General features: G+C 71.0%; 108 protein-coding genes, 1 tRNA gene and 1 pseudogene. 53 read left to right on the top strand and 57 right to left on the bottom strand.

The window, feature by feature from the left end; translation table 11 throughout:
• Positions 1 to 403 precede the first annotated feature (403 nt).
• On the top strand, positions 404 to 1,186 hold the full coding sequence (locus WA640_RS27525; protein WP_335992059.1) for a hypothetical protein: 783 nt from the start codon (positions 404 to 406) through the stop codon (positions 1,184 to 1,186).
• Positions 1,187 to 1,963: 777 nt separating this feature from the next.
• A complete protein-coding gene (mshD, locus tag WA640_RS27520; protein ID WP_335992058.1) occupies positions 1,964 to 2,848 on the top strand; it encodes a mycothiol synthase in 885 nt (294 codons plus the stop codon).
• Here the strand turns inward: mshD and WA640_RS27515 are convergent.
• The 5 genes from WA640_RS27515 to WA640_RS27495 all read right to left on the bottom strand — a co-directional run bounded on the left by WA640_RS27515 (position 2,785) and on the right by WA640_RS27495 (position 8,865).
• Positions 2,785 to 3,615 (bottom strand): hypothetical protein, encoded by an 831-nt coding sequence (locus WA640_RS27515; protein WP_335992057.1) that lies wholly within the window; start codon positions 3,613 to 3,615, stop codon positions 2,785 to 2,787. The two genes, mshD and WA640_RS27515, sit on opposite strands and share 64 nt — an antisense overlap.
• 95 nt (positions 3,616 to 3,710) lie before the next feature.
• Positions 3,711 to 4,736 carry an inorganic phosphate transporter gene (locus tag WA640_RS27510; protein ID WP_106363077.1) on the bottom strand — a complete coding sequence of 342 codons (1,026 nt, stop codon included), beginning with the start codon at positions 4,734 to 4,736 and terminating at the stop codon, positions 3,711 to 3,713.
• A gap of 2 nt (positions 4,737 to 4,738) precedes the next feature.
• The gene (locus WA640_RS27505) at positions 4,739 to 5,368 is read right to left on the bottom strand and encodes a DUF47 domain-containing protein (RefSeq protein ID WP_106363076.1); all 630 of its coding nucleotides are present in this window, start codon (positions 5,366 to 5,368) and stop codon (positions 4,739 to 4,741) included.
• Between the two features lie 192 nt (positions 5,369 to 5,560).
• Positions 5,561 to 7,510, bottom strand: coding sequence for an ATP-dependent DNA helicase (locus tag WA640_RS27500; RefSeq protein WP_335992056.1), 1,950 nt, complete (start codon positions 7,508 to 7,510; stop codon positions 5,561 to 5,563).
• Positions 7,507 to 8,865 carry an AI-2E family transporter gene (locus WA640_RS27495; RefSeq protein WP_335992054.1) on the bottom strand — a complete coding sequence of 453 codons (1,359 nt, stop codon included), beginning with the start codon at positions 8,863 to 8,865 and terminating at the stop codon, positions 7,507 to 7,509. Before WA640_RS27495 ends, WA640_RS27500 begins: the two co-directional genes overlap by 4 nt.
• Positions 8,866 to 9,016: 151 nt before the next feature.
• Here WA640_RS27495 and WA640_RS27490 point away from each other — a divergent pair, with 151 nt between their 5' ends.
• Genes WA640_RS27490 through WA640_RS27480 form a run of 3 tightly spaced genes read left to right on the top strand, consistent with a single transcriptional unit; the run spans position 9,017 to position 11,984 of the window.
• A complete protein-coding gene (locus WA640_RS27490; protein WP_335992053.1) occupies positions 9,017 to 9,355 on the top strand; it encodes a GroES family chaperonin in 339 nt (112 codons plus the stop codon).
• A complete protein-coding gene (locus WA640_RS27485) occupies positions 9,355 to 10,290 on the top strand; it encodes a prephenate dehydrogenase (RefSeq protein WP_335992052.1) in 936 nt (311 codons plus the stop codon). Before WA640_RS27490 ends, WA640_RS27485 begins: the two co-directional genes overlap by 1 nt.
• Positions 10,287 to 11,984 carry a DUF885 domain-containing protein gene (locus tag WA640_RS27480; protein ID WP_335992050.1) on the top strand — a complete coding sequence of 566 codons (1,698 nt, stop codon included), beginning with the start codon at positions 10,287 to 10,289 and terminating at the stop codon, positions 11,982 to 11,984. The genes WA640_RS27485 and WA640_RS27480 overlap by 4 nt, the downstream gene beginning before the upstream one ends.
• A 27-nt stretch (positions 11,985 to 12,011) precedes the next feature.
• On the opposite strand, the gene WA640_RS27475 is transcribed toward WA640_RS27480, so the two are convergent.
• On the bottom strand, positions 12,012 to 13,154 hold the full coding sequence (locus WA640_RS27475; protein ID WP_335992049.1) for a winged helix DNA-binding domain-containing protein: 1,143 nt from the start codon (positions 13,152 to 13,154) through the stop codon (positions 12,012 to 12,014).
• Between the two features lie 138 nt (positions 13,155 to 13,292).
• Here WA640_RS27475 and WA640_RS27470 point away from each other — a divergent pair, with 138 nt between their 5' ends.
• Both WA640_RS27470 and WA640_RS27465 read left to right on the top strand, forming a co-directional pair.
• Positions 13,293 to 13,964 (top strand): hypothetical protein, encoded by a 672-nt coding sequence (locus WA640_RS27470; protein WP_335992048.1) that lies wholly within the window; start codon positions 13,293 to 13,295, stop codon positions 13,962 to 13,964.
• A 153-nt stretch (positions 13,965 to 14,117) separates the two neighbouring features.
• Positions 14,118 to 14,193 (top strand) — tRNA-Arg (locus WA640_RS27465).
• Positions 14,194 to 14,263: 70 nt separating this feature from the next.
• Here WA640_RS27465 and WA640_RS27460 read toward each other — a convergent pair.
• Together WA640_RS27460 and WA640_RS27455 are read right to left on the bottom strand one after the other, a co-directional pair.
• A complete protein-coding gene (locus WA640_RS27460) occupies positions 14,264 to 15,235 on the bottom strand; it encodes an aldo/keto reductase (RefSeq protein ID WP_442904850.1) in 972 nt (323 codons plus the stop codon).
• 142 nt (positions 15,236 to 15,377) lie between these two features.
• Entirely contained in the window at positions 15,378 to 16,988 is a 1,611-nt protein-coding gene (locus WA640_RS27455; RefSeq protein WP_335992045.1) for a cellulase family glycosylhydrolase, read from the bottom strand.
• A 101-nt stretch (positions 16,989 to 17,089) separates the two neighbouring features.
• On the opposite strand from WA640_RS27455, the gene WA640_RS27450 reads away from it, so the two are divergent.
• A complete protein-coding gene (locus WA640_RS27450; RefSeq protein ID WP_335992044.1) occupies positions 17,090 to 18,430 on the top strand; it encodes a cellulose binding domain-containing protein in 1,341 nt (446 codons plus the stop codon).
• Here WA640_RS27450 and WA640_RS27445 read toward each other — a convergent pair.
• Positions 18,409 to 18,984 (bottom strand): DUF4291 domain-containing protein, encoded by a 576-nt coding sequence (locus tag WA640_RS27445; protein ID WP_335992043.1) that lies wholly within the window; start codon positions 18,982 to 18,984, stop codon positions 18,409 to 18,411. The two genes, WA640_RS27450 and WA640_RS27445, sit on opposite strands and share 22 nt — an antisense overlap.
• A 52-nt stretch (positions 18,985 to 19,036) precedes the next feature.
• A complete protein-coding gene (locus WA640_RS27440; RefSeq protein WP_335992042.1) occupies positions 19,037 to 21,226 on the bottom strand; it encodes a DEAD/DEAH box helicase in 2,190 nt (729 codons plus the stop codon).
• 93 nt (positions 21,227 to 21,319) lie between these two features.
• Between WA640_RS27440 and WA640_RS27435 the strand changes: the two genes are divergently transcribed.
• On the top strand, positions 21,320 to 22,510 hold the full coding sequence (locus WA640_RS27435; protein WP_335992041.1) for an LppU/SCO3897 family protein: 1,191 nt from the start codon (positions 21,320 to 21,322) through the stop codon (positions 22,508 to 22,510).
• Between the two features lie 17 nt (positions 22,511 to 22,527).
• Here WA640_RS27435 and WA640_RS27430 read toward each other — a convergent pair whose 3' ends face one another.
• Positions 22,528 to 23,088, bottom strand: a complete 561-nt coding sequence (locus tag WA640_RS27430) for a hypothetical protein (RefSeq protein WP_335992040.1) — start codon at positions 23,086 to 23,088, stop codon at positions 22,528 to 22,530.
• A gap of 135 nt (positions 23,089 to 23,223) precedes the next feature.
• On the opposite strand from WA640_RS27430, the gene WA640_RS27425 reads away from it, so the two are divergent.
• From WA640_RS27425 to WA640_RS27405, 5 genes are all read left to right on the top strand, one after another.
• Complete coding sequence (locus WA640_RS27425; protein ID WP_335992039.1) at positions 23,224 to 23,610, top strand: YbaB/EbfC family nucleoid-associated protein; 387 nt, start codon at positions 23,224 to 23,226, stop codon at positions 23,608 to 23,610.
• A gap of 5 nt (positions 23,611 to 23,615) precedes the next feature.
• Positions 23,616 to 23,936 (top strand): type VII secretion target, encoded by a 321-nt coding sequence (locus tag WA640_RS27420; protein WP_335992038.1) that lies wholly within the window; start codon positions 23,616 to 23,618, stop codon positions 23,934 to 23,936.
• Positions 23,937 to 23,938: 2 nt separating this feature from the next.
• Positions 23,939 to 24,640 carry a WXG100 family type VII secretion target gene (locus tag WA640_RS27415; RefSeq protein WP_335992036.1) on the top strand — a complete coding sequence of 234 codons (702 nt, stop codon included), beginning with the start codon at positions 23,939 to 23,941 and terminating at the stop codon, positions 24,638 to 24,640.
• A gap of 4 nt (positions 24,641 to 24,644) precedes the next feature.
• Positions 24,645 to 25,421 carry a hypothetical protein gene (locus WA640_RS27410; protein WP_335992035.1) on the top strand — a complete coding sequence of 259 codons (777 nt, stop codon included), beginning with the start codon at positions 24,645 to 24,647 and terminating at the stop codon, positions 25,419 to 25,421.
• A 419-nt stretch (positions 25,422 to 25,840) separates the two neighbouring features.
• Complete coding sequence (locus tag WA640_RS27405; RefSeq protein WP_106363062.1) at positions 25,841 to 26,779, top strand: DUF6528 family protein; 939 nt, start codon at positions 25,841 to 25,843, stop codon at positions 26,777 to 26,779.
• Here WA640_RS27405 and WA640_RS27400 read toward each other — a convergent pair.
• Positions 26,776 to 27,525 carry a TetR/AcrR family transcriptional regulator gene (locus WA640_RS27400; RefSeq protein ID WP_335992034.1) on the bottom strand — a complete coding sequence of 250 codons (750 nt, stop codon included), beginning with the start codon at positions 27,523 to 27,525 and terminating at the stop codon, positions 26,776 to 26,778. The genes WA640_RS27405 and WA640_RS27400 overlap by 4 nt on opposite strands.
• A 121-nt stretch (positions 27,526 to 27,646) precedes the next feature.
• On the opposite strand from WA640_RS27400, the gene WA640_RS27395 reads away from it, so the two are divergent.
• Complete coding sequence (locus WA640_RS27395; protein WP_335992032.1) at positions 27,647 to 28,315, top strand: DUF998 domain-containing protein; 669 nt, start codon at positions 27,647 to 27,649, stop codon at positions 28,313 to 28,315.
• A 51-nt stretch (positions 28,316 to 28,366) separates the two neighbouring features.
• On the opposite strand, the gene WA640_RS27390 is transcribed toward WA640_RS27395, so the two are convergent.
• The 11 genes from WA640_RS27390 to WA640_RS27340 all read right to left on the bottom strand — a co-directional run bounded on the left by WA640_RS27390 (position 28,367) and on the right by WA640_RS27340 (position 45,518).
• Positions 28,367 to 29,182: an MOSC domain-containing protein gene (locus WA640_RS27390; protein WP_335992030.1), complete on the bottom strand. Its 816-nt coding sequence runs from the start codon at positions 29,180 to 29,182 to the stop codon at positions 28,367 to 28,369.
• A gap of 19 nt (positions 29,183 to 29,201) precedes the next feature.
• Positions 29,202 to 30,311, bottom strand: a complete 1,110-nt coding sequence (locus WA640_RS27385) for a hypothetical protein (RefSeq protein WP_335992029.1) — start codon at positions 30,309 to 30,311, stop codon at positions 29,202 to 29,204.
• A gap of 14 nt (positions 30,312 to 30,325) precedes the next feature.
• Positions 30,326 to 31,105, bottom strand: coding sequence for a hypothetical protein (locus tag WA640_RS27380; RefSeq protein ID WP_335992028.1), 780 nt, complete (start codon positions 31,103 to 31,105; stop codon positions 30,326 to 30,328).
• A 15-nt stretch (positions 31,106 to 31,120) separates the two neighbouring features.
• Entirely contained in the window at positions 31,121 to 32,113 is a 993-nt protein-coding gene (locus WA640_RS27375) for a hypothetical protein (RefSeq protein ID WP_335992026.1), read from the bottom strand.
• 90 nt (positions 32,114 to 32,203) lie between these two features.
• Positions 32,204 to 33,433: an SLC13 family permease gene (locus WA640_RS27370; RefSeq protein WP_335992024.1), complete on the bottom strand. Its 1,230-nt coding sequence runs from the start codon at positions 33,431 to 33,433 to the stop codon at positions 32,204 to 32,206.
• 188 nt (positions 33,434 to 33,621) lie between these two features.
• Positions 33,622 to 34,011: a VOC family protein gene (locus WA640_RS27365; RefSeq protein WP_335992022.1), complete on the bottom strand. Its 390-nt coding sequence runs from the start codon at positions 34,009 to 34,011 to the stop codon at positions 33,622 to 33,624.
• Positions 34,012 to 34,044: 33 nt separating this feature from the next.
• The gene (clpB, locus tag WA640_RS27360; protein WP_106363054.1) at positions 34,045 to 36,648 is read right to left on the bottom strand and encodes an ATP-dependent chaperone ClpB; all 2,604 of its coding nucleotides are present in this window, start codon (positions 36,646 to 36,648) and stop codon (positions 34,045 to 34,047) included.
• A gap of 140 nt (positions 36,649 to 36,788) precedes the next feature.
• Positions 36,789 to 37,505: a hypothetical protein gene (locus WA640_RS27355; protein ID WP_335992020.1), complete on the bottom strand. Its 717-nt coding sequence runs from the start codon at positions 37,503 to 37,505 to the stop codon at positions 36,789 to 36,791.
• A gap of 116 nt (positions 37,506 to 37,621) precedes the next feature.
• A complete protein-coding gene (locus tag WA640_RS27350) occupies positions 37,622 to 42,586 on the bottom strand; it encodes a DNA repair ATPase (protein WP_335992019.1) in 4,965 nt (1,654 codons plus the stop codon).
• Positions 42,587 to 42,655: 69 nt separating this feature from the next.
• Entirely contained in the window at positions 42,656 to 44,722 is a 2,067-nt protein-coding gene (locus WA640_RS27345; RefSeq protein ID WP_335992017.1) for an SPFH domain-containing protein, read from the bottom strand.
• A 139-nt stretch (positions 44,723 to 44,861) separates the two neighbouring features.
• On the bottom strand, positions 44,862 to 45,518 hold the full coding sequence (locus WA640_RS27340; RefSeq protein WP_106363049.1) for an OB-fold-containig protein: 657 nt from the start codon (positions 45,516 to 45,518) through the stop codon (positions 44,862 to 44,864).
• Between the two features lie 418 nt (positions 45,519 to 45,936).
• Between WA640_RS27340 and WA640_RS27335 the strand changes: the two genes are divergently transcribed.
• Genes WA640_RS27335 through WA640_RS27320 form a run of 4 tightly spaced genes read left to right on the top strand, consistent with a single transcriptional unit; the run spans position 45,937 to position 49,746 of the window.
• Positions 45,937 to 48,360: an FtsK/SpoIIIE domain-containing protein gene (locus WA640_RS27335; protein WP_335992016.1), complete on the top strand. Its 2,424-nt coding sequence runs from the start codon at positions 45,937 to 45,939 to the stop codon at positions 48,358 to 48,360.
• Positions 48,357 to 48,983 carry a hypothetical protein gene (locus tag WA640_RS27330; protein WP_335992014.1) on the top strand — a complete coding sequence of 209 codons (627 nt, stop codon included), beginning with the start codon at positions 48,357 to 48,359 and terminating at the stop codon, positions 48,981 to 48,983. The genes WA640_RS27335 and WA640_RS27330 overlap by 4 nt, the downstream gene beginning before the upstream one ends.
• Before the next feature lie 40 nt (positions 48,984 to 49,023).
• The gene (locus tag WA640_RS27325) at positions 49,024 to 49,149 is read left to right on the top strand and encodes a hypothetical protein (protein ID WP_335992013.1); all 126 of its coding nucleotides are present in this window, start codon (positions 49,024 to 49,026) and stop codon (positions 49,147 to 49,149) included.
• 15 nt (positions 49,150 to 49,164) lie between these two features.
• Positions 49,165 to 49,746, top strand: a complete 582-nt coding sequence (locus WA640_RS27320; RefSeq protein ID WP_335992012.1) for a hypothetical protein — start codon at positions 49,165 to 49,167, stop codon at positions 49,744 to 49,746.
• On the opposite strand, the gene WA640_RS27315 is transcribed toward WA640_RS27320, so the two are convergent.
• Together WA640_RS27315 and WA640_RS27310 are read right to left on the bottom strand one after the other, a co-directional pair.
• The gene (locus WA640_RS27315) at positions 49,743 to 50,147 is read right to left on the bottom strand and encodes a hypothetical protein (RefSeq protein WP_335992010.1); all 405 of its coding nucleotides are present in this window, start codon (positions 50,145 to 50,147) and stop codon (positions 49,743 to 49,745) included. The genes WA640_RS27320 and WA640_RS27315 overlap by 4 nt on opposite strands.
• Complete coding sequence (locus tag WA640_RS27310; RefSeq protein ID WP_335992009.1) at positions 50,137 to 50,505, bottom strand: hypothetical protein; 369 nt, start codon at positions 50,503 to 50,505, stop codon at positions 50,137 to 50,139. Before WA640_RS27310 ends, WA640_RS27315 begins: the two co-directional genes overlap by 11 nt.
• Positions 50,506 to 50,618: 113 nt before the next feature.
• Here WA640_RS27310 and WA640_RS27305 point away from each other — a divergent pair, with 113 nt between their 5' ends.
• The 6 genes from WA640_RS27305 (at position 50,619) to WA640_RS27280 (ending at position 54,960) form a co-directional block, all read left to right on the top strand.
• Positions 50,619 to 51,014 carry a hypothetical protein gene (locus WA640_RS27305; protein ID WP_335992008.1) on the top strand — a complete coding sequence of 132 codons (396 nt, stop codon included), beginning with the start codon at positions 50,619 to 50,621 and terminating at the stop codon, positions 51,012 to 51,014.
• Positions 51,015 to 51,072: 58 nt separating this feature from the next.
• Complete coding sequence (moaC, locus tag WA640_RS27300) at positions 51,073 to 51,540, top strand: cyclic pyranopterin monophosphate synthase MoaC (protein WP_335992007.1); 468 nt, start codon at positions 51,073 to 51,075, stop codon at positions 51,538 to 51,540.
• Positions 51,528 to 52,019: a MogA/MoaB family molybdenum cofactor biosynthesis protein gene (locus tag WA640_RS27295; protein ID WP_335992006.1), complete on the top strand. Its 492-nt coding sequence runs from the start codon at positions 51,528 to 51,530 to the stop codon at positions 52,017 to 52,019. The genes moaC and WA640_RS27295 overlap by 13 nt, the downstream gene beginning before the upstream one ends.
• Entirely contained in the window at positions 52,016 to 53,173 is a 1,158-nt protein-coding gene (locus WA640_RS27290) for a molybdopterin molybdotransferase MoeA (RefSeq protein WP_335992005.1), read from the top strand. The genes WA640_RS27295 and WA640_RS27290 overlap by 4 nt, the downstream gene beginning before the upstream one ends.
• Positions 53,170 to 53,583, top strand: a complete 414-nt coding sequence (locus tag WA640_RS27285) for a molybdenum cofactor biosynthesis protein MoaE (RefSeq protein ID WP_106363039.1) — start codon at positions 53,170 to 53,172, stop codon at positions 53,581 to 53,583. Before WA640_RS27290 ends, WA640_RS27285 begins: the two co-directional genes overlap by 4 nt.
• A 375-nt stretch (positions 53,584 to 53,958) precedes the next feature.
• Entirely contained in the window at positions 53,959 to 54,960 is a 1,002-nt protein-coding gene (locus WA640_RS27280; protein WP_106363038.1) for a Gfo/Idh/MocA family protein, read from the top strand.
• A 13-nt stretch (positions 54,961 to 54,973) separates the two neighbouring features.
• On the opposite strand, the gene WA640_RS27275 is transcribed toward WA640_RS27280, so the two are convergent.
• The 3 genes from WA640_RS27275 to WA640_RS27265 all read right to left on the bottom strand — a co-directional run bounded on the left by WA640_RS27275 (position 54,974) and on the right by WA640_RS27265 (position 56,660).
• Positions 54,974 to 55,855 (bottom strand): hypothetical protein, encoded by an 882-nt coding sequence (locus WA640_RS27275; RefSeq protein ID WP_335992003.1) that lies wholly within the window; start codon positions 55,853 to 55,855, stop codon positions 54,974 to 54,976.
• 74 nt (positions 55,856 to 55,929) lie between these two features.
• A complete protein-coding gene (locus tag WA640_RS27270) occupies positions 55,930 to 56,328 on the bottom strand; it encodes a YbaB/EbfC family nucleoid-associated protein (RefSeq protein ID WP_106363036.1) in 399 nt (132 codons plus the stop codon).
• Positions 56,325 to 56,660 carry a YbaB/EbfC family nucleoid-associated protein gene (locus WA640_RS27265; protein WP_335992001.1) on the bottom strand — a complete coding sequence of 112 codons (336 nt, stop codon included), beginning with the start codon at positions 56,658 to 56,660 and terminating at the stop codon, positions 56,325 to 56,327. Before WA640_RS27265 ends, WA640_RS27270 begins: the two co-directional genes overlap by 4 nt.
• 175 nt (positions 56,661 to 56,835) lie before the next feature.
• Between WA640_RS27265 and WA640_RS27260 the strand changes: the two genes are divergently transcribed.
• The gene (locus WA640_RS27260; RefSeq protein WP_335992000.1) at positions 56,836 to 58,068 is read left to right on the top strand and encodes a hypothetical protein; all 1,233 of its coding nucleotides are present in this window, start codon (positions 56,836 to 56,838) and stop codon (positions 58,066 to 58,068) included.
• Positions 58,068 to 59,273, top strand: a complete 1,206-nt coding sequence (locus WA640_RS27255; RefSeq protein WP_335991999.1) for a hypothetical protein — start codon at positions 58,068 to 58,070, stop codon at positions 59,271 to 59,273. The genes WA640_RS27260 and WA640_RS27255 overlap by 1 nt, the downstream gene beginning before the upstream one ends.
• On the opposite strand, the gene WA640_RS27250 is transcribed toward WA640_RS27255, so the two are convergent.
• On the bottom strand, positions 59,274 to 59,927 hold the full coding sequence (locus tag WA640_RS27250) for a hypothetical protein (protein WP_335991997.1): 654 nt from the start codon (positions 59,925 to 59,927) through the stop codon (positions 59,274 to 59,276).
• 34 nt (positions 59,928 to 59,961) lie between these two features.
• Positions 59,962 to 60,735 carry a Bax inhibitor-1/YccA family membrane protein gene (locus WA640_RS27245; RefSeq protein WP_335991995.1) on the bottom strand — a complete coding sequence of 258 codons (774 nt, stop codon included), beginning with the start codon at positions 60,733 to 60,735 and terminating at the stop codon, positions 59,962 to 59,964.
• 122 nt (positions 60,736 to 60,857) lie between these two features.
• Here WA640_RS27245 and WA640_RS27240 point away from each other — a divergent pair, with 122 nt between their 5' ends.
• The gene (locus tag WA640_RS27240; RefSeq protein WP_335991993.1) at positions 60,858 to 61,181 is read left to right on the top strand and encodes a type VII secretion target; all 324 of its coding nucleotides are present in this window, start codon (positions 60,858 to 60,860) and stop codon (positions 61,179 to 61,181) included.
• Complete coding sequence (locus tag WA640_RS27235; protein WP_335991992.1) at positions 61,181 to 62,233, top strand: hypothetical protein; 1,053 nt, start codon at positions 61,181 to 61,183, stop codon at positions 62,231 to 62,233. Before WA640_RS27240 ends, WA640_RS27235 begins: the two co-directional genes overlap by 1 nt.
• A 69-nt stretch (positions 62,234 to 62,302) precedes the next feature.
• Here the strand turns inward: WA640_RS27235 and WA640_RS27230 are convergent, their stop codons facing one another.
• From WA640_RS27230 to WA640_RS27185, 10 genes are all read right to left on the bottom strand, one after another.
• Positions 62,303 to 63,967: a hypothetical protein gene (locus tag WA640_RS27230; RefSeq protein ID WP_335991990.1), complete on the bottom strand. Its 1,665-nt coding sequence runs from the start codon at positions 63,965 to 63,967 to the stop codon at positions 62,303 to 62,305.
• Between the two features lie 2 nt (positions 63,968 to 63,969).
• On the bottom strand, positions 63,970 to 64,728 hold the full coding sequence (locus tag WA640_RS27225) for a hypothetical protein (protein WP_335991988.1): 759 nt from the start codon (positions 64,726 to 64,728) through the stop codon (positions 63,970 to 63,972).
• A gap of 47 nt (positions 64,729 to 64,775) precedes the next feature.
• The gene (locus WA640_RS27220) at positions 64,776 to 65,087 is read right to left on the bottom strand and encodes a hypothetical protein (protein ID WP_106363027.1); all 312 of its coding nucleotides are present in this window, start codon (positions 65,085 to 65,087) and stop codon (positions 64,776 to 64,778) included.
• 249 nt (positions 65,088 to 65,336) lie between these two features.
• Entirely contained in the window at positions 65,337 to 65,675 is a 339-nt protein-coding gene (locus tag WA640_RS27215) for a hypothetical protein (protein WP_106363026.1), read from the bottom strand.
• A 15-nt stretch (positions 65,676 to 65,690) separates the two neighbouring features.
• Entirely contained in the window at positions 65,691 to 67,208 is a 1,518-nt protein-coding gene (locus tag WA640_RS27210) for a hypothetical protein (RefSeq protein ID WP_335991986.1), read from the bottom strand.
• Positions 67,209 to 67,282: 74 nt separating this feature from the next.
• Positions 67,283 to 67,714 (bottom strand): hypothetical protein, encoded by a 432-nt coding sequence (locus WA640_RS27205; protein ID WP_335991985.1) that lies wholly within the window; start codon positions 67,712 to 67,714, stop codon positions 67,283 to 67,285.
• On the bottom strand, positions 67,705 to 68,652 hold the full coding sequence (locus WA640_RS27200) for a WXG100 family type VII secretion target (RefSeq protein WP_335991984.1): 948 nt from the start codon (positions 68,650 to 68,652) through the stop codon (positions 67,705 to 67,707). Before WA640_RS27200 ends, WA640_RS27205 begins: the two co-directional genes overlap by 10 nt.
• Positions 68,653 to 68,664: 12 nt before the next feature.
• Positions 68,665 to 68,967 carry a hypothetical protein gene (locus WA640_RS27195; RefSeq protein WP_106363023.1) on the bottom strand — a complete coding sequence of 101 codons (303 nt, stop codon included), beginning with the start codon at positions 68,965 to 68,967 and terminating at the stop codon, positions 68,665 to 68,667.
• Positions 68,964 to 69,701, bottom strand: coding sequence for a hypothetical protein (locus tag WA640_RS27190; RefSeq protein WP_335991982.1), 738 nt, complete (start codon positions 69,699 to 69,701; stop codon positions 68,964 to 68,966). Before WA640_RS27190 ends, WA640_RS27195 begins: the two co-directional genes overlap by 4 nt.
• 85 nt (positions 69,702 to 69,786) lie before the next feature.
• A complete protein-coding gene (locus WA640_RS27185) occupies positions 69,787 to 70,602 on the bottom strand; it encodes a hypothetical protein (RefSeq protein WP_181245668.1) in 816 nt (271 codons plus the stop codon).
• Between the two features lie 358 nt (positions 70,603 to 70,960).
• On the opposite strand from WA640_RS27185, the gene WA640_RS27180 reads away from it, so the two are divergent.
• The 6 genes and pseudogenes from WA640_RS27180 to WA640_RS27155 all read left to right on the top strand — a co-directional run bounded on the left by WA640_RS27180 (position 70,961) and on the right by WA640_RS27155 (position 78,408).
• Positions 70,961 to 71,242 carry a hypothetical protein gene (locus tag WA640_RS27180; protein WP_106363021.1) on the top strand — a complete coding sequence of 94 codons (282 nt, stop codon included), beginning with the start codon at positions 70,961 to 70,963 and terminating at the stop codon, positions 71,240 to 71,242.
• 44 nt (positions 71,243 to 71,286) lie between these two features.
• On the top strand, positions 71,287 to 71,676 hold the full coding sequence (locus WA640_RS27175) for a hypothetical protein (protein ID WP_335991981.1): 390 nt from the start codon (positions 71,287 to 71,289) through the stop codon (positions 71,674 to 71,676).
• Positions 71,677 to 71,837: 161 nt separating this feature from the next.
• Positions 71,838 to 74,813, top strand: a pseudogene (locus tag WA640_RS27170) (ATP-binding protein); the annotation flags it as partial.
• Positions 74,810 to 76,729, top strand: coding sequence for a hypothetical protein (locus tag WA640_RS27165; protein ID WP_335991979.1), 1,920 nt, complete (start codon positions 74,810 to 74,812; stop codon positions 76,727 to 76,729). The pseudogene WA640_RS27170 and the gene WA640_RS27165, both read left to right, overlap by 4 nt.
• Positions 76,730 to 76,732: 3 nt before the next feature.
• Entirely contained in the window at positions 76,733 to 77,251 is a 519-nt protein-coding gene (locus WA640_RS27160) for a hypothetical protein (protein ID WP_335991978.1), read from the top strand.
• 83 nt (positions 77,252 to 77,334) lie between these two features.
• Positions 77,335 to 78,408, top strand: a complete 1,074-nt coding sequence (locus WA640_RS27155) for a M23 family metallopeptidase (protein ID WP_442904852.1) — start codon at positions 77,335 to 77,337, stop codon at positions 78,406 to 78,408.
• Positions 78,409 to 78,410: 2 nt separating this feature from the next.
• On the opposite strand, the gene WA640_RS27150 is transcribed toward WA640_RS27155, so the two are convergent.
• Entirely contained in the window at positions 78,411 to 79,379 is a 969-nt protein-coding gene (locus tag WA640_RS27150; RefSeq protein ID WP_335991976.1) for a hypothetical protein, read from the bottom strand.
• A 126-nt stretch (positions 79,380 to 79,505) separates the two neighbouring features.
• Here WA640_RS27150 and WA640_RS27145 point away from each other — a divergent pair, with 126 nt between their 5' ends.
• Together WA640_RS27145 and WA640_RS27140 are read left to right on the top strand one after the other, a co-directional pair.
• A complete protein-coding gene (locus tag WA640_RS27145; RefSeq protein ID WP_335991975.1) occupies positions 79,506 to 81,860 on the top strand; it encodes a hypothetical protein in 2,355 nt (784 codons plus the stop codon).
• Positions 81,861 to 81,886: 26 nt separating this feature from the next.
• Positions 81,887 to 82,573: a hypothetical protein gene (locus tag WA640_RS27140; protein ID WP_335991974.1), complete on the top strand. Its 687-nt coding sequence runs from the start codon at positions 81,887 to 81,889 to the stop codon at positions 82,571 to 82,573.
• 35 nt (positions 82,574 to 82,608) lie between these two features.
• On the opposite strand, the gene WA640_RS27135 is transcribed toward WA640_RS27140, so the two are convergent.
• Complete coding sequence (locus WA640_RS27135; RefSeq protein WP_335991973.1) at positions 82,609 to 83,346, bottom strand: hypothetical protein; 738 nt, start codon at positions 83,344 to 83,346, stop codon at positions 82,609 to 82,611.
• A 222-nt stretch (positions 83,347 to 83,568) separates the two neighbouring features.
• Between WA640_RS27135 and WA640_RS27130 the strand changes: the two genes are divergently transcribed.
• Complete coding sequence (locus WA640_RS27130) at positions 83,569 to 84,303, top strand: DUF7873 family protein (protein WP_335991972.1); 735 nt, start codon at positions 83,569 to 83,571, stop codon at positions 84,301 to 84,303.
• 487 nt (positions 84,304 to 84,790) lie between these two features.
• On the opposite strand, the gene WA640_RS27125 is transcribed toward WA640_RS27130, so the two are convergent.
• Positions 84,791 to 85,297 (bottom strand): hypothetical protein, encoded by a 507-nt coding sequence (locus WA640_RS27125; protein WP_335991971.1) that lies wholly within the window; start codon positions 85,295 to 85,297, stop codon positions 84,791 to 84,793.
• A 162-nt stretch (positions 85,298 to 85,459) separates the two neighbouring features.
• Here WA640_RS27125 and WA640_RS27120 point away from each other — a divergent pair, with 162 nt between their 5' ends.
• A complete protein-coding gene (locus WA640_RS27120; RefSeq protein WP_335991970.1) occupies positions 85,460 to 86,167 on the top strand; it encodes a sensor domain-containing protein in 708 nt (235 codons plus the stop codon).
• Between the two features lie 71 nt (positions 86,168 to 86,238).
• On the top strand, positions 86,239 to 87,108 hold the full coding sequence (locus WA640_RS27115) for a class I SAM-dependent methyltransferase (RefSeq protein WP_335991969.1): 870 nt from the start codon (positions 86,239 to 86,241) through the stop codon (positions 87,106 to 87,108).
• A gap of 22 nt (positions 87,109 to 87,130) precedes the next feature.
• Here the strand turns inward: WA640_RS27115 and WA640_RS27110 are convergent, their stop codons facing one another.
• The gene (locus WA640_RS27110; protein ID WP_335991968.1) at positions 87,131 to 88,231 is read right to left on the bottom strand and encodes a HEAT repeat domain-containing protein; all 1,101 of its coding nucleotides are present in this window, start codon (positions 88,229 to 88,231) and stop codon (positions 87,131 to 87,133) included.
• A 337-nt stretch (positions 88,232 to 88,568) separates the two neighbouring features.
• On the opposite strand from WA640_RS27110, the gene WA640_RS27105 reads away from it, so the two are divergent.
• The 5 genes from WA640_RS27105 (at position 88,569) to WA640_RS27085 (ending at position 95,134) form a co-directional block, all read left to right on the top strand.
• Complete coding sequence (locus tag WA640_RS27105; RefSeq protein WP_335991967.1) at positions 88,569 to 89,453, top strand: hypothetical protein; 885 nt, start codon at positions 88,569 to 88,571, stop codon at positions 89,451 to 89,453.
• A 190-nt stretch (positions 89,454 to 89,643) separates the two neighbouring features.
• Positions 89,644 to 90,486, top strand: a complete 843-nt coding sequence (locus WA640_RS27100; RefSeq protein ID WP_335991966.1) for a hypothetical protein — start codon at positions 89,644 to 89,646, stop codon at positions 90,484 to 90,486.
• 285 nt (positions 90,487 to 90,771) lie between these two features.
• Positions 90,772 to 91,209, top strand: coding sequence for a hypothetical protein (locus WA640_RS27095; RefSeq protein ID WP_106363007.1), 438 nt, complete (start codon positions 90,772 to 90,774; stop codon positions 91,207 to 91,209).
• A 35-nt stretch (positions 91,210 to 91,244) separates the two neighbouring features.
• Positions 91,245 to 91,838: a DUF1707 SHOCT-like domain-containing protein gene (locus WA640_RS27090; RefSeq protein ID WP_106363006.1), complete on the top strand. Its 594-nt coding sequence runs from the start codon at positions 91,245 to 91,247 to the stop codon at positions 91,836 to 91,838.
• Positions 91,839 to 92,068: 230 nt separating this feature from the next.
• Positions 92,069 to 95,134 carry a S8 family serine peptidase gene (locus WA640_RS27085; RefSeq protein WP_335991965.1) on the top strand — a complete coding sequence of 1,022 codons (3,066 nt, stop codon included), beginning with the start codon at positions 92,069 to 92,071 and terminating at the stop codon, positions 95,132 to 95,134.
• A gap of 143 nt (positions 95,135 to 95,277) precedes the next feature.
• Here the strand turns inward: WA640_RS27085 and WA640_RS27080 are convergent, their stop codons facing one another.
• The 3 genes from WA640_RS27080 to WA640_RS27070 form a co-directional block, all read right to left on the bottom strand.
• On the bottom strand, positions 95,278 to 96,891 hold the full coding sequence (locus WA640_RS27080; protein ID WP_335991964.1) for a hypothetical protein: 1,614 nt from the start codon (positions 96,889 to 96,891) through the stop codon (positions 95,278 to 95,280).
• Positions 96,892 to 96,896: 5 nt separating this feature from the next.
• The gene (locus tag WA640_RS27075; protein ID WP_106363004.1) at positions 96,897 to 97,214 is read right to left on the bottom strand and encodes a hypothetical protein; all 318 of its coding nucleotides are present in this window, start codon (positions 97,212 to 97,214) and stop codon (positions 96,897 to 96,899) included.
• A 345-nt stretch (positions 97,215 to 97,559) separates the two neighbouring features.
• Positions 97,560 to 98,282 carry a winged helix-turn-helix transcriptional regulator gene (locus WA640_RS27070; RefSeq protein ID WP_106363003.1) on the bottom strand — a complete coding sequence of 241 codons (723 nt, stop codon included), beginning with the start codon at positions 98,280 to 98,282 and terminating at the stop codon, positions 97,560 to 97,562.
• 318 nt (positions 98,283 to 98,600) lie between these two features.
• Between WA640_RS27070 and WA640_RS27065 the strand changes: the two genes are divergently transcribed.
• The 4 genes from WA640_RS27065 (at position 98,601) to WA640_RS27050 (ending at position 102,065) form a co-directional block, all read left to right on the top strand.
• Positions 98,601 to 99,659 carry a hypothetical protein gene (locus tag WA640_RS27065; RefSeq protein ID WP_335991963.1) on the top strand — a complete coding sequence of 353 codons (1,059 nt, stop codon included), beginning with the start codon at positions 98,601 to 98,603 and terminating at the stop codon, positions 99,657 to 99,659.
• A gap of 49 nt (positions 99,660 to 99,708) precedes the next feature.
• Positions 99,709 to 100,431, top strand: coding sequence for an LmeA family phospholipid-binding protein (locus tag WA640_RS27060; RefSeq protein ID WP_335991962.1), 723 nt, complete (start codon positions 99,709 to 99,711; stop codon positions 100,429 to 100,431).
• Between the two features lie 441 nt (positions 100,432 to 100,872).
• Positions 100,873 to 101,724, top strand: a complete 852-nt coding sequence (locus WA640_RS27055) for a sulfurtransferase (RefSeq protein ID WP_106363000.1) — start codon at positions 100,873 to 100,875, stop codon at positions 101,722 to 101,724.
• Between the two features lie 29 nt (positions 101,725 to 101,753).
• Positions 101,754 to 102,065 (top strand): DUF1416 domain-containing protein, encoded by a 312-nt coding sequence (locus tag WA640_RS27050; RefSeq protein WP_106362999.1) that lies wholly within the window; start codon positions 101,754 to 101,756, stop codon positions 102,063 to 102,065.
• Between the two features lie 88 nt (positions 102,066 to 102,153).
• On the opposite strand, the gene WA640_RS27045 is transcribed toward WA640_RS27050, so the two are convergent.
• Both WA640_RS27045 and WA640_RS27040 read right to left on the bottom strand, forming a co-directional pair.
• Positions 102,154 to 102,654: a carboxymuconolactone decarboxylase family protein gene (locus WA640_RS27045; protein ID WP_335991961.1), complete on the bottom strand. Its 501-nt coding sequence runs from the start codon at positions 102,652 to 102,654 to the stop codon at positions 102,154 to 102,156.
• A gap of 20 nt (positions 102,655 to 102,674) precedes the next feature.
• Positions 102,675 to 103,556 (bottom strand): sigma-70 family RNA polymerase sigma factor, encoded by an 882-nt coding sequence (locus tag WA640_RS27040; protein ID WP_335991960.1) that lies wholly within the window; start codon positions 103,554 to 103,556, stop codon positions 102,675 to 102,677.
• A gap of 91 nt (positions 103,557 to 103,647) precedes the next feature.
• On the opposite strand from WA640_RS27040, the gene WA640_RS27035 reads away from it, so the two are divergent.
• Positions 103,648 to 104,292: a hypothetical protein gene (locus WA640_RS27035; protein WP_335991959.1), complete on the top strand. Its 645-nt coding sequence runs from the start codon at positions 103,648 to 103,650 to the stop codon at positions 104,290 to 104,292.
• A 4-nt stretch (positions 104,293 to 104,296) separates the two neighbouring features.
• On the opposite strand, the gene WA640_RS27030 is transcribed toward WA640_RS27035, so the two are convergent.
• Complete coding sequence (locus WA640_RS27030) at positions 104,297 to 105,382, bottom strand: NADH-quinone oxidoreductase subunit D (protein WP_442904851.1); 1,086 nt, start codon at positions 105,380 to 105,382, stop codon at positions 104,297 to 104,299.
• 205 nt (positions 105,383 to 105,587) lie between these two features.
• Between WA640_RS27030 and WA640_RS27025 the strand changes: the two genes are divergently transcribed.
• The 3 genes from WA640_RS27025 (at position 105,588) to WA640_RS27015 (ending at position 107,381) form a co-directional block, all read left to right on the top strand.
• On the top strand, positions 105,588 to 106,031 hold the full coding sequence (locus WA640_RS27025; RefSeq protein ID WP_181245664.1) for a DUF1707 SHOCT-like domain-containing protein: 444 nt from the start codon (positions 105,588 to 105,590) through the stop codon (positions 106,029 to 106,031).
• Positions 106,032 to 106,181: 150 nt separating this feature from the next.
• Positions 106,182 to 106,922, top strand: a complete 741-nt coding sequence (locus WA640_RS27020; RefSeq protein WP_335991957.1) for a DddA-like double-stranded DNA deaminase toxin — start codon at positions 106,182 to 106,184, stop codon at positions 106,920 to 106,922.
• A gap of 21 nt (positions 106,923 to 106,943) precedes the next feature.
• Positions 106,944 to 107,381 (top strand): Imm1 family immunity protein, encoded by a 438-nt coding sequence (locus tag WA640_RS27015; RefSeq protein ID WP_335991956.1) that lies wholly within the window; start codon positions 106,944 to 106,946, stop codon positions 107,379 to 107,381.
• A gap of 78 nt (positions 107,382 to 107,459) precedes the next feature.
• Here WA640_RS27015 and WA640_RS27010 read toward each other — a convergent pair whose 3' ends face one another.
• The 7 genes from WA640_RS27010 to WA640_RS26980 all read right to left on the bottom strand — a co-directional run bounded on the left by WA640_RS27010 (position 107,460) and on the right by WA640_RS26980 (position 111,672).
• Positions 107,460 to 108,062: a DUF805 domain-containing protein gene (locus tag WA640_RS27010; protein WP_335991955.1), complete on the bottom strand. Its 603-nt coding sequence runs from the start codon at positions 108,060 to 108,062 to the stop codon at positions 107,460 to 107,462.
• Between the two features lie 154 nt (positions 108,063 to 108,216).
• Entirely contained in the window at positions 108,217 to 108,639 is a 423-nt protein-coding gene (locus tag WA640_RS27005) for a hypothetical protein (protein WP_335991954.1), read from the bottom strand.
• Between the two features lie 14 nt (positions 108,640 to 108,653).
• Complete coding sequence (locus WA640_RS27000; RefSeq protein ID WP_335991953.1) at positions 108,654 to 109,151, bottom strand: hypothetical protein; 498 nt, start codon at positions 109,149 to 109,151, stop codon at positions 108,654 to 108,656.
• A gap of 1 nt (position 109,152) precedes the next feature.
• Entirely contained in the window at positions 109,153 to 109,647 is a 495-nt protein-coding gene (locus WA640_RS26995) for a WXG100-like domain-containing protein (protein ID WP_106362994.1), read from the bottom strand.
• Between the two features lie 163 nt (positions 109,648 to 109,810).
• Positions 109,811 to 110,137 (bottom strand): WXG100 family type VII secretion target, encoded by a 327-nt coding sequence (locus WA640_RS26990; RefSeq protein ID WP_335991952.1) that lies wholly within the window; start codon positions 110,135 to 110,137, stop codon positions 109,811 to 109,813.
• A 1-nt stretch (position 110,138) separates the two neighbouring features.
• Positions 110,139 to 110,600, bottom strand: coding sequence for a hypothetical protein (locus WA640_RS26985; protein ID WP_146147988.1), 462 nt, complete (start codon positions 110,598 to 110,600; stop codon positions 110,139 to 110,141).
• Between the two features lie 115 nt (positions 110,601 to 110,715).
• Positions 110,716 to 111,672 carry a family 43 glycosylhydrolase gene (locus tag WA640_RS26980; protein WP_335991951.1) on the bottom strand — a complete coding sequence of 319 codons (957 nt, stop codon included), beginning with the start codon at positions 111,670 to 111,672 and terminating at the stop codon, positions 110,716 to 110,718.
• Positions 111,673 to 111,859 lie beyond the last annotated feature (187 nt).

The following is a 111,859-nucleotide window of genomic DNA, read 5'->3' as shown; positions in this document are numbered from 1 at the left end:
GCCCGCTGAGAGCCACTGTCGCGAAACCGCCCCTATCCCAGGTAGGGACACGCGCTGCAAGGCCCTCAGAATCGCTCTCAGCGGGTTGCGTTTCCGCAGGTCAGGGGCACTTTCGCTATCAGAGGGGCGAGCTGTCCATCAGGCCAACCGATCGGGTCTATTCTCGTACACGTGTTCCCCTGGGCTTACTTCTTGCTGTTCTCGACGTAGTCGACGAGACTTCTGCGCCCGACCGCTGGAAAGTATTGATCTGTTCTCTTGGGGTGTCCTCGACGTAGCGGGTGGGGCAGCCGAGCGTCCGCGCCCGGACCTGGGGCGTCTCGTATGGATCTGGTGTCGGTCCCCCGTTGCTCCTCCGATGCATGGAACCATTTGGTACCGAGCATCACGATAGGAGCATAATATGATGAAATCAATTCTCGCGTCCGCTTCAATAGTCGCTGCGGCCGCAGTACTCGCCGCCGCGCCGGCCCAGGCCGCCCCGTCGACCGAGGCGTCGCAGTCGTACCTCGTTCACCGCATCGAGATGCACATCGACGACTTCGGCGACGATAGCGACCGCTGCCTGGAGATCTACGGAAAACTGACCTACCGCGACGCCTCGGGGACCTGGCACACCTTCTGGGAAGCCTCCGACAGCGACTACGTCAAGGCATGCGCCGGTAACACCGATTACGCCACCTTCGTGCCCGACGAGTCGTTCACGGTCGAGCTCGGGTCAGGTCAGGCGATGGGCTTCGGTGCCCACCTGTACGACTACGACCCCACCGTGCTCGACAGGGACGAGCAACTCGCCAACGGCCACACCGACATTCGCCCGGGCGACGTCGACACCCGCCGCGACCGCCTCGGCTCCTTCGACCTCAAACTCGAAATGACCAAGTCCCGCGGCACCAACGCCGATGACGACGATGACGACGGCTACAACTACAACCGGGACGACTGGGACGTCGACTACGACGGCGACTACGACGGCGACGGCGACGGCGACGGCGGTTACGACTACGACTACGGCGATGACTACGGCGACTACGGCAACGGCGACGACGACTACACGGACGACCAATACGACTACAACAACTACACAGACGACTACACCGACGTTTACGACGACTACGACGACTACGACGACTACAGCGATGACTATCGCGACGATTACGACTACGACGGCGACTACGACTACTAGAGACCCGCGGACTGTGCGACGCCGTCGCCCCGCAGGCGACCTCCAGGTCCTCCTCGGCGAGGGCGACGGCGCGAACGGATCTCTGCGACACGGACACCGTCCACCACGCAAAAGCCCTGATCCGCGACTTGATACAGAGGCGAACTCAGGGGAACATATGATCGAATATCCACCGCATTCGCGGCGCTTCCGCGTCTCCGCCGTGGGCGGCACCCTGGAGCCTTTGGCTTATGGGCTCGTGCTCGGGTGGGCATGGGAGGACGGCCGCGTGTTCGTCCGAGTCTGGGGCCGCCAGGGACGCCCCGACCCAGGAGCACGCTTCGAGGATCTATGGTTCGGCACGCTCGGCGAGTGCCTCGCCGCACTCGGCGGCGAGTCCAAACTCTGGTGGACGGACACACCATGGCCGATCCACGCATGGACCCTAGAGCCAATGTCTGAGACTCCATAGGAGTCTTGCGCGAAGGTACCCGAGGCGTTCTGCACGCCAAGCCCCCCTGATCCCGACTCCTAAGTAAGAGTGATGTAAGAATTTACCTTGGGAAATGCTTGCGCCCCAGGTCAACCGTGGTTCGTTGACCGGTCTTGAAAACCGCCGTGGGTGTCACAACCCACCGTGGGTTCGAATCCCACCTTCTCCGCCACACCGCCCCGCCCCCGCGCCGAGGGCATGAAAAAGGACTCAGCACCCCGGCACGGTGCTGAGTCCAGGAATAGAGTAACCCCATGGCGCAACATGCTTCACTTCCGGGTCGGGATATTCACAGAATCGTTACCATGGCGCGCCGCTGCGAGGAGGCCGACGGCATCGCCCCCTTCAACGAGCAGACCACCCTCGCCATGTCGATGAACCCCGACAAGCACCGCAGGCATTTCGTTGTGCCCCTGAATGATTCGGTGGTCGCGTACGCGGGCGCGCAGGTCGTCGGAGACGTCGCCGAAGCGGAGCTGGCGGTCGATCCGGCCCATCGGCGCAAGGGCGTCGGGGGCCGGCTGCTGGACTCGGTCCTGGACTGGATCGGCCCGTCCGCGACCGAGCTCCGCATCTGGGGCCACGGCGACCTGGCGTCCTCGCGGGGGTTCGCGGCGTCCCGGGGCTTCGATCGCTCGCGGGTGCTGTTCCAGTTCTCGCGGAGCCTCGAAGGGTTCCCGTGGCCCGCAGGCTGGCCCGCGGGCGCGGGGAGGAACTGGCCGGTCGGCGACGCCCCGGCGGCGTCGCTCGCGGACGGCGTCCGCCTGCGGCCGTTCAGGACCGGTCAGGACGAGGCCGAGTGGCTGCGGGTGAACGCGGCGGCGTTCGCCGACCACCCCGAGCAGGGCCGCTGGACTGCGGCGGATCTGCGTGCGCGCGAGAAGGAGTCCTGGTTCGACCCGGACGGCCTGCTGGTCGCCGAGGACGACGAGGGGATGCTCGGGTTCCACTGGACCAAAGTGGAGGGCGGCGTCGGCGAGGTGTACGTGCTGGGCGTCGACCCGCGCGCGCAGGGGACGGGCCTGGGCCGGACGCTCACGCTCGCGGGGCTCGCCCACCTTGCGGCGCACGGCATCCGGCAGGTGGACCTGTACGCGGACGAGTCGAACACGCGGGCCGTGGGCCTCTACCGCAAGCAGGGCTTCGAGGTCGTGCGCACGGACGTGCAGTGGTCGAAGGCGCTCCGCTGACGCGTTAACGCGCGGGTGAGCGCCCCGGCGGGGTAGTCCTCTTCGCCGGGCAGGACCAGGCGGGCCTCGCCCTCGCGGAGGCTGACGCGCGGCAGGATCGGCGCCATCTCGCGCTGCTCGGCGGCGGCGAAGACCTCGCCGACGGTGGAGTAGCGGGAGAGCTCGGCGAGGACCGTGGCCTCGGGCATGGACATCTGGCCGCCGTACTGGCAGACGGCCTGCTCGGGGCCGATCCAGGTGGCGTACTCGGGTTCGCGCACGCGGATGCGCGGTTGGAAGCCCTCGGCGAGGGTCGCGACGTAGATCCACGTGTCGAAGCGGACGGGCTCGTACTCGGGGGTGACCCACCGGGCCCAGGCCCGCTGGAGGGCGACCATCGCGCCGGTCTCCTCCTCGACGGCCCGCACGCCGGTCATGGCGACGTCGGGGTCGTCGGGCTTGTGGCGCCCGCCGGGGAACCCGTAGAGGGACCCGCGCGGGCCCGTGCCGGAGCGCTCGAAGGAGGCGTCCACATCCAGGTGCGCCCAGCGCTCGCGGGCGGTGGCCCCGGGCAGGTCGGCGCGGCCGATCGCGGGGAGCCCGAACGGCTCCTTCGCGGCGTGCCGCAGCAGGAACACGCGCAGCGGGGCCTCGCGCAGGAGGACGACGACGGCGGCGCGCTCGGGTTCGGCGGGGGCGCCCTGCTCCTTGAGTCGGGCGAGCGCCCGGGCGGCCGACGCGGAGTCGACCGCCCTGAAGTCCCACTTCCCGAAGCGCTGTACGGACATGCACTTCACGCTAGTGCAATCGCGGGCGGCGCCGGTGCGCAACGGGAGAAACGGACGCGGCCCGGTCCGAGGGACCGGGCCGCGTCGCGCGAGCGCTAGCCGAGGAACTGGATGGGCAGGTAGAAGAGCGCGCCCACCAGCGCGGCGATCGGGAACGTGATGATCCAGGCGATGACGATGGAGCGGGCGACGCCCCACCGGACCGCGCGCCTGCCGCCGGTCGAGCCGACGCCCATGATCGCGGAGGTGATCGTGTGGGTGGTGGAGATCGGGGCGCCGAGCAGCCACGTGTTCGCGTACAGGACCGCGGAGGCCACGGTCTCGGCCGCGAAGCCCTGGGGCGGGCCGAGGTCGATGATGCGGCGCCCGAGGGTCTTGATGATCCGCCAGCCGCCCGCGTAGGTGCCCGCGGCCATGACGGCGGCGGCGACCCAGTAGACCCACTGGGGGATGTGCTCGGCGTTGTCCTGCATGCCGCCGACGTAGAGGGCGAGGACGATGACGCCGATGATCTTCGCGGCGTCCTGCATGCCGTGGCCGAGGGCCATCGCGGCCGCGGAGACGGTCTGCGCGTGGCGGAAGCCGCGGTTGAGCTTGTCGGGGCGCCCGCGCCGGAACAGCCAGTAGACGGCGATCATGACCAGGAAGCCGAGGACGAAGCCGACGACGGGCGAGATGATCGTGGGCAGCACGATCTTGTCGACGATGCCGTGCCACAGCACCCAGTCGTTCGCGTTGCCGGTGATGATGAGGCCGCCGGCCATGGTCGCGCCGACGATGCCGCCGAACAGCGAGTGCGACGAGGACGTCGGCAGCCCGAAGTACCAGGTGGTGAAGTTCCACGCGATGGCGCCGAGGAGGCCGGCCATCACGATGAGGAGCCCTTCGATGCCGGTGGGCAGGACCACGAGGCCCTCGGCGACGGTCTTGGCGACCTTCGCGCCGAGGTGCGCGCCGATGAAGTTGCCGATCGCGGCCATGCCGAGTGCGACCCGGGGCCGCAGCGCCCGGGTCGAGATCGAGGTGGCGATGGCGTTCGCCGAGTCGTGGAAGCCGTTCGTGTAGCCGAAGAGGAGCGCCGCGGCGATGCAGAGGAATACCGCGATGGTCACTGTGTCCACGGTCAGGATTCCTTGACGTAGACGGACTCGACCACGTTGGAGACCGACTCGAACGAGTCGCACGCGGCTTCGAGCTCGTCGCCGACCTCTTTGAGCTTCATGACCGTCAGGGCCTCGTACTCGCCGGAGTAGAGGCGGACCAGGAGCATCCGGTAGGCGCGGTCGCCGTCGTTCTCCAGGCGGTTGCACTCGACCCAGAAGTCCTGCATGGAGGAGTTGAGGCCCTTGAGCTTCGGCATGTACTCCACGAGCAGGTCGGCCTGCTGGGCGAGGACGGTGATCTGCTCGATCATCTCGCGCGGCAGGGCCGGGAGGTCGGAGAGGCCGTACAGGTAGACCAGGTTCGCGGCGGCCTCGATGTGGTCGAGGATGTCGTCGAGCTTCCCGGCCAGGTGGTACATGTCGGTGCGGTCCATCGGGGTGACGAACGTGGAGTTCACCTTGTTGAACAGGCGGTGCGTCAGCTGGTCGTTGTCGTGCTCGACGTCGACGAGGCGCTCGGAGATCTTCTGGAAGTCGGGCGCGTCGTCGCCCAGCTCCGAAAGGATCCCCACGCCGCGGCGGATGTTGTCCGCGGCGTCGTTGAAGAAGGCGTAGAACGCGTCGTCCTGAGGCTTCAGCGAGAACCGCACCGGGCACCCCTGCTTTCGGTCGCTTTGACTGTCCTCACTGTACCGAGAAGGCAAGGGGACGGCTGGAAATCGTCACGCCGAAGTTAACATCCAGGTGAACGTGACACAAGCTTGCGAAGTTCCCTGTGTGAGACTCCACGAAACCGCTCTAAGCTGGGGTTATGCAAATGTTCGAGTGAAGTTCATGGATTGTTAACCTTCGGTCGCGGCGGCGTCCGCGAGGCGGTTCAGCGCCCCCGCCACCGAATCCGACTTCGTCGTGTACCAGAACGGCGGCAGCGAGTCCCGCATGAACTTCCCGTACGAGCGGTTCGTCTGGAGCCGCGAGTCGAGGATCGCCACCACCCCGCGGTCCGTGGTCCGCCGGATCAGCCGCCCGGCCCCCTGCGCGAGCCGGATCGCCGCCGCGGGCACCGACACCTCCGCGAAGCCCGAGCGGCCCGCCGCGTCCGCGGCCTCCGACCTCGCCGCCGTCAGCGGCTCCGTCGGCCGCGGGAACGGGATGCGGTCCACCACGACCAGGCGGCACGTCATGCCCGGCACGTCCACGCCCTGCCACAGCGACATGACCCCGAGCAGGCACGTCGAGTCCTCCTCCTTGAACCGCTTCACGAGCGACCCGAGGGTCTCCTCCCCCTGGAGCAGGATCGAGTAGTCGGTCTTGGCGCGCAGCAGCTCCGCCGCGGCCTCCGCGGCCCGCTTGGACGAGAACAGGCCCAGGGTCGCGCCGCGGCTGGCCTCCACCAGGCGCAGCAGCTCCTTGCCCGCGTCGTCCGACAGGCCCGACGCGGTCGGGCGCGGCAGCGCCGCCGCCACGTACAGGATGCCCTGCTTCGCGTAGTCGAACGGCGAGCCGACGTCGAGCGACGTCCAGCCGTGCCCGTCCGCGGGCAGGCCGATGTTCCGCGCGACCGTGTCGAATTTCCCGCCGAGCGTCAGCGTCGCCGACGCCGCGATCACCGTCCGGTCCTCGTACAGCATCGCCGACAAGAGGCCCCCGACCGACAGCGGCGCGGCGACCAGCGTGGGGCCGTTCGGCTCCGCCCAGATCACGTCGTCCCCGGCCGGGCCGATGCACCGGCCCGCAGTCTCCACCGCCTCCACCAGGCCGGCCTTGAGCTGCTGGGCGCTCAGCTGCTTCTTCGTCTCCGCGTCCAGCGCGGACAGGTGGGTCGTGGCCTTGACGCACGAGGCGTTGACGAGGTTGAGCGCCTCCGTGAGCGGCGCGGGCAGCTCCCCGGAGAACCGCTGCTCCCCCGCCATGTTCAGCGCGTTCTCCAGCGAGTCGGCGGCCTCCCGGATCTGGTCGGCCACATCGGTGTCGATGAGGCGCCGGCCCCGCTGCGCGAGCCACCGCAGCCGCGCCGGATGCAGCTCCGCGCGCGCCGCGTTCGTGACCCGGTCGACGAGTTCGTGCGCCTCGTCGACGATGAGCACCTGGTGCTCGGGCAGCACCGACCGCTCGTTCATCATGTCGATCGACAGCAGCGCGTGGTTCGTGACGACGATGTCCGCCTCGTGCGCGCGGGCCCGCGCGAGCTCCGCGAAGCAGTCGGGGCCCTGCGCGCAGTCCTTCGCGCCCGGGCACTCGCTCGACGTGGTCGACCCCTGCTTCCACGCCCGGTCGCTCACGCCCGGGTCGAGGTCGTCGCGGTCCCCGGTGTCGGTGTCGTTCGCCCAGTCGTACAGGCGCTGCACCTGCTTCGCGAACGACGCCTGCTGCCCGGCCCACTTGAGCTGCTCGGTCCCTTCGAGCATCCCCTCGTCCTCTTCCTCGTCGCCCGCGATCTTGCGCTTGCAGAGGTAGTTGTGGCGCCCCTTGAGGAGCGCGAACGAGGGCTTGCGGCCCAGGACCGGCGCCACGGCCTCCACCAGGCGCGGCAGGTCCACGGCCACCAGCTGGTGCTGGAGCGCGAGCGTCGCGGTCGACACGACCACGGTCTTGCCCGTGGCGAGCGCCGCGCACAGGTACGCGAGGGACTTCCCCGTCCCGGTGCCCGCCTGCACGAGCAGGTGCTTCCCGGAGTCGACCGCGGTGGCGACGGCCGCGCACATCTCGCGCTGGCCGTCGCGGGACGCGCCGCCGGGGGTGGCCGCGACGGCGGCGTCGAGGATCTTCAGGGCTTCGGCGTCGGCGCTCATCCTTCCCGGGCCGCCCGCTCGCCGGCGTCGATCGGGTCGCCGTCGGCGTGGGCGGCCTCGACGGTCGCCTCGCCTTCGTCCAGGCCGCGGGCCTGGGCTTCGCGGCGCGCGTCGCGGAAGCGGTTGAGCGCCCTGACGGTGCCGTTGACGATCGCGAGGAGCGGCACGGCGACGAGCGCGCCGACGATGCCCCACACGAAGCCGCCCGCGGTGACCGCGAGGACGATCGCGAGCGGGTGGAGCTTCACGGCGCGGCTCATCAGGAACGGCTGGAGCAGGTTCGATTCGAGCTGCTGCACGGCCAGGACGATACCGAGGACGATGAGCGCGTTGACGAGTCCGTTCTCGGTGCCCACGAGCGCGACGACGACGGCGACCGCGCCCGAGACGGTGGCGCCGATGATCGGGATGAACGCGCCGAGGAACACGAGCGTCGTCAGCGGCAGCCACAGCGGGATGTCGAGGAGCCGCAGGCCCAGGCCGATGAAGATCGCGTCGACCGCGGCGACGACCACGACGGTGCGCATGTACTGCACGAGCGTCGACCAGCCCGCGCCGCCCGCGTAGCGGAGCGACTCGGTGGCGGGGCGCGGGAGCCAGCCGGTGAGGAAGGTCCAGATGCGGCGGCCGTCGCGGATGAAGAAGTAGGTGGTGAACAGGACCAGGAACAGGCCGGTGACGAAGTTCCCGAGGCCCGAGGCCGTCGAGCCCGCGACGTCGAGTCCGGTCTGGACGATCGTCTGCTGGTTCTCGCTGTACCAGTTGGTGATGTTGTCCTGGACGTCGGCGAGGACTTCGGCGACTTGCGCGCCGTCGAGGCCCCACGGGCCGGATTCGAGCCAGGCCTGGGCGTCGCGCAGGCCCTTGACGATCGAGTCGTAGAAGTCGGGCACGCCCGCGATGAACTGCTGGATCACGAACGCGATCACCGAGGAGACGACCGCGAGCCCGGCGACGAGCATGAGGATCGAGGCGAGGGACTTGTTCCAGCCGTGGCGGATCAGCCACGCCGCGGGCGGCTGGAGCATCGCGGCCAGCAGGAACGAGATGACGACGGGGATGACGACCGTGGTGACCTGGCTGAGCAGGTACAGGACCACGGCGAGCAGCGCCCCGATGACGAGCAGCCGCCACGACCACGCGGCGCCGACGACCAGTCCCGTGGGGACGTACCGGCGCTCCGGGTCCTCCCCGACCGCGGCCGCGGGCTCCACTGGCGGCAGGTCCGCCCCGCCCCCGCCGACGTCCGGCTCCTCGTCGGCGCGCCCTGCGACGGCGCGCTCGGCGACCGGGTTGAGGCGCATGCCGATCCACAGCTGTCTGGCCCGGGCGGTGGTGCGGCGGAATCGGCTCACGGTGTCTCCAAGGACGGTTCCTCCGAAAGGAGGCGGGTGCAACGTCACCACGTACCGTACCGGTTCGGTGCGACCATCCCCATCCAGCCAGCACCACCGAGACCGGTCTTGCAGGCGCCACCACCCGGGGCCCGCGGTAGGCTCGGGCGCTGTGACCGAAACACCGTTGGACTCGACGACCGGCCTGCCCGTGCGGCTCCTCCACGACCGCCTGCTCGTGCGCGAGGACGCCGATTCGGAGCGCCGCTCGGCCGCCGGGATCGTCATCCCCGCGACCGCCCAGATGGGCCGCCGCCTGCACTGGGCCGCGGCCGTCGGCGTCGGGCCGCTCGTGCGCTCCGTCGAGAACGGCGACCGCGTCCTGTTCGACCCCGAGGACAAGGCCGAGGTCGAGATCCAGGGCCGCACCTACATCCTCCTGCGCGAGCGCGACATCCACGCCGTCGCCGCCAAACGCGTCGACAACGACGGCACCGGGCTCTACCTCTGATGCGCGTCGCGGTCACCGGCCTCGGCCTCATCGGCGGGTCGGCCGCCCTCGCGCTCGCCGACGCCGGGCACGACGTCGTCGGCCACGACCCCGACCCCGCGGTCCGCGAAGCCGCCGCCGCGCACTTCCCCGTCACCGCCGACCCGGCCGGCCTCCTCGACGCCGACGTCGCGGTCGTCGCCGCCCCCGTCAAGCACCTCGCCGCCGTCGCCGAGACCCTCGCGGGCTTCCGCGGCCTCGTCACCGACACCGCCTCCGTCAAGGCCGATGCCGCCCGCGCCTTCGCCGCCCAGCCGCGCTTCGTCGGCGGACACCCCATGGCGGGCAAGGAGACCGCGGGCTTCGCCAGCGCCGAGCCGGGCCTGTTCCGCGGCCGCGTGTGGGTCCTGTGCCTCGAAGCCGAGACGAACCTGGACGACTGGCTGCTGCTCGCGCGCCTGTGGACCTCGATCGGCGCCCGCGTCGTCCCGGCCCGCGCCGACGACCACGACGCCGCGGCCGCCCGCATCTCGCACCTGGAGCACCTCGTCGCGGCCGCGCTGGTCCTCGTCGCCGACGACCCGCTGTCGCGCACGCTCGCGGCCGGGTCGTTCCGCGACGGGACGCGCGTCGCGGCCAGCCCGACCGCGCTGTTCGCAGGGATGGTCGAGGGCAACCGCGGGATGCTGGAGCTCGCGCTCGACGACCTCGGCGAGGAGCTCGGGACCGCGCACCAGCACCTCGCCGAGTACCGACAGGACCCCGAGCGGATCGCCGCGTGGTTCGACCGGGCGCGGGCGAAGCGCGCGGCGTGGCCGCCCGAGCCCGGGGAGGCCGAGCGCGTGCCCCTGACGCGCGAGGCGCTGCTGGAGCTGGGGGCCGCGGGCGGCTGGGTCGAGGCCGTGGAAAGTGAGGTCGCGATCGGGCGGCGACCTCGCGTACAGTCCACTTCATGAGAAAAATCGATCAGATTGCCGATCAGTACGTCGAGGACGCCATCGCCCTCAGCCCGATGAACGCCACCGCGATGGGCGTCCCGGGCCACGATCACGAGCTCGATGACCTCTCACCCGCCGGGTTCGCCGCCTTCGCCGACCTGGAGCGGCGCACGATCGCGGCGCTGGAGGCCGCGGAGCCGGTCGACGAGCGCGAGCGCGTCGCCAAGGAGGCCATCCTGGAGCGGCTGCGGCTGAGCCTGGAGCGGTACGAGGCCGGGGACGCCTACCTGGAGCTGAACGTCCTGTCGTCGAGCGTCCACAACGTGCGCCAGATCTTCGACCTGATGCCGAAGGACGGGAAGGTCGCGGCCGAGAACATCGCGGCCCGCCTGGCCGCCGTCACCGAGGCGTTCAAGCAGTACACCGAGACGCTGCGCGCCGAGGCCGCCGCGGGCCGGGTCGCGGCCAAGCGGCAGGTCCTGGAGGTCGCCACCCACTGCGACAACTGGAACGGCTCCAAGGGGCCCGGCACCGACTTCTGGGCGAACCTGATCAGCTCGGTGACGATCGACGGCGAGCCGATCACCTCCGGGCCGCTGAAGATCGCCCTGGGCAACAGCGCGGCCTGGGCCCGCGCGGCGACCCACAACTTCGCGCGCTTCCTGCGCGAGGAGCTGGCCCCGCAGGCGCCGGAGAAGGACGCGGTCGGGCGCGACCGCTACTCGCGGGCGTCGCGCTACTTCATCGGCGCGGCGATCGACCTGGAGGAGACGTACGCGTGGGGCTGGCAGGAGCTGGCCCGCATCGAGGCGGACATGCGCGCCACGTGCGAGCGGATCAAGCCGGGCGCGTCGATCGAGGAGGTCGTGGCGTTCCTCGACCAGGACGCCGACGAGAACTTCACCGACAAGAACCTGTTCCGCGACTGGATGCAGGAACTCGCCGACTCCACGATCGCCGACCTCGCCGACAAGCACTTCGACATCCCCGAGCAGATCCGCACGATCGACTGCAAGATCGCGCCGACCGAGGACGGGGCGATCTACTACACCGGCCCGAGCGAGGACTTCACGCGTCCGGGCGCGATGTGGTGGTCGGTGCCGGAGGGCCAGAAGCTGTTCGGCAAGTGGCGCGAGAAGTCCACGGTGTACCACGAGGGCGTGCCCGGCCACCACCTCCAGGTGGGGCAGACGATGGCCCGCACGGAGCTGCTCAACCGGTTCCAGCGCCAGATGATGTGGTGCTCGGGCCACGGCGAGGGCTGGGCCCTGTACTCCGAGCGGCTCATGGACGAGCTCGGGTACTACGACGACGACCCGGCCGGGCGCCTGGGCATGCTCGACGCGCAGTCGTTCCGCGCCGCCCGCGTCATCGTCGACATCGGCCTCCACTGCGAGTTCACCATCCCCGAGGACAACCCGTTCGGCTGGCGTCCGGGCGAGGAGTGGGACGGCGAGAAGATGTTCGAGTTCATGAAGGCGCACACCCGCACCATCGAGGACGACATGCTGTCCTTCGAGCGCAACCGCTACCTCGGCTGGGCCGGCCAGGCCCCGTCCTACAAGGTCGGCGAGCGCCTCTGGATGCAGGCCCGCGAGGACTACAAGGCCCGCAAGGGCGCCGACTTCTCGCTCAAGCAGTTCCACACCGACGCCCTCAACCTCGGCTCGATGGGCCTCGACCCGTTCCGCGAGTCCCTGGCGCGCCTCTAGGCACCCGTTCTCGGCCTCGACCGCTGCTCACGCGTGGTCGAGGCCGAGTTCCATCTCCGGGCTGCCGAACCAGGCGCGGAGCCGGTCGGCGCCGCGGCGCATCGCGGCGATCTCGGCGGCGGTGAAGCCGCGCACCCGCCACGTCTCGATGACCACGCGGTCCTTCTTCACTGCGGCCTTCCAGTTCCCGACCACCTGGCCGTCCAGGAGGATCGCGGAGGTGAACCGCGGCCGGTCGGGGAACAGCGCGCGCGACACCGAGTGGTGCAGGACCAGGTCCTTGGAGTCGGTGTAGGAGCACAGCATCTCGTCGTAGCCCTGCACGAAGTCCACGACGGGCCCGCCGTCCTCCGGCTCGGGCCGCTCGCCCTCGTAGTAGAAGACGCGGTCGTCGTAGCGCAGCTCGCGCAGGCCCGACCCGCCGAGCAACAGCTCGTCTACGGCGGCTTTCGCGTCGGCCACCTTCAGGGTCGCCCAGCGGGTGAAGTCCTTCACGGTGGCGGGGCCCCGGGAGGCGAAGAACCGGCGCGCGAGCTCCCGGATCGCCTCGTCCTTGCCGATCGCGCCGGCGGGGACGCGCTCGTCGAAGCTCGCATAGGTCTGCTTGCCGTCCTTCGGGTCCCCCGAGCAGATCACCGCCGACACCTCGGCGTGCATGAGCAGGTGCCCCAGCCGCTGCCCGGACGCTCCGGCGATCCCGGCCGCTTCGAGGGCCTCCCCGGCCTCCTCCCGCGTCAGGTGCCTCCCGCCCGCGGTCGCGGCCGCGAGCGCCTCGGTGGCGCGCTCGTGCGTGCGCAGGTCGATGCCGATCCCGCGGCTGCCGTTCACGATGACCTGCATGACCCGGTCGCCGCTGGCGGCGATGAGCATCCGCAGGTCCGCCGCGGGGACGGTGTGCCAGGTGGTCCGCAGGACGTGCGTGCGCAGGACGCGGCCCTGCTCGATGAGCGAGTCGACGCCGCCGGCGCCCGCGTACGCGAGGCCGTCCCCGTCCGGTTTCGCGCGCATCGCGGGCGTGAGCTTCGAGGGCTGGTACTCCTGCGACTGGACGGCGGCGAGGTGCTCGAACGCGTCCCACGGCGTCGCGAGGCGCTCGCCCCACAGCCGCTGCGAACGGGCGCGCCAAGCGGCGACGGCCGCCGGGGTGAGGTCTCGGGTGGGTGTCGGCATTCGCTCATGCTAGCGGGAGAAGGCGACATGAGCCCTCCGCCGAACCACCCGCCCCAGGGGCTCCGATGGCCGGAATCACGGGTGGTTCCTCTGCTCAGACGGGTGGACGCGGTTGCGAGGAGCAAGCACAATTGCGGCATGTCCCTTCCGAACGCGGTCCTCAGGCTCTCCACCGACGTCCTCGCCGACCTCAACGACGACGAACGCCTCGCCTTCGCGTACGCGCACGGCCCGGCCCTGTCCGGCTTCGGTGAAGACGCCGAGCTCGTGTGCGTGTGGGAGACCGCCGAGGTCCCGGAGGACGCGACCGGCGAGGCGGTGCACCTCACGGTCGCCCGCTTCCAGGAGCTCCTCGACGCGCTCGGCCGCGGCGAGGGCTGGGAGCACCCCTCCTCCGAAGCCCTCAAGGTCATCGGCGCGTTCGCGGAGGGCACGCTCCTCGCCGACGACTCCGAACTCGGCTCCAAGGCCCGCGCCGAGGTGACCGAGTTCCCGCAGTCCCTCGCCGACGCGTCCCGCGAGACCGTCGCCGCCGAGGCCGAGACCCTCGCCACCCGCCTCGCCGAATCCACCGACCCCTGGGACACCGCCGAGACCCTCACCTCCGGCCTCCACCGCGCCTATGTCGCCCTCTTCGCCGCAGCCGGCTACTTCTTCCCCGGCCACCCCAACCGCGCCGATTTCGTGGCCCGCTACCTCCTCGGCGACGAGGTCCCCGAAGCCGAAACCGCAGTCTGGGCAGCCGTAGGCACCGACACCCTCCCCGAGGCTTGGCGCACCTTCGCAAAGACGGTCCTGGACAACTGCTGACCGATCATCTGACTACAGATCAGAAGGTTGGGGGTTCGAATCCAGGCGGGGACCAATCCGCCCATGATGACCCACAGCACACCACCGAACCCGGTTGCAGGCGCGATCCCGAGCCAGGTAAGGTTATGCCCGGCCTGCTCAACCGGGCCAAGAGCGCCGCTAGCTCAACGGATAGAGCATCTGACTACGGATCAGAAGGTTGGGGGTTCGAATCCCTCGCGGCGCACCACACAAGAAAGCCGGGTCATCGACCCGGCTTTCCTGCTGTCCGGGGTCGGGCAAGAGCCGACCCCACGCGACTAGCTGAAGGCGGTGGGCAGGCGCGGCGTGTACGGCTCCTCCAGGGCCGCGACCTCGTCGTCGGTGAGTTCGAGGTCGACGGCCGCCGCTGCGTCGGCGAGGTGGTGGAGCTTCGTGGGGCCCACGATCGGAGCGGTCACCGCGGACTTCCCGAGCACCCAGGAGAGGGCGATCTGCGCCATGGGCACGCCGCGCTCTGCCGCGATCCGGGCCACGGCCTCGACGATCGGACGGTCGCGCTCGCCGTCATAGCGGGCGGCCATCGGGTCGCGCTCGGACCGGGCCGTTCGCTCGCCCCAAGGACGGGCCAAGCGGCCCTTGGCGAGCGGGCTCCACGGGAGGCTGCCGACCCCCTGATCGGCGAGTAGGCCGAACATCTCGCGCTCCTCCTCGCGCTGCATCAGGTTGTACTGGTCCTGCATGGAGATGAACCGGGTCCAGCCGTTCACCTCGGCCACGTGCTGCATCTTGGCGAACTGCCAGGCCCACATCGAGGACGCGCCGATGTAGCGGACCTTCCCCGCTCGCACCACGTCGTGCAGTGCCTCCATGGTCTCTTCGACCGGCGTCTCGGGGTCGAAGCGGTGGATCTGGTACAGGTCGACGTAGTCGGTTCCCAACCGCCTCAAGGAGGCGTCGATCTGTTCGAGGATCGCCCTGCGCGACAGCCCCGAGCCGCCTGGACCGTCGTGCATCTTGAAGAACACCTTCGTGGCGAGGACCACGTCCTCGCGGCGGGTGTACTCCTTGATCGCCTTGCCGACCAGCTCCTCCGAGCTGCCGGCCCAGTACATGTTCGCGGTGTCCCAGAAGGTGATCCCCAATTCGACCGCCTGGCGGAACAGCGGCGCCGACTCCTCGGGGCCGAGCGCCCATGCGTCCGAGTCCCCGGGCATCTGGCCGAAGCTCATGCACCCCAGCGCGATCCGGCTGACCTTGAGGCCTGACCCTCCCACACGCGTGTACTCCATGAACCGTCCCCTCTCCCAGACCGCACCGACCCGATCGGGCCGCACCAGCACGATACCGACCCGCGCCTCGACGTACTGGGGGCGGCTGCAGGCGGGCGGCGGCAAGGCCGGCCGCGGGCCCGGTGCCCGCGGCCGGTTGTCCTCAGGACGTGCAGGTGAGCTGCGGAGTTCCGGCCGTTCCTGTGTAGGTGCCTTGGAGGCCGAAGGTTGTCTGTTGGCCTGCCGCGAGGGTGGCGTTTGAGGTAGGGGCCTTGGCGGTGACGGTCTTGCCGGATTGGGTGAGTTGGGTGCTCCAGGAGTTGTAGATCGTCTCGTCGCCTGCGTAGGTCCACTTGACGGTCCAGCCGTTCAGGGACGTGGAGCCGGTGTTCTTGACGGTGACGTTCGCTTGGAAGTTTCCGGGCCAGCCGCCGGTGATGGCGTAGGTGGCGGTGCAGGCGCCGGTGGGCTGGGGCGGCGGGGAGGTGGTTTCGCCGGAGCCGTTGCCGTCGGGGACGGGCGGGTTGAGGTGGGGTTCGAGGATGTTGTACTTGGTCTGGTTGACGGTCCACCAGTCGTTGTCGACGAGGCCGCCGGTGTCGCCGGAGTTGGGGTTCCAGGCCCAGAAGGTGAAGGACATGCCGTTGTCTGTCATGTAGTCCATGAGCGCGTTGAGCCACTGCGTGTCGAGCGGGTTCGCGAGGGTGCTGCCGAACTCGCCCACCAGGACCGGCGCCACGTCCTGCTTGTGGAGGTCGCCCCAGAAGTGGTCCCAGACCTCGGGAAGGTTGTTCGGGAAGTCGGGGTCCTCGAACCAGGGCTGGCGGTCGTAGACCGAGATCGCGTAGTCGTGGGCGGAGTAGACGAGCTTGTGGGGGACGTCGAGGCGGACCGGCTTCGCGAAGGCGGCGCTGAGATTGCCGCCCCACCAAGTGCTCTCGTCGTCGGTGGCGGGGTCGTTGTCCCACTGGTTCGTGAGGCCGCCGGAGACCGTGCTGACGCCCTCGACGAGGATCAGCCAGTCGGAGTTGACGTCGAGGATGGCGTTGCCGATGCGCTCGGCCGCCAGGCGCCAGTCGCGCGACTGGACACCGCAGCCCCAGCAGGAGCCGGTCGCGTTGGGAAGGGTCCCTTCGGCGTGCGGCTCGTTGAACAGGTCCGCGCCGATGACCGTGGGGTTGCCCGCGTAGCGCTCGGCGAGCATCGTCCAGTCGTCGATGATGCTCTGCTCGGAGACCTGCGGGGTGTACCAGAGGGCGGTCTGCCCGGCGGCGCTGGGGCGGTGGCGGTCGAGGATGACGCGCATGCCGAGGTCGCCGGCGTGGTCGATGACCTTGTCGAGGATCTCCAAGGGGTGCAGGCCGACCAGGTCCGGATTGGTGTAGTCGTTGACGCTCGTGGCCTCGGCGTCGGGGCGCAGCGAGTCGCCGGTGTAAGGGATGCGCAGGGTGTTGAAGCCGAGCTCGGCCATGCGGTCGAGCTGGCCGCTCCAGGTCGCGGGGGCGTTGGCCCACAGGCCGTGGAACGTGTGGTTGTCGGTCTCCATGCCGAACCAGTTGATCCCGGTGAGGCGCACCTCGGCGCCGGTCTCGTCGACGATGCGGCTGCCGTCGGTGCTGAGGAAGCCGGTGCCGGTGCCCTGCGTCTGGGCGCTGGCGGGCGCGGAGGGGAGCCCCAGCACGAAGAGGCCGGCCGCGACGAACACGGCGAGTGCGCTGAGCACCGCTGCTGTTGCGGCTCTGTGGAACTGGCGAATACTTCGCACGGGTGCCATGCCGGGGCTCCTGACGTGAGACTGGACTGGGAGCGATCCCAAGGGTATCGTCCCTACATATTGATGTATCTGGATACATCTGTCAAGGAGGAGGACGGGCCATGGAAGTCCAAGGAGCGCGGCAGCGCAGGCGGCGGCTCAGTGCCGTCGCCGTCGCGGCAGGAGCGCTGATCGCCGCGACGGCGGCGATCGTGGCGGCGAACCCGGCACACGCCGCCGCGTGCGAATCCGTGCAGTACAACGTGGTCAGCAGCTGGAGCGGCGGGCACCAGGCGAACGTCTCGCTCACCGCGGGCTCGGAGCGCGTCGACGGCTGGACGATCGGGTTCGACCTGTCCGGCACGGTCCAGAGCGCGTGGAACGTCGACTGGACCCAGTCCGGCGCGAGGTTCACCGGCTCGGACGCCGGATGGAACGCGACCATCTCGGCCGGGCAGACCCGGGAGCTGTTCGGGCTCATCGTCAGCGGGCCTGCCGCAGTGCCGACCTCGTTCACGGTCAACGGCGTCGCCTGCGGCGGCGTCCAGGAGACCGACTCCCCCACCGGCTCGACCACGCCGCCGGAGGAGACCACGCCTCCCGAGGAGACCACGCCGCCGCCGGGCGGCGAAGGCGACACCGGCAACGCGACCCACTTCAGCGGCCTCGGATCGCCCTACGGCGGTTGCGGACTGCCGCAGCCCGAACTGGAGACGCAGGACTTCGTGGCGCTCAACGTCTACGACACCCCGGGCGACTACGCGTTCTACCCGCGGCCGATCCCGCCCGACATGGCCGACAAGATCGGGCTGTGGGACAACGGCGCCAACTGCGGCCGGTGGGTGCGCGTCGACATCGGCGACTACTGCACCGGCGTCAACGACGGCGCGCAGAGCCAGCCGTTCTGCCGCAACGGCTCCTGGACCGCCGACGAGTACAACGGCGCCACTCTCGACATGATCGTCGCCGACAGCTGCGGCGACGCGAACGCCTGGTGCCGCGACGACCCGTTCCACCTCGACCTGGTCACGTCCTCGATCAACCGGTTCGAGCAGGGCGGCGCACCGGTCGGCGACCTCCTCGACCACTGGAACAACCGCCAGGTGTCCTGGTCGTTCATCCCCGCGCCGGACTACAGCGGCGACATCAAGATCGGCTTCCTCCAAGGCGCCCAGAAGTACTGGGGCGCGATCGCGGTCTCGCAGCTCGCGAACGGCATCCACGGCGTGGAGTACTTCGCCGACGGCGCATGGCATGACGCCGAGATGAACGGCGACATGGGACAGTCCTACATCCTCGAACCGACCGCCGAGGCCGGCACGGACTTCCAGATCCGCGTCACCGACGTGAACGACCAGCTCATCAACGACGGCCGGGTCTACGCGTTCTCCCTGCCCTCGACCTGCAACCCCCAGTGCAGCACGGCCTACACGGAGGTCGCCTACACGGCCTCGAACGAGTAAGGGCACTCCGCCGGGAGCAGGTCGCGGGCGCGGTCCTGCTCCCCGGCGTCGAGGTGCGCGGCGATGCGCCGCGCCAGCGGCGTGACGTCCTCAATCGCCGTGATCCACTCCCCCACATAGCGGTCGACGGCCGCCGGGCCGAGTCCGATCTGGATCGAGCGGTGGTCGAGGCGGTTGAGGCGGAGGTCCCGCTCGGGGTCCCACTGGACGCGGACCGGGGAGGCCTTCAGGCGGCGCTTCCAGTCGTCGTGCGTCTCGTCGGGGGCAGGGGTGCTGCCGCACGAGTTCGCCAGGGCCCAGGCGAAGCCGCCGCGGGTGATCGAGACGGCGAGGACGCGGGCCTGGCCGGGCTTGGTCGCCCAGCCGCAGCGGTACATCATCCACAGGAACGAGGGCTTGATCCACGTCATGCGCTCGCGCTTGAACGGCGGGACGAACGTCTGCGCGGCGAGCGCCGGTTCGGCGATGTGCGGGTCGTACGCCTGGTAGACGGTGATCGTGTCGGCGTCGTAGACCGCGCGGATCTGGCGGTCGGGGATTCGGGGTGTTTCCATACGCTGCATGGTCGCCGCCCGCGGGGCGGCGGCGCAACTGCAATAGCCTGGGTCAGCCGAGGCCGACCCGGGCGCGCTCGGCAGTGATGATGCGCTGCTCCAGCGGGATCGAGTCGTCTTCGAGCGTGGCGACGGCGGTCGCGGTCGCCATCGGGCCGGTGCCCTTGGCGTCGCTGTGCCGGGCGTAGTGCTCGAACAGGAGCTCCTTGTGCTCCTGGACCTCCCGGATGCGGTCGTCGACGCCGTCCTTGGCGAGCAGGCGGTGGACCTGGACGCGGCGGGTCTGGCCCATGCGGTGCGCCCGCGCGACGGCCTGCTGCTCGATGCTCGGCTTCCATTGCGGCTCAGCGAGGACCACCACCGACGCAGACTGGATGTTCAGGCCGACGCCGCCCGCCTCGATCTGCGCGAGGATCACCGCGGGGCCTTCGCGGCGCGTGAACGCGTCGACCATCGCCTGGCGCTTCGGGGCGGCGACCTTCCCGGTGATCGGCCCGATCGCGCGGTCCCCCAACCGCTCTCCCACGGCCTTGAGCACGTCGAGGAAGTACGAGAACACGATGACCTTCTGGCCCTCGTCCCCGGCGTCGTCGACGAGTTCGGCGAGGCGCTCCAGCTTCGCGGAGCCCGGCATCGCGGAGGAGGCGCGGCGCATGCCCATAAGGTTGCGGCGGCGCACCTGCTCGCGGTACTCGTCCTCGTCCTGCGCGTTGAACCGGACCCACTCCTCGACCTCGATCTTCTCGGGGAGCTCGGTGAGCACGTCCTCCTGGTTGCGCCGCAGGTAGACCGGGGCGACGGCCTGCCGGAACTCGGTCGCGCCGACCACGTCGTCGCCCTCGCCGACGCGGTCGGCGATGTCGGGCCGCAGGTGCCCGACGAGGGACTTGAACTCCTGGACGCGGTTCTCCATCGGCGTGCCGGACAGGAGCACGGCCCGCTTCGAGCGCCTGATGACGTCGCCGACGGCCTTGCTGCGCTTGGCGTCCGGGTTCTTGATGTAGTGGGCCTCGTCGACGATGACGAGGGCGAACCTCGACCGCTGCGGGAGCGCGTCCAGCCGGTCGATCGTGTTGAAGGTGGTGACGGCGACGCCGCCGCGGCGCAGCCACCTGCGGGCCTCGTCCTCCCGGTCGGGGCCGTGGAGGCTGAACGCGTCGAGGTGCGTGTGCTTGCGGATCTCGTTGAGCCAGTTGGGGACGACGCTGGCGGGGCAGACGACGAGGGTGCGTCGCTGGCCGTTCGCGGCCAGGTGCGCGGCGACGGCGAGGGCCTGGATGGTCTTGCCGAGGCCCATCTCGTCGCCGATGATCGCCTTGCGCTGGTGGGCCACGTACTTCGCGCCGAACAGCTGGTAGTAGCGGAGGTCGGTGCGCAGGAGCGACCGGTCGAACGGGAGGGTCTCGATCTCGTGCCGCAGGTCGGCGCCGACGAAGTCCTCGGCGCGCCCGGCGTCCTCGACGTCGCTGCCGGTGAGCTTGGCGAGCTGGGTGTTGACGCTGGCGGCGCGGCGCTCGTAGTCGCGCCACAGCTCGTCGGAGGTCCAGCGCTCGGGGCGGGCACGGTCGAGCGCGGCGGCGAGGTCGCGTTCCAGTGCAAGGGTTTCGGGGGCGGCGTTGACCGCTTCGAGGACTTCGAGGCGGGCGAGCGTCTCGGCCTTGCGCTTGCGACTTGAGAAGAGCATCGCGAGCCTGCTGCCGGCGCGGTCGGCCGCGGCGAAGTACGGCATGGCGCGCTCGCGGAAGCGGTGGACGGTCTCGCGCAGGTCGCCGACGGCCGCGGAGGCAGTCTGCTCGGCCCGCAGGTGCGCGAGGATGCGCGTGTGGCGGGGATCGCGGCGCTGCGGGTCGAAGCGGGGCCTGGTGTCGGCGCGGGAGCGCTCGGCGAAGTGCTCGGCGGCGGCCTTGACCTCGTCGACGGTCTGCGCGCCGACGCCCGGGATCGCGAGGAGCTGCTCGCGGGAGTTCGCGAGGACGTCGGCGACCGTGGTGATCCCCGCCGCTTCGAGCTTCGCCAGGCGCAGGCCCTTGGCGACCTGCTTCAGCTCCGTGATCCGCATCGTCACGAGCTGCCCGGCGACCTCCTCGTGCGCGATGGCCGCGACATGGCCGCGCACGGACTTCCGCAGCTGCGCGGGCGCGGAGGCGAGGGCCTCCCACTGCCGCGACGTCTCTCGGGCGCGCGAGACCTGCGAGCGCGCGTGCTCGCGGAGCTTCCGCTTGTCGAGCGGGGTGTCGGCCATGGGGACTCCTGGGGTGGGGAGGGGGTCAATTGTAAGGGCCCGGGCGGGCCGCGGCACTGCCGAGCGGTTGCATCGACCTGCCAGAATCGCCGCATGGACCCCTACCACTTCGACCCCGTGCCCGACCCCTCCGCGAACCCCGGCCCGAACGGTTCGCCCTCGAATCCCGGCCCGGGGTACACGCCCGGCTCCGCGCCCGGTCCCGGCTACATGCCGGGCCCGGAGACGAGCCGCAACATCGGGTATCCGCCGCCGGGCGCCCAGGTCCCGCCCGTGCAAGGTCCCTACCCGCCCGGGCCGGGGGCCTATCCGCCCGGGCCGAGCCCGTACCCGGCCGGTGATCCGTACCAGGGCGGCTATGCCGGGATGCCGCCGCAGTACGCGCCGGTGCCGCCGCCGAGTTCCGGGATGCCGGTCGCGGGGTGGATCGGCATCGCGCTCGGCGTGGTGCTGCTGCTCGGCTTGGGCATCACCGGGATCGTGCTCACCTCTGACGATGAGGACGACCCCGGGACCACGACCGCGGACCCGGGCGGGGATGGGGGAGGTGGCGGCTCGGATGCCACGTCGAACGCCGATCCGACCGAGGACGTGGTGGCGGATCCGGTGGCGGACGCGGTGATCGGCGACTGCTTCTACAACTACGGCGACGAGACCACCCCCGAGCTGGAGACGGCCGTGTGCGGGGCCGGGGCCTTCGAGGCGGTCGACATCATCGAGGGCACCAGCGACCTGACGTCCTGCGACTCCAATCCGGTCGTCAACCTCTCGGTCACCTCCACCGGGACCGACCGGGTGCTGTGCTTGAGCTACACCGTGATCGACGGCGACGACGCCTACCATGCGCAGGTCGGCGAGTGCGTCTACGGCACTTCCGCGGCGGGCAGCGCGTGGTACGTCCTCGACTGCCAGGACGGGGCGTTCAAGGTCATCGAGCGGATCGACGGCGAGTCGAGCACGAGCTCGTGCACCGACTCGACGTACTACATCTACGGCGTCGGCTACTCGACGGGTGAGACCTATCTGGACACCACGCTGTGCCTTCAGATGCTGTACGCCAGCGGGGACACCGGGTACGCCGAGGTCGACGACTGCCTGTCGATGAACTCCGACTACACGTACGCCGAGTTCGTGTCCGATTGCGACGACGGCAACGCCTACGTCACGGGTCGCACCAACGAGATCGTCGACGGCGAGAGCTGGTGCAACGGCTGGGGCTGGGCGTACGAGGAGGTCCCGGACTTCCCCGAGCTGTCGTTCACGGTCTGCTGGGGGTGGCTGTAGGACGGCTTGGGCGGCCGTCAGCCGAGGGTCGCCGCCACGGTCGCGTCGTCGCCGTCGAGTGCCGTCAGCTGCAGCACGATGCCGCCGGAGTCGGGCGCGGCGGGCTCCTCATCGCAGGCGAGGCCGCCGCTGCCGTCGGCGCGGAACGTCAGGGCGCACGACGGATGGTCGAGGAAGCCGCCGCCTCCGCCGAGGCCGTTCGGCTTGGTCAGGCTCACTTGGACGCCGCCGTCCTCGACGACCGCGTCCACGGTCCACTGGCCGTCGCCTCCGGTGAGCGGGAACTGGACCGAGCCCGAGAACGGCACTTCGCACGCGCCGTCGCCGCAGTCCTCGTAGCCCGCGTCGTCCGCGGCCGCCTCTTCCGTTGCGGGCTCGGTGGATTCGGCCTCAGACGGCGACGGGGACGGCCGCCCGGAGGGGTCGGCGACCCCTGAAGTCGCCGGAGCGGCAGCGGCATCCGACGCGGAGACGTCCGACTCCGGCTCCTCTCCGCCGCCGCAACCGGCCGCGGCCAGCGCCGCGAGCACCACACCGGCTGCCGCGCAATGTTTCAGGAAAGTTTGCGAAGAGATCATCCGCCGATTCTATGGCCCGCACCTGGAATCGCTCCCAACCGGACCGCGATTCTTGCGCCGATCGGATAGTCTCTCTGAATGTCACCGGCGCATGACCCCTTGTGCCACAACCCTAAGTGAAGAGCAGGAGCGCACATGGGAATCCCCGACCCGGAGGCGTCGAGGCAGCATCTTGCAGCATGGAAGGGCCGGATCGACCAGCTCGCGGCCGATACGCAGGCGATGAGCGCCCAGTTCGAGGGCTTGAAGGTGACCGCGGCCGACCCTGACGGCCTGGCGCAGGTCACGGTCGATTCGAGCGGGAACCTGGTCGACCTCGTGCTGAGCGAGCGGACGCGGCGGATCAGCACCGAGGACACCGCGCAGGCGGTCCTGGCGGCCGTCCAGGCGGCGAAGGCGCAGATCGCCGAGCGGTCCGCGGAGATCATCTCCGAGACGCTCGGGTCGGATTCGGCTGCGGGGCAGGCGATCGCCGACCGGGTGCGCTCGCAGCTCATGCCGCGCGCGGGCGAGGAGGACTGAGCGCCATGGGGAACGGGTACACCGTCGAGCCCGAGGAACTGCGCGAGCACGCGAGGTTCCTCGACTCGCTCAAGGAGCGCTTCGACGCGATCATGGACGCCAGCGCGTACATCGAGCAGGACGACGAGGCGTACGGGCTGCTGTGCGGCTGGATCTCCGGGTGCCTGGAGGAGCGGCACCAGCGGCAGGACGAGATCACGTCGTACCTCGGCGAGAACTTCACCATCGCCGCCGCCGCGCTGCGCGCCGCGGCAGAGGAGTACGAGGCCAGCGACACCGATTCGCAGACGGCGTTCGCTGAGCTGCGCGACCGGATGGGGGCGTAGGCATGTCGGACAATCCGCTCATCGCGCCCGTGCAGTCGACGAACAAGTGGTACACCGGGGCGGGTCCGCTGGACTCGTACTTCGGCATGATCGACGCGTTCAAATCCGAAGGCTGGGTGGACGACCTGCTCGCCGGTGGCGGGTTCGCGCTCGAAGTGGTCGGGTCGGCGCTCGACCCGTTCAGCGCGCTGCTCTCGGCGGGCCTGGGCTGGGCCATGGAGTACTTCGAGCCGCTGCGGGAGATGCTCCAAGAGCTCACCGGGAAAGCCGACGTCGTTGCGGCGCATGCGCAGACGTGGAGCAACATGTCGGGCGAGCTGCTCGCGATCGTCGAAGAGCTGACCGCGCACCTGGACGGCGACATGCCGACCTGGACCGGCGACGCGGCCGACTCGTACAAGGCGCTCATGGCCCACAACGTCACCTCCGCTTCCGCCCTCGCGGCCACCGCCGAGGCGATGGCCGCCGCGACCGAGGGCGCCGGGAGCCTGGTCCAGATCACGCACGAGCTGGTGCGCGACCTGATCGCCGAGCTCGTCTCGCACGTGATCGTGTGGGCGGTGGAGGCGATCTTCGTCGTGACGATCCCGGTCATCGCCGCGCAGATCGTTGCGGCCGTGGTGAAGTGGGCGGGCATCATCATGGGTTACGGCATGGCCCTGGTGCAGTCGTTCATGAACCTCAAGACCCTCCTGGGGGTGTGAGGCCATGCGACGCTCATTGAAGCTCCTCCTGCTCCTCGGCGTCGGCCTCCTCATGGCCAAACCCAAGGGCGGCGGTGACGGCCCGGACGGCCCCGACGGCAACGACATCGACCCCCTCACCGGCCGCCCGAAGGACTCCGCCGAACGCGAGGAGCGCCTCAACTTCCAGGGCAAGAACGCCTCCACCGAAATGGCCGAAGTCCACGACACGGCCAAGACCGAAGCCGAAAGCGGCCGTGCAGCAGACTCCACCAGCCAGGCGTCCACCACCGACCAGACAGATCTCGCATACACCGGCGGAGCAATACGTCCCAGGGACAGGCTCGACCCTGATCAGCAGGAACAATGGGCCAGCGAGGCGTACGACTACTTCACGCAGAACAACCGTGATATCGACGCCATCGCCGAAAACCTTGCAGACTTCCCACGCCAGAATGGTCAAACAGGATTCACTCCGGAAGAGATCGAGATCGCCAAGAACAACTTCATGAGCGACAGCCATATCATCGACAACTCTTGGGGCGATCCCCCTCGATACGGCCGGTTCGATCCCGATCCAGAACAGGCTTCCGCCTGGATCAGGCTGGTCAACGGGAATCCAAGCGAGAGCGATATAGTTCTGCTTGAGCACGAGCTGGCAGAAGGAACCTATTTCCAGAACAACCCGGATGCACCGTATTCCGAGGCCCATAACTATGCGAACTCGATTGCCAACTGGCAGAACGAGTTCGATGCCGGGAATGTGCCACAGAATCGCGAACGATATGATGTATTCGATTAAAGAGGGAAAATGGCCGTACTACTCAATGTGAAGAAGATATCTGAAGACCGTGACCGCATCACATACGAATACGGGCCGGATCCCGCCCAGCCTCAGGGGCATCTCACTCTTCTGAAATCGACAGGTCGCCCTGAAAACGAGGACGAAGTTCAGGGTTCAGCGATCCTTGCGTACCGCGCGATTCATGCAGGCAGACGAAGGATCGGCGACTGGCCCGATCATTACACTCACGCTTCATAGTCGTCTGGGGCCGAGGAGGAGGCGGTGAAGGGGATTCATGGGCGAGGTGTAGTGAATCCGTGCCGGGGAGTTGGGAGGCTTTGGGGGCTTTCGCGGTTGGTTGGCATGGGGCACACTGGGGGCGGTTCGCGGCCCGGATCGGGTCGGGGCCTTCTCCCTACCCCCTAGAGGAGTTCTTCGTGAAGAGACGCAACTTGCTGCGGGCGCTCGCGATCGGTGCGCCGCTGGCGACGGCCGGGGCCGTCGGCGCCGGGATCGCGGCGGCGGACACGGCCAACTTCAAGATCATGGTGACCGAGCAGGTCCAGAACAAGGTCATGGTGTTCGACAAGAACGCCGCGTTCAGCGATGCCAACCGGTACAAGTCGTGGAGCCCGGGCACGGGCGGGTGGTCGAACCTCTCCGACTGCCGCATCCGCGACACGGCGCAGTTCGGCGCCATCGGGCTCGCGGCCGCCTCGGGCGGCAAGGTCGGGATCTGGAACATCACCGACGAGAAGGACCAGGAGCTGAACGACGTCCTCTGGAGCGCCACGCCGGGCGGTAATCCCCATGCGCTGGAGCGGATTCCCAACATCGGGGCGTTCGTCTCCGCCTCGTCCGACGGGTTCCTCACGGTGTACGGGCCCACCAAGATCTCGGACCCCTCGACGCTCGCCAAGGTCCAGACCGTGTCCCTCGCCGGCGCGCACGGCGTCATCTGGGACCCCAACAACAGCCTCCTCTGGGCCGCCGGGGACAAGATCGTCCAGGCGTACACCGTCTCCGGGACGTACCGGAACGTGCGGCTCGCCAAGTCCAGCAAGAAGGTCGCCCTCTCCGGGCTCGGGCACGACCTCCAGGCGGACTTCTCCAACTCGTCCCTGCTTCAGGTCTCGGACTCGTACGGCGTCTACTCGATCAACAAGTCGACCCTCGCCAAGACCACCCTGCACACCACGACGCGCATCAAGGCGTACGTGAAGATGAAGACCGGCGAGTACTTCTACATGCGCGCCGACAACACCGGCTCCCGCACCTGGGGCAGCCCCACCATCGTGTTCTCGCAGTCCGCCGACCGGACGCGCTCCGGCGCCGAGTTCTACAAGGCCCGGTACTACACGACCGCCTACAACTAGCGGTCCCGGCGGCCGGTCCGCTCGCGGTCCGGCCGCGCCTCCATCCGGGCGGCCATGCCGGCGACCAGCATCTCCAGGGCCGACCGCAAGGGCGCGAACGGATCGGCGTCCGGTCCGAACCTGGGCAGGACCGCCCGCAGGTGCGGCAGGGCCGACTCGGGAAGGACCGCGAGGTACTCGCCGATCCGCGCGGACTGCACCCGGAGCCGCTCCGACTCCGCCCCGGGCGGGCCGGTCGGGCTCAGCTCGTAGGCGGCCGCGGTCACTTGCAGGGCGTAGACGTCGGCCCATGCCACGGCGAGGCCGGGCGGCACCTCGCCGGCGGCGAGCACTGCGAACACCCGGTCGATGATCTGGAGCGCGCGGGGGGTGGCCGGGATCGGCGTGTCGAGGGCGACGCGGGCGGTCCCCGGACGGGCCGCCATCGCCCTGGCCATGTCGACGCCCAGATCCACCAGCTGCTGCCGCCAGCGCCGGGGGTCCGGCTCGGGCAGCGGGACCGCTTCGAGCGCCCGGTCGTAGAGCAGCTGGTCGAGGTCGGCCTTGCTGTCGACGTGCGCGTAGAGCGAGGCCGGGCCGGTGCCGATCTCCTGGGCGATGCGCCGCATCGTCACCGAGTCCCAGCCCTCGCGCTCGCTGAGCCGTTCGGCGGCTTCGAGGATGAGCTCCAGGCTGAGCTGGCGGCGCGGGGCGCGTCCCGCGTTCTTGATCCACGGAGGGTTCGGCATCCGAGTGCTCTCGTCCATGGGAACAGTGTACTTGACACGAACGGTGTTCGTTGATAGAACTGAACTCATGAAACGAACAGCGTTCGTTTCCGTGGATCCGCTTTCGGTTCACCCCTCCCGCAACGAAAGGAACGCCTCGATGTCCACCCCCGCATCGCCCGCCCGCACCGCACGTACCGGACTGCTCGCGCTCGGCGCGGTCGCCGCGCCCGTCCTGTTCACCCTCGCCTGGGCCGTCCTGAGCCTGGTCAGCGACGGCTACACGATCGGCGGCGACCACATCTCCCCGTACTCGAACCTCACGCAGCCGATCAGCGGCCTCGGGCTGGGAACGACCGCGCCCTACATGAACACCGCGTTCGTCCTCAGCGGAGTCCTGCTCGCGGCCGGCCTGGTCGGCTTCTTCCGCATCGTCCGGGGCGGCCGCGCCGTGTGGCGCAGGATCTCCCTGGTCGGGCTCGGCCTCGCCCCGGTCGGCCTCGTCCTCATCGGCCTGTTCGACCTGGAGTCCCCCGGTCTGCACTTCCTCGGGGTCGTCCTCGCGTTCCAGCTGCCGTTCCTGGTGTTCATCGCCACGGGCCTGCACCTGCGCGGAGTCGACGGGTTCCGGCGTCTGGGCACGGTCCTGCTGACGGTGGCGGTGCCGCTGACGCTCGTCGGCGTCGTCCTGTTCCAGCTGACGTTCGACGAGGCCGCGACCGCCGACGGCGAGGGCGTCGCGGGCCTCACGCAGCGGCTGTGGCTGACCGAGGTGTGGTGCTGGTTCGCGGTCCTCGGCTGGGCGGCCTGGCGCGCACCGAAGCGGTAGGCTCCGCGGCGACGACGAACGGCCGGGCTTCCACTCGCCCGGCCGTTTCGCTTATCCCGGAACGACTTCGTCGCCCACCTGCACCACGCCTTCAGCGAGGATCTCCGCGTAGAAGCCGAAGCACGTGGCGCGGCCGAAGTTCGGGACGTCGCGGCGGTGGTGCTTGGCGAGGGTCTTCAGGAGCGACGGGTCGTTCGGGTTGCCGCGGTGGGCGATCGAGGGGATGACGCAGCGGGGCGTGGGGACGAGGACCTCGACGGGGACCTCGCCGATGGTGAGGCGCGTGCCGGGCTCAGGGTCGTCGGGAAGGTCGAGGACCAGGTTGGGGCGGAAGCGGACCGAGCCGACGGCGGCGCCGTGCTCGGCGCTGAGGCGGTCGAGGGCGCCGGCAGTGACGAGGTGGAGGGAGCCGAAGTCGAAGAAGCGGCCGTCGGAGGCGTCGTGGCGGACGTCGACGATCGCGTCGCCGCCGGGCTCGGCGTCGGCGGCCCACTCGGGGATCATGCCGGGCTCGTCGGGCCACCAGTGGTGGCGTTTGAGCTGCTGGGGCGCGGTGCGGGTGAGCCGGACGGGGCGGCCGAGCCACTCGGAGACCGCCGCGTCGGCCTCGGGGGTCCCGGCGGTGCCGCTCAGGCCGTTCGGGGTCGTGATGAGGACGTCGTCGCGGTCGGGGTCGTAGGCGGCGTCGACGTCGAGGAGCGCGCCCCACAGGCGCGGCTGCTTGGCGCTGCCGATGGTGCCGTCGGCGTCGACGCAGACCCAGGTGCGGTCGCCGTCGAGGCCGTGCTTGCCGACGCGGGTGCGGTCGAGGTGCTCGGCGGCGGCGGATTTGAGTGGGTGGCGGCGGATGCCCAGGACGCGGTTCACCGTCGCATTCTATGCGGTCCTAGTCCTGGCCGTTCGGGTAGAAGAACAGGACCGGCGACTCCTTGATCGCCTCGGGCAGGTCCACCGACCACTTCGCGGTCCCGTCGTAGCCGATGAACGCCGCGGTCGCGCCGTCGCGGGAGACGTAGCCGTCGTCGTGGAGCGAGGTGCACGACGACGCGTCCTCGTCGCCGACCGCCTCGCCCGTGTCGAGGTCGATGACGCGGGTCCCCGACTCGGCGCGGATCGTGAAGCCGCCCTTGAAGGCCCCGTAAGGGCCGTAGCCGTCGACGACGCACGCGTACCGGCCCGAGGGGTCGGTGCCGACGAAGCCGATCGTGAGCGGCTCGGTGCCGGTGAGCTCCGGGATCTCGATGGTGTCGAGGACCGTGCCGTCGGTGTCGATCCGGTAGAACTGGGTGACCTGGAGGTCGTGGTAGAGCGCCTGCGCCGAGCCGTCTTCGGCGGTGTACCAGCGCAGGCGGCAGCCCTGCTGAGCGAGGTCCACTGTGGTCGACAGTTGGCCGGCGTCGGGCGAGTACCACTCGGTGTCGCCCCAGGATTCGACCGGGAGCGGGGTCGCGTCGCCTGCGGCCGCCCCGTCGCCCCAGACGGCGGCGCGGTGGGCGAGGAGCGCGGAGCCGTCGGGGAGCCAGGTCGGGTCGATGCAGGCGTGGTCGAGCGGATAGCTTGCGGCCGTGGTGATCTCGCCGGAGTCGAGGTCGCCGAACCTGAGCACGGCGTCGGGGCTGCCGCCCTCGATCCAGGCGGCGGTGCGCTGGCGGGGGTCGATGCTCAAGGACGAGCGGAGGACGGTGCCGACGTCGCCTTCGCCGTCCCAGACGCCGCTGAGGTCGAGGACGGGTTCGGCCTCGTCGGTGCTCGCGTCCCAGCGGTAGAGCCGGTGGTCGTCGCCGAGGCCGTAGAAGACGCCGTCGTGGGCGGCGGCGTCGCGGCCGGTGACCGAGTCGGCGTCGCAGGCGGTGAGGGCCAGGAGGGCGAGGGCCCCGAGGGCGCTCGCGGCGGCCGCGAGGGCCCTGACCCGGCGAGGGGCCGTGCGGTGGCGGAGCATGCGGCGGGGCGTGGCCTGTCGGGGCGCGGTGCGGCGGAACCTGCTGCGGCGGGTCATGTCGTCCTCCTTCGTCATCCGGACTTGTACGTCCCGGCGTCCTTGTCGGCCATGCCGTGTCGGCTGATGAGGTCGAGCCAGGCGAGGAAGTTCGCGGAGGACGCGGTCGGGTCGACCTTCTCGGCGCCGAAGCGCTTGCGGAGGGTCGCCAGGCCCCGGCTGGTCTGCGGGCCGAAGTCGCCGTCGATCGCCATGTCGGTGATGCCCGCGAGATCCCTTGCGGCCCATTGGATGATCGTGGTGTCGGTCTGGTAGTCCCAGTCGGCGGCGACGGCCTTGCGGCCGCGGTCGGCGTGGATGTGGTTCCAGTGGGAGCCGTCGGGGTCGTTGTAGCAGTGGAGGACCGTGCCGAAGTGCTTGCGGCAGACCGCGATCACCGCGAGGTAGCGGCGGCGCAGGTAGCGGCGCTTCTCCTTGCCGTGGACGGCGGTGTCGACGTAATGGCCTGAGCCCCAGTCGAACCTGGTGAAGTCGATGGCGGCCCCGTAGCGGTGGTACCCGGGTTTGCAGACCTTCGTCCCGGCGACGCCGGTCCACTGGTAGTCCCAGGGGCCCTCGCTGCGGGCGTAGGTCTGGCCGAGGGCGTTGAGGTCGCGCATGACCTTCCCGGCCTGCGTGTGGGTCTCCTGGTGCATCGTGAAGGAGGTGACGTTGGGGTGGACGCCGAATCCGCTCTCGCTGAAGGCGGTCCGGTAGCGCATCTTCCAGGCGGTGCTGTAGAGCCAGTCGCGCGTGATGTCGGGGAGCTCGCAGGTCGAGCGGGCGAACGCCTTGCTGCTGCTGGGGAAGGTCATCGGTCCTCCTTATCGCTACCTGATTCCTCTGATGTGGATGGTGCTGCCGTCGGTCTCCAGCCACATGCCGCGGCGGCCGGGGACGGCGAGGATCTCGCCGCGGCAGGCGCAGTCGGCGGCGGCGCCGTATGCGGCCTCGGTGCGCCCGTCATCGGTGAAACGCGTCTCGGTGACCTCGCCGTCCCGGTCGGAGAAGAGGCTGACGTGCGTGTCGGCGGCAACCGCGGCCATGGGGCGGCCCGCGCCCGGATAGGTCCCCGCGGGGGTGAGAACGAGCTGCGGCGTGCCCGCTTCGGCGAGGCGGGCGCTGACGGCGGTCTGGGTGCCCGCGCCGTCGGCGACGGCGGCGAAGACGCCGCGGTCGGTCTCGGCGAGGACGGTGCCGTAGCCTTCGCCGAGGCCGTCGGCGAGTTCGCCTGCGGCCCAGGTGCTCCCGCCGTCGGTGGTGACGGCGAGGCGGCTGCGGGAGAGCGCGGTCAGGTGCTCGTCGGCGCCGCCTTCGATGGCGACGGCGATGCCGTCGGCGCCGAGGGGCGCGATGGCGGTGGCGAGCCCGGCGCCGATGTCCTTCGGCACGGGCAGGTCGGCGTAGCCGCTGTCGGCGTCCTCGATGCGCACGAGCGCGGGCCGGACCCGGCCGGGCGCGGATTCCCTTGCGCCGGTGAGCCACAGGACCGCGCCGGTGGCGGCCATGGAGTGGGGCGTAAAGTCGCCGGGCAGAGGAAGCGGGAGGGGCGGGCCGAGGACGCCCGTGACGTCGGCGCCGGGCTCGACGGCCTCGCCGGGTTCGAGGATGCGCAGCGCGTACTCGGCGTCCGAGGCGGTGAGGACGAGCAGTTCGCCGTTGCGGCCGGTCCAGCCGGTGGCGGCGGCGCGGATCTGCGGCGCGTCGGCGGCGCGGGCGGGCCGGGCGGGCGCGAGGCCCGCGGCCCCGGCGAGCAGGGCGCTGGTGAGGAGGGCGCGGCGGGACAGGCGTGGTGTGGCGCCCGAGGGACCGGTGAATGCCATGGATGCACTATGACCAATGATGCTGCGGTATTCGGTGGAATCGCGAACTTTCATTCCATAGTGGTATTGCTTTCGGGGTCGCGACCTGGTTCAGAGCCAGATGAGCGCGGCGAGTCCCGCGGTGGTGGCGGTGACGGCGAGGACGGCGCCGGTGGCCGCGAACCGCGCGAGGGGGACTCGGATCCGCTGGCCTTCGGGGACGCCGGGGCGGCGGCCGGTGACGAGGTCGAACCACAGGAGCGTCGCCATGGAGGCCCACGGGAGGACCAGCGGGCCGGTGTTGGTGCCGATGAGGACCCCGAGCAGGGCGTCCTGGTTCCCGTGCGGGATCACCGATTCGACGGCGGCGTAGGCGGGCAGGTTGTTGGCGAGGTTCGACAGGGCCGCGGCGGCGAGGCCCGCGCGGAGGACGCCCGCGTCGCCGTCGCCGGTGCCCGCGAGGGCCGAGACGAGGGCGTCGCCGCCGTGGGCCATGAGGGTGGGGACGACGAGGAACAGCCCGGCGGTGAGGGCGAGGAGGCGCCACGGGATGAGCTCCCAGGAGAGCAGGTCGCGGCGGCGGCGCAGGCAGTAGGCGAGGAGGACGGCCGCGGCCGCGGTGGAGGCGAGCGCGATCGGGAGCTCCGCGACGACGGCGAGGACGAACGCGGCGCAGACCGCGGCGGCGGTCCAGAACAGGCGGCGGTCGGCGATGGGGAGGGGCTCGGCGGGGATGACGTAGCGGTCGAGTTCGCGGTGGCGGCGGCGCCAGTAGCCGAGCCAGAGGCACAGGGCCGTGACACTGATGACCGCGAGCTGCGGGGCCCACATGCGGGCGGCGAAGGCGAGGGGGTCGAGGCCGATGCGGTCGGCCGCGAGGAGGTTCGTCAGGTTCGAGACAGGGAGGAGCAGGCTCGCGGTGTTCGCGAGCCAGACGGTGGTCATGGCGAGCGCGAGCGCCGGGGCGCGGGTGGCGGCGGCGAGCGCGAGCATGACGGGGGTGAGCAGGACGATCGTGGTGTCGAGGTTGAGGAAGATCGTGGTCGCGGAGGCGAGGAGGACGCACGCGGCGAACAGCGCGGCGTGGCTGCCGCGCGCGAAGCGGGCGAGGCCGCGCGCGGCGGCGTCGAAGAGCTGCGAGGCCTGCACGATCGCGACCATGACCATGACGGTGCCGAGGAACAGCACGAGCGGCGCCACGCGCGCGAGGCTCGCGAGCGCGTCGCCGTTCGGCAGCGCCCCGCTCGCCCAGCACGCCAGCCCGACGCCGAGCACGCCGAGAACGCCGAGGTCGAGCCAGTCGAGGCGGACGCGCCGCACGCGCGTCGGGGTTTCGGTCACCGAGCCAATGGTAGGAAGCGTTCGGCGGGGCGGCCACGTTCAGTGACCGGGTCGTGGTGCAACACGCGCGGGTGGGGAGTCGGGAGTGTTGCGGCGCGCCCAGGACGAATCGGGCGGCGCGAGCCGCCCCCGGCTTCGATGGTGCCCCGGAGGTGTGACAGCGGACCGGGCGGCGGCGCAGCCGGGGGTCAGGGGCGTTCGTCGACGAACTTGACGCGGTGGCCCTCCGGGTCGAGCACCCACGCGAAGCGGAGGCGGCCGTCCGGGGAGTCGGCCGGGGCGACCAGGGCGGTGCCGCCCGCGGCGACGGCATCGCTGTGGAGGCCGTCGACGTCGTCGCACCAGAGCACGACCTCGGACTGGGCGCCCGGGATCGTGGCGATGCCGAACAGCTCCTCGCCGACCCGGGCCGAGCTGAGGCCGATCCGGGCCCCGGCGGCCTCGACCTCGACCTGGTGCGGGCTCCCCTCGGCGGGGAACCGGAAGCGCTCGGGGAGGCCGAGCGCCCGGAAGAACGCGGCGCACCGCTCCACGTCCTCGCACCAGAGGTTCACCTGCACCGCACGGAACTCGGCCATCGGCCCACGATACCGCCGCCGGGCCGGGCAGCCTCAGCCCTTGGTGACCGTGAGCTTGTCGCCGAGGTCGGTGGTGGCGACCTTGACGGTGTCGCCGTCGGTGATCTTGCCTTCGAGGAGCTCGCGGGAGAGGGGGTCGCCGATGGAGGTCTGGATGAGGCGGCGCAGGGGCCGGGCACCGTAGACCGGGTCGAAGCCGCGGTCGGCGAGCCAGGACTTGGCGGCGTCGTTGACGTCGAGGCGCAGGCGGCGGGCCTCCATGCGGCGCTCCAAGTGGCCGAGCTGGACCGTGACGATCGCCTTCAGGTGCTCGTGTTCGAGCGCGTGGAAGATGACGATGTCGTCGAGGCGGTTGAGGAACTCGGGCTTGAAGTGCGAGCGGATCGCCGCGAGGACCTGGTCGCGCTTGGCCGTGTCCTCCAGGAGCGGGTCGACCAGGGCCGACGAGCCGAGGTTGGAGGTCATGATGAGGATGACGTTGCGGAAGTCGACGGTGCGGCCCTGGCCGTCGGTGAGGCGGCCGTCGTCGAGCACTTGCAGCAGCGTGTCGAAGACGCGCGGGTGGGCCTTCTCGACCTCGTCGAGGAGCACGACCGAGTACGGGCGGCGGCGGACGGGCTCGGTGAGCTGGCCGCCCTCCTCGTAGCCGACGTAGCCGGGCGGGGCCCCGATGAGGCGGGCCACGGAGTGCTGCTCGGTGTACTCGCCCATGTCGATGCGGATCATGGCGCGGTCGTCGTCGAACATGAACTCGGCCAGGGCCTTCGCGAGCTCGGTCTTGCCGACGCCCGTGGGGCCCGCGAAGATGAACGACCCGGTGGGCCGGTTGGGGTCCGAAAGGCCGGCGCGGGCGCGACGGAGCGCGTCGGCGACGACGGTGACCGCTTCGAGCTGGCCCACGACGCGCTCGCCGAGCACCTCCTCGGCGTGGAGGAGCTTGTGGGTCTCGGACTCCTGGAGGCGCCCGGCGGGGATGCCGGTCCAGGACGAGACGACGTCGGCGATCTCGTCGGCGTCGATCTCCTCTTTCAGCATCGGCTGGTGGGCGGGGTCGGTGTCGGCGGTGGCGAGCTCGGACTCGGCGTCCTGGAGCTGCTGCTCCAGTTCGGGGATGCGCCCGTAGCGCAGCTGCGCGGCCTTCTCCAGGTCGTACTCGCGCTCGGCGCGCTCGGCCTGGGTCTTGAGGTCGTCGAGCTCCTCCTTCAGCTCGGAGACCTTGCCGATGCGGCCCTTCTCGGACTCCCACTGCCGCGAGAGCGCGGCGAGCTTCTCGCGGTCGTCGGCGAGTTCGCGCTGGAGGGACGCGAGGCGCTCGGCCGAGGCCGGGTCGTCGGTCTCGTTCTGGAGGGCGGTCTCCTCGATCTCCAGGCGGCGCACGGCCCGCTCGACCTGGTCGATCTCCTCGGGGCGCGAGTCGATCTCGATGCGCAGGCGGGAGGCGGCCTCGTCGACGAGGTCGATGGCCTTGTCGGGGAGCTGGCGGTCCTGGATGTACCGGGCCGAGAGCTGCGCGGCGGCGACCAGCGCGGAGTCGGTGATGCGCACGCCGTGGTGGACCTCGTAGCGCTCCTTGAGGCCGCGGAGGATCGCGACGGTGTCCTCGATGGACGGCTCGCCGACGTAGACCTGCTGGAAGCGGCGCTCCAGGGCGGCGTCCTTCTCGATGTGCTCGCGGTACTCGTTGAGCGTGGTGGCGCCGATCATGTGGAGCTCGCCGCGCGCGAGGGCGGGCTTGAGCATGTTGCCGGCGTCGAGGGAGCCCTCGGACTTCCCGGCGCCGACCATGGTGTGGAGCTCGTCGATGAACGGGATGATCTCGCCGTCGGAGGACTTGATCTCCTCCATGACGGACTTGAACCGCTCCTCGAACTGGCCGCGGTACTGGGCCCCGGCGATCATGCTGGCGAGGTCGAGGAGGATGACGCGGCGGTCGCGCAGCGACTCGGGGACGTCCCCGGCGACGATGCGCTGGGCGAGGCCCTCGACGATCGCGGTCTTGCCGACGCCGGGCTCGCCGATGAGGACCGGGTTGTTCTTGGTGCGGCGGGACAGGACCTGGACGACGCGGCGGATCTCGGTGTCGCGGCCGATGACGGGGTCCACTTTGCCGGAGCGGGCAGTCTCGGTGAGGTCGACGCCGTACTTCTCCAGGGCCTTGTAGCCCTGCTCGGGGTCGGAGGAGGAGATCTTGCGGTCGCCGCCGCGGAGCGTGGGGAACGCGCTGATGAGCTTCTTGTCGGTGGCGCCGAGCTCGGTGAGGTGGCGGCCGGTGTCGCCGCCCGCTTGGGCGAGCCCCGCGAGGAGGTGCTCGGTGGAGACGTACTCGTCGCCGTAGTCGGTGGCGATCTTGTCGGCGGCGTTGATGGCGCGCAGGGCGTCGCGGGCCATGGACGGCTCGGAGACCGAGGGCCCGGAGGCGGACGGGAGCTCGTCGATGCGGCGCTCGGTCTCGGCCGAGACGGTGCCGGGGGTGACCCCGACGAGCTGGAGGAGGCCGGGCGCGGTGGATCCGTCGACGGTGAGCAGCGCGTCGAGCACGTGCCAGGGCTCGACGGCGGGATTGCCGTTGGCGGCGGCGGTGCGCGCGGCCTGGGAGATGACTTCGCGGCTCTTGGTGGTCAGGCGGTTGACGTCCACTGCGGATGCCTTCCTCTCGTCGGGTGCCGAGTTGAGTCTATCCGGCTCAAGTTTTCGCGACGGAATCCAACGCGTTCGCCCTTAGCGAACCACAGAAAAGCCCCGAGCCCGGCGGGCTCGGGGCTTTCGGGTCGCGGGCGCTACTTGCGGGCGCCGGTGAGCCCGAAGATCGACTTGATCTTGGCGAGCAGGCCGGGCTTGGCCTTCTCGGGCTCGTCGGATTCGATGGCGGGCGCCTCGGCCTGGGACGGGACGGCCTTCTCGGGGTCGGCCGCGGCCTCCTCCGGCTCCTCGATCGCCTCGGCGACCGGCTCGTCGGACTTGGTCTCGGCCTCGACGTCGGTGTCGACGGTGTCGGTCGGCGCCGCCTCCGAAGGCTTCTCGGACTCGGCGACCGGCTCCAGCTCCTCGACCGGCTCTTCGGCGGGCGCGGTCACGGGCTCGGGTTCGACTGCGGCGACGGGCTCGGGCTCGACGTCCGCGGTCGCGGCGGCGGTCTCGGCCTCGGGCTCGTCGACGACCTCCGGGCCCGCGTCCGGGGCCTCGTCCTCGACGGTCTCCTCGACCTCGGCGACGGGGGCCTCGGTCTCGGCTTCGGTCTCGTCCTCGGCGCCGGCGGTGAGCAGCGCGCGGAACTCGGCGACGGTGAGGACCGGGACGCCGGCCTCCTCGGCCTTCTTCACACGGGCTTCGGTCGCCTTGACGGTGTCGTCGACGACCAGGTGGGTCACGGTCTTGGTGAACTGTTTGGCGAGCGCGACATCGGCGTCGGACTCGGCGATGGCACGGGCGGTGTCGGCGTCGGGGCCGGTGCCCAGCACGATGATCCGGACCTTATCTCCCGTCTTCGTCGGCACGGGGACCTCCCTTATTTCGTTCGTCTGCGGCTTGCAGGGGCACTGCGGGCTACGCGCCAAGCTTTTGTTGAAAAGCGTACCGGGTGTCCGGGTCGGCGCGGCCCAGCGGCGAGCCTTTATTCCCCGCGGACGCTGCTTCTTTGCTGGAGGGCGCTCTCGATTCCGGCGACGCGGTCCGACAGCAGCGTGATGGCGCCGACGGCCCTCGACATTGGATCGTCGCTCGCGCCGCCGAGGGTCTGCTCGCGGCGGAACGCGTCCTTGACGGCCTCCCAGCGGGCCTCGCGGTCGGGGTCGAGGCGCCCCCGCAGTTCCGCGAGTTTGAGCAGATTCGCCTCCGCGCCGGAGGCGAGGGTCTGCGCCTCGCCCGCGTAGTGGTCGTCGATGACGGCTTCGAGCTCGTCGTCGTTCATGACCGGGACGACCCGCTCGGCGAGCCGGTTCATGTTCCGGTACGAGCCCTGGAGCAGGAACGGCGGCTCGGTGCGCGCCGCGTTGTCGGTCGCAGCGGAGGCGATGTACGCGAGGTTGTTGCGCAGCACGGTCTCCTGGATGCGCAGGAGCTTGCGCAGCACGGACAGGACCTGGTCGAGCTCGCCCGCCGAGTACGGGTGGGCGAGCGCGTCGGGCGCGGCGGTCGGGTCGCCCTTGGCGAGGCGGATGAGGACCTGCACGTCGGCGCGGCCGCGCCCGGCGAGCGGCGCGGTGACCTTGTTGGAGGTGAGCGCGTTCTCGATGTACGACTGGGCGAAGACCTGGTCGCGTCCGGAGAGGACGTCGCCGAGGTTCCACACGTCGGCGCGGTTGGCGAGCATGTCGGGGATGCGGAACCGCTGCCCGGCCTCGGTGTACGGGTTGCCCGCCATGCACACGGCGAACCGCTTGCCGCGCAGGTCGTACGTGCGGGTGCGGCCGTTCCAGACGCCCTCCATCTTCCGCTGCGCGTCGCACAGGGAGATGAACTTCTGGAGCAGCTCGGGGTTGGTGTGCTGGATGTCGTCGAGGTACAGCAGCACGTTCGAGCCGCATTCGAGCGCGAAGTTGATCTTCTGGACCTCGGCGCGGGCGGTCGCGTTCGGCGCGTCGGCCGGGTCGACGGAGGTCGTCTCGTGCCCGAGCGCGGGGCCGTTCACCTTGACCAGGAGCATCCCGAGCCGGTCGGCCACATATTCCATGAGGGTCGTCTTGCCGTACCCGGGCGGGGAGATGAGCATGAGCATCCCCGACTGATCGGTGCGCCGGCCCTCGCCCGAGCCCGCGCCGATCTGCTTGGCGAGGTTCGCGCCGATGAGCGGCAGGTACACGTCGTCGATGAGCTGGTTGCGCACGAACCCGGCCATCGTCTTGGGCTTGAACTCCTCGATGCGCAGGCCGGAGCGGTGCGACTCGATGAGGTCGGCGCGGCGGCGCTGGTAGGCGCGGTAGCCGGGGAGGACGGTGCGGCGGAAGCGGCCGGTGCGGGCGAGGAACTCGTCGAGGCGGATCGGCAGGACGCGGTTCTCGATGCGCGCGTGGGTGCCCAGGAGGCCGGCGACCGTCGAGGTCAGCTCGGCGTCGACGTCGTACGAGTCGGCTGATCCGATGAGGATCGCGATGGCCTCGGGGAGGTCGGTGCGGTCGAACTTGTCGGCCTCGGACCTGGAGAGGAAGGCGTCGAGCCAGTTCCAGGCCAGGCCCCATTTGAGGAACACGGAGCGGGGCAGGTCGGTGTGCGTGTCGCGCTCGACGGCCTTGAGGTCGTCGTCGAGCCCGGCCATGGCGGCCGGTCCGATGTGGTTGGCGAAGGCGGCGAGGAGGGCGCGGGCGCGCCCGCTCGCGGCGAACGCGCCGCCGGCCGCGAGCTCCTCCACGAGGTACTCGGCGGCGAGCTGCTCGTCCGCCGCGAGCGGGTACTGCCAGTGGCTGTGGAGGCGGGTGCCGCCGTTGTAGTGGGTGAGGCTCGCGCCGATGTCCTTGACGAGGCCTGCCATGGCGTCCGGGCGGCCGAAGGCCGCCCGGACCTTCGCGAGCGACCGGGCCTGGGCGGTCCAGATCGCGGTCTTCTCGGGGTTCGCGGCGGCGTACTCGCCCCAGAACAGGCGGGCGAGGGCGCGTTCGGCGGCGGGGTAGCGCAGGAGTCCCGCGGCGCCGTGGAGGCGGAGCACTTCGGCGAGGATCGCGGCGGCGTCGGCGTCGTGGACGCCGCGCTCGTAGCCCTCGTCGTAGCGTTCGGCCGCGGCGGCGGCGACGAACTTCGGCAGGTCGGGCTCGTTCAGGAGCGCGGCGGCGCCGTGCTCGGCGAGGAGCGCCGCGGCGAGGTGCTCGGAGCGGTACACGTCGGCGTTCTCGGAGGGCAGGAACTGCGACCAGTACGGCTTCGTGTCGGCGAAGCCGGGGTCGTCGACGACGTGCCGGTAGTCGGTGCCGGTGAGGGAGAACGCGAGCGCGTCGCCCTGGGGCACCAGGGTGAGGTCGAGGGGCTGGGTGTTGACGGGGATGCGGTGCTCGCCGAACTTGACGGCGTCGCCGTCGAACAGGTCGATCCGGTCGGTGAGGGCCCGCCCGGCCTCGGCGCGGGCGGCGCTGATGCGGCCCTCGATCTCCTCGGCGCGCACGGTGTCGTCGAGGCCGCGCAGCTCCGCGATGACCTTGCGCAGGCGCTCGACCATCGGGTCGGTCGCGAAGTACGTGTTCACTTCGTCCAGTGAGGACAGTGCGACGGTGCGGCGGGCGACGGCTTCGAGGATGCGGTCGGCGGAGGCGGCGAGCTGCTCGGCGCGGCGGGCGGCCTCGTCGAGGAGGTGCTGCTTGCGGGAGGAGAACGCCTCGTAGACGTCGGTCCGCTTGTCCGCCAGGCGCGTCAGGAACTCGTCGAAGTCCGCGAAGCGCGTCTCCAGGTTCTCGATCGTGAGCAGGAGGCGGCCGAGCTGCTCGTCGCATGCGGCGGGCGTGTCGGCGGCGCTGATCGCGGCGGTCACGGACTGCCCGAGGAGCGCGAACTCGGCCGCGAACTCCGCTTTCCCTTCGCCCACGGCGAGTTCGCGGCGGCGCGCGGCGAGCGCGGCGCGGGCGCGGTTGACGGCGGCGAGCACTTCGGAGACGCGCCCGAGGATCGCGGTGCGCACGACGGCGTCGCCGATGTCGAGGTTCGCGACGACCTCGGTGAGGGTCTCCAGGCCCTTCTGGCGGGCGTCGAGGTCGTCGAGGACCGGGTTCGCCTCGGCCACGGTCTCGATGGCCTCGGCTTTGCGCTCCAGTTCGGCGATCTGCTCGTGGTAGGCGGTGAACGCGTCGTCGCGTTCGAGGAACGCGACGGCCCGGCGGCCGGTGGCGGCGAGGGATTCGGCGGTGTCGGCGCTGAGCGCGTCGATCCCGGCGAGGTCGATGTAGCGGACCTCGCGGAGGGTCACGAGGTGCCCGGAGGCGGCGCGCAGCTCGGTGAGGAGCCCGACCCATTCCTCCGCGGACTTGGGGGTCTCGCCGCGGGCGCGGCGCAGGAGCTTGACGGTGTCGGTGCGGGCGGCGTCGAGCGCCTTCTCGGCTTCGGCGGTCAGCTCGGCGACCGTGGCGTACTCGTCGAGGACCGATTCGGCGGTGTCCCTGACCTGCTTGAGGGTCTCGTCGAGGCCGTGGAGGCCCTCGTCGCCGAGCCAAGGGTAGTCGTCGAGGCAGCGCACGGCCGCGGCGATGAGCGCCTCGAACACCGCCTGCGCGGGCTCCATCTCGCGGACCATGCGCGCCACCGAGAGCGCGTCGGAGACGGCGCGCACGGCCTCGGCGTTGCCGATCCGGTGGATCGGGGTGTCGCCCGACTCCGTCTCGGCCGCATGGGCTTCGGAGCAGAACGGGGTGGCCCACACCTGCATCGGGTGGACGCGGGTGGCCTCGTCGCCGCCCGCGCGGAACGCGACCAGGGTGCCGTCGTCGAACACCGCGTAGCCGTGGACGCTCATCGGCGCCGCGACCTCCTTGCGGATCACGTTGTACGGCAGCAGGAGCGAGCGGCCCTCGGTCTGGCTGTAAAAGACGTAGAGGACGTCCTCGCCGTTGGGCGAGCGGATGACCTTCTTGAACCGCAGCCCGGTCGCGTCGTGGTCGAAGGTCTTCAGGCGGCCCTCGTTGAGGTAGTAGCCGCCGGGGAAGATCAGGCCGTGGTCCTCGGGCAGGCGGCGGCACGCCGCGCCGATCGCGTCGGCGCGCACCACCGTGGCGGTGCGGGTGTTGTAGATCAGGTGCCTCGCGGCGGTCTCCTTGTACGGGAGGATCCGCAGCAGGATGAGGGGTCCGATGCGCGCGTAGGCGATCTCGGCGTCGGCGAGGGACTGGAGGGGCTCGGCGACGGGCTCGGAGTAGACGCCCTCGCCGGAGTCGGTGTTGTCCTCGATCTTGACGGTGAGGTCGCCGTTGATGCACTCCACGAAGATCTCGTCCTCGATGGACACGTGCGGGAAGCGGCCCGCGACGTGGTGCTCGCGGGTGGTCTCGGTCCACTCGAAGTCGTACGGGTCGGGCCAGACCGCGTCGGCCTCACCGCGCGCGTCGATGTAGTCGGCGCCGCCGTCGGGCCGCAGCTGCCAGCGCAGGACGCGCTGGTCGGCGAGCTGCTCGCCGATCTTGAAGACGGCGAGGAGGCGGGTGTCGACCTCGCGGACCTGGAGCAGCTCGGCCGAGCGGTAGTAGCGGTAGATCTCGGTGAAGTCGGCGGTGAACTTCGGGTCGTCGAGGAGGTGGCCGGGCTCGGCGACGTCGGTGAACGCGAAGTTCCCGTCCTCGCGCACGAAGTCGTGGAGCGCGAAGACGTCGGCCACGCCGGTCTGCGACTTGAGTCCCATGTGGACGTTGTAGCCGAAGAGGAGGCGGTCCCCGACGCGGGCGATGTCGCGGGGCACGCAGTTGTTCGCGGTGCGGATCCGGGTGGTGCCCAGGAGGGTCAGCTCGGTGGACCCGAACGCGCCCGTGCGGGCGGCGTTCAGGGCCTCGGCCCGGTCGGCGAGCTCGGCGGCGTACCCGGCGAGGCGGGTGGAGAGGACCTCGTAGGTGCCGCCGTCCAGCGAGGACTCGGCGGCCTCCTCGGGCGCGGCTGCGGGCTTCTCTTCGGCCATGGGTTCCCCTGGGAGCGTAGGTGGGCGGCGTTGGACCGCGGGCCCTTGCGGGCCCGCGGTCCGGGGGTCTTACTTCGCGGCGATCTCCAGCGCCGGGCGCTCGGCGACGCCGAGCTCCCGGGCCTTCGACAGGAGCCCGCTCAGGGCGCCTTCGTCGCCGCCGCCGTTGATGAGCTTCAGGAGCGCGGCGGAGACGGTGAGGTTCTTGACGTCCTCGGTGCCGATCCCGGCCAGGACGCCCTTGAGGTCCTCGGCGAACGACGTGGAGCCGTTGCCCCACGCCGCCACCGCGGTCTGGGCGACCTCGGAGTGGGCGACGAACCCGTCGACGGCCTTGCCGTAGCCGATCGCGCCGACGACCTTGTCGAAGAACTGGGCGTCGCCGCCGACCAGGGAGATGTCGGCCTTCGACAGGCCCGTGGCGATGACGTTCGCCTGCTGCTCGGCGATGGACCGGCGGGCCTCGATCTCGGCGCCGCGCAGCTCCTTCTCCATCTCCAGGCGCAGGCGGTACTCCTCGTGCTCGCGCGACGCGGTGGACAGCGCGTCCATCGCGGCGGCCTTCTCGGTGAGGCCCGCGGACTCGGCGACGAGCTTCTCGCGCAGGGCGTTCGCCTCGGCGGTGCCCTTCGCGGCGGTCGCGGTCGCCTCGGCCTTGCCGATGGCGGCCTGGGCCTCGGCCTCGGCCTTGCCCTTCGCCTCGGCGGCCTTCGCCTCGGCGAGCCCGCCCTTCTCGATCGCGTCCGCTTCGGCCTCGCGGACCTGGACCTCGGCGAGGCCCGGGGCGGCGGCGAGCGCCTGGTCCCCTTCGGCCTGGCGGATCTTCGCACGCGCTTCGAGCTCGGCGGCCTGCTGCGCGGCCTCGGCCTCGGTGAGGCGCTGGCGGGCGAGGTGCTTCGACGCGACCTCGGCGGCCTCCGCGGCCTTGATGTCCTTGACGAGGTTCTCCTGCGCCTCGGCCTCGGCGAGGATGATGACGCGCTGGCGCTCGCGCTCGGCTTCCTCGGTGGCGCGCAGGCGCTTGATGCCCTCTTCCTGCTCGGCGACGGTCTTCTCGACGGCGATGCGCTCGCGGATGACGTCGGCGATCTCGCGCTTCTGCGCTTCGAGCTCCTTGTTCGCGGCGATCCGGGCGAGCTCCTCCTCGCGCTCGCGGGCGACGACTTCGAGGATGCGGTCCTTCTCGATGCGCTCGGTCTCGACGGCGAGGACGCGCTCGCGGTTCTTCTCGGCGACGGCGATCTCGCGGAGGCGGTTCTCGTGCTGGACGCCCGTGGCCTCCTCGGTGCGGATGCGCGCGGTCTCGGACTTGAGGCGCTCCTCGGCCTGGACCTTCTGGACCTCGGCGGCCTCGCGGGCGCGGAGGGTGTCGATCTCGCGCTGCTGGCGGATCTCGGCCTCGGTCTGGCGGCGTTCGAGTTCGAGGACGGCTTCGCGGGCTTCGACGTCCTGCCGCTTGATCTCCTTCTCCTCGTTGCGGCGGTGCTCGTTGGTGGTCACCGACTCGCGGGCGGTCAGCTCGGTGATCTTGCGGATGCCCTGGGCGTCGAGGATGTTCTGCGGGTCGAGGTGGTCGAGCGGGGTCTGCTCCAGGTAGTCGATCGCGGCGTCCTCCAGGGAGTACCCGTTGAGGTCGGTGCCGATGACGTTGAGGATGCGGTCGCGGAACTCGTCGCGGTTGGTGTACAGGTCGGTGAAGTCGAGCTGCTTGCCGACGGTCTTGAGGGCCTCGGCGAACTTGGCGTTGAACAGCTCCTGGAGCGTCTCCTGGTCGGAGGCGCGCTTGGTGCCGATGGCGCCCGCGACGTTGATGACGTCCTCGGCGGTCGCGTTGACGCGCACGAAGAACGTGATGGAGATGTCGGCGCGGATGTTGTCCTGGCAGATCAGGCCGTCCTTGCCGGCGCGGTTGATCTCGATCGTCTTGACCGAGATGTCCATGTACTCGGCGCGGTGGATGATCGGCAGGACCAGCGCGGAGGTGAACGACACCTTCCTGGTGCGCAGCTTGGTGACGACGAGCGCCTGGCCGGGGGCGACCTTCCGGTAGAGCCGGATGATCATGAGCAGCAGGCCGAGGAAGATGAGCGCGGCCACCACGAGCGTGATGAGCGTAGCCGAGTTGGAGGCGTCCATTCGGTGGTTCCTAACGAGACTCTTCGAGGGGGTCGTGAGTTACGGGCGTGACCGTAAGATATCCGAGCCGCGCCCCTTGCGGGGTCCGCGAACGCCGCCGCGGCACGATTCGGGGAGGGGCGAATCGGGCTGAGTACCCTTATGCCTCAATGACGGCGATGTCCGGAGGAAGCGCGACCGGGACGACGAGGAACACCTGGTCGGACTCGTCGTAGTCGAAGACGACGACCTTCGAGTGGCGGGCGAACAGGCCGTCGTCGATGCCCTCGGGCTCGTGCGGGGAGCGGCGCACGTTGATGAGGATCACCGCACCCTCCTCGTCGATGACCTCCGCCTGGCCCGAGTCGAGCGTGACGGTGCCGGTGCGCACGACGCACACCTTCCCGACCAGGTCGGCGTGGTGCGTGGCGGGCGCGTCGTCGAACAGGCGCGCGAGCGGGCGCGTCAGGAGCTTCGCGCCGAGCATGCCGACGCCGAGCCCTGCGACGAGCACCGCGGTCCCGGAGGCCGCGGGCGGGATGAACACGTCGGCGCTGCGCACCCAGGTGGTGCCGAGGACGGTGACGATCCACCCGAGCGTGATCCACAGGGACAGCACGACGGTGAACGGGACGGCGCCGAAGCCGAACGCGCCCCAGAAGCCGCCGGCCTCGATCTCGGGGTCGGCGCCGACGTCGACGACGTCCACGTCGAGCGCGCCGATGACGACCGACAGCCAGTACAGGACCACGAGGATGAGGCCGAACGAGAAGACGACCGGAGGGAAGGATAGGGCGATATCCAGGAACTCACTCATGGGGCATGGGTCCTTCTCGGCGAATCCGGGGGACGGCGCTGGGCGCCGCCGCGGCGGCGCGCGGGTCGCACCTCGGTTCTACGGGCCGCGCACGCGGGCGTTCCGTGCGCACGGTATGGCGGGTCAGGGCACTCGGGTCAGCGAGTTCGGGCTTGCTCTAGGGCTGTGCTTCTAGGGTAATGCACGCGCCCCTTCGGGGGAAGGTTGCGCAAAGCGGACGTTCCCGCCCGGGAATGTCTGACCCCGGTGCCACACTCGCCGGAGCGGAAGAGCCGGGGAGAGGGGGTGGCGCGAATCCGGCGGGGACGCCGCGCGGGCGGCCGGGCCGGGCCGGTCCGCGATAGGGTGTGACCGGTTGTACAGTCGCCGTCCGGGCGCGCCCCGGGGCGGCCCCGAACCCGCTTGAAGGGGAGGCCAGGTGCCCGGTTTCCAGACTGCGCTGGTGAACGCGGCGGCGGCCTGCGACGCGGCGGCCGCCCGCGCCTCGCTCGCGGCGCAGCGCCTCGGCGACGCCGCGTTCCAGACCCCTGTGGACCCGGCGCTCCTCGCCGCCGAACGTCAGATATCCGACGCGGCCGCCGCCTCGGCGCAGCAGCTGCGCACCGATCCCGAACTGCTGCACGCGGGCCGCATCGTCCTCCACGAGGGCCGCACGCTGCCGCTGGTGGTGCCGTTCGGGTCCCGCGGGCACCTCGCCACCTCGGTGGACGCGCGGGTTGAGGGCGTCGCGGCCCTGGTGCGCACCGCGGTCCTCCACGCCGTCGCGACCCGCGACGCGGGCGGGCTGCGCGTCGTCGGGATCGACACCGCGACCCTCGGCGCCTCCTTCGCGCCCCTGCGGCCCCTCGCCGACGCCGGAGTCATCGAGGCCGTCGCCACCGACTCGCGGGCCGCCGCCGACGCGGTGGCGCTCGCTGAAACCCAAGTGGCCGAGCACATCGCGGGCCGCCGCGCCGACCGGATGCTCCTGGTCGTGGCCTCGCTCGGGGACGCGCCGAAGACGCTCGTGGAGCGGATCGACGCGCTCGCGCGCTCCGGCCTCGCGCACGGCGTCACCGTCCTCGGCTGCGGCCTGCCGTCCCTCCCGCAGGCCGCCGTCATGCACGCGGTCGGCGATCATGTGGAGGTCACGAACCCGCCCGCGGCGCCGTTCGGGCGCGGCGAGCGGCTCGCGGCGCCCGTCACCTGGCCCGACGCCCCCGATCCGTCCTTCGTGGCCGGTGAGGCGGCGCGGCTCGCGGAGCGGCACAAGGCCGCCGCGACGCTCACGTTCGCCGACCTGCTGCCCGCGGCCCCCGAGACCGGGGACCCCGCGAAGGGCCTGGAAGTCCTCATCGGACGCGACGCGGCCGGGGAAGTGCGGCTGCGGTTCGACGACGCGACCCCGCACTGGCTGGTCGGCGGGCGCACCGGCGGCGGCAAGACCGTGCTCCTCCTCGACGTCCTCTACGGCCTCGCGTCCCGGTACGCGCCTTCGGATCTGGCGCTGTTCCTCCTCGACTTCAAAGAGGGCGTGTCGTTCACGGAGTTCATCCCCACCGAACGCGACCCGTCCTTCATCCCGCACGCGCGCGCCGTCGGCGTCGAGTCCGACCGCGAGTACGGGCTCGCGGTCCTCAAGACGCTCAACGAGGAGATGACGCGCCGCTCGAACGTCATGAAGCGCTACGGGGTCGCGTCGTTCGCGGGCCTGCGGCAGCACGAGGCGTACCCGCGGATCGTGTGCGTCGCCGACGAGTTCCAGGTGCTCCTCGCCGGGAACGACCGGGTCGCCTCCGAAGCGGTCGCGCTGCTGGAGAACCTGGCCCGAAAGGGCCGCTCGTACGGCGTCCACCTGGTGCTCGCCTCGCAGACGATCTCCGGCATCGAGGCTTTGTGGGCGAAGAAGGACTCGATCTTCGGGCAGTTCCCGATGCGCATCGCCCTGCCCGGCGCGCGCACCGTCCTGGAGCCGAGCAACGATGCGGCCGCGCGGATCTCGCTCGGGCAGGTCGTCGTCAACCGGGAGGGCGGCACCGCCGGAGCCGACCGGGTGGCGCGCTTCCCCGACACGGACCCCGAGGCCATGCACCGCCTGCGCGAGCAGCTCGGCCGCGCCCACGCCGGGGTCGGCGCGCCTCGCGTCTTCTACGGCTACCGGCCCGTCCACCTCGCCGACGCCCTTCCCGGGGAACGGAAACCGGGACGCGCGCTCGTCGGACGCGAAGTGTCCCTGCACCTCGCCGCCGCGGGAGTGGACCTCGACCGCAGGCCCGGCCGCCACCTCGCCGTCCTCGGCTCCGACCCGGTCGGCGGCGAAGCCCTTGAGGCCGCGGTCGAATCGCTCGCCGGGTCAGGGTCGACCGTGTGGGGCGTCGACTTCACCGGCACCGCGATCATGCATCCTATATCCTATAGGATATCGGATTCGGAGTTCGCGGCCAAGCTCGGCGAGGTCCCCGACGACACGCTCATCGCCGCGTGGGGCCTCGACGCCGCGGCCCTCGACTCCAAGGGCCAGAAGGCACTCCGCGACCTGCTGCGGACCGGGCCCGCCCGCGGCGTCCACCTCCTCGGCTGGTGGCGGAACTTCCGCCGCTTCACCGACGACATCGGCGGGACCGCCGGGCGCGAGGACGTCGCGTGCGCGCTCGTCCTCAACCTCCCCGGCGGCGAGATCATGGGCCACTTCGGCACCCAGTTCCAGCACTGGAGCCCCCGGCCCGGCCGCGCGCTCCTGGTCGACCGGCACGCCGACACCGCGGGCGGGCGCCTCGTCGTCCCGTTCTCCCGCCCCGAAGGGCACGCGCCCGGCCCGCAGCGCAGCGGCGAGGGCACCGCGATCGAGAGGACCCGCCAGTGAGCGCCTTCGACGACTACCTCGCCCAGGTCCGGCGCCTCGACGAGGCCCGGCGCAGCGCCGACGAGGCCGCCGCCGCCACGGCCACCGTGGCCGAGACGCTCGGGCAGCGCACGCAGCGGATCGCCGAGCAGGCGGCCGCGACCCGCACTTCCGTCGACGAGCTCGCACGCACCGCCCGAACCGCGCCCCCGCAGCGCACCGCCGCACCCGCGCCGCTCGGCGACCCGCACGCCGAACTCACCGCGGCCGAGACCGACCTCCACACCGCCGCAACGGAACTCGAAGAGGCCCGCTTCCTCGCCCACCGCCCGCCCTGGCTCCCCCGGTGGCGGGCCGACGAGCGCAACGGCCTCATTTACGGGGCGTTCGCGCTCGTCTGCGTCCTCGTGCAGCTCGTCGTCCTGCGCATGGTTCGCGCCGACGACCTCACCGGCGCGATCGTCCTCGGCGCGATCCTCGTCGCCGCGCCGCTCGCGGCGTTCTGCGCGGGCTGGCTCACGATCGGCGTCGCCGCCCGGCCCCGCATCGGCGACGAGGAGGCGAAGCTGGAGCGGAACTTCCGCCTCGGGCTCGTCCTGTGCGGCTCGACCCTGCTGGTCGCGTGCTTCGGGTTCTTCTCCTGAGCAGGGGCTTCCTATAGTCGAGTGACCCGAATGCCTCACCGTGCGGCTCGACGAACTCGACGCGCTCACCGCGGAGCTCGACCGGCGCTCCGGGAGCGGCGACTCGATTTGCAGCGCCGACGAGACGGCGGCGGCCTCGTTCGAGACGCTCTACAACCAGATGTGACCGGAGGCGGATGCCGTGGAGGCGATCGCGCAGTTCTTCCTGGAGACCGTGTTCGGCGCGGCCACGGGTGCGGCCCGGCGCCGCCGCGCGGCCCGGTTCGCCGCCGCGCACGGCCTGCGGGCCGGGGACGATGCGGGGCTCGACGAGCTCGACGCGCTCGGCGTCCGCTTCAACCGGCCCGCGGCCGACACCGCCGCCGGGGACCGGAGCGGGCGGCGCGTCGCGGTGTTCACCAACCCGGGGGTCTGGGACGGCAGGAAGCACGTGGCGTACCGATTCGCGGCGGTGGCGCTGCGGCGCCCCGCCCCGGACCTCCTGGTCGCCGACCCGGGGACCGAGCGGTTCACCAAGCAGTGGTTCGACCCCGACGCGCGCTGCCTCGCCGTCCCGGTCCCGGCCGGGGCGAAGCGGACCGTCGTCGCCTCCGACCCGGCCGCCGCCAGCGCCGTCCTCGCCTCACTGCCCGATCCGCTCGGGCGGCCGTGGATGGTCCGGTCGACCTGGGTCGCCGGCTGGCGCCGCGGGCACGTCAAGCCCGAGGAGGACGCGGCGCTGCTCGCGTTCCTCGCAGCCGCGGCCGACGCCGTCGAGCGTTAACGCTCCTTGCGGCGCTTGAGCAGGTAGAGCAGGCCCGCGACCGGCAGGACCAGCGGCACGTACCCGTACCCGGACCCGAAGTGGGACCACACGGACGGCTCGGGGAACCAGTCCGGGTCCGCGAAGCTCAACGCGCCCACCGCGACCACGCCGACGAGCTCCACGCCGACCGCCGCGAGGGCGGTACGGGCCGCGCCGCGGATGATCGCGACCGCGGCGACCAGGTAGATCGCGGCGGCGACGGCGCTGAGCGTGAAGCTGAGCGGCGCGTGCGAGAACTTCGTCGCGACCTGGTAGCCCGCGCGGGCGCCAGCGGAGACCGCGAACACGATGTACACGAGCACGATCAAGCGGCCGAAGCCGTCGGCGAGGCGGCGCCGCACCTCCGGTTCAGCCGACATGGATCTGGAACTCCCAGATCTGGTGGACGCGCAGCAGCAGCGCCGCGACGATGAGCCCCGACGCGGCCACCGTCCCGATCCCCCAGCGGCTGCGGTCGATCGACCCCCAGAAGCACGCCGCGACCGGCACGAGCAGGGCCGTGACCAGGTACGAGAAGAACAGCCCCGCGCCGCCGCCCGGCTCGCCGGGGACGATCGCGATGCCCGCGACCAGCTGCGCGAGCACGAAGACTTCGAGGACGCCGACGCCCACGAAGTGGCGGCGGCCCACCCGCTGCGAGCGCGCCGTGTCCACGAAGAACCAGGCGCTCATCGCCAGCGCGGCGGCCTGGGCGGCGAGGTAGAGCCAGTCGATCACGCACCCGACGCTAATACAGGCCCGCGGCGCCGAATCCGAGGCCGCACCGCGAAGTGGCCGCGTACGCTGGAGCGGCCCCGCCCCTCGCGTCCCCTCGACCCCTTGGAGCCCACGTGTCCCTCAAGCGCGCCCTCGCCGCCCTGCTGCTCGCCCTCTGGTTCGCCCTGACCGGCGCCGTCATCGTCTGGTGCGTCTCGTACCTGTTCTGGGGCGAGTACGAGACGGTGACCGTCCTCGACGACGGCGAGGACCCCAACTGCGTCGGCACCTGGTGCACCGACGGGTCCTGGATGCGGTCCCCCGCGCTGCGCGAGACCCCTTCGGGCCCAGAGGAGATCACGATCCTGGGCGACTTCGAGCCGGGCATGGAGCCGTCGACGCTCATCGGCCCGCTCCCAGGCCTGGGCCTGTTCTCGCGGTTCGAGGCGATCCTCCCGCTGATCCTCGTGTTCGGGCCGTTCGTCACCTCGATCTTCGCCAACCTCGCGTTCTGGACCGACCGCGACTGACCTCCCGCACTGCCGCGGAAACGGCGTCTTGTCCCCCTCCGCGGCTAGACTTCGCAGCATGACCGACCTGACCCACGTGGACTCGACCGGTGCGGCCCGGATGGTGGACGTCTCCGGCAAGGACGTCTCGCAGCGCTCGGCGCTGGCGACCGGGCGGCTGCGCACGACGCCGGAGGTCGTGGCGGCCCTGCGGGAGAACTCCCTCGCGAAGGGCGACGCGCTCGCGACCGCGCGCATCGCGGGGATCATGGCCGCCAAGCGCACCCCTGACCTGGTGCCGCTGTGCCACCCGATCGCGATCAGCGGCGTGAAGGTCGACCTGACGGTGACCGACGAAGGCGTGGACATCGCCGCCCGCGTCAAGACCGCCGACCGGACCGGGGTCGAGATGGAGGCCCTCACGGCCGTGTCGGTGGCGGCGCTGACGCTGGTGGACATGGTGAAGGCCGTGGACCCGGCCGCCGTCATCTCGGACATCAAGGTCGAAGAGAAGCTGGGAGGGAAGACCGGCGAATGGCACAGGTGAAAGCGACCGTGATCGTCGCTTCGAATCGGGCGGCCGACGGGGTTTACGAGGACGAGTCGGGGCCGATCCTGGCCGATGGGTTCCGTGCGCAGGGATTCGCCGTGACCGGGCCGGTCGTCGTGCACGACGGGGCCGAGGTCGGCGCGGCCATGCGCGCGGCGGTCGCCGCGGGCGCGGACCTCGTGGTCACCTCCGGCGGGACCGGCCTGACCAGCCTCGACCTGACGCCGGACCAGACCAGCGAGGTCGTCGACTACGAGGTCCCCGGGATCGCCGAGGCGATCCGCGCGGCCGGGCTCGCGAAGACCCCGCACGCGGCGCTGTCGCGCGGGATCGCGGGCGTCGCCGGGCGCACGCTCATCGTCAACCTGGCCGGATCGCGGGGCGCCGCGAAGGACGGCCTGGCCGTCCTCACCGGGGCCCTCATCGAGCACGCGGTCGCCCAGCTGCACGACGGCGACCATGAGAGGACAGCATGACCGACCCCATCACCTGGGCCGACGCCCGCGAGACCGCTTGGGCCGCAGGCTATGCCGCGAAACCGGCGCCCGCCGAGCTGCCGTTCGCCGAGGCCGCCGGGTCCGCGCTCGCCGCGCCCCTGACCGCCGTGTCCGACCTGCCCGCGTTCCCGACCTCCGCGGTCGACGGCTGGGCCGTCGCCGGCACCGGGCCGTGGCGCATCGGCGGCGAAGTGCTCGCCGGGCACGTCCCCGAGCCCCTGGCTTCCGGTGCGGCCGTGAAGATCGCGACCGGCGCGCAGGTCCCCGAGGGCACCGACGGCCTCATCCGCTTGGAGCACGGCACCGTGGAGGACGGCTACGTCTCGGGTCCGACCGACCGCGAATGGCGTGAGGCCGGAGAAGAGGCCCGCCACGGCGAGGAGCTCATGCCCGCGGGCACGCCCGTCACGCCGCCCGTGATCGGCCTCGCCGCCGCCGCAGGCCACCTGACGCTCCCCGCGCACGGGCGCCCGCGCGCCCGCGTCGTCGTCTTCGGCGACGAGCTGCTGACCAGCGGCGTCTCCGGGAAGGGCCGCATCCGCGACGCCCTCGGCCCGATGGTCCCGCACCTCCTCGTCGGCGCCGACGTCCAGGCGTCGATCGGCCCGGTCGCGGACACCCTCGAAGCGCACGTCGCCGCCCTGCGCGAGGCCCTCGCCGACGCCGACGTCGTCTGCACCACCGGCGGGACCATGGTCGGGCCCGTCGACCACCTGCACGCCGCGCTCGCCGAGATCGGCGCCGAGTACGTGCTCAACACCGTCGCCGTGCGCCCCGGGTTCCCGATGCTGCTGGCGCGCACCGCGGACGGCAAGTTCATCGCCGGGCTCCCCGGCAACCCGCAGTCGGCCGTGATCGCGGTCGTCACGGTCGTCGCGCCGCTCCTGGCGGGCCTGCGCGGCCTGCCGCTGCCGCCGCTGCGCACCGTCGAGCTCGCCGAGGACGTGCCGGGCCGCGGCTCGTTCACGCATCTCGCGCTGGTCGACCCGGCCGGGCGGCGGCTCGCCCACCACGGTTCGGCGATGCTCCGCGGGCTCGCGGGCGCCGCCGGGTTCGCGGTCATCCCCCCTGACGACGCGGCCGCCGCCGGGACCGTCGTCGACCTCGCCACCGTCCCAGGAGTGTCGTCATGATCCGCGCCAGAGTCCTCGACGCCCCGCTCGACGTGTCCGAGCACGAGGCGGCCGTCTCGGCCGCCGAAGCCGGTGCGGTCGTCTCCTTCGCGGGGGTCGTGCGCAACCACGACCACGGCCGCGGCGTCCTGTCGCTGTCCTACGAGGGGCATCCGTCGGCGGGCGAGGAGCTGCGCCGCATCGCCGAGGAGATCGCCGCGCGTCCCGGCGTGCGCGGCGTGGTCGTCTCGCACCGGGTAGGGGACCTCGCCATCGGCGACCCGGCGCTGGTCGCGGCCGTCGCCGCCGAGCACCGCAAGGAGGCGTTCGAGGCGTGCGCCGACCTCGTCGACGAGGTGAAGGCCCGCCTGCCGATCTGGAAGCACCAGTACTTCGCCGACGGCACCGACGAGTGGGTCAACTGCCCCTAAGTCCTTCGGGTCGTCCTTCTTGCGGCCCACGGTCTTCACGAGGACGACGCCGAGCACGACGATGACGAGCAGGCCCAGCAGGATCGCGCCCAGTGCCGCGCCCGCCTCCGAGTCGCCTTCGGCCGAAGCGGCGAGCGCGAGGGCGGCGGCGTCCAGGCCGCGAGTCGTCTGCATGGCGCCCATGATGCCACGGGAGCGGCCCGGGAGCGCCGGGCCGACCGGCCGGCCGGTGGGGGGCTGGTCACACCGCGCACGCGGTGACGTCGCGGGCGCTACACACGGTCACCGTCTTGCCGTGAAATGGCCCGGTTGGCGGAGATAGTACCGCTCACCCTCGTGTTGACGATCGCCGGAAGTTGTGGTGTGCTTACGTCCATGGTTGAACCGATCCGATGGGGAATCCTGGCGACCGGCGGAATCGCATCGACCTTTGTGGAAGATCTTGCCCTCCTCGACGATTGCCGCGTCACCGCTGTGGCCTCTCGATCGGCGGAGCGCGCCGCCGCGTTCGCCAAGAAGCACGACATCCCTCACGCATGGGACTCCGTCCAGGCGCTCGCCGCCGACGACGAGGTCGACATCGTGTACGTCGCGACCCCCCACTCCCACCACTACCTGCCGACCCTCCGGCTTCTGGAGGCGGGCAAGCACGTCCTGTGCGAGAAGGCGTTCGCGTACAACGCGGCGCAGGCCCGCACCATGTTCGACGTGGCCCGCGAGCACCAGCGGTTCCTCATGGAGGCCATGTGGACCCGCTGCAACCCGGCGATCCGGGAGATGCGCCGGGCCATCAAGGAGGGCATGATCGGCGAGGTCGTGTCCGTCAACGGGAACTTCGCGACCGCCGGGGACATCCCGCCCTCGCACCGGCTCCGCAACCCCGAGCTCGCGGGCGGCGCCCTGCTCGACCTCGGCGTGTACCCGGTGACGTTGGCGCACTTGGCGCTCGGCGTCCCCGAGTCGGTGTCGGCCGTGGCCGTCATGGACGAGGTGACCGGCGTCGACGCGCAGACCGCGATCACGCTCCAGTACCCGAAGGCCGTCGCGCAGCTGTCGTGCTCCTACCGCGGCGGCGCCGCGAACGAGGTCACGATCGCGGGCACCGAGGGCCGGATCGAGCTGCGCGACTACGCGTACCGGCCCAGCGGGTACACGCTGGTGCGGTACAACGAGCCGCCGCGCGAGTTCGAGGCGCCGTACGTCGGCCACGGCTACGTCCACGAGGCCCTCGAAGTGCACCGCGCGCTGCGGCAGGGCCGCCTGGAGTCGACGCTGGTGCCGCCGCAGTCGACCCTTGAGGTCATGGAGATCCTCGACGAGGTGCGGGCCCGGATCGGGCTCCGCTACCCCGGCGAGACGCACCCCAAGCAGTCGTAGACCCAAGGGGCGCTTAGTACTCGATCGCCTTCTGCGCGGCCTCGCGCTTGGCGACGATCCCCGCGTGCTTCTCGCGCAGCCACGCGACGCGCGCCTCCGCGTTCTCGATCGCGGTGTCCTCGGCCTGCTCGACGAGGATGCCGCGGCTCGCGGCCTCGTCGCGGAAGATCCGGTCCAGGTTCGGCAGGAGCGCCATGACGGGGCCGGTGAAGTACCCGGTCGCGGCCTCCTTCGTGAAGATCCAGCCCTTGTACTCGATCTCGCACACGACCTGGCGGCGGCCCGCCTCGGGGTCGCGGATCGCGAGGTCGGCGACCATGGCCCACAGGGTGAAGATCGCGGAGGTGGCCTTCTCGGAGACCCAGCCGCGGCCCGGGACCGGCGGCAGGAGCGCCTCGATCGACTCGGTGAACGTGTCGGTCGAGAGCTTCTGGAGGATCCCGTCGAGCGAGCGGGTCCGGATCGCCTTCACCTTGTGCCACTTGGCGGTCCCGCCGTCGAAGCCGACCTCCTTCGGGCCGATGTCGATCGTCCCGAAGTTGTCGAGCAGGCCCAGCAGCAGCCCGGTCCCGGTGGGCGGCTTGCTCCCCGCGGTGATGAGCTTCGCGAGGCTCCACTGCCAGTCCTCCTGGACCGGCTGCGCCGGAAGGGGAAGCCGGGCGAGCAGCTCCTCGAAGTCGCCCTCCTTGAACGCGGACTTGGTGTTCGCCGCGAAGTCCACGGCCGCGTCGCGCTTCTGCACCGCGAAGCCCGTCACGTCGTCCACTTTGCCCTTGGCGAATCCCGTTGCGGCGTCGCGCTTCTCGCGGGCGCTCTCCACGCCGACGTCGACGACCATCTTCCCTGCGTCCTGGGCGCGCTGCTTCATCTGCTCCAGGCGGTCCTTCATTCCCATGCGAGCAACATACCGGTTTCGGGCAACCGGGCGGTGACCCTGCGGCGCCGGACGGGGGCCGGGCCGCAGGACCCCTAGCGTTCGAGGTTGTCGCGGGCGCGGTCGCGCAGGTGCTCGGGCATGTCGCGGTTGACGATGCCCATGACGTCGATCTTGTCGCCGACGAGGGACTGCGCCATCTGCGCCATCTTCACCGCGTGCGTGGCGGTGGCCTCCTGGATGAGCGCCATGATCGTCGGGGACAGCGACTGGTGCTGGCGCATCGAGGACTCGTCGATGCCGATCTCGGCGACCTTGCCCTCGGCGTCGAGCTTGACGCGGATGCGGCCGTCCTCGGAGAAGACCTCCACGGCGTCGGCGCCGAGCCGCTCGCTGAGCTCGTTGAACTTCGCGAGCATCGACTCGGCCTCCGCCTGCATCTGCTCCAGGCGGCGCATCATCGCCTCGGGGTCGGTCGGGCGCTGATCGCTCATCGGGGCTCCTCGGGGTCGATGGGGGCGAGGCCGCTGCCGCCGAGGTCCTCGGGCGCCAGGGCCGTGCCCATGACGGCGCCGACGCGCTGCGCGAGGTCGGCCTGCGTGCGCCGGTCGGCGTCCCGGATCGTCTCGACGATCAACTCGCCGAGCTCGACGCCGGACAGCTGGAACGCGCTCATGCGCAGGTCGAGCACCTTGATGTTGCCGGCGGCGCCGGTCACCACGCGGACCGAGCCGTCCTCGCTGACGGCCTCGCCTTCGAGCTCGACCGCGATGCGCTCGATCTCGCGGGCCTTACGCCGCATGTCCTCGGCCGGATCCTCCGGCATACCGCTCACCTCCCGGGGCAGGCGCGGCCGGATGGGTCGGCCGCGATCACACGATGCTAACGGCACCCTGCTAGCACCGGTCACGGGTGTGAACAGGTTCGTCACTGGCGCCGGTTTGGGGGGCTTCGCTATATTGACGTCAGTCCGCTCCGCCCCCGTCGATCAGAGGTGTCCCATGGGTGAACCGGTTGGCGTCACGCCCGCCCAGCTCGAATCCGCCGAGCAGCAGCTCCGCGGGCAGGTCCCGGCCGCGCAGCAGCTCCAGGGCAAGGCCGACGACGACGGCCTCGACATGATGGCGTGGGGCGTGCCCGGCCTGTTCTTCTCCCCGGGCTACTACCAGATGCTGGGCGAGCTGCGCGAGATGTTCGAGATGCTCACCGCGGGCCTCGAAGGCCACGCCGGGCGCCTCAAGGACTGCCGCGAGTCGTGGGAGACCGCGGACATGGACACCGCGAAGGAGTTCAGCCAGTTCTCGCCCGAGGGCATCGGCGGCTCCATCCAGTGGGGCGGCTCGACGTTCACCGACGGCGACGGCAACTTCCAGATGTTCGAGATCGGCGAGTCGAAGAAGCAGTCCTACGCGAAGCCGATCTTCGGCGCGATGGACACCGTCGAGAAGATCCAGAAGGTCGGCCGCGCCGAGAACGCCGGGGAGCTCATCGGCGCCGTCGCCGACGTCTCGAACTCGCTGCTCGGCACCCTCAACGACGTCGCGCAGGCGATCACCGACCCGCTCATGTTCCTCATCTCCGCGGGTCTGGACTTCCTCATCTCGCTCATCCAGCCCATCGACGACCTCGTCGGCATGGTCACCGGCAACGGCGAGCGCATGAACCAGGAGATCCAGCGCTGGGACCCGATCAAGGACGCGCTGCCGCCGATCGGCGAGGCCGTCGCGAAGGTCCCCGAGGAGATGCTCACCGCCTGGTCGGGCAAGGACGGCGACGCCGCCCGCGAGAAGATCGCCGAGTTCGCCGAGGCCGTCGTCGACGTCGGCGACAAGATCCAGGTCATGCAGGGGCTCCTGCAGCTCACCGAGCTCATCGCGACCCTCATCCGCAAGACCCTCCTCGACATCGCCGGGAAGTGGGCGAGCCAGCAGATCATCACGTGGGCCGCGGCCGGGCCGCTCTCGGCCGTGACCTTCGGCGGCGCCGCCGTCGCCGCGATGATCAACTCGATCCGCTCCGCGATCCAGTCGATCGTCCTCGCCATCCGCCGCTACAAGACCGCCGTCGACGCGTTCCTCCAGGCCAACACCATCCTCGGCCGCGTCGTGGCGACCCTCGGCAAGGCCGCGTCGCCGCTCGCCGAGGCCGGGATCAAGTCCGTCGGCATGGTCGGCAACCTGGCCGGCTCGGGCGCGCCCTCCGACTCCTCGATCGTCGACGGGCTCAACGGCTAGTGGAGGCCGCCGGGCGCGCGTTCCGGGACCCGCAGGACGTCGACGACGCCCCGCGGGCGGCCTACCGCGACCGGGACGGGCGCCGCCACGAAGCGCCCGGCGCCCCGACGCTGCGCTTCGACTCCGTCGAGGACTACCGCGCGGGCCGCTCGGCCGCCGCCGACCCCGGGCCCGGCTCGGGCCTGCTCGACGTCCTCGTGTGCACCGCGGCCACCGCCGACCGGACCGGCGTGCTCCTCCTCGACGGCGCCCCCGTCGCCGCCGGGGACGGCCGCTACCAGGTCGAAGTCGCCCCGGGGACGCACCGGCTCGACGTCCAGGGCGCCGACGCCGCCAGCGCCCTGTTCACCGTCGCCGCGGGCGAGCGCGTCCACTTCACGACCGGGCAGGGCGTGGCCGTGCGCCACCAGGTCGACTACCGGACCCAGCTGTACCGGGTGCGCGACGCCTCCGACCTGCTGCCGGTCCTCGGCGGCCGGGCCGCGAACGTCTCCGGCGCCGGGTGCCTCATCGCCGTGGTCGGCGCGATCGCCCTGGCATTCGCGATGGTCGCCGTCCCGCTGTCGGACGGCGGGACGTTCGGCGCCGTCGCGGGCGCTATCGGCGGCGTCGGCGGGCTCGTGCTCATCGGCGGCGCGGCCATGGGCATCACCGCGACCCGCTCGCTCCACAAGCGCGCCAAGGCGAACCGCCTCGAATCCGCGCGCACCGACGGCGGCGCGACCGCGTATCCGTCCGCAGAGGACGCCCGCGGGAAGGCCCAGGGGCTGCTGGTCGTGTACGACCTGTTCCTGTACCGCCTTTCGCGGGCCGACGACGGGACCCTGGCGTACGAGGGCACCGGCGAGGCGCTCGCCCTCGCGCACGCCGGGCGCCTGCGCACCTGGATCGACGACGCCGAGGTGCCGTGCGACTGGGCCGCCTGGCACTACTCGCTTGCGCCTGGGCCGCACCGGTTCCGCGTCGACTACGACGGCGAGGCCGCAACCGAGTTCACTGTGGACGTTCCCGTGCACGGCGACGCGGCCGTGCTCCACGTCCCGGTCCGCGTCTTCCGCGTCTGGGACGGCACCGGCTTCGAGCCGCTGGCGCCGCAGATCGCGCACCGGATCACCAAGCGCGCCAAGACCGCCGTGGGCCGCGCGTACCAGAACAACGCCAACCCCGACGACTGGGTGCCGCCCCGGATCTGGCCTCCCGCTTAGCTACTGATGCCGCCGCCGCAGGTCCACGCCGGACCCGTCGGCGAGCGTGATGCGCCGGTAGAGCCCGGCGGGCTTGGTGCGCCGCAGCATCCGGGTCTTGCGGAAGCGGTGGTCCTCGTCGTACGCGTACTGCTCCCGCGGGATCTCCAGGACCGTCTCAAGTGGAACCGGCCCGTCGATCTTCGTCTCGGGACCTGAGCCGCTCCAGAACTTCCCGTAGCTCCGCTGCACGGCAACGAACGCCACCCGCCGGTCGGTGAGCACCCACCAGCCGCGCCGCCGCAGCGCGGGCGTCACGAGCCGCCCCATCATCGAGCCCTCGCCCTCGCCGCGCAGGACCACCCCGGGTCCCTTGATGCGCTTGGGCTTCCCGCTGTCGCCGCCGCTGCCGGTGATGCCGTCAGCCAGAGCCACGAACACGATCGCGATCAGCACCGAGAACACGATCCACAGCAGTGCCAGCCCGACGACCTTGGCGACCTGCTTCGCGAGCTGGCCCGCGGTCCAGCCCGGGTCCGGGATCCCGTCCAGCGCAGGCAGCTTCCACACCGGCACCGCTTCGAGCAGGCGCTCGCCGGGGCGCAGCCAGTTCTCCGGGAGCACCCGCTGCGCGTCGCGCTTGAGGTCGAGCTTCGGCGAGCGCGTTCCTGTCATCCGACGAGGCTACCGCCGCGGGCGGGCCGCACCTCTAGTAGGAGGTCTCGATGGACCTGGAGCGGAAGTCGGAGAGGCGCCAGACGTAGACGCCGACGGGCCCGGTCGCGACGGCGAGGGCGGCGGGCCAGGCGTCCTCGGCTCCGGTGGCGAGATGCTCGTCGAGGAGGTCGAGGTCGACTCGGTAGGAATACGCCGACCAGACGGCGAGGACGAGCACCAGGCACCAGCCCCACCAGGGGACGGCGGTCGCGAACAGCCCGCGCCCGGTCGCGGCGAGGGCCGCGTTGACGAGGGCGAGGGCCGCGAGTCCTGTTGCGGCGGTGGCGGGCACGACGACGAGGGACGCCCTGGTCCCCCAGGGCGCGCGCCGGATCGCGAGGGCGGCGAGGCCGGTGAGCACGGTCCCGAGCAGGGCGTTGGCGAGGAGCCCGCCCGAGCCGAGGTCGAAGGCGGTGCCGAGCCAGGCGAGGAGGCAGCCCTGCGCGACCGCGTAGAGCGCGGCCACCGCTGCGCTCGTGACGGGCCGGAACGTGCCGTAGACGAGCACCGCGGCGACGATCGCGAATCCAGCGGCGCCGATGAGGTTCGCGGTCAGTCCCGGCCACTCGCCGCCGGGCGGCCACTCGCTCGGCTCGGCCGCCCACGCGGACATGGCGGTCCAGGCGACGGCGCCCGATATGAGGGTGGCGGCCAGCAATGCCGCGGCGCGGTTCAAGACCTGCTCCGCGCTGATCGGGGCGAAGTGCGGGGATCGCGTCTCCCGATGCTTGAGAAGGCGCCTGAGGAGTCTGTTGCCGCGTGCCATTCCGTGCCGTTCTCCATTGCGATTCCTGGGGCGGATTCAGGCTACGACAGTCGTTCCGACCGGCTTGCACTGGTTGACTACACTTGGTGACGCCCGCATCTCCCGCCCCTCGGAGTGAACCGATGACATGGATCAATGTCGATGCCGAAACGCTGCGCCAAGCGGCCGCCGCCCTGCACGAGTCGGAAGGCGAGATCCAGACCCTCGCCGATAATGCGAAAGAGGCCGACCCCGAATGGTGGATGTGGGGTGTGGCCGGTCTGGTGATGGCTCCGGCGTATTTCGCACTCGCCGATTACTTCCATTCCGCTGTAACGGATTCGGTCGAGGCCGTGTCCGGCCTGGCCGACCGCATCCAGGCGTGCGCCGACGAGCACGCCGGCAACGACGCGGCCATCGCGGCCGAACTGGAGCGCATCGGCGGCGATCTCAGGGGAGGCAAGTGATGTCCGACGACGTCAAGGAGCCGACCTGGGACGAGCAGGCGCCCCACCAGTCCGACACGCCCGCGGTCAGCGGCGGCGACGCCTGGAAGGCCGTGACCGGCCAGGGCTCCCCGGACGCGAGCAGCGACGGCGGACTGATCCACCAGGCCGTCGACGGCTACCGCAACCCCGACGGCACCACGACGAAGGCGACCTCGACGGGACTGAACGTCTTCAAGAGCGTCGCCTCTCCCGTTGTCGCCGTGCAGAACACGATCATCAACGCCGGGAAGATCGAGGGCCTGACCGACTGGGACGGCTACGCGAACCTGGTGACCGGCCTGGCCGGGGACATCACGGCCGTGCAGGGCGCTTCGGAGGAGTTCTGGAACTTCGTCGAGGGCGTCACCGACCCGAAGTTTGACCCGGTGCAGTGGCTCGCGGGCACGCTCATCGACTTCCTCATCCAGATCTTCCAGCCGCTGGAGGACCTCGTCGGCATCGTCTCCGGCAACGAGACCCGCATGAAGACTTCCGCGTCGATGTGGAACTCGGTCTCCCAGGGCGCGCCGCAGGTCGGCGAGTACATCGCCGCGGCGGGCGGCGACATCCTCGCCGACTGGCAGGGCGAGGACGGCGACGCGGCCCGCATGCGCGTCTCCGAAGCCGCCGAGGTCATCAACGGGCTCGGGTACCTCGCCGTCGGCATGGAAGGCCTCCTGACGTGCATGGCCGACCTCGCCAAAGCCCTCCGCCAGGACATCGTCGACCTCCTCGCCAAAGGCGTCTCCTGGGCCCTGACCCGGCTCCTCCCCCAGGTCGCCGCGGGCATCGCGACCTTCGGCGCGACCGTCGCCACCGCGATCGTCGACGCCGTCTACAAGGTCGCCTCGATGCTCCTCAAGGCCTTCAACCGCATCCGCCAGGCCACGAGCATCTTCGCGCGGGCCGCACAGGTCCTCGCGAAGATCTGGGCGGTTCTGGAGAAGATCAAACCGGTCCTCGAATTCCTCAAGGACCACAAGAACGCGATCGTCACAGGCGCCGGCATGGTCGAGCAGGCCACCGGCTGACCAAGGGACGCAACAAATGATCGGGCCGGTGGCGAATCGCCACCGGCCCGATCGTCTTACCTTGTCTCGCTACGCGTAGGGGTCGTCCTTCTCATTCCCGATCCCCCACACGTCGTCGTCCTCGGTGAGCCAGGTGCCGTTCTCGCCGTTCTCATCACCGGGCCCGCCCACGCCGCCGCGCCCGCCGCCGGCGCCCATCATGCCGCCGGCCATGCCGCGGCCGCCGGCACCGGCGCCCATCTTGCCGCCCATGCCACCGGGCCTGCGGCCCCCGGCACCTGCGCCGCCAGCGCCGCGACCGGCACCGCCGGCGCCCATCATGCCGCCCATGCCACCGGCGCCGATACCGCCGCCGACGCCACCGCCGAGGCCACCGCCGGCACCGCCTCCGGGCAGGCCACCGCCGGCGCCGCCGCCGGGAAGACCGCCGCCGCCGAGACCGCCACCGCCGCCACCGGCCAGACCACCCGAAGGCAGGTCGTCGGGGTCGGGCGTGGACGGCTCCCACGGGTTGTCGTCGAGCCCGCCCGGGTCGTTGCCGCCCGGGAGGTCAGGGCTGCCGGGGAGGCTCGGGTTGTCCGGGTTGCCGGGCATGTCCGGAGTCGACGGCGACACCGGCTTCATGCCGCCCGGGGGCTTCATGTCGCCGAGCCCGGGGGGCGTCCCGCCGCCGGGGGGCGAACCGCCGTCGAGGCCGCCGGGGGGCTCGGTGTTGCCGTCGTTGAAGGTCGTCGGCTCCGACTGCCCCGCTTCGGGCTTGATCTCGGTGACCGCCATGTTGGTGTTGCTGGTGCGGTCCGTGATGTCCTCGTTGACCTGGGTGGCCTGCGCTTGCAGCTCCTCCTGGCCGTCGGTGCCGAGGCTGTCGGTCGCGTCCTTGGCGTACTCGTCGGCGCGGGTGCGGGCGAGCTCCTCGCCGCGCATCCCGTCCTCTTCGTAGTCCGGGTACTGGTTCGTGTACTCGATGTACGCGTTGTACGTCCGCTCGCGCTCTTCCTGGACCTCGTCGACGATGGTGCTGTCGAACCCGGCCCACTCCATGGCGACCTTGGTCTCGTCGTCCGGGAACACCTCGCACTCGGGGAAGTACGGCGGCCGGATGTGGATCTTGTGCGAGCAGGCCGCGGCGTCTTCGAGGTGGAACTTCGGCGAGGGGTAGGGGCACTCGTCCCCGCCCTGCTGAGCCAGGATTTCCGACGCCTTGTCATTGAGGTTCTTGACGGCCCCGCCGAGGCTCGTGTCCTCGCCCCAGATGTCGCCGAGCACCTTCTGGCAGTTCTTGATGACCTTCTCGACCTGCTCCTCGAAGGCGTCGTAGTCGTCGCCCTGCCATTCCTCCGCGAGTGTGGTCAAACCGTTCTTGAGTTCCACCGGAATGTCGCTGAGGCTGCCGCACAGCGTCACCCACAAACTGCTGATCTTGGTGATCGCGTAGTTGTCCGGATCCGCCGGCCGCAGCGAAGCCACGAGCGAAGCGATCGACTCGCCGTTCGGGAGCGCGTAGGACTGGATCTCGCGCGACGGCCGGATGTTCGCGGTCGCTCCATCGCCATTGGGCACCGCCGACATGAGCTTGAGCCAGGCTTCCTCCGCCGGGTCGACCGTCTTTGCAGTGCACTCGCTGAGCCCGCAGGTGGGGGTCTTCATCAGCTCGTTGATCCGAGCCTGGATCGCGGAGTTCGCGATCCCCTCCTGGGCGTCGCCGTACTCTTCGGTCTCGAATTCTTCGGCCATGTCTAGAGCCCGCTCTCTTTCTTGGCGAGGAGGTCCGAGTAGGTCGTCGGCATATAGTCGTTCAGCATCCAGTCGACGATCGACTCATCGGTGAAGGGGTAGACCGGGTCCGCGCCATCCTGGACGGCGGGGTCGGTCGTGTAATCGATGAAAACGTAGAGGACGAGATCGCCCTTGTAGGCGATCGCATCAGCGTTAAACCCGGTGTTCGACGCCCCCGCATAGTAATAGGAGCCGTCCCAGTCGCCCTCGATTTCGCCTTCCTGCACGTTCGAGTACTCGGTTCCACCGGTCTCGATGGCCTCTTTCAGCTGGTCGACACGCTCCTGGAAGTTCTCGGCCGCCTCCGAGTCGGATTCCCACGGAGCCACGCCGACATCGATGTTCGCGGTACCGGGAATCTCCTTGTCACCGGTGACCTCGTTCTCCATGAGGTAGACAGCCAGGTTCGCCGCCCCGCCGCAGTTGAACGCCTCCCCGTCAAGGCCGCCGGGGATGTCGCTGGACATGATCCCGTTGGTGCCCCAGTCAGTGACACCCATGAAGTCTTGTACCGCCTGGACGTCGTCGAGCGCCTCGCAGCCGTCCCACTCGGCCATCACGCCGTACGAGCTGGAACCGGAGCTGTCGCCGCCGCCGTCGGGGTTGTTCGTGCCGTTCTCACCGGGCACCGGGGGTTCGTTGCCGCCGCAGCCGGTCAGCAGGAGGCCGGCGGCGCCCGCGACGGCGAGGCCCCGGATGAAGGTCAGGTTTCGGGTCACGTTGGTGGATCCTCTCTCTCGGTCGCCCGGTTGCCGGCTGACCACTCTCACAGCTGGTTGTCGAAGTCCTGGCCGCTGGCGTCGTCGGAGTCCTCGTGCTGCTTGGCAGTGTCTTCGAGGGAGTTGACGATGCCGTCGAGGGCTTCCCGCAGCGCCTGGAGGTTGTTCCAGGTGGTCTCGTGGAACGTCGTGTACGTCGTACGTGCCTGCTCAGACCCGTCCAGCACCCCGAACGCGGGCAGCTTGCCGAGGGGCTGCCCGTTCCTCATCTGGGAGATGATCTCGTCCTCAAGCTTGTCGAGCTGCGCTTGGACAGTGCGCTGGTAGGCGCGCAGCGCTTCTGGATCGACCTTCGGCATCGCATTTCCTGTCTGTGAGTTCAGTACCTGCGGTACGGTCCCCCGACGTGCGGTCGGACTCCATCGCGCCAGGACGCGGTGGGCAACTGCGGAATCGGGGCGCTGCCTGACGTCCTTCGGGGGGATTACGCGGGTCTCGGCGGTAAGTTCACGGTTCAGGTTAGCAGGGGTGTGCAAACCGTGCGCCTGTAGACAACCGGGTCGTCACGCATGGTGACCACCGGCTGCGACATGCGGAAAGGGGCCGGTTCAGGCGTAGAGGTCGTCGCCGTCGGCGAGGTTGCGGAGGTCGGTGGCGGTCTGGTGGTCGACGGTGCCGCCGTTGTCGATGGCGGACTGGAGGCCGGCGCGGAGGCCGTGGAGGGTGCCGCGGAGGTACTGGAGGTTGCGCCAGGTGGTGGCGTGGAAGTCGGCGTATTCGGCGGCGGCGTGCTCGGTGGCGCCGGGAGAGGAGCCGAAGGCGGGCGCTTTCTTCAGGGCGCCGTCGCGCAGGGACGGGACGATGTCGTTCTCCAGCTCGTCGATGAGGTCGCCGAGGAACTGCCGGTAGCGTTCGAGCGCGGCGGGGTCGAAGGCGCGGTTGGCCATGCGGGGGCTCCTTGTCTAGGCGTAGGGGTCGTCGTCCTCGTTGACGAAGCCCCACATGTTCGCGTCTTCGACCAGGTCGACGTCGGGTTCGCGGTCCTTGTCGTCGGCGGGCGCGCCGCGCCCGGCCGCGCCGGGGGCGCCCATCATCGGGGCGCCGCCGCCGCGGGGGGCGGCGGCAGCGGCCGAGGCACCCGCGACCGTCGCCGCGGCAGGGGCGGCGAACGAGGTGGGGCCCGCGCCGCCGTTCGAGACCGGGGACGCGGCCGCAGGAGAGGCGAAAACGCCGCCGCCGAACGGGGCCGCGCCGGGAGCGGTGCCGCCGCTGGCGAGGCCGCCCGAGGCGCCGTCGTCCTCGGCGGGCTCCTCGGCGTCCCCGGCGGGCGGGTCGCCCGCAGGCGGTTCCAGGGACGGGTCCTCGGTGGCGCGCGGGGAGGAGGCCCCGGCGGGCTGGTCCATCGGCGGGGGTTCGAGGTCCATGTAGGCGGGGTCGGCGGCGGCCGGGTACGGCTTGTCGCTGCGGACGGTGCGCACCGACCGCTCCTCGCCGTCGGTGTCGGCGCTGCGCTGGCTCACGTCGTCGTCGACCTCGGCCTGGCGGGCGTCGTAAGCGCCCCAGCTCTGGTCGACGAGGGTCCCGTAGTGCTCGACGGCGTCGGCGACGGCGAGCTCCTTCGCCTCTTCGACGGTGAGGCCCTTCGTCGGGTCGAGGCCTTCGCGCTCGATGGTGACGGGGCTGGAGTAGTAGTCGATGTAGTGGACGATCCGCTCGTCGATGTAGTCGATGACCTCGGTGGCGAGGTCGGGTTCGGCGCCGCCGAGGGCGAGCACGTGCTCGGCGTCCTGGCAGGTGTACTGGAGGCAGTCGCCGTGCCACCAGGCGGGCCGCACGTGCACGGACACCCAGCTGTGCCATTCGCCGTCGATCCAGAACTGCGGTGCGGGATAGGGGATCTCGCCGGAGTCGCCGCCCTGGATCGCGTACAGGGCGTCCTCGGTCGCCTGGAGGCTCGCGACGGTGGCGTCGACGTCGTCGATGAGGTCCTCGACGAGCTCGCGGGTCTGCCCGCAGGCGGCCTCGAACACGTCGAAGTCGGTGCCGGACCAGCCTTCGGCGAGGTCGGCGAGGTTGGAGCGGATCCGCTCGGACCAGTCGGCGAGGCGGCCGGAGACGTCATCGGTCCAGGCGGCGCGCAGGCGCGCGAGGGAGTGCGCGTCGGCCTCCGCGGGGCGGACCGCGGCGACGGCGTCGCGGAAGTCGGCCTCCGTCGGGTACGCCATCCCGGACTCCTTGGGCCGCAGCCGGAACAGCTGCCGCTCGACCGGCACGGCCGACACCAACTGCTGCCAGGCCTGCTCGGAGGGGTGCGCGGTCGCGTTGCCGCACGCGGCGTTCGAGCAGCCGGGCCGCACCGCGACGATGGCCTCGTCGGGCTGGGTCTCGATGTCGGGGGCGGGCGCGACGGACCCGAACGCGGGCGCGCTGGCGGCCGGGGCGGCAGGGTCGAGGCCCTGGTACGAGTCGTTGTCGCTCATCGATACTCACCTCGCGAGGGGACGGGTGGCCGGTCCCCCACACGGTACCAACTGGAGGCGCCCCGCGACAGCACTCACGGCCGCGGCCGCAGGAGCAACGCGGCGAGCGCGACAGGCACCACCAGGAAGACGATCACGACGACGACGGGGGCGAGGTGCGCGGCGGTGCCGGTCCCGGCCGTCCACGCCGTGGGACGGCCCCACCAGTCCGGGTGCAGCGGCGCGGGCTCGACCAGGAACGCGTCGAGCACCGCACCTTCTTTACAGCGGCCGTCGACCTCGACGTCGACCTCCACTGCGGGCCCGCCGCCGTCCGGGGTGAAGGTCCCGGTGCACACCTCGTCGCCGCTGCCGGCGGTGAAGCCCTGCTCGACCACGACCGTGCCGTGCGTCCCGGCCCCGTCCGCAGCGGCCCGGAACTCGAAGTAGCGCACCAGGGTCGCGGCGAGCGCGAGCAGCGGCACGGCCACGGCCAGCGCCAGCACGATACGGGCCCTCAGCGCCATTCGACCGACTCGGGGTTGGTGAACCGGTCGGGCGCGTGGTCCTCCCACAGGTTCAGCAGCGAGTCGGGGATGCCGAGGGCGGGGCCACCGCCGTCGAAGAGCGCGCCGGTCTCGCCGTCGCCCTTGTACATCGGGAAGATCGAGGAGACGCCTTGGAAGACGTGCATGGCGTTGGTGACGGAGGCGTGGCGGCCGCCGGGGGTCATGGTGGCGACGTTGATGCCGTAGACGAGGAGCCCTTCGAGCATGTTGGCGAGCCCGGCCCCGGCGATGTCGAGCGGGTCGACGGGGTTGCCCTTGATCTTCTGGTACCCGAAGGTGACGGCGGTGAGGCCCCCGGTGAGGGCGGCGCAGCCGGTCGACACGGCGATGAGGTACGCCTCGAAGCTCTTCATGGAGGCGACGAGGCTGGTGGCGACGGTCTGGGCGCTGGCCATGATGGCGGGGGCGCCGGGGGCGGTGAGGACTCCGGCGAGCGCGGCGAGGTAGGCGGCGAGGAAGGCGTCCATGACGACGGTGCAGGCGGTGAGGAACAGCCAGTAGACGGTGAGCATGGCGGCGAACGCGAGGAGCTGGGCGCCGATGAGGAACGCGGTGACGGCGAGCTCCTGGAGCTGGGCCTTGACGTTCGCGGCGGAGGCGCGGAACGCGTCGGCGTCGTCGCCGGACCAGTTGCCGTCGTTGACGGTGTCGACCTCGGCCTGGAGGGCCTCGGCGGCGGCGGTGTTCTTCTCGGCCAGGGAGACCCAGGCTCCGGCGGCTTTGAGGATGTCGCCGGGGTTGCACTGGTTGAGGTAGATGCTGGTGGCCATGGACTGGACGGCGAGGCCGAAGACGATCGCGGGCGGCGCGATGGCGACGGCGCAGGATTTGATGACGCCGTTGTAGTACGGCGACATCTCCTCGCCTGCGTCGTAGAGGCTCTGCCCGGTTGACATGCGGCGGCCCCCTCAGTTGCCGCCGAACGCCCGGGCGCAGGCGTCGTCGGTGTCGGTCATGTCCTGGGCGCAGGCGTCGAGGGCGTCGCGCATCTGGCGGAAGCCCTCGGCGGCGCCGGCCATGGACTCGGTGACGGTGGCGGTCGCGAGGGAGTACGCGGCGGCCATGGGGAGGGTGACGGTGGTGTAGAGGCTGCGGTCGATGGCGCTGAGCTCGGGGAGGTCCTCGTTGGTGGATTCGAGGACGGGGACCACGTTGGCGTCGATGCCCGCGCCGAGGCCGCGGACGAACTCGGGGTCGAAGATCCGGGTCATGTGCGTCCTGCCTTCCTCTGGAGGGTCTCGTTGGCCTTGGCGATCCCGTCGAGGATGCGGCCGGTGGCCTCGCCCGCGCGCGCGGCGTCCTCGGGGGCATTGTCGATCGTCTCCGCCACTTCCCCGGGGAGGCCGGCGTGCGCGCGGTCTTCGGCGAGGCGGCGGACCTCGTCGCGGGCGCGGGCGATGAGTCCGGTGAGGGCCTCGCCGAGGCCGTCGATGCCGCGGCTGCGGGCGTCGGGTCCGATCCACACTCCGGCGACGGCGCGTTCGGAGCTGGAGGTGACGGAGCAGTCGCCTTCGTCGGTGAAGACTTCGGCGGTGAGGACCTCGCGGGCGGGTTCGGCGCGGGCGGTCTGGGCGGCGCGCATGGCGTTGAGGACGCCGTCGAGGCGGTTGGCGATGGCGCGGTCGAACTCGGGGTCGCGGCTGAGGGTGTTCGCGGGGGCCTCGATGCCGAGGCGGCCGCGGACGGCGGCGGCGAAGTCCTCGTAGCCGCCGGTGGCGGCGGCCTGCTGGAGTCCGGCGACGGCGTCGATGCCTGACGCGAGGTTCGCGTCGGACTCGGCGCCGGGCCGCGGGAGGGTCCCGGCGAGTTCGACGATGAGTTTGGCGATCGAGGCGGGCGGCTGGCCGAAGCCGGTGGTGGTGATCTCGACGGTGATGCGGCCGTCGAGCACGCGGAGCGTCACGTGCTCGTCGAGGTCGGTGAGGACCCGGTCGGCGTCGTTCACAGTCGCGGCTCGCTTCGCTGGAGGTCACTCCGAGGATAGCGAACCGCGCTCACAGTGACCGACCGCGTTTCGAAGCCGCCGGTGCTCAGGCGGTGCGGTCGGCTCCGGCTTCGGTGCGCCCGTTGTCGCCGTTCTCTAGAGGCCAGACGGTGGCCTCGACGGAGCCGACGAGTTCGAGGGGGCCGACGAGGGAGGCGGTGCGGGCGACGGTGAAGTCGTCGAGCGCGAGGAGGCTGATGCCGCCGCGGCTCTGGGCGACGGCGGCGTAGAACGCGCCGGTGCCCTTGTCCTGGAAGACCCAGCCGGGGCGGGTGTCGGTGGGGATGGTGGGGACGCCGGGGCGGGCCGCGGGGAGGCTCCCGGTGGAGGTGAGGTCGGGGGCGTACGGCGACTGGGGGGCCTGGCGCGGCTCGGGCGCGTACTGGTGCGGCTGGTCCTGCGGGTCGGGTTCCACGGGCGTCTCCGTGTAGTCGGGGATCTGGTAGCGGGTCGGGTCGCCGGAGACCGGGATCGGCGGCGGGGCCGCGTGGTGGTCGGGGACGGCGATCAGGGTCCGCATCTCGATCTTGCCAGCGACGACGCTGACGAGCCACAGCCCGGCGGCGAGGGCGAGGAGGTCCACGCCCACGGCGAGGAGTACCCGCAGGTTGGCGTTCAAACCGGTGCCGAACTGGGCGAGGGAGAACAGCCCGGCGGCGAGGGCGAAGACGACGAGTCCGGCGAGGGCGCCGGTCATGACGGCGGGGCGGCCGAGGCGGGGGGCGGGGGCGGAGGGCCACTTCTCGGAGGCGCGGACGCCGCCGAGGGCGGCGGCGGCGAGCGCGGCCACCGCGAGACCGGCGACGGCGAAGGCGACGGCCGCGGCGGTGAGCCGGCCGGCGATGTCGTCGATGTAGTCCATGGTGGTCTCCGCGAGGTCGGTGCTCGGCCGGTGGGCCGGCGGATCGGGCTGGCCCGTGAGGGCTGTCGGGCTCTATTGTGCGGTGCCGCTTGAGCGTAGGGCACCCGGCTCTCCCAGTTTAGTGTCGGATTGCCGACACGGAGTGATCGCGGCCATCGGATTGATACTTCCCGGCTTATCTGTTTCAGTTGCGGTTGTCCGGTCTCACGGTCGCTCTTCGAGCCGACGAAGGTGCGTTCCGTCAGGGGTCCGGCATATGATGAGGGCAGACCCCGCAATGGGTTGGGAGACAAGAAACATGAGTGAAAATTGCGTTACGTGAGGTTCTAGTGGCTCGTGTGACGGAAGGATGGGACTGATGACTGTAAGAGAGACACTCTGGACGGTGGCCGCGCACGCCCAGGCCGGCGCCGAGATCAACACGCAGGGGATCATCGGGTTCTTCCTGTCCAAGATCGCCCCGATCCTCCTGGCCATCCTCGGCCTCATCTTCATCGCCCGGGCGAACAAGGGCGAGGTCAGCCGCGTCCTCACCTCGTCGACGATCGCGATCATCGGCATCGCGTTCATCGCGGGCGCGGTGGTCCTGGTCGCCGTCGGCGGCGGCCTGGTCGACGTGCTGTTCAGCCAAGAGGACTAGCATCCCGCATCGCCCCTTAGAGGAAGGCCGGACGGAGGACGCCCATGCGCTTGCGCACCGACGACGACATCTACCGTGCCCGCCTGCTGTACCTCGGCCCTCCCGGGTACACGCTCCCCGTCCACCTCCCGTACGGGCAGTACGGCGCGTTCGCCGCGCTGCTGGCGCTGTTCATGTTCGTCCGCTGGGCCTTCACCGGCGACGTCGACCTGTTCCCCGCCATCGAGATCTCCCTCGCCCTCGTGACGACCTCGCTGATCTTCCGCTACGTCGACGCCGACCGGCCCGCGACCACGGTCCTGCGCACCCTGCTCACCGACTGGAAGCACACGCGCGACTCCGGCCACGAGGTCCGCATCCCGGCGTTCACGACCCGTTCGATCCGCCTGCGGCCCACGCTCGTGGAGCCCGTCCGAACTGAGGAGCGCCTATGAGCGGCGAGGACCGCCGTCAGCCCGTCGCCAAGTTCTCCGCCCCCCGGCCGCCCGCGCCGGTGCGGGACCGGGAGCGGCCTTCCGGCGACCTCGGCGACGACGCGACCGCTCTGGCCGATGCGGTATTCCGGGCAGAGCCCGCAAGAGGACACAGCAGAGGCGAACCGGCGAAGGCCCGTCCCCAATCCGAGCCGCAGCGGCCCCCCGCGACACAGGAGCCCCGCCAGCAGTCCCCAGTGGAGTCGCTGCGACACGCGTCGCCACCTGCGCCGACGACGCCTCCTTCGACCGCTCGTCCACAGGGTCGTACACAGGGTTATCCACAGAATCAGGGAAGTTATCCACAGGGGTATCCACAGCGTTACGCACAGGCTCCGACCAGCGGGAATCCACAGGGTTATCCACAGCGCAACGGAAGTTATCCACAGCAGGGCCCGAGTTATCCACAAGGCACTGACCAGGGTCGCCAAGCCTCCGCCGCAGGTCGCCGCCAGTCCGCGCAAACCAGTACACAACGGGTGCCCGGACAGGACCTCGTCCCGGTCCGGCAGTCCCGGAAGGAAGCGGTCGCGGTCCCGTCCGGGGACGCGAAGCCGACGCGCGTCAAGCCGATCGGCGCGCAGAAGGAGCGCCAGCCGCTCCGGGAGCTGAGCCTCACCGAGATCGCCGGGCACGCCACGTTCACGCCCGCGTCGGTCACCGCCTGGTACAAGCTGCCGGGCGTGCGCTGGTCGTTCCGGCCCGACCTGGAGCGCGAGGCGCTCATCGTCGCGATCGCCGAGCAGTACGCGGGCCTCGCGGGCATGCGCGTCCACCTGCGCCGCACCACCCGGCCGTTCCCGGCCGACCAGTGGGCCCGCACCGTCGACAAGCACACGGCGCGGCCGCTGCGCACCGTCCCCGGCGGCACCAGCTGGGCCGACCACCTCGTGGCCGCCCAGCGTCACCTCCAGCAGCTCTCCCACGCCGAGGGCGAGACGTTCCTCGGCATCACGTTCTCGCGGCGCGGCGCCTTCGACCAGCTCGGCGAGAAGGTCGGCCGCATGTTCGGGCGCGGCACGAAGCTCTCCGAGCGCGAGAAGATCGAGAAGCGCAGCCTCCAGTTCGACGAGGTCCTCGGCTCGTTCGGTGTGCGCGCCCGCCGCGCCACCACCGCCGAGCTCGAATGGCTCGTCTACCGGTCCGTCGCCCTCGGCATGGAGCCGCCGCGCCTGCTCTCGGGCTCGGACGGCGACTGGGAGCCCGGCGACGTCCTCGCGCTCACCGAGTCGATCGAGCGCTACCGCAGCCCGTACGGGTCCACGGTGAAGCTCGTCAACCGGCTCACCGGCGAGGAGAAGCACACCGCGGTCCTCACCGTCGGCCGCATGGAGGAGCTGGAGATCCCCCAGCGCCACGAGCCGTGGCTCCACTTCCACGAGCGGTGCCCGTGGCCCGTCGAGCTGTCGAGCCGCATCGACATCCTCGGCGCGGGCGAGGCGTTCCGCGACCTCGACCACCGGCTCCGCCTCATCCGCTCCCAGCAGCGCGACTACGACGAGCACGCCATGGACGCGCCGCCGGAGCTCCAGCGCCTCGCCGAGCGCGCCTTGGGCGTGGGCGACGAGATGACCACCGGCCTGCCGATCGACGCCGCGCGCGCCCACGGCTGGCACCGCCTCGCCGTCACCGCGGAGACGAAGGAGGAATGCCTGGAGCGCGCCCGCACGCTCATGCAGATGTACCAGCGGGACATGCGCATCAGCCTCCAGCACCCGAAGAACCAGGACTGGCTCGCCCGCGAGTTCATCCCCGGCGAGCCGGTCGCCCAGACCGGGTACGTGCGCCGCATGCCCGTCAAGCTCATGTCCGCGGCGATGCCGCAGGCCGCGTCCGTCGTCGGCGACCGCCGCGGCGACCTCATCGGGCGGACTGCGGGCACCTCCCGCAGCCCCGTCTTCCTCGACCTGCACTTCGCCACCGAGGTCCGCGAGAAGTCCGGCCTCTCGGTGTTCGTCGCCGAGCCCGGCGGCGGCAAGTCCACGCTCATGGGCGCCATCGGCTACCTCGCGGCCCGCCGCGGCGTCCAGGTCACGCTCCTCGACCCGTCGGGGCCGCTCGCGAAGCTCTGCGAGATGCCCGAGCTCAAGCCGTTCTCGCGCGTGCTCAACCTGACCGGCTCCGAGTACGGCACGCTCGCGCCCTACGCGCTCATCCCGTCCCCGCGCCGCGAGCACTACGCCGACTCGCCCGACGGGCAGCGCGAGTACGACATCGCCGTCTCCAACGCCCGGTCCGAGCGGCGCATGCTCGTCCAGGACATCTGCTCGATGCTCCTGCCGCCGCAGGTCCAGCGCGAGGCGAGCACCGCCCGCCTCCTGCGCCACGCCGCCCGCCACGTCCCCGCCGAGGAGGACTCCGCGCTCGAAGACCTCGTCGAGTCCCTCCAGGACGCCGAGGACCACGTCACCGGCGACGGCGCCGAGCTCGCCGCGCTCCTGCTCGACACCGCCGAGATGCCGCTCGCGAAGCTGTTCTTCGGCACCCCCGACAAGGGCGTCCTGGAGGACGACACGGCGCTCACCGTCATCACCATGTCGGGACTGCGCCTGCCCGACCTGGGGATCGAGCGCGAGTACTGGTCCGCGGAGGAAGCCCTCGCACTGCCGATGCTCCACACCGCGCACCGCCTCGCCGTCCGCCGTGCCTACGGCGGCGACATGCACCGCCGCAAGCTCGTCGGCCTCGACGAAGCGCACTTCATGGAGGGCTGGAAGTCCGGCCGCTCATTCCTGGTGCGCCTCGCCCGCGACTCCCGGAAGTGGAACCTCGCCGCGCTCGTCGCCTCGCAGAACCCGAAGGACATCCTCGGGCTCGACGTGCAGAACCTCGTCTCGACCGTGTTCGTCGGCCGCATCGCCGAGGACGCGACCATCGCGGAGGAGGCGCTCAAGCTGCTGCGCGTGCCCACGGGGGTCGGGTACGAGTCGGTGCTCGCGTCCCTGTCCGAAGTGGACGCTTCCGAGACCCGCAAGCTCCCCTACCGCGAGTTCGTCATGCGCGATGTCGACGGCCGCGTCCAGCGCATCCGCGCCGACTTCGGCTGGGTCCGCGGCCTCCTCGACTACCTGAACACCACCCCCGGGGAGGACCAGTGACCGACCCCTCCGCCCACGACCTCGCCCCTCCTCCCGCCCGGTCCTGGCGGCGTGCCGGAGGGCGCGCCGCCCGGATCCTGGTGGCCTTGGCCGCCATGCTCGGAGCGCTCGTCCTGACGCCGGGATCGGCCGGGGCGCAGGGGGACGAGGGGTGCTCGGACTACGAGTGGCACACCTACTGGTCCCAGTGCATCGAGGAATTGCCTGAGGCCCAGGAGCTCCCGTGCGAGGCGGCACCCCAACCCGCCTCGCCCGATTCCGGCATGGCCGGCTGGTTCGCCGAACCGTCCAACCTCGACAAGAGCGAGGGCATCGGCACGTACAGCGCCTACGGCTACGCCGGGTACCAGCTGCCGATGTACGGCTCCCAGCAGATGAGCGTCGGCGGCCAGTGCGTGGACTCGGTCTCGATCCCCAACGGCGCCGACACCGCGAACGCCCTCGCCAACATGGAGTTCAACCTGTCGGTCGCCACCGTCGGCGCCGCGAACTCGATGCGCCAGGCCGCTTGGGAGCCGGACACCATGTGGGGCTGGTCGAACCGCTTCATGGAGCAGGGCACCGAGGTGCTCTACCGCCAGATCTTCACCGTCTTCGGCGCCGTCACGGTCGGCTTGATCGGCCTGTACCTGCTGTGGCGCTCTCGTCAGGCGGACATGAACAACGCGGTCACCACTGTGGCCTGGGCGGTGCTGATCCTCGTGCTGGTGACCGCAGTCGTGCGCTGGCCGGTGAAGGCCGCCGAGTACACCGACAAGGCGTTGACCATCGGCATGGACCTCAGTACGGTCCTCATCGCCGATGACACTGCGGACGGCTGCGCCCGCATCCCTGGCGTCGACCAGGACCGCTACGACGAGCTCAAGGAGCTCAACGGCGACGACTTCTGCATCGACACACGTTCTGCCGCCGTCACCGCATCCGACACCGTTTCCGGCCAGGTGCTCTACCAGAACTGGCTGCGGACGATGCTCGGCCAGAGCGAAGAGGTCACCTTCCGCGAGCGCAACGGCGAGGTCGTCGAGGACGACGAGGGCAATCCCGTCGTCACCGAATCGAACACGGCCTACAAGTACGGTCCGGCGCTGTTCGCGGCGCAGGCGTTGTCCTGGCAGGAGGACGGCGAAGCCCAGGACTCCTCGACGGTCCGCAACCGGTTGATCGAGGAAAAACAGGAACTCTGGCAGGGCCTGGTCGCACAGATCCAGACCGAGGACCCCGAGGCGTACGCGAACATCAGCGGCCAGCGCGCCTGGGAGCGGACCGGTACCGGGCTGCTCGCACTGCTGACGGCGATCTTCTTCTCGCTGTTCGACCTCACCGCGTCGATCCTCATCATCCTCGGCTTCATGATCGTGCGGTTCGCGATCGTGGCCCTGCCGATCATCGGCACCATCGCGCTGCTCCGGCCCGCGGGCGGCCCGTTCAAGCGTCTGGTGAACACGGTTCTGGGCGCGATCATCAACGTCGCGATCTTCTCCCTCGCGGCGGTCATCTACATATGGGCGTCGAGCCGCATCCTCCAGACCGCCATGCCAGTGTGGCTGCAGGTGGTCATGATCGGGCTCCTCGGCGTCGCAGCCTGGCTGCTCCTCAGACCGGGCAGACGCATCGCGGGCCTGGTGGGAGGCAGCGGCCCGGCGGACGCGTTCCTCGGCCGCCGCGTCGACTCCGACAGGAGCGCCGAGCGCGAACGGGAGCTGGAGCGAGCGCGGCAGCGCCGCGACGACGCCCGGCCCGAGGAGACCTCGGATACCGTGCGCACCCCGCGCAGCAAGGGGAGCGACACGCTGCCCGAGCAGCAGACCACCCCGGACAAGTCCGCGAGTTCCACGAGCGGAGCCGGATCGAGCACGTCCACCGGAGGCGGATCCTCCGGTGGTGGAGAGGTCTACCGGCCTGCGAGAAGGGAATGACGGATGAACCGCGCCCTCCGGATCATCTTCTCCCGCTATGGGATCGTCGTCATCATCCTCGTTCTGGTGCTGGGCGTGATCGCGCTGGCGAACCGCCGCCAGGAGACCCCGCTGGACGGCACCAACGGTGCTGACGGCTCCGATGCCACGTCGGAGGCGGTGACCGCTGACGACGGCTTCGCGACCGACGACTGCGAGGACGACGGCTGCTTCACCGACGAGGAGCTGCCGCAGGAGGCGGTCGACCAGGCCGTCGCGTTCGCCGAGGCGTGGCTGAACCCGAACGGGTACGGGGCGCAGGGCTGGCTGGATTCGATCCGGCCGTTCCTGACCGAGGACACCGCCGCGCTGATGGAGGGCGTCGATCCCGAGGCGGTCCCGGCGACGGAGGTCGCCGGGGAACCGGCTCCTGACGGCCCGAAGGTCGCCGTCCCGCTCGACACCGGGACGTTGACGCTGACGATGGTCGAGGTCTCGGGCGGCGACTGGCTGGTGTCGGCGATCGACTGGGAGCAGTCATGAGCATCGCGAGCGAGGAGACGACGGCGAAGGACCGGTCCGAGGACCCGCTGGCGCCGAGGGTCCCGAAGCGGCTGCGGCCGCTCATGTGGACGCTCACGATTCTGTCGGTGTGCTGTCTGGGCGCGGTCGTGTCGATCGTGCAGCTCCTGTCGGACCAGTCGAACGACGAGGACGGCAACGCGATCGCCGCCGGGTGCGGGACGACGTCGGTCGATGTGAACGGCGAGTTCCCGGAGATCGGGCCGTACAGTTCGGAGCAGGTCGGGAACGCCGCGATCATTATCGCCGTCGGACAGGACCTTGAAGTGCCGGTGCGCGGCTGGGTCATCGCGGTCGCGACCGCGATGCAGGAGTCGCGGCTGACGAACCTGGGGCATTTGGGCGACCAGAACGACCATGATTCGCTGGGCCTGTTCCAGCAGCGCCCGTCCTCCGGCTGGGGGACGCCGGACCAGGTCACCGACCCCGTGTACGCCTCGACGAAGTTCTACGAGAAGCTCGTGAAGATCGACGGCTGGGAGTCGCTGCCGCTCACGGTCGCGGCCCAGCGCGTGCAGATCTCGGCCTTCCCGAACGCGTATGCGAAGCACGAGCCGATCGCGACGGAGATCGTCAACACGCTGACCGGCGGCGGCGCGTCCGTCTCCGCGGTGAGCACGCAGCTCGGCACGTGCGCGCAGCCGGGCGAGCTGTCCGCGGCGGGCTGGATGGCGCCGGTCGAGGGCCCGATCAACTCGGGATTCCAGACTCCGGAGCGCCCGACCCACAACGGCGTCGACATCGGCGCGCCGCGCGGCGCGACGATCGTGGCGGCGTCGAGCGGGACTGTCATCACCTCGGAGTGCAACGCGAGCCTGTACGGCGAGCCGTACTCGTGCGATGTCGACGGCTCGCCGGAGGTCGCCGGGTGCGGCTGGTACGTCAACATCCTCCACGCGGGCGACTACCTGACCCGCTACTGCCACATGGGTTCCGCACCGCTGGTGAAGGAGGGCGACGTGGTCCAGGCGGGCCAGATCCTCGGCTACGTCGGCTCGTCGGGCCGCTCCAGCGGTCCGCACCTGCACTTCGAGACGCACTTGAACGCGGACCGCAGCGCGGCGGGCGCGGTGGACCCGATCGCGTTCATGAACCAGATGGGCGCGCCGCTGAAGTGAGGTCAGTCGGCGGCGTTCATGAGGGCGTCGCCGCCTCCGAGCGAGGCGACGCAGTCGCCTTCGACGGCGATCTGGAACGTGAAGCTCTCCTGGTTCAGTTCGCCTTGGAGGACGATCTCGGTCTCGAAGGCGCCGTCCGCTTCGGCGGGCGAGATGCCGTTGAGGTACCCGGTCGTGGCGCCGTTGACGGCGACCCATTCGGTGATGGCGTCGTCGAGGTCCTGTGCGGTGATGCCGGTGAACGCACTGCACTGCATGGCTTCGGCGGTCGCCGGGTCCCGGTCGGCCACTACGGTGCGGAGGAAGTCGGTGGCGACCTCCTGGGGGTCGATCTCCTGAGTCGCCCCTTCGTCAGGGGTCGCGGTTGGAATCTCGGCCGCCGGCCGGTCCGCGTCGGACACGCAGTAGGTGCCGTCGTGCTCCTGGACGGTCACCAGGTATTCCTCATGGCGCTGAGTTCCTTCGGAGACGTACGAGACGGTTCCAGTGATGGCGATCCCGTCGGAACTGGAGACCGGATCACCGAGCTCGACGTCGACGCGGGTGATGCCGCCGAGCTCGTCGGCGTACGACTGGCGGATTCCGTCAAGGTCGCTCGGGGAGATCTCAGGCGATGCGCCGTCGCAGAGTGCCGCTTCGGCCCGGTCGAGGTCCTGGTTGGAGCCGTAGCGGAGGTAACTCCATGCGGCCCCCTCCGCATCCGTGGCGGCCTGATCCCTCGGGTCCTGGTTCTCCTCGCTTCCGCTCGCGGCGAACGCGGGGGCGATCCACGAGCCGAGCGCGAGCACGAGCGCCCAGGCGCCGGCCATTGTGGCGACGCGGGGCCATTTGCGGGGCGGGTCTGCGTAGGCCGCGGCTTCGGGGTCGTCGGCGGGGACCACGCGGTAGCGCTTGCCGCTCGTGTCGGCGACCGTGGCGGGCCGGGACGGGCGGGCGCGCCGGATGGTGCGGCGGATCAGACCCTTTCGCATGTGAACACCCTATGGGACGGGGCCCACCCGGCTCAACCGGAAGCGGCCGCCGGTTCCGGGCCCGCTTCAGGTTGGGGCCGTGGGCGAGGGACCCGGTGACGTGCATGTCCGCCTTAGACTTGTGGCATGAGCCACCCCCCGATGCAGCGCGGCGAGCAGGAGACAGCGGTCGTTCCGGGGCAGCGGGACGGCACCGCACCGGACGCCGCCGGGCTCCGGTTCGACCTGGTGGCGAGGGCGCCCGAGGTGCAAGGCCGGATCGAGGCGCACCTCCATCAGCAGTGCGGGGTGGACACGCAGGCGGTGCGGGACTGCTTCATCTGGAACGGCCTCCAGTCGGAGGTTGACCCGGGCGGGGAGCTGGACGTGGAGGACGTGTTCCTGCGCCGGGCCGGGGAGGTGTTCGAGGAGCAGGCCGCTCTCACGCCCGATTCGGTGGACCGGGCGCTGCTGTGCCTGTGGGTGCACCACAGTTCGGTGCGCGCGTGGAACCACACGTACCGCGTGGACCTGCTGATGAAGTGCATGCTGCGGTTCCGCGACATCGTCCGCCGCGACTGGGCGCTCAAGGCCCGGCCGGTGCCCGAAGTGGAGCTGGCGCTGCGCCTGTGCGAACTCGTGCGCCTGGAGATCGAACTCGAAGACTGCCTGAAGACCGGGTCGCAGCTGCGCTACTCGGAGGCCCTGGACATGGTGATCGGGTCGTGCAGGGGCCTGCTGCACGACGCCGAGGACGACGCGGGCCCGGTCGGCGTGTACGTGCGCGGGGAGGTCGCGGTGCGCCGCGAGTACCACGTGATGCTGCGGCGGCTGCACCGTGCGCTGGTCGCGCAGTCCGCGGGGAAGGAGCGGGAGCGGTTCGAGGTCCGCAAGGAGCTGCGGACCCTGGTGAACACGTGGCCGTTCTCGTCCGTGGAGCTGTCGAAGATGAACGCGCACCGGCAGGCCCTGGAGCGGCTGCGGGAGGCACACGCGGACCGGAGGAAGCAGTGGATGCGCATCGACGAGGGCCGGATCGTGTACCTGTTCCCGTTCGGGGTGAACGGGATCGACTACGAGACGGTCCGGACTCGCCTGAAGCGGGCGTTCGCGGAGGGCGCGGGGCCGGTGCGGCCGTCGGCGGCGATCGACCATTTCACGTACCACGCGGACATCTGGGAGCCGCGCCTCGAACCGTCCAAGCGGTTCGACGGCCTGGAGCTGATCCTCCCGAAGGTGCGCCTCACGATCGACGGCGACACGGTCGAGGAGCTGAACGCGGCGCTGCGGTTCTCCCCCATGGGCGTCCACTGCCTGCGCCTGGAGCGGACGGTGGAGGACCTGTACCCGAGCGGACTGCACGCGGCGATGTTCCGGGCGGCCCGAGAGCACGGCACGGTCGAGGTGTCGTGCGAAGGCACGGACCGGACGTGGGACCGGTTGGCGCGCTTCGCGAGGGACCTGATCCTGCGGCAGCTCCCGGAGGCGCTCGCGCCGCGCGGCGGGGAGCCGAACGCGCCGGTCGGGATCCACCGGGGCCGCTCGCACGTGCTGATCCGAGTGCTGCGGGCGAGCGAGCGGAGCCGGGAGTTCGAGCCGCCGAGCGGGGACGAGGACCGGCCGCTGGTGCAGGACGGGAACCGGCTGCTGGAGCTGGTGGGCTCATCGGTGCTGCTGCATTCGGCGCCGGACGCGAAGGAGTCGCTGTGGGACTGGATCCGCTTGGCGGACGACCACTCCCGCAAGATCTGGAACCAGCGCAACGAGGGCGACCTGCTGATCTCCACGGAGAACACGACGGTGATCGCGGCGCTGGACGCCCCGAACTTCATCTCGGGGGACTTGGAGGCGCTCGCGGAGTTCACGGCGTGCCTGGGCGGGATGATGGCGGCCTGGAACCACCAGCTGGACGCGTACCGGGCGGGCGTCTCGGAGATCATCGCCGGGTACAGCCTGCCGGGCGCGGACCGGGCCGCGCAGGTGGAGGCGATGAAGGCGAAGCGGATGCAGATGCTGGAGTTCGAGAGCGAGACGCGGCAGGTGATCGCGCTGCTGCATTCGCCGGGGCTGCTGCGGTCGCCGTCGAACGCGGCGGAGCTGCGTCGGCTGCTGGCGGTGAAGGGGATCGACGAGCAGCTGGCGAGTTTCAGCGAGCGCCTGAACGAGGTGATGGCGGACCAGTCGGAGGCGACGCTCCAGCGCTGGGAGGTGGACCGGCAGCAGCGGGTGCGCGATTCGCTGACGGCGGCGGTGTCGGCGCTGTCGGTGTGCGCGGCGATCAGCATCTGGCAGGCGGCGGGGTTCTGGACGCCGTTCGGGTGGGGCGCGGCGACGGTGGTCGTGGCCGGTTGGGCGGCCGTGTACGTGTCGGCGCGGTGGGTGTCGTATCAGGGCGGCCCGTGGTCGACGGCGCGGTTCCTGGCGGGGTTCCCGGTGCGGGCGCTGTCGCGGGCGCGCACGGGCCTGGCGCGGGCGCGGATGCGCCGCATCGCCCGCCCGTAGGCCCCGGCGGTGGGAGACTCCGGGGCATGGGGTTCTCGACCGTGGAGCGGACCGTCCCGGACGCGCTGTTCACCGCCGTCTACCGGGGCCTGTTCGCGCAGGCGTTCCCGCCGGAGGAGCTCGACGGGGAGGACGTCCTCGCCGCGGCGCTCGAAGGCGGTGCCGCGAACCTGTTCGCGGTGGTCGACGACGCGGGGACGCCGGTCGCGGCCGCGTTCGGGGAGTGGTCGGAGGCCTCGCGCGTCCAGCTGCTCACGTACCTGGCGGTGGGTCCGGCGGCGCGGGGCGGCGGGATCGGCGGGCGGCTGCTGCGGGACGCGGTGAACGTGTGGAGCGTGCGCCGCGACCCGTGCATCGTGGTCGCCGAGATCGAGGACCCGGGCGCGCCCGCGCACGACGCGCACGGGGACCCGCGGCGGCGCCTGGCGTTCTACGAGGCCGCGGGCGCGCGGGTCCTCGACGTCCCCTATTTCCAGCCGGGTATCGGCGGTCCCGGCGGCCGCGTCCGCGGCATGCTCCTGCTGGTCCTGCACGCCGCGCCCGTGTTCATCAGCGGCGACGGGGTCGACGGGGCGCCGCTGCGGGCGTTCATGGAGGAGTACCTCGCCGGGGCCGAAGGCGCCGTCGGCGACGACGATGAGGCGCGGGCGCTGCTCGCGGCGTTCGACCGCCCCGGGGGCGTGCCCGCGGGCCGGTGGCGCGCAGCGCAGTGATCGGTGCGTTCACCGCTCAGTAGTGAACGCGCCGTTCACTGCCTGGCGTGCTCCAGGTACCGCATGAGGTTCGACGCGGTCTGCTCCAGGCTCCCGTCGCCGCCGATGACGGTCCGCAGGTCCTCGGGCTCGCACGGGCGCCGGTCGGCGAGGTGCGCGATGTCCAGGAAGTGCGGGGCGGTCCCGGTGCGCCGGTACGCGGCGAGCTTGTGGTGACCGTCGATGAGGAACGCCGCGCAGTCCTGCTCGTCGCCGGGCGGCTCGGACCGCAGCAGCACCGCCAGGGGCCGCTCGCCGCGCTCGATGGCCGCGGCGTACACCGCGACGGTGTCCTCGCCGGGAGGCGGCCACGCGTCGGTCGGGATGACCGCGGTGCCCTCGGTGCCGATCGGCTCGTACGGGTACCACCACGCGGACCGGTTCTCCCCGAACGGCTCGATGTGCACGTTCGCGTCCGGCCAGCGCCGCACCCCGTACGCGCCGGGCGCGAGGAGCTTGAGGATCGGGGCGGCGAGGTCGACGGGGTCGGCGTCGCGGTCGGGGAAGCGGAGGCGTTCGCGCATGTCGCGCAGGCTCTGGCGGTGCCGGTCGTCGCGGGTGCGGATCGCGAACCGGTCGATGGACCCGGACCCGGTGTAGCCCTCGACGATGAGGGGCCGCCAGCCGACCTTGAGGGCGCTGGCGCCGTCGTGCCCGCCGACGGCGAGGGTCCCGTCGCCGTCGTCGACTTCGACGACCTCGTATCCGAGCGACTGGGCCAGTCGCATGATCATGTCGCGTCTCCGTCCTGCCGCGGGTCCGGGCGGCGCCCCTGCCGTCCGGTCCGCGCCCACCCTAGTACCCCGAAACCGCTCCGCCGAAAACCGATCGGCGGCCCTCATGCGCGGTTTCTCGGGACGGGCGGTGGCCGGCGGGGCGGAGCGGGGGCGGTGAAACCGCGTTGCCCCCGGTGGCGGGGGCGTCTTAAGGTGGGGCCCGAAAGTGAGGGTTGCTCCGTGACCAAGTTGAACCAGATCATCGCGATCGAGAAGAGCGTCAAGGCGAAGGCCGCCCGCTCCCTCGGCGACGCCGGGCGCGAGCTCGCGAAGGCGCCGCTGCTGTCGGGCATCTCCCGGACGTACCAGCCGAAGGACGAGGAGGGCGAGCAGCTGCCGCCCGAGTCGACGAAGGTGCAGCGCCGCGTGGAGGAGCAGCTGCGCGAGGTGTCCGCGGCGATGACGCGCCTGTTCGACGTGACGGCGACGAAGGACCGCACGAACGCGCTCGCGACGGCGGACGTCTCGGTGGACGGCGAGGTCCTCCTCGCGGACGTCCCGGTCACGTACCTGCTGTTCCTGGAGAAGCAGCTCGCGGAGCTCCAGTCGTTCGTGAAGGCCCTGCCGGTGCTGGACGCGGCCGAGTCGTGGTCGTTCAACGAGGCCGCGGACTGCTTCGCGACCGACCCGGTGAAGACGGTGCGCACGAAGAAGGTGCCGCGCAACCACGTGAAGGCCGAGGCGACCGAGGAGCACCCGGCGCAGGTCGAGGTGTACTACGAGGACATCCCGGTCGGCTACTGGACGACGGTGAAGTTCTCCGGCTCGGCCCCCGCGAAGCGCGTCGCGCAGCTGACCGAGCGTCTGGAGAAGCTCCAGGTCGCCGTCAAGTTCGCGCGCGAGGAGGCCAACGGGACCGAGGTCGTCGACGAGCAGGTCGGCGCGAAGGTCTTCGGGTACCTGCTCGGCGAGTAGGACGCAGACTCCCCTGCTTTGAGCGGCAGGGGTGGCGCGCAAGCGCCGAACCACGCTGAAACTGAGGTTCAGTCGGAATACAGCGCGGTAGAGGTGGGGGTTCGAGTCCCTCCCCCGGCACTCGTGCCGGGGTGGCCCAACTGGCAGAGGCAATCCGCGAAGATTCAGATTCTCGCTCCAGTGTCAGCATTCGCCACGCCGACCGCATCCGCGAGCAGTCCCCTGGGACACAGGAGTTGAAGGTTCGAATCCTTCCCGCCGCACCACATGCGGCGGTAGCTCAATGGCAGAGCACTGTGCTAGCAGCAGACTCAACGGCTGCCGCAGGAGCGTGACGGCCACTATGTGGCACATGGCGGCCCGGTGTCGAGGTCAACGACCCGGGCCGCACCATCTCTCTCGTCCACACCGGACGCTCCCCGGGAGCGGCGCCGGTTCGATGGCGCGTCCGGCGCCGCTCCTGCTCTGGGGAGAGCGGGGGAAAGTCTCAGCCTTCGGTGGTCTCGTCGGCGGCGCTCTCCTGGCCGGGGGCCTGGCCGCCGGGCATACCGCCGCCCTGCGGGAGCTCGTCCGCGCACGCCTCCGTGGCGGCCGTCCAGTCGTCCTCGTCGACACCCTCGGGCGCCTCGAAGCCCCCGAACCCGCCACCGCCGCCGAATCCGCCGGAAGGCATGTCGGTGGGCATGTCTGTGGGCATGTCGCCGGTCGGCATCTCGCCAGTGGGCATGTCCGTCGGCATGTCGGTGGGCGCCCCGCCCGGCATCTCACCGCCGCTGCCGCCGCCGGGCATACCGCCCTCGCCGAAGGGGCTCCAGTCGTCGGGGAGGTCGATGCCCTGCTCTTCGAGGCACGCCGTGTACGCCGCGAACTGCCCGTCCGCGGTCGTCGCCTCGTCGGTGGCGTCCGCGTCGTCGTCGCCGCAGGCGGCCAGCGCGAACGCGGCGAGGCCCGCGGCGCAGCCGATCCGCAACGTGCGGGAAAGCATCGTTCTCATGGGAGGCGATCCTCGCGGCCGAACCTCAGGGGCGGCTCACAACCGGATCAGACTGCGCTCCTGGAACCGGCCGCCCCGACCGGCCCGGTAGGGCTGTCCCTACCCGCGAAATACCTGCTCGCAGGCTCGAAGCAGCGCCTCCTGCGGACGAGGATTGAAGGCATGAACAAGACCTTCAAGCAGCTCGGCGCCGACTCCGCGTACCTGCTCTCCGGCTTCCCGATCGCACTGCCCGCGTTCGTCATCACCGTGACCGGCTTCGCCGTCGGCATCGGCACCGTCGTCGTCTGGATGGGGGTCCCGATCCTGGCCGCGACCCTGCTCGCGATGCGCGGCCTCGCCGCCGCGGGCCGCGTCCAGCTCGCAGGGGTCCTCGGCACCCCGGTCGAGCGGCCGCACTACCGCCGGGCCGCCGAGGACGCGTCGCCGCTGCGCCGGTTCCTGACGCCCCTCGCGGACGGCCAGTCGTGGCTGAACCTCCTGTGGGGCCTGGTGAACTTCCCGCTCGCAGTCGCCGGGTTCGCGGTGGCCCTGTCGTGGTGGGCGGCCACGGTCGCGTCCCTCGCGTACCCGCTGTACGGCTGGGTGATCCGCCGCGCCGCCGGGGACGGCGACGGCCTGGAGTACGCGACCCGCTGGCTCGGCTGGGGCGACTCCTACCTCGCCGTCTCCGCGCTCGCGTTCGCGGGCGGCCTGGTCATGGCCCTGCTCCTGCCGCTGGTCCTGCGCGGTTTCGCGCTCACCCAGGCGAACCTGTCCCGCGGGCTGCTCGCGTCGCTGACCGACGCCGACGCCCCGAACGGGCCCGTCCGCTCCGCGCTCGCCGACGCCGAGGTCACCCGCGTCCAGGAGCGCCTCTCCGCCGCCTAGACGAGCACACCAGGGGCGGCCGCACGCTGAGCGGCCGCCCCTGCCGCGCGTCCAGTGCTAGGTTGGGCCGCATGGCACCCCACGGGCACCACCACGGACGCGACGACGCGGTGTTCGACTTCGCGGAGGCCGCGCCCCGGTTCCGGGCGCGCGCCGACGCCGAGACCCCCAGGTACCGGCGCCTCGCCGCGTCCCTCCCGGACCCCGGCACCCGCACGGCCGCCGACATCGGCTGCGGCGCCGCGAGCATGGCGTTCGCCCTCGCCGAGACGATCCCCGGCATCGAGGTCACCGCGGTCGACGCCGAACCGGCGATGCTCGAACTCGTCCGCGGACGCGCCGCCGAACGCGGCACCCCCATGCCGACCACGCTCGCCTCCGTCGACGACGCCGAAGCGCTCGCCGCCCTCGCGCCCGTCGACTTCGCGTGGGCCGGCCACGTCGTCCACCACGCCGCCGACCCCCAAGCGGCCCTGGAGAACCTGGCCGCGCTCCTCAACCCGGGCGGGCGCCTCGCCATCGGCGAAGGCGGCACCGCACCCCAGTTCCTGCCCGCGAACCTCGGCACCGGCCGCCCCGGCCTGGAACTGCGCCTCATCGAGGCGGGCGCCCGCCGCCTCGCCGACGAACTCGCCGCCCACGGCGGCACACCGCTCCCCTACGGCTGGAACCTCGCCCTCGAACACGCCGGGCTCACCGAGGTCCGGACCGTCAACGAACTCGTCGCGAAGCCCGCCCCGCTCACCGGCGCCGACCTCGACCACGCGCTCGACGCCCTCGCCACCCGCGTCGACTGGTTCGAGCACTACCTCGACGACGACGACGACCGCGACACGTGGACGCGCCTGCTCGACCCCGACGGCCCCGACTGGCTCGGCCGCCGCCGCGACCTCCACCACCTCGCCATCGACACCGTCTACACCGCGGTACGACCCGCCTAGGACCGGTGGTAACAGGCCCGGTTCACTCCTCGGAGTCGAGGGTCCCCGACTCGATCTCCAACTGGAACAACCGATCCAGGGCCGCCAGCCCGTACACGTCGTCCACGCCCTCCGCGCACGCGAAGTCGCTCAGCAGGTCGAACCCGTCCCCCACCCCGAGCCGCCCCAGCCGGTACGCGGCCTCGATCCGCCCCGCCCAGTGGAAGCACGCGTCGACCGCGAGCACCGAGTACGCCTCCACGCCCGCGTCCGGGTCGACGCCGTACATCGCCTCCGCCGCATCGATCCCCAGATGGTGGTCCATCAGCGACTCCACGCCCTTCACGATCCGCCACAGCGCCTCCCGGGCGTCCTCGCGGCTGTCGTCGGCGAGCTGCTCGGCGCAGATGATCCGCAGCCGCGACGTCACCAGCGGCGCGTTCGCCAAGTGCCGCAGCGCCATCGCCGCCGCATCCCGGTTGACGCGCCGCAGCGCGTGCGCCGCCGAATGCCGCACGTACTCGCTGACGCCGTCGTCGGTCACCAGCTGCATGAGCGCGATCGCCGCGGGGCTCGCGGCGCTGTCGGCGAGGGCGCTGGCGGCGTCGAGGCGGTACTTGTCGTCGACGGCGGGGTCGGTGGCGATCGCTTCGAGCGCGTTCACGGCGTCGTCGAGGTTGAAGCGGCCCATGTGCTCCGCGGCCTCCAGCCGCACCTCCACGTCCACTTCAGAGGCGACGGCGACGGGCGAGAGGCGCAGGGCCATCGCCTCGCCCCCGAGGTCCACGAGGTCCTGGATGAGCTGGATGCGCAGGTCCGCGTCCACCGACTCGTCCTTGATGGAGGCCACGAGGTTCGTCATGGCCCGGTCGCGGCGCTCGTCGTGCCCGCCGGGCGCGGGCGCGCCGGGCCGGTCGGGATCCCAGAACCCCTGGCGCGGAGGCGCTTCGGCGGCCGCGGCGACGGCGGTGCGGGCGAGCTGGCGGCGGCGCTGCCACAGCCCGGTCGCCCATGTGGCGGCGATGGCCGGGCAGAGGAGGCCGTAGCCCCAGAACCGGTTGATCTCCAGGAGCTCGACCACCGGGACGGGGGCGAGGACGGAGGAGAACCTGAGCGTCCAGAGCCCCATTGCTGCGTTCGCCATACGTTGAACCTCGGGTAGAAGCGGTGTTCGGTGCTGCCTGAACTTCTCGGTACGGCGCCGTGCGGAGCCCCGGCGGGGGTCCGTTCCGCAGTGGGCCGGGGCATAAAGCGTAGTCCTCGCGGGGCCCCGGCGGTCGCACAGGGTGTGCGACGGCCGAAACGCCCCAGCAGGGCCCGATCCACTCGCCCCGTTTGCGGCGCTGTTGCCGTATTGCGGCCCGGACCTGCACTTTCGCGGGTGCCACATTCTCGCGCCGGGCCTGTACGATCGGAAGCGCGGGGAGAACCCATCCCTCCGCCCGGCCCAAGCCCCTGAGCAGACGAGGCGTGTTAGAGCTATGACGTATCCGCCCCCCGGCGGCGAGAACCCGCAGTACCAGCTGCAACCCGAGCCGCAGCAGCCCAGCGACCCTTACTCGCAGGGGTACAACACGCCTCCGCCCCCCACGAACTACTACCAGCAGCAGCAGCAGCCGGGCTACTCGCAGCCGCAGATGCAGCCCCCGCCGCAGCAACCGCAGTACACCCAGCCGCAGATGGGCGTCCAGCCGGGCCCGTACCCGTCGGCCCCCGGCTCGGTCCTGCCGCCGCCGATCCCGCCCGCCAAGCAGGGCGGCAGCCTCGGCGTGATCCTCGCGGTCGTCGTCGGCCTGGTCATCGTGCTCGGCGTGGCCGCGGTCCTGCTGATCCCGAAGCTCACCGGCGAGGACGACGACCCGCAGGCGGGCGGCGACGACCCGGCGACCAGCGAGTCCGAGGAGGAGCCCGAGCCCTCCGACGAGGCGTCTGAGGAACCGGCGGAGGAGCCCACCGACGGCGGCGACTCCGGCGGCGGCGGGTTCGACTCGTGGGGCACGCCGGTCGGCTCCGCGGGCGACTACTCCTACGACGTCTCGACACCCGAGGGCGTGGCGCTGGCGTACCAGGTCGCGCAGAACAACGGCGACGACGAGACGCTCCAGTCGCTGTGCGCGGCGGACATGACCGACGACATGGCCTGGGACCTCGACTACGAGATCAACGACACGGCCGCTCCCGCTTCGTACCCGTACTGGGCGATGTCGCGCGAGGTCGACGGCGTCGTGCAGGCGTGGGCGGGCTACACCTGGGACGACACCGCCCCGCAGTCCGCCGACGACACGATCGGCGGCTACACCTACACGCTGGTCGAGGAAGACGGCGCGTGGAAGCTGTACGACCTTGAGTACGGCCTCCTGAACTAGGCCCGACCGGACTCGACGGCGGTGCCGGAGCCCTGAAGGGCTCCGGCACCGCCGTTTCGGCATCCGAGGGATCGCCGCCAGGACGGGTTATCCACAGGCGATGACCTGCGCCGCAACACCACCCGCGAGTTATCCACAGGCCGGAAACAAAAATGTGGACGCTCGGCGACGGGTCGGCGACGGTTGGTACATGACGCAGCAACCGATGTACCGCACCGCAGCTCCCGTGATGACCGATTCGCCGTTCGAAGACGACCTGCTCACCGCCGGGGAGGACCTCCTCCTGCGGTTCGAGACCGTCTTCGAATCCGACTTCTCCCAAGTGGCGACGGGCCGCACCGCGGCCTGGATTCACGGCTTCGACGTGCTCCCGCCTGGCGCCGACCAGCGCGAGTGGCCGGTCGAGTCCTCCTCCGATCCGGTGCTCGCGGACGTCGCGGTGGTCGACGGCCTCCCGGTGACCACGCTCGCGCGGACCCTGGTGGACTGCGCGGCCGACCTGCCGCGCCTCGAAGCGGTCGCGGCGGCCGACCAGTTCCTGCGGGCGGGCATCGAGGTGCACCGCCTCGCGGACGCCCTCGAACCGCTGCACGGCGAGCGCCTGCGCCGCGCGAACGCGACACTCCTCGCCGCCGACCCGCGCGCCGAGTCGCCCATGGAGTCCTGGACCCGCTGCCTCATCGCCGACGCGGGCCTCCCCGCCCCGGTCCCGCAACTGCGGGTCCGCGGCCCGAACGGCCGCTCCCGCTTCCTCGACCTCGGCTGGGACCGGTGGCGCATCGGCGTCGAGTACGACGGCATGGCCACTCGCTTCGGACTCGCCGCCGAAACCGGCGACCGGCGCCGCCACCACCTCCTCCAGACCCTCGGCTGGGAGGTCGAGGTCCTCACCGCCTCGGAGGTCATGGAGCACCCCCGCCCATGGCTCATCCGGCTCCGGGATCGCCTGCTGCGCAAGGGCTGGGACCCCAGCGCCGACGACCTCCACGACATCAACGCACGAATCGAGGAGATCGCCCTGGCCCTGAGGTAGTACCGAAGAGGACGACACGACCGGGGGGCATCGGCACGGCGGCTCGAAGCGATCGCCCCGCCGCACGCCGAGCAGAGGACGGCACGATGACCGGGCGCCGCGCCGCAGGGTGGGCGGGATTGGGCGGGCGCGGGCGCGGAGGTGGGCGGGAATCGGGGTGGGGTGGGGGCGGGGGGGCGAGGGGGAGCCCCCCGGGGGCCCAGGAGGTGAAAACGGGGGCGGGGCCGCGGGCGCGGGCGGGCTAGGATCGTTGCGAGCATTGTTCGAATAAGGCGGGGAGCGCACGTGGCCGACGGGACCTTCGGCGGGTTCGCGCGCCCGGCGGAGCCGACGCCGCAGGAGATCACCGAGTGGGCGCTCGACCCGTACTCGACCGCCCCCGAAGGGCGGCAGTGGGACCTCACCCTCGCCACCGACGAGCTCGCCGACACCTGGCTGGAGCTCGCGGGCGACCCGACCTGCCCGAAGCGGTCGTTCGCGCTGCACGTGCTCTACATCTACGCGGGCGACGCCGTGCGCACCAAGTTCCGCGTCCACGCGCGCAAGCGCGTCGATCGGCTCCTGGAGAAGGCGTCGGAGTCCCGGGACCAGTATGTTGGACTGTGGGCAGCCAACACCCGAGCGCTGATCCGCCAACCGGACCTGTTCGACTACCACGAATGGTGCAACGGCGGGCTGGTGCGACGGCCGCGGCGGCTCGACCCCGGCCCGAAGAGAAGATGAGAAGCCATGGCACCGCTTGAAGAGAGCGCCGTCCGATGAACCGGCCCGACCCCAACCTGCGCATGTCGAACGCCGACCGCGAGGCGATCATCGCCCGCCTCCACGCCGCCACCGAAGAAGGCCGCCTCGACCTCCACGAGTTCGCCGAGCGCTCCGGGAAGGCCTACGAGGCCCGCACCTTCGCCGAGGTCGAGCACCTCCTCGCCGACCTCCCCGAGGCCGCCGGCGCCCTCGCCGTCCCCACCCCGTCGCCCCTCGCCCCGAGCGCGCCCGCCGAGATGCGCATCGCCCCGAAGGCGTCGTCCGTGGAGCGCAAGGGCGACTGGGTCGTCCCCGCGCGCCTCGTCGTCGACGCGAAGGCCTCCTCCGTGAAGCTCGACTGCCGCCACGCCGTGATCCGCTCCGGCGCGGTCGACATCGACGTCAACCTGATCGCGTCCTCGCTCGAAGTGGTCCTCCCCCGCGGCGCCTACGCCGCGGACGACAATACGGACGTCGTGGCGAGCTCGGTGAGCAATCACGCCCCCTACAAGGGAGGTTCGGGCATTCGCTTCACGTTCTCAGGGAAGGCCAAGGCCAGTTCCGTGACGTTCCGCCACGAGCGCCGATTCCTCTGGTGGCGTTGGTAGACCGCTCCCGAGGAGGAATGGAATTCAGTGAATGCAAGGGCGCCGCATCGTCCAATGTAACGGCCCCATAACAGTCATGCCTGATCCCGGCAATCCCCTCATACGAGGGTTTACACCGAACCTTCCTCGCAATAGGCTCGTTTCCGTGCGCCGCGGCCACGGCAAGTGACCTTGCAGTGGAGGACAGTCACCCTCCGCGGTGCGCGCCCCCCTTGAGAGGAGCTCATCGCATGGGGACCCCGTACCCATCCACATCCCGGCGCGCCCGAGGGCGCACCCGAGCCGGAACCAGAGCCGCGGCAGGCGCCGCGGCCGTCCCGCTGGTGCTCGTCGGCCTCACCGCCGCGGCGGCCCCGGCCGCCGCCGAGCCCGCGCTCCCCGAGGTCGTCCCCCAGTACTTCAAGGAGGCCGCGGCCCCCGTCGACTACGAGGACGGCTTCTACGTCGTCCAGCTCGCCGACGACCCCATCGCCACCTATGACGGCGGCATCTCCGGCCTCGACGCGACCACCCCCGACAGCGGCGACACGATCGACTTCGCCGCCGACGCGGTCCAGGAGTACGGCGACTACCTCGCCGAGGAGCGCGCTGACGTCATCGCCGAGTTCGACGTGGACGCCCTCGCCGAGTACGACACCGTCCTCAACGGCTTCGGCGCGCACCTCACCGCCGCCGAGGCCGAGGCGCTCGCCGCCAGCGACGACGTGCTCGCCGTGACCCCCGAGGTCATCTACCAGCCGACCGGCAGCAACTCCGCGGTCGACACCACCGGCTTCCTGGACCTCTCGGGCGGCGACGGCGCCTGGAACGAGGAGTTCGGCTCCGCCAAGCACGCCGGCGAAGGCGTGATCGTCGGCGTCCTCGACACCGGCATCTGGCCGGAGAACCCGGCCCTCGCCCCGCTCTCGGAGCCCCGCCCCGACCAGGACGTCATCGACGCCAAGTGGAACGGCGAGTGCGTCACGGGCGAGGACGAGGACCCCGCCGGGAACATCGAGTGCAACAACAAGCTCATCGGCGCCCGCTGGTTCGACGCCGCCGGCCGGTCCGCGGACGGCTACGCCTCCCCGCGCGACTCCGACGGCCACGGCACCCACACCGCGACCACGGCCACCGGCAACTACAAGACCAAGGTCGAGGTCGACGGCGAGCGGATCGGGACGTTCACCGGCATGGCGCCGGCCGCCCGGGTCGCCGCCTACAAGGTCTGCTGGGGCGGCTGCTCCAGCCTGGACATCAACGCCGCCATCGAGGCCGCGGTCCAGGACGGCGTCGACGTCATCAACTTCTCGATCGGCTCGACCGGCACCCCCGAGTTCCTCGACTCGACCTCGTGGGCGTTCCGCGCCGCCGCCCAGGCGGGCGTCTTCGTCGCCGCCAGCGCCGGCAACGACGGTCCTACTTCCACTGTGGACCACCAGGAGCCGTGGGTGACCACGGTCGCGGCGTCCTCGCACGACCAGACCTTCCGCACCGAGATGGAGTTCGGCCGCGAGGAGATCGAGGTCGCGGGGCTGGTCGGCGAGGCCGAGTGGCCGGTGAAGCTGGCGACGGACGCGGCGTTCGACGACGCCGACCCGGCCGCGGCGGCGACCTGCAACACGGGCACGCTGGACCCCGAGAAGGCCGAGGGCTACGCGATCGTGTGCGTGCGCGGCAACACGTTCACGGCGAACGCGGACGAGGTGCACGGTGCGGGCGGGGTCGCCCTGATCGTGGTGGACCAGTCCGAGCGGGGCCCGGCGAACGTCGTGACCTCGCAGTCGGTGCCGGTGATCCACGTGTCGTACTCGGACGGCCAGGAGCTGACCGAGTGGATCGCGTCGAAGAGCCGCCCGAAGGTGGAGGTCGAGACGTCGGAGCTGGAGGACCAGAACGCGCCGTCGATGGCGGCGTTCTCGTCGAACGGCCCGGCGCTGTCGGCGGGCCAGAACCTGCTGAAGCCGGACATCACCGCCCCGGGCCTTGAGGTGCTGGCGGGGATCACGCCGGACAACCACGCGGGCAACGACTTCGCGACCGCGCAGGGCACGTCGATGGCGAGCCCGCACATCGCGGGCCTGGCGGCGCTGATCGCGTCGGCGCACCCGGACTGGTCGCCGATGGCGATCAAGTCGGCGATGATGACGACCTCGTACCAGACCGACCAGGACGGGAACCCGATCCAGCGCGGCACCGAGGACGCGACGCCGTTCGACTTCGGCGCCGGCCACGTGGACGGCGCGGAGATGTTCGACCCGGGCCTGGTCTACGACTCGGGCGTCGTCGAGTGGGTGCAGTACGTGTGCGGCACTCCGGAGGCGTTCAAGATCCAGTCGCTGTGCGACACGTACGGTTCGATGGACCCGTCGCAGCTGAACTACCCGTCGGTGACGGTGGCGGAGCTGACCGGCGTCTACGAGGTGACCCGCACGGTCACGAACGTGTCGGACCGCAAGTCGACGTACAACGCGGACATCACGGCTCCTGCGGGCTTCGAGGTCGAGGTCGACCACTCGCGGCTGACGCTGGACGCGGGCGAGTCGGCGTCGTACACGCTGACGATCACGCGCACGGATGCGGCGTTCGGCGAATGGGCGTTCGGCGACATCACCTGGGTGGAGAAGCGGGGCCACCGCACGGTCCACGAGGTGCGTTCGCCGATCGTGGTGAAGCCGTCGCAGCTGGCGGCCGCTGACGAGGTGACCTATTCGGGCGCTTCGGGTTCGGCCGAGATCTCGGGCGTGTCGGGCTTCGACGGGTCGCTGGGCGCGTCGGTGTCGGGCCTGGTGCCCTCGGAGGTCTCGACGGCGTCGCTGACCGACCCGGACTCGTCGTCGTTCCCGTCGGACGCGCCGGTGGAGAGCTCGCACACGGCGTCGTTCGAGTTCACGACGCCGGCCGATGCGGCGCTGGTGCGGTTCTCGACGTTCGAGGACGAGCACCCGACCGGGACCGACCTGGACCTGTTCGTGTACTTGAAGGAGGGCGACGAGCTGACGCTGGTCGGCTATTCGGCGTCGGGCGGCTCGAACGAGTCGGTGACGCTGCCGGGCGGCTACACGTTCGTGGCGTTCGTCGACGAGTGGGCGGGCCCGTCGCCGCTGGACGCGCGCCTGCACACGTGGGTCGTGCCGGGTTCGGACGAGGGGAACCTCGCGGTGTCCCCGGCCGAGCAGGACGTGTCGCTCGCGGGCGAGTTCTCGGTGTCGCTGTCGTGGTCGGGTCTGGCCGCGGACTCGCGGTTCCTCGGGACGCTGAATTATGCGGCGGACGGCGAGGCGATCGACTCGACGGTCGTGGGGATCACGACCTGAGTGCGCCTGAGCGCCTGAGTATCTGAAGGGTTCAGGGCGCCCGCCGCGACCGCGGCGGGCGCCCTGTTCGGTGTCCGGGGGCCGGGAGTCGAAAGGCGCCCCGGAGCTTCCGCTCCGGGGCGCCTCGTCGTGTTCGCGACCGGCTAGGCGTAGGGGTCCTCTTCGGCATCGCGGATGATGCCCCAGATCTCCTCGTCCTCTTCGAGCCAGTCCTTGTGCTCGCCTTCGGCTTCCTGGTCGCCGCCCATGCCGCGGCCTCCCATGCCGCCGCCGGCGCCCATCATGCCGCCCATGCCGCCGCCGGTGCCGCCGAGGCCCGCGGCGGTGTTGCCGACGGCGCCCGCGCCGGTCGCGGAGGCCGCGCCGACGGGGAAGGACCCGCCGCTGCCGAGCGTGGAGCCGCCGAGGCCGCCCCCGCCGGAGGCGAGACCGCCCGAGACGCCGCCGCCTCCGCCGCCGGGCGGTTCGAGGCCGCCGCCGTCGGACATGGCGCCGCCCGCTTCGAGGCCGCCGCTGCCGGCGTCGAGGCCCCCGTAGGAGTCGGCGAGCATGTCGGAGGAGTCGCGGAACGTCGACGGGCTCGACGGGTACGCCTCGGGCTGGAAGGTCGACGCCGATTCCTCGGCGTTCTCCCAGCGGTTCACGACGTCCTCGTTGGCGATCTGCGAGCGCGAGTTGTAGTCGTCGATCCCGGCGTTGACGTCGGCGGTGATGTTGCTGTTCGCGTCGGCCTGCGCCCAGGAGCGCGCCTGCTCCTCGGTGATCGGCGGCTCGTCGTTCTTGTGCTTGCGCATGTAGTAGTCGGTCTGGTTCTCGACGTAGTCCTGGACTTCGGAGACGTAGTCCTTCTCGAATCCGCCGAGTTCCAGGAGCGCGCCGATGAGGCCGCCGTCGTTGTCGCATCCGGCGGTGACGTCGCACCATCCGGAGCGGAACGGCGGGCGCACGTGGACGAGCGGGTCGGTGAACATCGACTCCATGTCGGAGATCCAGTAGAGCGGCGCCGGGTACGGCAGCTCTCCGGAGTCGCCGCCCTGGAGGCCGAAGAACTCGTCGGCCTTCTGCTCCAGGAGACCGACGGCGCCGGTGGTGGCGTCGCCGATGTCGTCGCACACCGAGGCGCAGTTGGCGAGCACGATCTCGACCTGCTCGGCGAACGCGTCGAAGTCGGTGCCCTTCCAGGTCTCCGAGAGCGTGCGCAGCGCGGACTTCAGGGTCGGGCCGATCCCGGTGGCCGGGTCGGTGTCGAAGTCGGTCTTGAACTGCTGCCAGTGCTCGCTGACGGAGCGGAGCGCGTACTTGTCGGGGTCGTCGGGGCGGACCTCGGCGACCAGGTTGCGGATGGACTGCTGGCTCGGCGCGGGCGTGCCCTTGGTCTCGACGGTCAGCATCTGGACCTGCCCGGCGATGGGGATGGCGGAGACGAGCTTGATCCAGGCGGCCTCGGCCTCGTTGTAGAGGTTCTGGCAGTTGGCGTAGCCGCACGGCTCGCCGGAGAGGAACAGCGCGTCGGCGTCGCGCCGCTGGTATTCGACGACGGTGGAGTCGTCGGGCGCGTTGTTCTCGTACTCCTCGCGGGGTCCGCGCGGGTGCTCGTCGCGGTCCCGGCTGGCGTGGTCGCCGTCGTCATCGTCGTCGCGGTCGTCGTCTTCGCGGTCGTCGTCGCGGTCGTCCTGGTCGTCGTCGCGCTCGTCGAACTCTTCGTCGGTGCGGTCGTCGTCGCGGCCGGTGTCGCCGCTGGTCTGGGTGTCTGGCATGGCGGTCAGTCCTCGCTTCGCGACAGGTCGGCGGCCGAGTTCGCGTCGGTGTCGGCGGCGCGCTCGGCGACGCCGTCGACGGTGGCGATGATGCCGGCCAGGTCGGATCGGAGGTCCTGCAGGTTGGACCAGGTCTGTCGGTGGAAGTCGCGGTACATCTCGCGGGCGGTCTGGCCGGAGTCGAGGAGCCCGAAGCCGGGTTCCACGCCGAGTTCGTTGCCGTGCCGCAGCCGTTCGATCAGTGTTTCGAGGAAATCCAAGCGGCCCTGCGCGGCCTCGCGGAACTCGGCGAGGGCGTCGGGGTCGACGGAGCGATCGGACACGGGGTCACACTCCAAGGGGGACGAGGGTTTGAGTCCAAAGCGAACTCAATTCTATCCACCGAGTGCCACGCCACGGGTACGCTCTGTTGCCGGAATTGTCCGTTAAGGACGGATCTCTGCCGGACTTTTCTTCAGTTAATATTCCTGTTTGGCACGACTCCGGGAGAGTGTTCACCCGGAAGGGGCGAATGCGCACGGCCGCACGGGATTCCGGAAGCAACTCCTGGACCGGTGGGAACTCCAGCCCCACTGTCAACTGTGGAAACTAAAGCAAAAGGCGGCCCCGCACTGCGGGGCCGCCCCTCCCGCCACCTGAGTGAACGGGGAACGAATGCCAAGCGGCCCTTAGGCGTCGACCCGCTCGGGGAGCGGCTCGGACTCGCGGAGGTTCTCCGGCGGCGGCGCCACGAACTTGTAGCCGACCTGCCGCACCGTGCCGATCATCGACTCGTACTCCGAGCCGAGCTTCGCGCGCAGGCGCCGCACGTGGACGTCGACGGTGCGGGTGCCGCCGAAGTAGTCGTAGCCCCACACCTCCCGCAGCAGCTGCTCGCGGGTGAACACGCGCCCGGGATGCTGGGCGAGGAACCGCAGCAGCTCGAACTCCTTGTACGTCAGGTCGAGCGGGGCGCCCTTGAGCTTCGCGGCGTACGTGTCCGGGTCGACCGTGAGGTCCCCGGCGCGGATCACCGCGGGCCCGGCGGCCGTGGCCGCGTTGGGCTTCCCGGTGGTCAGCCGCAGGCGCGCCTCGACCTCCGCCGGGCCGGCCGAGGCGAGCAGGAAGTCGTCGACGCCCCAGTCGGCCTGGAGCGCGGCCAGGCCCGCCTCGGTGACGATCGCGAGGAGCGGCACGGTGAGGCCGGTGGCCTGGAGGACGCGGCAGGTGGCGCGGGCGTCGGCGAGGTCGGACCGGGCGTCGACCATGACCGCGTCGGGGCTCGGCCCGCTCAGCAGCGCCCGCACGTCCCGGCCCGCGTACCGCGCGCGGTGCGGCAGCAGCTCCAGGGACGGCAGGATGGACTCTGGGGACTCCGGCACGGGGTTGGAAGTGAGGATCAGGATTTCCAAGGCAGTCCTCCGCTGGTAGGTGAGCACACGCGAATATCGCACTTCCCGGCTTCGGCGACGGGTGGGCTTACATGCGGTAGGTGGAGTCCTGTCCGAGTGTAAACGGTCACCGGCCGAATGACCAGCGTCACGACTGTGTGACTTCACTATTCGGGACGCATTGCGGCGAGGAGCCGGCAAACCGCCGTTCACCGCGCCGACACGCGCCGCTCACGCCCCGCCCCGTACCCGTCACCCGCGCGGGTGGCGCGCGGGACACCGGACGGACCGCCCATCGAAGGTGAACGGTGCACAAGGGCCTTGCCGTAGGCTGTGTCCGTGTCGTACAGCCGACCCGACGAGACCTGGGGCCACGAACCCCCCGAGGCGGCCCGGCCCGCCGAGGGCCCCGCCTGGGGCGAGACGTACCCCGAGGAGCCGCGGGCCCCCCGCGGGACGGGCTCGGGCCCCGCCGCGTCCCGCAAGGCGGCCTCCCGCCGCCCCGCGCCCCGCCGCCCCTCCGCGGACACCGGCGCCTACCGGGCCGCCGGGGCCGACGGCCGCGAGGACCACACGCTCCCGCCGCCCACCCCGCCGCTGCTGCACCGCCTCCCCGCGGTCGCCGTGGTCGTCGTCGTCGCGGCCGGGCTCGTCCTCGGCGCGCAGATGGAGCGCCCCGTCTACGCCGCCGGGATCGCGGTCCTCCAGATCGCCACCGTCGTCCTCGTCACGTGGGTCCGCAAGATCGACGGCGCGTGGGTGACGATCGCCGTCGCGTCGCTCCTCGCCGTGGCCGCCGACTGGGTCGCCGTCACCTGGACGCCCGTGTCGCTCCTGCCGGTCACCGTGCTCCTCGCGCTCGCGTTCGGCGCGGCCGTCGCCGGGCAGCTCGTGCGCCGCACCCACGAAGGGGTCACCGAGAGCCTCGGCTTCACGATGGTCCTGTGCGTCGCCGTCTGCGGGTACGCCTGCTACATCGCCCTGTCCCGCCTGGGCTCCGCGCCGCCCGCCATGTACTCCGCGGTCGTCGCCGCCGGGACCGCGGTCCTCGCCGCCCGCGCCGTCGACCTCGTCATGCCCGACCCGCGCATCAACCGCCAGGTCACCCGCGGCGCGTTCGGGATCGTCATCGGCACCATGTGCGGCACCGCCTCGGCCGCGTACGCCGGGCTCGTCATCGAGGGCCCCGACCCGAAGCACGCCGCGATCGGCGGGCTCCTCGTCGCGCTCATCGCGGTCCTGTCGGACCTCGCGTGCGGGTACCTGTCGGCGTCGCGGCGCATCGACGGCGCCGGGACCGCCCCGAACCCGGTGGTCAGCGCCGCGGGCCCGCTCCTGGCGTTCGCCGTCACGGGCCCCGTGGTGTACCTCCTCAGCGCCTACTACATGATCGACTGACGCACACCCCTCGCGCCGCACGCACCCCGAGACTCCCTGGAGCCCCCTGGTGAAGATCCTCCGCCGCCTCCTGATCACCCTCGTCATCGCCGCCGCGCTCGTCGCCCTCGGCGACCGGGTCGCGAACGCCGTCGCCGAGCGCCGCATCGCCACCGAGGTCGCGGCCACCGCCGCCGACCACGGCGCCTACTCCGAGCAGCGCCCCGACGTGACGATCCACGGCTGGCCCTTCGCCACCCAGGCGTGGACCGGCGACTTCGAGCAGATCGACATCACCCTCAAGGACGTCGGCGCGAACGGGCTCGTCTTCCCCGAACTGGCGATGACCGCCCGCGACGTCGAGGCGGACTGGCGCGAGCTCGCCGACGGCGGCGACGCGGTCGCCGGGACCCTCGACGTCGACGGCACCATCTCCATCGACTCGATCGAGGCGCTCCTGGCCGAGCAGACCGGCTGGGACCTGGAGATCGACCGCGACGGCAACGCCACCCTCACCGCGACCGAGGAGCTCGGCGGCATGAGCGTCGACCTCCAGGCGACCGGCACCGTCGAAGTGAGCGACGACGCCATCTCCTTCACGCCCGACGCCGTGGAGTCGCTCACGCAGGGCCTCCCGCAGTCCGTGCAGCCGCTCGTCGACCAGTTCGCGTCCCAGCTCACCTCCACCGTCGAGCTCCCCGAGCTGCCGTACGGGATCACGCTCGCGGAGATCGCGTTCGAGGGCGACGCCGTCGCCGTCTCTGCGTCCGCCGAGGACGTCGTCCTCACCTGACCGGTGACCGCCCGCTCGCTTTTCGTGCCGTCCGCGGTCCGCATCGCGAGAACGGCGGTGGATTCGGCCCGGCAAGTCTGCTAGCGTTCTGCCCATGCGCAAGCCGATGCTCACGAAGCGGCGCGCGATCGACTACTGCATGATCGCGGCCACGCTCTGTCGAATGCCTTAGGCGACTCGCCCGGCCCCGGAGGCCGACGGCAGTCGCCGCATTGCGGCCCAGCGTGCGTGACATCCAAGAGCAAGGCTTGCATCCCAAGGTTCCATGACCCGCGCCTTCCGGCGCGGCCGGAACCGGTCTCGATCCCAGGACTGACGATCCCCTGGATCACCCTGCTCGCCGTCGCGAACGGCTTCTCAGCACCGCCCGCCGGGCCCTCTCGAACTCGGAAACAGTCGGATACCGAAACCATTCCTTTCTACGTTCAGGAGAGAACAGCCATGGCCCGTGAAGACGTGCTGGTGACCGCCGATTGGGCGGAAGCGAACCTCGACACCCCCGGAGTGGTGTTCGTCGAAGTCGACGAGGACACCTCCGCCTACGACAGCGGCCACATCAAGGGCGCCGTCAAGATCGACTGGAAGGACGACCTCCAGGACCCGGTCCGCCGCGACTTCGTCAACCAGGAGCAGTTCTCGCAGCTCCTCTCGGAGCGCGGCATCGCCAACGACGACACCGTCGTCCTCTACGGCGGCAACAACAACTGGTTCGCGGCCTACGCGTACTGGTACTTCAAGCTCTACGGCCACGAGTCCGTGAAGCTCCTCGACGGCGGCCGCAAGAAGTGGGAGCTCGACGCCCGCGACGTCGTCACCGAGGTGCCCAAGCGCGAAGCCACCGAGTACGTCGCCAAGCCGCTCGACTGGGGCCTGCGCGCCAAGCGCGACGAGGTCGAGGCCGCCATCGGCGTCAAGAACCTCATCGACGTCCGCTCCCCCGACGAGTACGCCGGCCGCCTCCTGGCCCCGGCCCACCTCCCGCAGGAGCAGTCCCAGCGCGCCGGCCACATCCCGACCGCGCTGAGCGTCCCGTGGTCCAAGGCCGCGAACGAGGACGGCACCTTCAAGTCCGAGGACGAGCTCCGCGAGCTCTACGTCGGCGAGGCCGGCCTCGACGAGTCCAAGTCGACGATCGCCTACTGCCGCATCGGCGAGCGCTCCAGCCACACCTGGTTCGCGCTCCGCGAGCTCCTCGGCTACACCGACGTCAAGAACTACGACGGCTCCTGGACCGAGTACGGCTCCCTCGTGGGCGTCCCGATCGCGCTGGGCGACGAGCCCGGCACCAAGTAGCACCGGCGACGGTACGGAAAGGAAGATCCATGTCTGACAGCTGCGCTGCACCCGACCAGGACCTGGCCCTGCCGGCGTCCGTGGACCTCGAAAAGGAGACCGTGCTCAGCGGCACGGTCGTGAACGACGAGGGCGAACTGGTCCAGGGCGCGTACGTGCGCCTCCTCGACGGCACCGGCGAGTTCACCGCCGAGGTCGTCACCGGCGAGGGCGGCCAGTTCCGCTTCTTCGCCGCCCCCGGCAAGTGGACGCTCCGCGCGCTCTCGCGCTACGGCGACGCCACCGGCGAGATCGAGGCCGCCCGCGGCGTCAACGAGACGAAGCTCGCCGTCAGCCGCTAGTACCGACCGGGGCGATTCAGCTCGTATCCCAGTCAGGAAGGGCCCGGACACGTTCGTGTCCGGGCCCTTTTCACGTCCCGGCGGGGCGTTACTTCTGGAGTTCCTTGTAGCGGGCCGTCTTCGTCGCCGGGTCGTAGAACCCGGCGGGGGTGCGGAGGATGACGTTGACGCGGTTCCAGGCGTTGATCTGCGCGCACATCGCGACGAGGGCCGCGATCTGCTCGTCGTCGTAGTGCTTGCGCACCGCCGCCCAGGTCTCGTCGCTGACGCCGTGCGGGTTGTCGGCGAGGCGCGCCGACTCCTCCGCGAGGGCCAGCGCGGCCCGTTCGGCGTCGTCGAAGGCGGGCGCTTCGCGCCAGACGGGGACGAGGTTGAGGCGCTCGGGGTCGTCTCCGGCGTGCACGGCGTCCTTGAAGTGCATGTCGGTGCAGAAGCCGCAGCCGTTGATCTGGCTGGCGCGCAGCTTCACGAGCTCCATGGTGCGGTGCGGGACGGTGGAGGCGGTGTGGAACAGCTTCTCGTTGGCGAGCATGTTCTTGTAGTAGGCCTTGGCGAACTCGGTGTCGGTGAAGGCGAGTCGGGCTTCCATGGTGTTCCTTCCTGCGGGGCCTAGCGGGGCCGGTGGACTTCGTGGATTCCGGTGAGCTTGTCGGGGTTGCGGACCATGTCGACGGCGACGATGCGGCCGTCGGCGATGCCGAGGAGGGTGATGCCGCCGACTTCGCCGCCGACGACGGTGAGGAGGGCGGGGCCGCCGTTGACGGTGGTGACGCGGTGGTGGAAGTCGTCGTAGCGCAGGGTGACGCCGGTGAGGAAGCGGGCGATCTTGTCGGCGCCGCGGACGGGGTTGCGGGCGGCGCGGACGACGCCGCCGCCGTCGGAGGTGAGGACCGCGTCGGGGTCGAGGAGGGCGGTGAGGCCCTCGATGTCGCCGGAGGTGACGGCGCGGGAGAACGCCTCGACGACGTGGCGGTGCTCGTCGGGGTCGACGTCGAAGCGGGGCTGGCGGCGCTCGACGTGCTCGCGGGCGCGGCTGGCGAGTTTGCGGCAGCCGGCGGGGGTGCGGCCGAGGGTCTCGGCGACCTCGTCGAAGGTGAGGCCGAAGACGTCGTGGAGGACGAATGCGGCGCGTTCGGCGGGGCTGAGCGTTTCGAGGACGACGAGCATCGCCCAGGACAGGGAGTCGGCGAGGCTGACGCTGTCGGCGGGGTCGGGGGCGGTCTCGACGGGTTCGGGCAGCCACGGGCCCACGTAGGCCTCGCGGCGGACGCGTGCGGAGCGCAGGACGTCGAGGGCGAGGCGGGACGTGGTGGTGACGAGCCAGCCGGTGAGGTCGTCGATGGCGTCGGCGTCGGTGCGCTGCAATCGCATCCAGGCGTCCTGGACGACGTCCTCGGCTTCGCTGACGGAGCCGAGGAGTCCGTACGCGACGCCGACGAGGCGCGGTCGCAGTTCTTCGAAGAGTGCTGCGGCGGATTCCGGTCGGTTCATGTCGGGAGGACGGGGCATGGTTCAAGAGTGTGACACCGGATCGCTGATTGTGACGGTTGTCTCGCGGATCGGGTAGGGCAGACTGTGTCCCGTGTTCTCGAACGTCTCGGCGCGCTGGCGCCGCCGCCTGCGCGTCGCGGTCGTGGTGTGGGCGCTGCTGCTGTTCGCGGCCGCGTTCGCGGGGACGCGGGCGACGGTCCGCGAGCAGGTGGACGCCGCGCAGGCCCGCGCGGTCATGGACGCGGCCCTGGGCGAGGCGGCCGCTTCGGTGACGGGCGCGGCGGTCCTCGCGGCGGGGCCGCTGGGCGTGGAGGACTGCGAGGTGACGCCGGTGCGCCCGGGGGCGTCGCTGTCGCGGACGCTCCAGATCTCGGGGGCGACGGTCGACCAGGTCGAGGCGCTCGCCGACCGGTTCGGCCTCGAACCGTCCTCGGATTCGGATGCGGCCGTGTGGTTCGGCGACGCCGACGGCTACATCAGCCTCCGCGTGACCGCGGAGGTCCCCGACCCTCCGGGCGGCCGCTGGTCCGAGCCGGTCACCGTGCAGGCGACCACGGGCTGCCGCCCCCTCGACGGCGGCGTCGCCGCCTACGCCCCGGACCCGCCCGCGGGCGCGACCCCCGAATGGGAGTACGGCGCGGTCCCCTGCCCGGGCGGCGGGGAGCTCGCCAGCTGGACGGAGGCGGTCGAGGCCGAGCCGCTCCGCGTCCACGAGACGACGGGCGGCTGCGCGTAGGCGGCTATTTGTCGATGTCGCCGACGACGAAGAACATGGAGCCGAGGATGGCGATCATGTCGGGGATGAGGCAGCCGGTCATGAGGGTGGCGAGGGCCTGCACGTTCGCGTAGGACGCGGTGCGGAGCTTGAGCCGGTAGGGGGTCTTCTCGCCGCGGCTGACGAGGTAGTAGCCGTTGGCGCCCAGCGGGTTCTCGGTCCACACGTAGGTCTCGCCGGCCGGGGGCTTGAAGATCTTCGGGAGCTTCGTGTTGACGGGCCCGGGGACGGCGGCGGCGCGGTCGAGGCAGGTCCGGGCGAGTTCGATCGAGGCGTACACCTGGTCCATGAGGCAGAGGAAGCGCGCGTGGCAGTCGCCTTCGGTGCGGGTCACGACGGGCACGTCGAGGTCGCCGTACGCGAGGTAGGGCTCGTCGCGGCGCAGGTCGAAGTCGAGGCCGGAGGCGCGGGCGACGGGCCCGGTGACGCCGAACGCGGCAGCGGCGGCGGCGTCGAGGACGCCGACGCCCTTGGTCCGGGCGGCAAAGATCTCGTTGTGCCGCAGGAGCTTGTCGAGGCGGGCCATGCCGGTCTCGACGTCGTCGACGGCGCGGCGGGCGCGGTCCTCCCAGCCGTCGGGCACGTCCTGCTTGAGGCCGCCGACGCAGTTGTACATGTAGTGGACGCGGCCGCCGCTGGCCTCCTCCATGACCGCCTGGATGCGCTCGCGTTCGGTGAACGCATAGAACATCGGGGTGATCGCGCCGATCTCCAGGGGGTAGGACCCGAGGAACATGAGGTGGTTGAGGATCCGGTTCATCTCGGCGAGCGCCATGCGCAGCCACACGGCGCGCTCGGGGACCTCGATCCCGGCGAGTCGCTCGGCGGCGAGGGCGACCCCGAGTTCGGAGGAGAACGCGGACAGCCAGTCGTGCCGGTTGGCGAGCAGCATGATCTGCCGGAAGTCGCGTACCTCGTAGAGCTTCTCGGCGCCGCGGTGCATGTAGCCGACGATCGGCTCGCATTCGGTGACGCGTTCGCCGTCCACCCGCAGCTTGAGCCGGAGCACCCCGTGCGTGGAGGGGTGCTGCGGGCCGATGTTGAGCACCATGTCGGCCGTTTCGGTGGCGGCACCGACGCCGACGATCAGCTGTTCGCTCACCCCCTCATCGTCGCAGTTTCCTCCCGGTTCGGGAAGAGGAGCCGCGACGCGGCCGCGATGCCATAGGTTGGCAGGGCGCCGCCACTCGGCGTGGCGGCGTGTTGCCGGGCCCTGGCATCCTAGACGGAGCATCCGACATTGGAGGTGTGGCCGAATGGACCGCGATCAGATGCGCGCCTCGGAGAGCGACCGGCAGGTCGTCATGGAGCGCCTGCGTCAGGCGGTGGAGGAGGGCCGCCTGGACGTACCGGAGTACCAGGACCGCGTCGACGCCGCGATGCGCGCCCGCGTCTACTCCGAGCTCGACGTCCTCATCTCCGACCTCCGCCAGCTCCCGCCCCCCGGGTTCGAGGAGGCGTCGATGGAGCCGACCCGCGTGATGCGCCCCGAGTCCCTCTCGAAGGCCAACCAGCAGCTCCGCGACGGCGCCGACGAGCGCTCCAGCAAGTGGAAGATCGCGGGCGTCGCCATCGCCATCGCCGCCGCGGCCTGCCTCGTGATCTTCATCATCTCCCCGGAGCTGTTCCTCTACATCGCGATCGGCGTCCTGGTCGTCCTCGTCCTCTTCGTCGTGGCGGCCTTCTCCGGCATGTTCTGACCCCCGCCTCCCCCGCGGGCCCGGAGCCATCCGGCCCCGCTGGTCCCCTTGCGCCCCAATGAGGCGCATCGGTCACCGCGCCGTACCCCGCCGCGTCCGGAATCGCTCTATAGTCCGGAATGACCCGTCCACCGGACGAGAGGCGACCCGATGCGGCGACTGCTCCGCCAGCTGTCATTCATCCCCTTACTGTTCGCGCTCGCGGGCCTGCACACCCGCCACCACTCCTCCGATGCCGATACGCCCGGCACCCCCGGCGGCCGCCGCAGCCCCCTCCCCGGACGCGGGCACGCCTCCGACAGCGCCGAGACCAAGTCGCGCATCGACGCGGCCCGCGTCGGCGGCACCCGTCCGTCCACGACCGGCACCCCGCCGCCCGCCGACCCCGGCGCGGCACCCCCGGGCCGCCCCAACCAGGCCGCGATCGACCAGGCGTTCAACGACCTCCCGACGTTCACCAGGACGGGAACCGACGCCGACGGGAACCCCACCCTCCAGTCCCCCACCTCCGGGTACCTCCTCAACGGGGACAACCGGGTCCAGAACCCGTACGACGCCGACGGCGGCGACCGGTTCGACAGCCGCGGCCAGCGCCAACCGCCCGCACCAGAGGTGCAGGAGACGGTCAGGGACTCCCCGTCCGAGCACCCGCGCGGGTACTCGCAGCTCGGGAACCGCGCCGACGTCGAGATGAAGGCCGCGTACCTGGCGCGCACCGAAGGCGAGGGCGGCGAGAACCTCGACCTGGTCATCAACAACCCGGACGGTCCCTGCCCCATGTGCCGGGACACGCTCCCGTATGTTCTGAGACCGGATCAGACCATGACCGTCCACTGGACCGACCAGAACGGCGTCGCGCAGAGCACGCCGTTCACGGGCATCGACTGGTAGCCCGGAGCCGAGGAGCAGCACATGCCAGACCCGAACCCGCACGTGAAGGTAATGTTCCGGCCCGACCACGTCCGCGAGCCGCTCAGGCCCCGCACCGCGGCCGAGTTCGCCGCGGTCGTCGACTCGATGGTCGCCGACGACGATTTCGACCACAGCTACGCCACCGTCTACTTCACGACCTCCCGCGGCGACGGCATCCTCCTCGGCCTGGGCGTGTTCGCGCGCAAGCGCCTCGGCGCGATCCTCTACCAGGGGGACGCGGGCGAGTTCTACACCCGCGGCGAGCAGCCGTCCGGCCGCGAGGTCTTCTACTCGGACTTCGGGAACGCCCGGTTCTTCCCCCCGGACGCGGAGATCGGCGCGGACCTGGTCAAGGCGGCGCTGGCGGCCCTGTGGGAGCTCGACGGCGCCCTGCCCGCGAACGTCCGCTGGCAGCAGTGGACCGACACGGAGCACTGAGGGAGGCGCGCCCGCCTCGGAAATGCAAGGCGCGCAAGCGAAAGGGGCGGCCGGTGCGACCGGCCGCCCCTGCGTCGTCTAGACGCGGGGTCCGGGCGGCTGCTGCGGGGGCGGGTAGGCGCCGGGCTGGGGCGGGTGCGGCGCGGGCGGGTGGCCCGGCTGCTGGAACCCCTGCTGCGGGTAGCCCTGCTGCGGGTACCCCGGCTGGGCCGGGGCGGGCTGCTGCGGGTATCCGGGCTGCCCGTACGGCTGGTAGCCGTACGCGTAGCCGGGCTGGGGCGGCGGCATCTCCTGGCGGCCTTTGGGATCGGGGCCGAAGCGGTTCTGGAACGGGTTCCCGTCGGAGCACATGTAGATCATCATGAAGACCGCGCCGACCCCGAAGGGGATGAACGCCATGAAGAACCAGGCGCCTTCGCGGCCGGTGTCGTGGAGGCGCCGGATGGTCAGCGCGAGCGCGGGCACGAACGAGGCGAGGACGTAGAGGAAGAACGGGATGATGAGCGCCACGGCCACCGGGTCGGGGACCCTCCCGTCGAGGACGAAGCCGGAGAACAGCCCCAGCCCGTACAGCACCAGGAAGGCGATGAAGTGGAAGAGCGCGAACATCCAGTACTCCTGGCGCCGGGCCCGCCCGGTGAACACGGCGTACTGCTTGAACGCGTTGAGGTAGTAGTGCAAGGGGTGCGGTCCTTCCGCGTTGCGGCGCATGCGTACTGCGCATACGCCGCGTTTCAGTCGTTACCAGGTCATCATAGGCGCCGGCCGCTCCGAGCCGGGGACGCAGCAGGGGCGGAGGAACCGCGGTCCCTCCGCCCCTTCGCGATCCGGTCCGCTACAGCGGTTCGACGTCGCAGTTGTTCAGGGCGCCCTGGCGCAGGACGTCGAGGGCCCGCTGGGAGACCACGAGGCTGCCGTTCGAGGACGCCCCGAAGTCGTCGGCCCCGGCGGTGCCGGTGAGCTGGAGCCACTGCCACTTGGGCAGGTCGACGGGGCCGCCTGCGAGCTCCTCGGCGTCCTCGCTGAGGACCACTTCGGCGTCGGCGAGGCGGTACCCGGACAGGCCCGCCGCGCCGATGAGGCCGGCCAGGTGCTCGGTGACGACGAAGCAGGGGGTCGACTCCAGGATCTCGTCGCCGAGCCAGTCCTGGATCACGTACTGGAGCCTGGTCACGACGGGCGGCTGCGCGTCGAGGTCCATGACCGTGCCCTCGCCGAGTTCTCCGGCGACCTCGGGCTCCAGAAGGTAGTAGCTCATTGGCGCATCCTAACTTAGGGAACTGGCGGATTGAAGTTCGTGCCGAGCTTGAGGTCGACCTTCGTCGCATGGTCGAGGATCTGCTGGCGGGTGGCGTTCGGGTAGTCCTTGTAGAACTGGTTCCATTCCTTGCGGATCTGGCTCAGGTGGACTCGGCTGTTCACCTGCCCCTTGGGAATGCCGCGCAGGTTCTGGAGCGAGTGCATCTCCGCGGCGCTGAACCGTCCGGGGTAGCGGCGCAGGACCTGCTGCTCGATGGCGTGGTGGACGACCACTTTGCCTTTGAGTTTGGGGTGCTGCTTGAAGAACGTGCCCTTGTAGTCGTTGTTGAGCGCGTTTCCGACTTTCGCGCGCCACCGCGACCGGGTCGTCTTCTTCGCGGCGCTGGAGACGGTCTTCTTGACCCAGCTGCCGCCGCCTTTCCCCGTGCGGAAGAAATGCGTGTTGCTGATGAGTCCGGAGATGATCTTGGCGCCTTTGGCGGTGGTCTTCCGCGCGGCGCGGGTGCGCATCCTAACCATTGAGCACCGACTCGATGGCCATGTCGATGAGCATGTCGATGAGCTTGGAGGTGATCATCTTGAAGATGGGGATCTCCAGCAGGGACGCCCCGAACGTCGCCACGGCGGTGGCGATGGCCTGCGCGATCTGGATCGCGAGCGTCACGAGCTGGACGATCATCTGCATCTTGAGGGCGAGCACGACGCCCGCGGCGATCATGATGCCGATGCTGATGATGTTGGACGGCTCGCCGATGTCCGCGATGTTGCGGACCGCGGACTCGCCGTCCTCCCATTCGGACTTGAACGCGGCGATGTCGTCGCTGACGTTGTTGTCGATGACGGTCTTCGCGGCGGCTTCGAGCTTGTCGATCGCGCCGCCGATCTGGTCGGCGAGGTCGGTCCAGGTGTTGCCGAGGTTGAAGAGCTTCTCCTCGTCTGGCTCGGGCCAGTCGTAGCCGAGCATGCTGAGGAGGCTTCTCAGCTCGGAGGGCAGTTGCAAACCCACTGAGGGCTCCTTCGAAGGGAGGGGACACTGCGCAGTGCCCGAGGTACGGAGCGTTATGAAGGAGTTGATGCGGGCCGGTGCGGCGGCCGTTGGGAGAGAAGGGAAGAGAGAGTGAAAGGGTCAGGGGGGAAAGCGGGAGCGGGTCGGGACGCGGCCCGGCGGGTCAGCCCCGGCCGAGCTCGGCGAGGATCGCCCTGAACAGGCGCTCGATCTCCGAGTCGTTCTCCTCGTGGGTGTCGGCGATCTGCCGCAGGTTCTCGGCGTAGTCGCCGAGGTCCTCGATGTTCGTCGTGATGCACTCGGTGATGGCCTCCATGACGGCCTGGTGCGCCAGGTCGAGCAGGCTGCCGATCATGTCGCCGCCGAACGAGTCCGCCAGTCCGTCCACAGAGGATTTGAACTGGTCGAACAGGCCCTGCACGGCCTCGGTCGCGGAGTCGAGCTGCTGCGCGCCTTCGCGGATCGAGTCGAGGTTGAGCTTGACGGCCATGTCAGGCCCCTCCCTGGAGCTTCTGCATGACCGCGCTGATCTGCGCGGTCATCTCCCGCATCTGGCGCACGCCCTGCTCCTGGATCTGGGCGACGGCGTCGCCGATCGCCTCCAGGTCCGGGGGCGGGACGTCGGCCGTCAGGGCCTCCGCGCGGGCGTCGAGTGCGGCGTTGACGACCTTGGCGATCTCGACTTCGAGGAACTCGGTGCCCTCCTTGAGGACCCGCTCTTCCAGGAAGCGGAACTTCTCGACGCGGCCGTTCGCGCCGAGGGTCACTTGGATGCGCCCGGCAGCCGCCTCGGCGGTGACGGGCTGGACCGGCTGGCCCTGCTGCTGTCTGACTTCGTCGAGCGCCGAGCGGGCTTCCGCCAGCTGCTGGGCGATCGCGTCCTCACCGAACATGCCGCCTCCGGGGGTCTCAGTGGACTCGGTGTGGCCTTCAGCATAGACCGGGCGCGCCACAAACGGGTCCCCGGAAAGTGCCGCCCTACCAGGGGATTCGACAAGCTTGTTTACCGTGTGTCAGGAGTTCGCTTCGCCCCTGTTAGGACGGTTTCGGGCGTCCCGCATGCCCCTTTCAGGACGTGCCGCCGCGCAGCGCAGCGGTCTTCGCGGGGTCGGGGAGGTAGTCGAAGTGCTCGTCGCGGTCGCAGCGCAGCCAGCCCTCGCGCACGTGCAGCCGGGCCACCTGGACGGTGGAGCGGCGCCCGCCGCCAGGGTGCGTGAAGTAGTAGAGGAACGCCTCGTCGGGGCCCTGCGTCAGGGCCATCGCGTGGTGGCCGAGCGCCTCGTCGAACGCGCGGCGGCCGGGCCCGGCCAGGAGCGGCACGGGCTGGCGGTGCCAGTGCTCCAGGTCGGTGGAGCGGTGGACGAGGAGGCCGGACCAGCCGTCGGTGACCATCCAGTAGACGCCGCCGAGCGCGAACACCGTGGGGCCCTCCTGGGCCTGGCCGGTGACGGCGGGACCCGCTGGGGCCCAGGTGAAGAGGTCGTCGGAGTCGGCGGCGTAGACGTGGCTCCCGCGCCGCTCGTCCTTGAACCACATGCGCCACCGGCCGTCGGGGAGCCGGTGGACCGTCGCGTCGATGACGCGCTCGGAGTCGAGGTCGAGCGTGGACTCGTACTTCCAGGTGTCCAGGTCCTCGGAGGTGTAGTGGCGGATCTCGGCGGGGCCGGTCCAGTCCTCGCGCACCCCTTCGAGGTAGGTGACGTACATGTGCCAGCGGCCCTCGTGGCGCAGGATCTCCGGGGCCCACCAGGTGTCGCGGTTGTCGCAGCCGGGTCCGGCGGCGGTGCCCGCGTAGGTCCATTCGCGACCGTCGGGGCTCGTGGCGTGGCCGATGTCGGTGCCGTGGACCCAGGCCACGCCCGCATCGGGCTGGTTGGCGCGGCGCTGGGTGTAGAACAGGTGCCACAGGCCGGTCGCGGGGTCGTGGACGACGGTGGGGTCGGTGGGCCCGTCGAAGACCGGGTCGGTGAACAGCGGCGCGGGGGCGCGCAGGTCGTCGGGGTTCGAGGCAGGACCGGTCGTCATGGTTCCTCCGGGAGAATCGGCGGCCGCTCGGCCGGACCTGGCTGACTGCTTGAAACATAGCCAAAGAAAGCGTTTGCCGCAACCCGCTTCCGCTGCGCGGCTTGCGGCCCGCGCCGGAGTCGCCGATCTGCCGCCGCATGTGCTCCGGCGCGCATGAAGGGCTGAAGGCCGTATCGCCATCCCTAGC

Origin of the sequence: Glycomyces sp. MUSA5-2 (assembly GCF_037034145.1) — a bacterium.
Lineage (GTDB): Bacteria > Actinomycetota > Actinomycetes > Mycobacteriales > Micromonosporaceae > Glycomyces > Glycomyces artemisiae.
This window is presented reverse-complemented; position numbering and strand designations above follow the sequence as displayed.

Excerpts from the sequence above, each read along its gene's own strand:
- WA640_RS27525 (WP_335992059.1), top strand. The coding sequence starts at position 404 with ATGATGAAATCAATTCTCGCGTCCGCTTCAATAGTCGCTGCGGCCGCA.
- mshD (WP_335992058.1), top strand. The coding sequence starts at position 1,964 with ATGGCGCGCCGCTGCGAGGAGGCCGACGGCATCGCCCCCTTCAACGAG.
- WA640_RS27515 (WP_335992057.1), bottom strand. The coding sequence starts at position 3,615 with ATGTCCGTACAGCGCTTCGGGAAGTGGGACTTCAGGGCGGTCGACTCC.
- WA640_RS27500 (WP_335992056.1), bottom strand. The coding sequence starts at position 7,510 with ATGAGCGCCGACGCCGAAGCCCTGAAGATCCTCGACGCCGCCGTCGCG.
- WA640_RS27485 (WP_335992052.1), top strand. The coding sequence starts at position 9,355 with ATGCGCGTCGCGGTCACCGGCCTCGGCCTCATCGGCGGGTCGGCCGCC.
- WA640_RS27480 (WP_335992050.1), top strand. The coding sequence starts at position 10,287 with ATGAGAAAAATCGATCAGATTGCCGATCAGTACGTCGAGGACGCCATC.
- WA640_RS27475 (WP_335992049.1), bottom strand. The coding sequence starts at position 13,154 with ATGCCGACACCCACCCGAGACCTCACCCCGGCGGCCGTCGCCGCTTGG.
- WA640_RS27470 (WP_335992048.1), top strand. The coding sequence starts at position 13,293 with ATGTCCCTTCCGAACGCGGTCCTCAGGCTCTCCACCGACGTCCTCGCC.
- WA640_RS27460 (WP_442904850.1), bottom strand. The coding sequence starts at position 15,235 with ATGGAGTACACGCGTGTGGGAGGGTCAGGCCTCAAGGTCAGCCGGATC.
- WA640_RS27455 (WP_335992045.1), bottom strand. The coding sequence starts at position 16,988 with ATGGCACCCGTGCGAAGTATTCGCCAGTTCCACAGAGCCGCAACAGCA.
- WA640_RS27450 (WP_335992044.1), top strand. The coding sequence starts at position 17,090 with ATGGAAGTCCAAGGAGCGCGGCAGCGCAGGCGGCGGCTCAGTGCCGTC.
- WA640_RS27445 (WP_335992043.1), bottom strand. The coding sequence starts at position 18,984 with ATGGAAACACCCCGAATCCCCGACCGCCAGATCCGCGCGGTCTACGAC.
- WA640_RS27440 (WP_335992042.1), bottom strand. The coding sequence starts at position 21,226 with ATGGCCGACACCCCGCTCGACAAGCGGAAGCTCCGCGAGCACGCGCGC.
- WA640_RS27435 (WP_335992041.1), top strand. The coding sequence starts at position 21,320 with ATGGACCCCTACCACTTCGACCCCGTGCCCGACCCCTCCGCGAACCCC.
- WA640_RS27430 (WP_335992040.1), bottom strand. The coding sequence starts at position 23,088 with ATGATCTCTTCGCAAACTTTCCTGAAACATTGCGCGGCAGCCGGTGTG.
- WA640_RS27425 (WP_335992039.1), top strand. The coding sequence starts at position 23,224 with ATGGGAATCCCCGACCCGGAGGCGTCGAGGCAGCATCTTGCAGCATGG.
- WA640_RS27420 (WP_335992038.1), top strand. The coding sequence starts at position 23,616 with ATGGGGAACGGGTACACCGTCGAGCCCGAGGAACTGCGCGAGCACGCG.
- WA640_RS27415 (WP_335992036.1), top strand. The coding sequence starts at position 23,939 with ATGTCGGACAATCCGCTCATCGCGCCCGTGCAGTCGACGAACAAGTGG.
- WA640_RS27410 (WP_335992035.1), top strand. The coding sequence starts at position 24,645 with ATGCGACGCTCATTGAAGCTCCTCCTGCTCCTCGGCGTCGGCCTCCTC.
- WA640_RS27400 (WP_335992034.1), bottom strand. The coding sequence starts at position 27,525 with ATGGACGAGAGCACTCGGATGCCGAACCCTCCGTGGATCAAGAACGCG.
- WA640_RS27395 (WP_335992032.1), top strand. The coding sequence starts at position 27,647 with ATGTCCACCCCCGCATCGCCCGCCCGCACCGCACGTACCGGACTGCTC.
- WA640_RS27385 (WP_335992029.1), bottom strand. The coding sequence starts at position 30,311 with ATGACCCGCCGCAGCAGGTTCCGCCGCACCGCGCCCCGACAGGCCACG.
- WA640_RS27380 (WP_335992028.1), bottom strand. The coding sequence starts at position 31,105 with ATGACCTTCCCCAGCAGCAGCAAGGCGTTCGCCCGCTCGACCTGCGAG.
- WA640_RS27375 (WP_335992026.1), bottom strand. The coding sequence starts at position 32,113 with ATGGCATTCACCGGTCCCTCGGGCGCCACACCACGCCTGTCCCGCCGC.
- WA640_RS27365 (WP_335992022.1), bottom strand. The coding sequence starts at position 34,011 with ATGGCCGAGTTCCGTGCGGTGCAGGTGAACCTCTGGTGCGAGGACGTG.
- WA640_RS27350 (WP_335992019.1), bottom strand. The coding sequence starts at position 42,586 with ATGGCCGAAGAGAAGCCCGCAGCCGCGCCCGAGGAGGCCGCCGAGTCC.
- WA640_RS27345 (WP_335992017.1), bottom strand. The coding sequence starts at position 44,722 with ATGGACGCCTCCAACTCGGCTACGCTCATCACGCTCGTGGTGGCCGCG.
- WA640_RS27340 (WP_106363049.1), bottom strand. The coding sequence starts at position 45,518 with ATGAGTGAGTTCCTGGATATCGCCCTATCCTTCCCTCCGGTCGTCTTC.
- WA640_RS27315 (WP_335992010.1), bottom strand. The coding sequence starts at position 50,147 with ATGTCGGCTGAACCGGAGGTGCGGCGCCGCCTCGCCGACGGCTTCGGC.
- moaC (WP_335992007.1), top strand. The coding sequence starts at position 51,073 with ATGACCGACCTGACCCACGTGGACTCGACCGGTGCGGCCCGGATGGTG.
- WA640_RS27295 (WP_335992006.1), top strand. The coding sequence starts at position 51,528 with ATGGCACAGGTGAAAGCGACCGTGATCGTCGCTTCGAATCGGGCGGCC.
- WA640_RS27290 (WP_335992005.1), top strand. The coding sequence starts at position 52,016 with ATGACCGACCCCATCACCTGGGCCGACGCCCGCGAGACCGCTTGGGCC.
- WA640_RS27285 (WP_106363039.1), top strand. The coding sequence starts at position 53,170 with ATGATCCGCGCCAGAGTCCTCGACGCCCCGCTCGACGTGTCCGAGCAC.
- WA640_RS27280 (WP_106363038.1), top strand. The coding sequence starts at position 53,959 with ATGGTTGAACCGATCCGATGGGGAATCCTGGCGACCGGCGGAATCGCA.
- WA640_RS27275 (WP_335992003.1), bottom strand. The coding sequence starts at position 55,855 with ATGGGAATGAAGGACCGCCTGGAGCAGATGAAGCAGCGCGCCCAGGAC.
- WA640_RS27270 (WP_106363036.1), bottom strand. The coding sequence starts at position 56,328 with ATGAGCGATCAGCGCCCGACCGACCCCGAGGCGATGATGCGCCGCCTG.
- WA640_RS27265 (WP_335992001.1), bottom strand. The coding sequence starts at position 56,660 with ATGCCGGAGGATCCGGCCGAGGACATGCGGCGTAAGGCCCGCGAGATC.
- WA640_RS27260 (WP_335992000.1), top strand. The coding sequence starts at position 56,836 with ATGGGTGAACCGGTTGGCGTCACGCCCGCCCAGCTCGAATCCGCCGAG.
- WA640_RS27250 (WP_335991997.1), bottom strand. The coding sequence starts at position 59,927 with ATGACAGGAACGCGCTCGCCGAAGCTCGACCTCAAGCGCGACGCGCAG.
- WA640_RS27245 (WP_335991995.1), bottom strand. The coding sequence starts at position 60,735 with ATGGCACGCGGCAACAGACTCCTCAGGCGCCTTCTCAAGCATCGGGAG.
- WA640_RS27240 (WP_335991993.1), top strand. The coding sequence starts at position 60,858 with ATGACATGGATCAATGTCGATGCCGAAACGCTGCGCCAAGCGGCCGCC.
- WA640_RS27235 (WP_335991992.1), top strand. The coding sequence starts at position 61,181 with ATGTCCGACGACGTCAAGGAGCCGACCTGGGACGAGCAGGCGCCCCAC.
- WA640_RS27230 (WP_335991990.1), bottom strand. The coding sequence starts at position 63,967 with ATGGCCGAAGAATTCGAGACCGAAGAGTACGGCGACGCCCAGGAGGGG.
- WA640_RS27220 (WP_106363027.1), bottom strand. The coding sequence starts at position 65,087 with ATGCCGAAGGTCGATCCAGAAGCGCTGCGCGCCTACCAGCGCACTGTC.
- WA640_RS27215 (WP_106363026.1), bottom strand. The coding sequence starts at position 65,675 with ATGGCCAACCGCGCCTTCGACCCCGCCGCGCTCGAACGCTACCGGCAG.
- WA640_RS27210 (WP_335991986.1), bottom strand. The coding sequence starts at position 67,208 with ATGAGCGACAACGACTCGTACCAGGGCCTCGACCCTGCCGCCCCGGCC.
- WA640_RS27205 (WP_335991985.1), bottom strand. The coding sequence starts at position 67,714 with ATGGCGCTGAGGGCCCGTATCGTGCTGGCGCTGGCCGTGGCCGTGCCG.
- WA640_RS27200 (WP_335991984.1), bottom strand. The coding sequence starts at position 68,652 with ATGTCAACCGGGCAGAGCCTCTACGACGCAGGCGAGGAGATGTCGCCG.
- WA640_RS27195 (WP_106363023.1), bottom strand. The coding sequence starts at position 68,967 with ATGACCCGGATCTTCGACCCCGAGTTCGTCCGCGGCCTCGGCGCGGGC.
- WA640_RS27185 (WP_181245668.1), bottom strand. The coding sequence starts at position 70,602 with ATGGACTACATCGACGACATCGCCGGCCGGCTCACCGCCGCGGCCGTC.
- WA640_RS27180 (WP_106363021.1), top strand. The coding sequence starts at position 70,961 with ATGACTGTAAGAGAGACACTCTGGACGGTGGCCGCGCACGCCCAGGCC.
- WA640_RS27175 (WP_335991981.1), top strand. The coding sequence starts at position 71,287 with ATGCGCTTGCGCACCGACGACGACATCTACCGTGCCCGCCTGCTGTAC.
- WA640_RS27160 (WP_335991978.1), top strand. The coding sequence starts at position 76,733 with ATGAACCGCGCCCTCCGGATCATCTTCTCCCGCTATGGGATCGTCGTC.
- WA640_RS27155 (WP_442904852.1), top strand. The coding sequence starts at position 77,335 with ATGTGGACGCTCACGATTCTGTCGGTGTGCTGTCTGGGCGCGGTCGTG.
- WA640_RS27150 (WP_335991976.1), bottom strand. The coding sequence starts at position 79,379 with ATGCGAAAGGGTCTGATCCGCCGCACCATCCGGCGCGCCCGCCCGTCC.
- WA640_RS27145 (WP_335991975.1), top strand. The coding sequence starts at position 79,506 with ATGAGCCACCCCCCGATGCAGCGCGGCGAGCAGGAGACAGCGGTCGTT.
- WA640_RS27140 (WP_335991974.1), top strand. The coding sequence starts at position 81,887 with ATGGGGTTCTCGACCGTGGAGCGGACCGTCCCGGACGCGCTGTTCACC.
- WA640_RS27135 (WP_335991973.1), bottom strand. The coding sequence starts at position 83,346 with ATGATCATGCGACTGGCCCAGTCGCTCGGATACGAGGTCGTCGAAGTC.
- WA640_RS27125 (WP_335991971.1), bottom strand. The coding sequence starts at position 85,297 with ATGAGAACGATGCTTTCCCGCACGTTGCGGATCGGCTGCGCCGCGGGC.
- WA640_RS27120 (WP_335991970.1), top strand. The coding sequence starts at position 85,460 with ATGAACAAGACCTTCAAGCAGCTCGGCGCCGACTCCGCGTACCTGCTC.
- WA640_RS27115 (WP_335991969.1), top strand. The coding sequence starts at position 86,239 with ATGGCACCCCACGGGCACCACCACGGACGCGACGACGCGGTGTTCGAC.
- WA640_RS27110 (WP_335991968.1), bottom strand. The coding sequence starts at position 88,231 with ATGGCGAACGCAGCAATGGGGCTCTGGACGCTCAGGTTCTCCTCCGTC.
- WA640_RS27105 (WP_335991967.1), top strand. The coding sequence starts at position 88,569 with ATGACGTATCCGCCCCCCGGCGGCGAGAACCCGCAGTACCAGCTGCAA.
- WA640_RS27100 (WP_335991966.1), top strand. The coding sequence starts at position 89,644 with ATGACGCAGCAACCGATGTACCGCACCGCAGCTCCCGTGATGACCGAT.
- WA640_RS27090 (WP_106363006.1), top strand. The coding sequence starts at position 91,245 with ATGAACCGGCCCGACCCCAACCTGCGCATGTCGAACGCCGACCGCGAG.
- WA640_RS27085 (WP_335991965.1), top strand. The coding sequence starts at position 92,069 with ATGGGGACCCCGTACCCATCCACATCCCGGCGCGCCCGAGGGCGCACC.
- WA640_RS27080 (WP_335991964.1), bottom strand. The coding sequence starts at position 96,891 with ATGCCAGACACCCAGACCAGCGGCGACACCGGCCGCGACGACGACCGC.
- WA640_RS27055 (WP_106363000.1), top strand. The coding sequence starts at position 100,873 with ATGGCCCGTGAAGACGTGCTGGTGACCGCCGATTGGGCGGAAGCGAAC.
- WA640_RS27050 (WP_106362999.1), top strand. The coding sequence starts at position 101,754 with ATGTCTGACAGCTGCGCTGCACCCGACCAGGACCTGGCCCTGCCGGCG.
- WA640_RS27045 (WP_335991961.1), bottom strand. The coding sequence starts at position 102,654 with ATGGAAGCCCGACTCGCCTTCACCGACACCGAGTTCGCCAAGGCCTAC.
- WA640_RS27040 (WP_335991960.1), bottom strand. The coding sequence starts at position 103,556 with ATGAACCGACCGGAATCCGCCGCAGCACTCTTCGAAGAACTGCGACCG.
- WA640_RS27030 (WP_442904851.1), bottom strand. The coding sequence starts at position 105,382 with ATGGTGCTCAACATCGGCCCGCAGCACCCCTCCACGCACGGGGTGCTC.
- WA640_RS27025 (WP_181245664.1), top strand. The coding sequence starts at position 105,588 with ATGGACCGCGATCAGATGCGCGCCTCGGAGAGCGACCGGCAGGTCGTC.
- WA640_RS27020 (WP_335991957.1), top strand. The coding sequence starts at position 106,182 with ATGCGGCGACTGCTCCGCCAGCTGTCATTCATCCCCTTACTGTTCGCG.
- WA640_RS27015 (WP_335991956.1), top strand. The coding sequence starts at position 106,944 with ATGCCAGACCCGAACCCGCACGTGAAGGTAATGTTCCGGCCCGACCAC.
- WA640_RS27005 (WP_335991954.1), bottom strand. The coding sequence starts at position 108,639 with ATGAGCTACTACCTTCTGGAGCCCGAGGTCGCCGGAGAACTCGGCGAG.
- WA640_RS27000 (WP_335991953.1), bottom strand. The coding sequence starts at position 109,151 with ATGCGCACCCGCGCCGCGCGGAAGACCACCGCCAAAGGCGCCAAGATC.
- WA640_RS26990 (WP_335991952.1), bottom strand. The coding sequence starts at position 110,137 with ATGGCCGTCAAGCTCAACCTCGACTCGATCCGCGAAGGCGCGCAGCAG.
- WA640_RS26980 (WP_335991951.1), bottom strand. The coding sequence starts at position 111,672 with ATGACGACCGGTCCTGCCTCGAACCCCGACGACCTGCGCGCCCCCGCG.